Annotated in this window: 112 protein-coding genes and 10 pseudogenes (2 of these 122 only partly in view); 58 read left to right on the forward strand and 64 right to left on the reverse strand. The window is 69.4% G+C overall.

The genetic code is table 11. From position 1 onward, the window contains the following. The 4 genes from IE258_RS33230 to IE258_RS33245 all read left to right on the forward strand — a co-directional run. Positions 1-656: the 3' portion of a helix-turn-helix domain-containing protein gene (locus IE258_RS33230; protein WP_189749477.1), read on the forward strand. 211 nt of this gene lie to the left of the window's left edge; 656 of the gene's 867 nt are visible here — the last part of the coding sequence; its start codon lies off the left edge, out of view; it ends in the stop codon at positions 654-656. Continuing rightward, on the forward strand, positions 653-877 hold the full coding sequence (locus IE258_RS33235) for a DUF397 domain-containing protein (RefSeq protein ID WP_189749478.1): 225 nt from the start codon (positions 653-655) through the stop codon (positions 875-877). Before IE258_RS33230 ends, IE258_RS33235 begins: the two co-directional genes overlap by 4 nt. A 409-nt stretch (positions 878-1,286) precedes the next feature. After that, positions 1,287-1,700, forward strand: a complete 414-nt coding sequence (locus IE258_RS33240) for a DUF4357 domain-containing protein (RefSeq protein ID WP_189749480.1) — start codon at positions 1,287-1,289, stop codon at positions 1,698-1,700. 98 nt (positions 1,701-1,798) lie between these two features. Continuing rightward, on the forward strand, positions 1,799-3,607 hold the full coding sequence (locus tag IE258_RS33245; protein ID WP_189749481.1) for a zeta toxin family protein: 1,809 nt from the start codon (positions 1,799-1,801) through the stop codon (positions 3,605-3,607). Here the strand turns inward: IE258_RS33245 and IE258_RS33250 are convergent. Beyond that, positions 3,571-3,846: a hypothetical protein gene (locus IE258_RS33250; RefSeq protein WP_229892572.1), complete on the reverse strand. Its 276-nt coding sequence runs from the start codon at positions 3,844-3,846 to the stop codon at positions 3,571-3,573. The two genes, IE258_RS33245 and IE258_RS33250, sit on opposite strands and share 37 nt — an antisense overlap. Before the next feature lie 198 nt (positions 3,847-4,044). Here IE258_RS33250 and IE258_RS33255 point away from each other — a divergent pair, with 198 nt between their 5' ends. Continuing rightward, entirely contained in the window at positions 4,045-6,717 is a 2,673-nt protein-coding gene (locus IE258_RS33255) for an ATP/GTP-binding protein (RefSeq protein ID WP_189749483.1), read from the forward strand. 11 nt (positions 6,718-6,728) lie between these two features. Here the strand turns inward: IE258_RS33255 and IE258_RS33260 are convergent, their stop codons facing one another. From IE258_RS33260 to IE258_RS33270, 3 genes are read right to left on the reverse strand one after another with little or no spacing between them, the layout of a single operon-like run. After that, positions 6,729-7,103, reverse strand: coding sequence for a PIN domain-containing protein (locus IE258_RS33260; protein WP_189749484.1), 375 nt, complete (start codon positions 7,101-7,103; stop codon positions 6,729-6,731). Next, positions 7,100-7,354 carry a ribbon-helix-helix domain-containing protein gene (locus tag IE258_RS33265; RefSeq protein WP_011039368.1) on the reverse strand — a complete coding sequence of 85 codons (255 nt, stop codon included), beginning with the start codon at positions 7,352-7,354 and terminating at the stop codon, positions 7,100-7,102. Before IE258_RS33265 ends, IE258_RS33260 begins: the two co-directional genes overlap by 4 nt. 46 nt (positions 7,355-7,400) lie before the next feature. Beyond that, on the reverse strand, positions 7,401-7,589 hold the full coding sequence (locus IE258_RS33270; RefSeq protein WP_189749621.1) for a DUF8636 domain-containing protein: 189 nt from the start codon (positions 7,587-7,589) through the stop codon (positions 7,401-7,403). A gap of 105 nt (positions 7,590-7,694) precedes the next feature. On the opposite strand from IE258_RS33270, the gene ku reads away from it, so the two are divergent. Beyond that, positions 7,695-8,594, forward strand: a complete 900-nt coding sequence (gene ku / locus IE258_RS33275) for a non-homologous end joining protein Ku (protein WP_189749486.1) — start codon at positions 7,695-7,697, stop codon at positions 8,592-8,594. Between the two features lie 72 nt (positions 8,595-8,666). On the opposite strand, the gene IE258_RS33280 is transcribed toward ku, so the two are convergent. Next, positions 8,667-9,026 (reverse strand): hypothetical protein, encoded by a 360-nt coding sequence (locus IE258_RS33280; RefSeq protein WP_229892573.1) that lies wholly within the window; start codon positions 9,024-9,026, stop codon positions 8,667-8,669. Positions 9,027-9,192: 166 nt separating this feature from the next. On the opposite strand from IE258_RS33280, the gene IE258_RS33285 reads away from it, so the two are divergent. Next, positions 9,193-9,540: an SH3 domain-containing protein gene (locus IE258_RS33285; protein ID WP_189749487.1), complete on the forward strand. Its 348-nt coding sequence runs from the start codon at positions 9,193-9,195 to the stop codon at positions 9,538-9,540. A 54-nt stretch (positions 9,541-9,594) separates the two neighbouring features. Here IE258_RS33285 and IE258_RS33290 read toward each other — a convergent pair whose 3' ends face one another. The 3 genes from IE258_RS33290 to IE258_RS33300 are packed head-to-tail and all read right to left on the reverse strand — an operon-like array spanning position 9,595 to position 12,227. Further along, complete coding sequence (locus tag IE258_RS33290; RefSeq protein ID WP_189749488.1) at positions 9,595-9,846, reverse strand: hypothetical protein; 252 nt, start codon at positions 9,844-9,846, stop codon at positions 9,595-9,597. 9 nt (positions 9,847-9,855) lie between these two features. Continuing rightward, positions 9,856-10,542 (reverse strand): hypothetical protein, encoded by a 687-nt coding sequence (locus tag IE258_RS33295; RefSeq protein ID WP_229892574.1) that lies wholly within the window; start codon positions 10,540-10,542, stop codon positions 9,856-9,858. Positions 10,543-10,586: 44 nt separating this feature from the next. Then, on the reverse strand, positions 10,587-12,227 hold the full coding sequence (locus tag IE258_RS33300; protein ID WP_229892575.1) for a hypothetical protein: 1,641 nt from the start codon (positions 12,225-12,227) through the stop codon (positions 10,587-10,589). A gap of 198 nt (positions 12,228-12,425) precedes the next feature. Here IE258_RS33300 and IE258_RS33305 point away from each other — a divergent pair, with 198 nt between their 5' ends. After that, positions 12,426-13,511, forward strand: coding sequence for a hypothetical protein (locus IE258_RS33305; RefSeq protein ID WP_189749489.1), 1,086 nt, complete (start codon positions 12,426-12,428; stop codon positions 13,509-13,511). A gap of 103 nt (positions 13,512-13,614) precedes the next feature. Here IE258_RS33305 and IE258_RS42115 read toward each other — a convergent pair. The 6 genes and pseudogenes from IE258_RS42115 to IE258_RS33335 all read right to left on the reverse strand — a co-directional run. Further along, a pseudogene (locus IE258_RS42115) lies at positions 13,615-13,740 on the reverse strand (hypothetical protein); the annotation flags it as partial. Then, positions 13,692-14,063 carry a fic family toxin-antitoxin system, toxin component gene (locus IE258_RS33315; RefSeq protein WP_189749490.1) on the reverse strand — a complete coding sequence of 124 codons (372 nt, stop codon included), beginning with the start codon at positions 14,061-14,063 and terminating at the stop codon, positions 13,692-13,694. The pseudogene IE258_RS42115 and the gene IE258_RS33315, both read right to left, overlap by 49 nt. After that, the gene (locus tag IE258_RS33320) at positions 14,060-14,317 is read right to left on the reverse strand and encodes a hypothetical protein (RefSeq protein WP_229892576.1); all 258 of its coding nucleotides are present in this window, start codon (positions 14,315-14,317) and stop codon (positions 14,060-14,062) included. The genes IE258_RS33315 and IE258_RS33320 overlap by 4 nt, the downstream gene beginning before the upstream one ends. Positions 14,318-14,353: 36 nt before the next feature. Beyond that, positions 14,354-15,178 carry a hypothetical protein gene (locus IE258_RS33325; RefSeq protein WP_189749492.1) on the reverse strand — a complete coding sequence of 275 codons (825 nt, stop codon included), beginning with the start codon at positions 15,176-15,178 and terminating at the stop codon, positions 14,354-14,356. 11 nt (positions 15,179-15,189) lie between these two features. Next, positions 15,190-16,077 (reverse strand): sigma-70 family RNA polymerase sigma factor, encoded by an 888-nt coding sequence (locus IE258_RS33330; protein ID WP_189749608.1) that lies wholly within the window; start codon positions 16,075-16,077, stop codon positions 15,190-15,192. After that, the gene (locus tag IE258_RS33335) at positions 16,077-16,274 is read right to left on the reverse strand and encodes a hypothetical protein (protein WP_229892578.1); all 198 of its coding nucleotides are present in this window, start codon (positions 16,272-16,274) and stop codon (positions 16,077-16,079) included. The genes IE258_RS33330 and IE258_RS33335 overlap by 1 nt, the downstream gene beginning before the upstream one ends. 748 nt (positions 16,275-17,022) lie before the next feature. On the opposite strand from IE258_RS33335, the pseudogene IE258_RS33340 reads away from it, so the two are divergent. Further along, positions 17,023-18,418: pseudogene (locus IE258_RS33340) on the forward strand (Tn3 family transposase); the annotation flags it as partial. 26 nt (positions 18,419-18,444) lie between these two features. On the opposite strand, the pseudogene IE258_RS33345 reads toward IE258_RS33340, so the two are convergent. From IE258_RS33345 to IE258_RS33355, 3 genes and pseudogenes are all read right to left on the reverse strand, one after another. Then, positions 18,445-19,088: pseudogene (locus IE258_RS33345) on the reverse strand (NAD(P)-dependent oxidoreductase); the annotation flags it as partial. A gap of 69 nt (positions 19,089-19,157) precedes the next feature. Beyond that, positions 19,158-20,111 (reverse strand): NmrA/HSCARG family protein, encoded by a 954-nt coding sequence (locus tag IE258_RS33350; protein ID WP_030871566.1) that lies wholly within the window; start codon positions 20,109-20,111, stop codon positions 19,158-19,160. A gap of 28 nt (positions 20,112-20,139) precedes the next feature. After that, positions 20,140-20,655 (reverse strand): SRPBCC family protein, encoded by a 516-nt coding sequence (locus IE258_RS33355; protein ID WP_030871568.1) that lies wholly within the window; start codon positions 20,653-20,655, stop codon positions 20,140-20,142. A 164-nt stretch (positions 20,656-20,819) separates the two neighbouring features. Between IE258_RS33355 and IE258_RS33360 the strand changes: the two genes are divergently transcribed. After that, a complete protein-coding gene (locus IE258_RS33360; protein ID WP_189749494.1) occupies positions 20,820-21,776 on the forward strand; it encodes a LysR family transcriptional regulator in 957 nt (318 codons plus the stop codon). Positions 21,777-21,944: 168 nt separating this feature from the next. Here the strand turns inward: IE258_RS33360 and IE258_RS42205 are convergent, their stop codons facing one another. Further along, positions 21,945-22,193: a hypothetical protein gene (locus IE258_RS42205; RefSeq protein WP_444545806.1), complete on the reverse strand. Its 249-nt coding sequence runs from the start codon at positions 22,191-22,193 to the stop codon at positions 21,945-21,947. 121 nt (positions 22,194-22,314) lie between these two features. On the opposite strand from IE258_RS42205, the gene IE258_RS41455 reads away from it, so the two are divergent. Beyond that, a complete protein-coding gene (locus IE258_RS41455; RefSeq protein ID WP_229892580.1) occupies positions 22,315-22,875 on the forward strand; it encodes a hypothetical protein in 561 nt (186 codons plus the stop codon). 465 nt (positions 22,876-23,340) lie between these two features. On the opposite strand, the pseudogene IE258_RS33375 reads toward IE258_RS41455, so the two are convergent. Together IE258_RS33375 and IE258_RS33380 are read right to left on the reverse strand one after the other, a co-directional pair. Next, positions 23,341-24,321 (reverse strand): annotated as a pseudogene (locus IE258_RS33375) (IS481 family transposase); the annotation flags it as partial. Positions 24,322-24,406: 85 nt separating this feature from the next. Beyond that, the gene (locus IE258_RS33380; protein WP_189749495.1) at positions 24,407-25,450 is read right to left on the reverse strand and encodes an NAD(P)-dependent alcohol dehydrogenase; all 1,044 of its coding nucleotides are present in this window, start codon (positions 25,448-25,450) and stop codon (positions 24,407-24,409) included. 85 nt (positions 25,451-25,535) lie between these two features. Here IE258_RS33380 and IE258_RS33385 point away from each other — a divergent pair, with 85 nt between their 5' ends. Together IE258_RS33385 and IE258_RS33390 are read left to right on the forward strand one after the other, a co-directional pair. After that, the gene (locus IE258_RS33385) at positions 25,536-26,114 is read left to right on the forward strand and encodes a TetR/AcrR family transcriptional regulator (RefSeq protein ID WP_189749496.1); all 579 of its coding nucleotides are present in this window, start codon (positions 25,536-25,538) and stop codon (positions 26,112-26,114) included. Between the two features lie 229 nt (positions 26,115-26,343). Beyond that, positions 26,344-27,429, forward strand: a complete 1,086-nt coding sequence (locus tag IE258_RS33390; RefSeq protein ID WP_189749497.1) for an IS110 family RNA-guided transposase — start codon at positions 26,344-26,346, stop codon at positions 27,427-27,429. Positions 27,430-27,612: 183 nt separating this feature from the next. Here the strand turns inward: IE258_RS33390 and IE258_RS33395 are convergent, their stop codons facing one another. The 4 genes and pseudogenes from IE258_RS33395 to IE258_RS33410 form a co-directional block, all read right to left on the reverse strand. Further along, positions 27,613-28,242, reverse strand: a complete 630-nt coding sequence (locus tag IE258_RS33395) for a class I SAM-dependent methyltransferase (RefSeq protein ID WP_176161692.1) — start codon at positions 28,240-28,242, stop codon at positions 27,613-27,615. Positions 28,243-28,387: 145 nt separating this feature from the next. Continuing rightward, a pseudogene (locus IE258_RS41460) lies at positions 28,388-28,684 on the reverse strand (IS701 family transposase); the annotation flags it as partial. Between the two features lie 294 nt (positions 28,685-28,978). Further along, complete coding sequence (locus tag IE258_RS33405) at positions 28,979-30,379, reverse strand: hypothetical protein (RefSeq protein ID WP_189749498.1); 1,401 nt, start codon at positions 30,377-30,379, stop codon at positions 28,979-28,981. Between the two features lie 110 nt (positions 30,380-30,489). Continuing rightward, positions 30,490-32,283, reverse strand: a complete 1,794-nt coding sequence (locus tag IE258_RS33410; protein ID WP_189749499.1) for a hypothetical protein — start codon at positions 32,281-32,283, stop codon at positions 30,490-30,492. Positions 32,284-33,060: 777 nt separating this feature from the next. On the opposite strand from IE258_RS33410, the gene IE258_RS33415 reads away from it, so the two are divergent. Then, complete coding sequence (locus IE258_RS33415; RefSeq protein ID WP_189749500.1) at positions 33,061-33,396, forward strand: hypothetical protein; 336 nt, start codon at positions 33,061-33,063, stop codon at positions 33,394-33,396. Between the two features lie 21 nt (positions 33,397-33,417). On the opposite strand, the gene IE258_RS33420 is transcribed toward IE258_RS33415, so the two are convergent. The 3 genes from IE258_RS33420 to IE258_RS33430 all read right to left on the reverse strand — a co-directional run bounded on the left by IE258_RS33420 (position 33,418) and on the right by IE258_RS33430 (position 38,065). Further along, positions 33,418-33,813, reverse strand: coding sequence for a transposase (locus IE258_RS33420; protein WP_373309967.1), 396 nt, complete (start codon positions 33,811-33,813; stop codon positions 33,418-33,420). After that, positions 33,767-35,011: an ISL3 family transposase gene (locus IE258_RS33425; protein WP_189749502.1), complete on the reverse strand. Its 1,245-nt coding sequence runs from the start codon at positions 35,009-35,011 to the stop codon at positions 33,767-33,769. The genes IE258_RS33420 and IE258_RS33425 overlap by 47 nt, the downstream gene beginning before the upstream one ends. 324 nt (positions 35,012-35,335) lie before the next feature. Then, entirely contained in the window at positions 35,336-38,065 is a 2,730-nt protein-coding gene (locus IE258_RS33430) for a GDSL-type esterase/lipase family protein (protein ID WP_189749504.1), read from the reverse strand. Between the two features lie 141 nt (positions 38,066-38,206). Here IE258_RS33430 and IE258_RS33435 point away from each other — a divergent pair. Further along, positions 38,207-39,018: pseudogene (locus IE258_RS33435) on the forward strand (IS5 family transposase). A gap of 74 nt (positions 39,019-39,092) precedes the next feature. Further along, positions 39,093-39,854, forward strand: a complete 762-nt coding sequence (locus tag IE258_RS33440; RefSeq protein ID WP_189749505.1) for a maleylpyruvate isomerase family mycothiol-dependent enzyme — start codon at positions 39,093-39,095, stop codon at positions 39,852-39,854. Positions 39,855-40,160: 306 nt separating this feature from the next. Here the strand turns inward: IE258_RS33440 and IE258_RS33445 are convergent. From IE258_RS33445 to IE258_RS33475, 7 genes and pseudogenes are all read right to left on the reverse strand, one after another. Further along, positions 40,161-41,352, reverse strand: a pseudogene (locus IE258_RS33445) (IS3 family transposase). Positions 41,353-41,493: 141 nt separating this feature from the next. Continuing rightward, positions 41,494-42,810, reverse strand: coding sequence for a hypothetical protein (locus IE258_RS33450; protein ID WP_229892583.1), 1,317 nt, complete (start codon positions 42,808-42,810; stop codon positions 41,494-41,496). A gap of 1,030 nt (positions 42,811-43,840) precedes the next feature. After that, a complete protein-coding gene (locus tag IE258_RS33455) occupies positions 43,841-44,752 on the reverse strand; it encodes an FAD-dependent oxidoreductase (RefSeq protein WP_189749507.1) in 912 nt (303 codons plus the stop codon). After that, positions 44,749-45,330 carry a cysteine hydrolase family protein gene (locus tag IE258_RS33460; protein ID WP_189749610.1) on the reverse strand — a complete coding sequence of 194 codons (582 nt, stop codon included), beginning with the start codon at positions 45,328-45,330 and terminating at the stop codon, positions 44,749-44,751. Before IE258_RS33460 ends, IE258_RS33455 begins: the two co-directional genes overlap by 4 nt. A 5-nt stretch (positions 45,331-45,335) precedes the next feature. Further along, a complete protein-coding gene (locus IE258_RS33465; RefSeq protein WP_189749508.1) occupies positions 45,336-46,505 on the reverse strand; it encodes a helix-turn-helix domain-containing protein in 1,170 nt (389 codons plus the stop codon). A 207-nt stretch (positions 46,506-46,712) separates the two neighbouring features. Continuing rightward, the gene (locus IE258_RS33470) at positions 46,713-47,399 is read right to left on the reverse strand and encodes an ATP-binding protein (RefSeq protein WP_189749509.1); all 687 of its coding nucleotides are present in this window, start codon (positions 47,397-47,399) and stop codon (positions 46,713-46,715) included. Beyond that, on the reverse strand, positions 47,396-48,154 hold the full coding sequence (locus IE258_RS33475) for a GntR family transcriptional regulator (protein WP_189749510.1): 759 nt from the start codon (positions 48,152-48,154) through the stop codon (positions 47,396-47,398). The genes IE258_RS33470 and IE258_RS33475 overlap by 4 nt, the downstream gene beginning before the upstream one ends. Positions 48,155-48,539: 385 nt before the next feature. Between IE258_RS33475 and IE258_RS33480 the strand changes: the two genes are divergently transcribed. From IE258_RS33480 to IE258_RS41475, 33 genes and pseudogenes are all read left to right on the forward strand, one after another. Further along, positions 48,540-49,148, forward strand: coding sequence for a hypothetical protein (locus tag IE258_RS33480; protein ID WP_189749511.1), 609 nt, complete (start codon positions 48,540-48,542; stop codon positions 49,146-49,148). 104 nt (positions 49,149-49,252) lie between these two features. Beyond that, entirely contained in the window at positions 49,253-49,414 is a 162-nt protein-coding gene (locus tag IE258_RS33485) for a hypothetical protein (protein WP_189749512.1), read from the forward strand. A gap of 418 nt (positions 49,415-49,832) precedes the next feature. Continuing rightward, positions 49,833-50,078, forward strand: a complete 246-nt coding sequence (locus IE258_RS41465; protein WP_229892585.1) for a hypothetical protein — start codon at positions 49,833-49,835, stop codon at positions 50,076-50,078. 193 nt (positions 50,079-50,271) lie between these two features. Next, entirely contained in the window at positions 50,272-50,463 is a 192-nt protein-coding gene (locus tag IE258_RS33495) for a hypothetical protein (protein WP_189749514.1), read from the forward strand. A 146-nt stretch (positions 50,464-50,609) separates the two neighbouring features. Then, a complete protein-coding gene (locus tag IE258_RS33500) occupies positions 50,610-50,909 on the forward strand; it encodes a WhiB family transcriptional regulator (protein WP_189749515.1) in 300 nt (99 codons plus the stop codon). 201 nt (positions 50,910-51,110) lie between these two features. Next, positions 51,111-51,302, forward strand: coding sequence for a DUF5999 family protein (locus tag IE258_RS33505; protein WP_189749613.1), 192 nt, complete (start codon positions 51,111-51,113; stop codon positions 51,300-51,302). 109 nt (positions 51,303-51,411) lie between these two features. Further along, a complete protein-coding gene (locus IE258_RS33510; RefSeq protein WP_189749516.1) occupies positions 51,412-51,993 on the forward strand; it encodes a DUF6197 family protein in 582 nt (193 codons plus the stop codon). 117 nt (positions 51,994-52,110) lie between these two features. Beyond that, positions 52,111-54,285 (forward strand): coiled-coil domain-containing protein, encoded by a 2,175-nt coding sequence (locus IE258_RS33515; protein WP_189749518.1) that lies wholly within the window; start codon positions 52,111-52,113, stop codon positions 54,283-54,285. Between the two features lie 122 nt (positions 54,286-54,407). Continuing rightward, positions 54,408-54,899, forward strand: a complete 492-nt coding sequence (locus tag IE258_RS33520; protein ID WP_189749519.1) for a hypothetical protein — start codon at positions 54,408-54,410, stop codon at positions 54,897-54,899. Then, complete coding sequence (locus IE258_RS33525; RefSeq protein WP_189749520.1) at positions 54,896-55,132, forward strand: hypothetical protein; 237 nt, start codon at positions 54,896-54,898, stop codon at positions 55,130-55,132. The genes IE258_RS33520 and IE258_RS33525 overlap by 4 nt, the downstream gene beginning before the upstream one ends. Before the next feature lie 580 nt (positions 55,133-55,712). Next, entirely contained in the window at positions 55,713-57,518 is a 1,806-nt protein-coding gene (locus IE258_RS33530) for an ATP/GTP-binding protein (RefSeq protein ID WP_229892587.1), read from the forward strand. A gap of 15 nt (positions 57,519-57,533) precedes the next feature. Beyond that, positions 57,534-57,950, forward strand: coding sequence for a conjugal transfer protein TraB (locus IE258_RS33535; protein ID WP_189749523.1), 417 nt, complete (start codon positions 57,534-57,536; stop codon positions 57,948-57,950). A gap of 82 nt (positions 57,951-58,032) precedes the next feature. After that, positions 58,033-60,144, forward strand: coding sequence for a chromosome segregation protein ParM (locus tag IE258_RS33540; protein ID WP_189749524.1), 2,112 nt, complete (start codon positions 58,033-58,035; stop codon positions 60,142-60,144). A gap of 82 nt (positions 60,145-60,226) precedes the next feature. Next, the gene (locus tag IE258_RS33545; protein ID WP_189749526.1) at positions 60,227-60,415 is read left to right on the forward strand and encodes a hypothetical protein; all 189 of its coding nucleotides are present in this window, start codon (positions 60,227-60,229) and stop codon (positions 60,413-60,415) included. 62 nt (positions 60,416-60,477) lie between these two features. Beyond that, entirely contained in the window at positions 60,478-61,011 is a 534-nt protein-coding gene (locus IE258_RS33550) for a DUF6197 family protein (protein ID WP_189749527.1), read from the forward strand. A 262-nt stretch (positions 61,012-61,273) separates the two neighbouring features. Continuing rightward, positions 61,274-61,738, forward strand: a complete 465-nt coding sequence (locus IE258_RS33555) for an RRQRL motif-containing zinc-binding protein (protein ID WP_189749528.1) — start codon at positions 61,274-61,276, stop codon at positions 61,736-61,738. Between the two features lie 20 nt (positions 61,739-61,758). Then, positions 61,759-62,223 carry a Pycsar system effector family protein gene (locus IE258_RS33560; RefSeq protein WP_189749530.1) on the forward strand — a complete coding sequence of 155 codons (465 nt, stop codon included), beginning with the start codon at positions 61,759-61,761 and terminating at the stop codon, positions 62,221-62,223. 130 nt (positions 62,224-62,353) lie between these two features. After that, a complete protein-coding gene (locus tag IE258_RS33565; protein WP_229892589.1) occupies positions 62,354-62,857 on the forward strand; it encodes a hypothetical protein in 504 nt (167 codons plus the stop codon). A 112-nt stretch (positions 62,858-62,969) separates the two neighbouring features. Next, positions 62,970-63,353 (forward strand): hypothetical protein, encoded by a 384-nt coding sequence (locus IE258_RS33570; RefSeq protein WP_189749532.1) that lies wholly within the window; start codon positions 62,970-62,972, stop codon positions 63,351-63,353. Positions 63,354-63,686: 333 nt separating this feature from the next. Next, positions 63,687-64,688: an ATP-binding protein gene (locus IE258_RS33575; protein WP_229892591.1), complete on the forward strand. Its 1,002-nt coding sequence runs from the start codon at positions 63,687-63,689 to the stop codon at positions 64,686-64,688. A gap of 89 nt (positions 64,689-64,777) precedes the next feature. Next, positions 64,778-65,623: a hypothetical protein gene (locus tag IE258_RS33580; RefSeq protein WP_189749533.1), complete on the forward strand. Its 846-nt coding sequence runs from the start codon at positions 64,778-64,780 to the stop codon at positions 65,621-65,623. Positions 65,624-65,700: 77 nt separating this feature from the next. After that, positions 65,701-66,471: a hypothetical protein gene (locus IE258_RS33585; protein WP_189749534.1), complete on the forward strand. Its 771-nt coding sequence runs from the start codon at positions 65,701-65,703 to the stop codon at positions 66,469-66,471. A gap of 191 nt (positions 66,472-66,662) precedes the next feature. Next, positions 66,663-67,322, forward strand: a complete 660-nt coding sequence (locus IE258_RS33590) for a GGDEF domain-containing protein (RefSeq protein ID WP_229892592.1) — start codon at positions 66,663-66,665, stop codon at positions 67,320-67,322. Continuing rightward, positions 67,319-67,777 (forward strand): ASCH domain-containing protein, encoded by a 459-nt coding sequence (locus IE258_RS33595; RefSeq protein WP_189749536.1) that lies wholly within the window; start codon positions 67,319-67,321, stop codon positions 67,775-67,777. Before IE258_RS33590 ends, IE258_RS33595 begins: the two co-directional genes overlap by 4 nt. After that, positions 67,774-68,301 (forward strand): WhiB family transcriptional regulator, encoded by a 528-nt coding sequence (locus IE258_RS33600; protein WP_189749538.1) that lies wholly within the window; start codon positions 67,774-67,776, stop codon positions 68,299-68,301. The genes IE258_RS33595 and IE258_RS33600 overlap by 4 nt, the downstream gene beginning before the upstream one ends. 186 nt (positions 68,302-68,487) lie before the next feature. Next, on the forward strand, positions 68,488-69,648 hold the full coding sequence (locus IE258_RS33605) for an RNA polymerase sigma factor (protein WP_189749539.1): 1,161 nt from the start codon (positions 68,488-68,490) through the stop codon (positions 69,646-69,648). Then, the gene (locus IE258_RS33610) at positions 69,645-70,394 is read left to right on the forward strand and encodes a hypothetical protein (RefSeq protein WP_189749541.1); all 750 of its coding nucleotides are present in this window, start codon (positions 69,645-69,647) and stop codon (positions 70,392-70,394) included. Before IE258_RS33605 ends, IE258_RS33610 begins: the two co-directional genes overlap by 4 nt. A 137-nt stretch (positions 70,395-70,531) precedes the next feature. Continuing rightward, the gene (locus IE258_RS33615; protein ID WP_189749542.1) at positions 70,532-70,711 is read left to right on the forward strand and encodes a hypothetical protein; all 180 of its coding nucleotides are present in this window, start codon (positions 70,532-70,534) and stop codon (positions 70,709-70,711) included. A gap of 91 nt (positions 70,712-70,802) precedes the next feature. After that, complete coding sequence (gene dnaN / locus IE258_RS33620) at positions 70,803-71,921, forward strand: DNA polymerase III subunit beta (RefSeq protein ID WP_189749543.1); 1,119 nt, start codon at positions 70,803-70,805, stop codon at positions 71,919-71,921. Between the two features lie 19 nt (positions 71,922-71,940). Further along, positions 71,941-72,120, forward strand: a complete 180-nt coding sequence (locus tag IE258_RS33625; protein WP_189749545.1) for a DUF8839 family protein — start codon at positions 71,941-71,943, stop codon at positions 72,118-72,120. Between the two features lie 211 nt (positions 72,121-72,331). After that, positions 72,332-73,231, forward strand: a complete 900-nt coding sequence (locus IE258_RS33630) for a hypothetical protein (protein ID WP_189749546.1) — start codon at positions 72,332-72,334, stop codon at positions 73,229-73,231. Between the two features lie 68 nt (positions 73,232-73,299). Then, positions 73,300-73,653 (forward strand): annotated as a pseudogene (locus tag IE258_RS41470) (RapZ C-terminal domain-containing protein); the annotation flags it as partial. Positions 73,654-73,656: 3 nt separating this feature from the next. Continuing rightward, a complete protein-coding gene (locus IE258_RS41475; RefSeq protein WP_229892603.1) occupies positions 73,657-74,040 on the forward strand; it encodes a hypothetical protein in 384 nt (127 codons plus the stop codon). Positions 74,041-74,292: 252 nt separating this feature from the next. Here the strand turns inward: IE258_RS41475 and IE258_RS33640 are convergent, their stop codons facing one another. After that, positions 74,293-74,535 (reverse strand): hypothetical protein, encoded by a 243-nt coding sequence (locus IE258_RS33640; RefSeq protein WP_189749548.1) that lies wholly within the window; start codon positions 74,533-74,535, stop codon positions 74,293-74,295. A gap of 420 nt (positions 74,536-74,955) precedes the next feature. Here IE258_RS33640 and IE258_RS33645 point away from each other — a divergent pair, with 420 nt between their 5' ends. From IE258_RS33645 to IE258_RS33665, 5 genes are all read left to right on the forward strand, one after another. Then, positions 74,956-77,130: a Mucin-19 gene (locus IE258_RS33645; protein WP_189749550.1), complete on the forward strand. Its 2,175-nt coding sequence runs from the start codon at positions 74,956-74,958 to the stop codon at positions 77,128-77,130. Then, positions 77,127-77,375 (forward strand): hypothetical protein, encoded by a 249-nt coding sequence (locus tag IE258_RS33650; RefSeq protein WP_229892593.1) that lies wholly within the window; start codon positions 77,127-77,129, stop codon positions 77,373-77,375. The genes IE258_RS33645 and IE258_RS33650 overlap by 4 nt, the downstream gene beginning before the upstream one ends. Beyond that, positions 77,372-78,151: a hypothetical protein gene (locus tag IE258_RS33655; protein WP_189749551.1), complete on the forward strand. Its 780-nt coding sequence runs from the start codon at positions 77,372-77,374 to the stop codon at positions 78,149-78,151. Before IE258_RS33650 ends, IE258_RS33655 begins: the two co-directional genes overlap by 4 nt. A gap of 284 nt (positions 78,152-78,435) precedes the next feature. Beyond that, a complete protein-coding gene (locus IE258_RS33660) occupies positions 78,436-78,576 on the forward strand; it encodes a hypothetical protein (RefSeq protein WP_189749552.1) in 141 nt (46 codons plus the stop codon). After that, entirely contained in the window at positions 78,569-78,715 is a 147-nt protein-coding gene (locus IE258_RS33665) for a hypothetical protein (RefSeq protein WP_189749553.1), read from the forward strand. Before IE258_RS33660 ends, IE258_RS33665 begins: the two co-directional genes overlap by 8 nt. A 369-nt stretch (positions 78,716-79,084) precedes the next feature. Here IE258_RS33665 and IE258_RS33670 read toward each other — a convergent pair whose 3' ends face one another. From IE258_RS33670 to IE258_RS33725, 12 genes are read right to left on the reverse strand one after another with little or no spacing between them, the layout of a single operon-like run. Continuing rightward, positions 79,085-82,696: a LysM peptidoglycan-binding domain-containing protein gene (locus tag IE258_RS33670; protein ID WP_189749554.1), complete on the reverse strand. Its 3,612-nt coding sequence runs from the start codon at positions 82,694-82,696 to the stop codon at positions 79,085-79,087. 6 nt (positions 82,697-82,702) lie between these two features. Then, on the reverse strand, positions 82,703-83,146 hold the full coding sequence (locus IE258_RS33675) for a pilus assembly protein TadG-related protein (RefSeq protein ID WP_189749555.1): 444 nt from the start codon (positions 83,144-83,146) through the stop codon (positions 82,703-82,705). Next, positions 83,143-83,586 (reverse strand): TadE/TadG family type IV pilus assembly protein, encoded by a 444-nt coding sequence (locus IE258_RS33680; protein ID WP_189749557.1) that lies wholly within the window; start codon positions 83,584-83,586, stop codon positions 83,143-83,145. Before IE258_RS33680 ends, IE258_RS33675 begins: the two co-directional genes overlap by 4 nt. Then, entirely contained in the window at positions 83,583-84,002 is a 420-nt protein-coding gene (locus IE258_RS33685) for a TadE/TadG family type IV pilus assembly protein (RefSeq protein WP_189749558.1), read from the reverse strand. Before IE258_RS33685 ends, IE258_RS33680 begins: the two co-directional genes overlap by 4 nt. Before the next feature lie 32 nt (positions 84,003-84,034). Then, a complete protein-coding gene (locus IE258_RS33690) occupies positions 84,035-84,226 on the reverse strand; it encodes an integral membrane protein (RefSeq protein WP_011039471.1) in 192 nt (63 codons plus the stop codon). A 16-nt stretch (positions 84,227-84,242) separates the two neighbouring features. After that, positions 84,243-85,136 (reverse strand): type II secretion system F family protein, encoded by an 894-nt coding sequence (locus IE258_RS33695; protein WP_189749559.1) that lies wholly within the window; start codon positions 85,134-85,136, stop codon positions 84,243-84,245. After that, on the reverse strand, positions 85,133-86,125 hold the full coding sequence (locus IE258_RS33700; RefSeq protein ID WP_189749560.1) for a type II secretion system F family protein: 993 nt from the start codon (positions 86,123-86,125) through the stop codon (positions 85,133-85,135). Before IE258_RS33700 ends, IE258_RS33695 begins: the two co-directional genes overlap by 4 nt. 43 nt (positions 86,126-86,168) lie before the next feature. Beyond that, positions 86,169-87,782 carry a TadA family conjugal transfer-associated ATPase gene (locus IE258_RS33705; protein WP_189749562.1) on the reverse strand — a complete coding sequence of 538 codons (1,614 nt, stop codon included), beginning with the start codon at positions 87,780-87,782 and terminating at the stop codon, positions 86,169-86,171. After that, positions 87,775-88,653 (reverse strand): hypothetical protein, encoded by an 879-nt coding sequence (locus tag IE258_RS33710; RefSeq protein ID WP_189749563.1) that lies wholly within the window; start codon positions 88,651-88,653, stop codon positions 87,775-87,777. The genes IE258_RS33705 and IE258_RS33710 overlap by 8 nt, the downstream gene beginning before the upstream one ends. 3 nt (positions 88,654-88,656) lie before the next feature. After that, entirely contained in the window at positions 88,657-89,340 is a 684-nt protein-coding gene (locus IE258_RS33715; protein WP_189749565.1) for an SAF domain-containing protein, read from the reverse strand. Between the two features lie 46 nt (positions 89,341-89,386). Next, a complete protein-coding gene (locus IE258_RS33720) occupies positions 89,387-90,289 on the reverse strand; it encodes an ATP/GTP-binding protein (protein ID WP_189749566.1) in 903 nt (300 codons plus the stop codon). After that, positions 90,283-90,885, reverse strand: coding sequence for a hypothetical protein (locus IE258_RS33725; RefSeq protein ID WP_189749568.1), 603 nt, complete (start codon positions 90,883-90,885; stop codon positions 90,283-90,285). Before IE258_RS33725 ends, IE258_RS33720 begins: the two co-directional genes overlap by 7 nt. A 435-nt stretch (positions 90,886-91,320) precedes the next feature. On the opposite strand from IE258_RS33725, the gene IE258_RS33730 reads away from it, so the two are divergent. Next, positions 91,321-92,123, forward strand: a protein-coding gene (locus tag IE258_RS33730; RefSeq protein ID WP_373309968.1) for an IS5 family transposase whose coding sequence is annotated in 2 segments (ribosomal slippage) — positions 91,321-91,632 and positions 91,635-92,123 — 801 coding nt in all. Because the reading frame shifts where the segments join, the coding sequence is not laid out codon by codon here. Between the two features lie 167 nt (positions 92,124-92,290). Next, a complete protein-coding gene (locus tag IE258_RS33735) occupies positions 92,291-92,770 on the forward strand; it encodes a hypothetical protein (RefSeq protein WP_229892594.1) in 480 nt (159 codons plus the stop codon). A 175-nt stretch (positions 92,771-92,945) separates the two neighbouring features. Here the strand turns inward: IE258_RS33735 and IE258_RS33740 are convergent, their stop codons facing one another. Continuing rightward, entirely contained in the window at positions 92,946-94,247 is a 1,302-nt protein-coding gene (locus tag IE258_RS33740) for a PIN domain-containing protein (RefSeq protein WP_189749569.1), read from the reverse strand. Between the two features lie 204 nt (positions 94,248-94,451). On the opposite strand from IE258_RS33740, the gene IE258_RS41805 reads away from it, so the two are divergent. Continuing rightward, positions 94,452-94,580, forward strand: coding sequence for a hypothetical protein (locus IE258_RS41805; protein ID WP_268256358.1), 129 nt, complete (start codon positions 94,452-94,454; stop codon positions 94,578-94,580). Between the two features lie 200 nt (positions 94,581-94,780). Here IE258_RS41805 and IE258_RS33745 read toward each other — a convergent pair whose 3' ends face one another. Then, a complete protein-coding gene (locus tag IE258_RS33745; protein WP_189749570.1) occupies positions 94,781-95,080 on the reverse strand; it encodes a hypothetical protein in 300 nt (99 codons plus the stop codon). A gap of 144 nt (positions 95,081-95,224) precedes the next feature. Further along, positions 95,225-95,931, reverse strand: a pseudogene (locus IE258_RS33750) (IS701 family transposase); the annotation flags it as partial. Between the two features lie 348 nt (positions 95,932-96,279). On the opposite strand from IE258_RS33750, the pseudogene IE258_RS33760 reads away from it, so the two are divergent. Continuing rightward, positions 96,280-97,050 (forward strand): annotated as a pseudogene (locus tag IE258_RS33760) (transposase). Positions 97,051-97,162: 112 nt separating this feature from the next. On the opposite strand, the gene IE258_RS33765 reads toward IE258_RS33760, so the two are convergent. From IE258_RS33765 to IE258_RS33830, 14 genes are all read right to left on the reverse strand, one after another. Next, positions 97,163-97,933, reverse strand: coding sequence for a transposase (locus tag IE258_RS33765; RefSeq protein WP_189749572.1), 771 nt, complete (start codon positions 97,931-97,933; stop codon positions 97,163-97,165). 203 nt (positions 97,934-98,136) lie between these two features. Next, positions 98,137-99,588 (reverse strand): helix-turn-helix domain-containing protein, encoded by a 1,452-nt coding sequence (locus tag IE258_RS33770; RefSeq protein WP_189749573.1) that lies wholly within the window; start codon positions 99,586-99,588, stop codon positions 98,137-98,139. 718 nt (positions 99,589-100,306) lie between these two features. Further along, complete coding sequence (locus IE258_RS33775; protein WP_229892596.1) at positions 100,307-100,597, reverse strand: hypothetical protein; 291 nt, start codon at positions 100,595-100,597, stop codon at positions 100,307-100,309. Between the two features lie 121 nt (positions 100,598-100,718). Next, positions 100,719-100,922, reverse strand: a complete 204-nt coding sequence (locus IE258_RS33780; protein ID WP_229892598.1) for a hypothetical protein — start codon at positions 100,920-100,922, stop codon at positions 100,719-100,721. 86 nt (positions 100,923-101,008) lie between these two features. Next, positions 101,009-101,965 carry a replication-relaxation family protein gene (locus IE258_RS33785; protein WP_189749576.1) on the reverse strand — a complete coding sequence of 319 codons (957 nt, stop codon included), beginning with the start codon at positions 101,963-101,965 and terminating at the stop codon, positions 101,009-101,011. A gap of 14 nt (positions 101,966-101,979) precedes the next feature. Further along, entirely contained in the window at positions 101,980-104,160 is a 2,181-nt protein-coding gene (locus IE258_RS33790; protein ID WP_229892600.1) for a type IV secretory system conjugative DNA transfer family protein, read from the reverse strand. Then, on the reverse strand, positions 104,157-104,630 hold the full coding sequence (locus IE258_RS33795) for a hypothetical protein (protein ID WP_189749578.1): 474 nt from the start codon (positions 104,628-104,630) through the stop codon (positions 104,157-104,159). The genes IE258_RS33790 and IE258_RS33795 overlap by 4 nt, the downstream gene beginning before the upstream one ends. Positions 104,631-104,793: 163 nt before the next feature. Continuing rightward, positions 104,794-106,077, reverse strand: coding sequence for an endonuclease domain-containing protein (locus tag IE258_RS33800; protein WP_189749579.1), 1,284 nt, complete (start codon positions 106,075-106,077; stop codon positions 104,794-104,796). A gap of 87 nt (positions 106,078-106,164) precedes the next feature. Further along, positions 106,165-106,569 carry a hypothetical protein gene (locus IE258_RS33805; protein ID WP_189749580.1) on the reverse strand — a complete coding sequence of 135 codons (405 nt, stop codon included), beginning with the start codon at positions 106,567-106,569 and terminating at the stop codon, positions 106,165-106,167. Further along, complete coding sequence (locus IE258_RS33810) at positions 106,566-108,566, reverse strand: hypothetical protein (RefSeq protein ID WP_189749582.1); 2,001 nt, start codon at positions 108,564-108,566, stop codon at positions 106,566-106,568. The genes IE258_RS33805 and IE258_RS33810 overlap by 4 nt, the downstream gene beginning before the upstream one ends. 363 nt (positions 108,567-108,929) lie before the next feature. After that, positions 108,930-109,913, reverse strand: coding sequence for a hypothetical protein (locus tag IE258_RS33815; RefSeq protein ID WP_189749583.1), 984 nt, complete (start codon positions 109,911-109,913; stop codon positions 108,930-108,932). A 118-nt stretch (positions 109,914-110,031) separates the two neighbouring features. Further along, a complete protein-coding gene (locus IE258_RS33820) occupies positions 110,032-111,117 on the reverse strand; it encodes a C40 family peptidase (protein WP_444545807.1) in 1,086 nt (361 codons plus the stop codon). Positions 111,118-111,178: 61 nt separating this feature from the next. Beyond that, complete coding sequence (locus IE258_RS33825; protein ID WP_189749586.1) at positions 111,179-113,524, reverse strand: hypothetical protein; 2,346 nt, start codon at positions 113,522-113,524, stop codon at positions 111,179-111,181. Then, positions 113,521-114,518: the end of an ATP-binding protein gene (locus IE258_RS33830; protein ID WP_189749587.1), read on the reverse strand. It continues 1,549 nt past the right edge of the window; 998 of the gene's 2,547 nt are visible here — the last part of the coding sequence; its start codon lies off the right edge, out of view — the gene reads right to left on this strand; its stop codon occupies positions 113,521-113,523. Before IE258_RS33830 ends, IE258_RS33825 begins: the two co-directional genes overlap by 4 nt.

The following is a 114,518-nucleotide window of genomic DNA, read 5'->3' on the forward strand; positions in this document are numbered from 1 at the left end:
GGCAGATCCAGGCCCTGCGCGACCTCGCTTCGGACGCCGCCACCGCTTCAGCATGGTGGGACGGCTACCGCGAGGTCCTGCCCAGCGGTCTCGAACCGCTGCTCGGCTTTGAGACGGATGCCCGGTCGGAGTGGGCCTGGGAGCCGCTGCTCATCCACGGCCTGCTGCAGACGCCCGCCTACGCCCGCGCGATCCTCTCCGCCTGGCCCAGCAACCGGCCTGTGGACGTGGACGACCTGGTCGCCGTGCGCATGCGCCGCGCGGAACTGCTCACCACCGAAGAACGCACACCGCTGGAGTTGTGGGCCGTCCTCGACGAATCCCTCCTCAAACGCCCCATCGGCAACGCCGAGGTCATGCGCGAGCAGATCCACCACCTGATCGACATGTCCGAACGGACCAACGGCACCCTGCAGATCCTGCCGCACACCAAGGGCGCACACCCCGGCCTCGGCGGCCCGTTCTCAATCCTGAACTTCGAGGATGCGGCGCCGGTCGTCTACGTCGACAGCCCGGCCGGAAACCTCTACCTCGACAAACGCCACGACGTACGCAAGTTCACGACGTCCTTCGACCTGCTCCGGGCGCAGGCACTCGACCCCGACACGTCAACAGCGCTCCTCCGGGACGTCGCTATGGAGAAGGAACGACCATGACGAACCACGCACCCGACTACCTGCAGGACCTTGACTGGTTCAAGGCCGAGGCATCTTCCGGCAGCGGTGGCTGCCTCGAAGTGGCCTTCACCCCTGACGGCCGAGTCGCCCTCCGCGACAACGAGGACCTCAGCAACCCTCCCTTCGTTGTCAGCGAGCACGTCTGGACCTGCTTCCTGAACGGCGCGACCAACGGCGAGTTCGACATCAGAAAGCAGTGATCTGCACAGAATCCTGAGCAGCGCACCGAGGGCGGCCCTCAGAACAGGAGGGCCGCCCTCGGTGCAGTCTCGACGGCCCCCAAAGCGACGCCGGCGCGCTCGGGCGGGCGAAGCGCGGCAACTGCCTCTGCCTTGTCGCGACACCATGCGAGGAAACGAAGGCCGGCCCCGGGCCGCCGTCCGCGGTCCCCCGCCAATCCGTCGGCGTCGACGTCTGCAGTCGGTCCGGGCAACCGCTGGCTCCGTCGTATGACCTGTCCTGCAGCACCTGGGGAGAGGAAGCCGTACACCCAGCCGACTTGTTCTCCTGAACAACTGAGATGCGAAGTAGACAGAAGCCTTCGGTGCCCCGTAGATTGACACGCCTGCGAGTTGTCCGAGGTCATCGGGCTGCAAAGGGGGAGGTCACGTGCCTACGCTCAGCATCAACTTCGATCCCGCTGTCATCGCCCATCTGCTCAAGGCAACCGGAGATGACACCGTGCACGTCACCCTCAGCCTCAGCACAGGGGCGCAGGCGTCATCATCGAGTCCGGTGACACCTCACGGTCCGCTGGCCGAGCTCATGCAAGCGGATCTGATCGAGGCAGGCACGGTCCTGACCTTTCACCAGCGGCGAGCCAAGCGGTCCGGGCGCGCAGTGGTGACGGCCGACGGACAGCTGATCGTGGACGGGCACGCCTCCCCCTTCCCATCGCCGTCCAAGGCGGCAGAAGCCGTGACCGGCAACGTGATCAACGGATGGACTCTGTGGCACGTCGAAGGAGTCGGGCGCACTCTCGACGACCTACGCCGAGAGCTGGAGTCACGTACCTCGCAGTAGCTCCGCCCCCTTGCCGCGGCCGCCGTCCCTGAGGTGGGGTCCTACGCCGGTGGTCCTGCGGCAGACCGCTGACCCGCAGAGAGGAATACAGCCTCGTCATGCTGCCTCAGCAGGAGAGCCTCGACGTCCTGCACCGGACGATCCTGCCGGCCGCGCTGCAGAACGCCGTCCCGCAGACCCGGCCGGTTGTGGTCGTCGTCGCTGGACAGCCCGGCGCCGGCAAGACCGCGGCCGCCGATCTGGTCCAGGCCGCGCTGGACCGCCGCGGCGGCTGCGTACGGATCGGCCGGGACCTGTACAAGCCTGCCCACCGCCACTACGCCGGCGCCTTGGCAGCCGACGTCCGTACCGCCGGGGCCCTGGTGCGTTCTGACACCGCGGGGTGGCAGGCGGCCGTCGAGGACCACGTCCGCGCCATGCGGTGCGACGCCGTGGTGGAGTCGGCGCTCGCCGACCCTGACAACTTCCGCCTCTCCTCCGCCGCCTACCGCGCGGCCGGCCACCGCATCGAGGTCTTCGCGCTGGCGACCCCGCAGGCCCTGAGCCAGCTCGGCATCGTGGACCGCTTCCTCACCGAGGCCGCGGCCGGCGGCGGCCGGTATGTGCCGTGGGAGAACCACGACGCCTGTGCAACCAAGATGCTGGACACACTGGCCGTCATCGAAGCCGAGCAGCTGGCCGACCGTGTCACCGTGGTACGGCGCGACGGCACGGTGCTGTACAGCAACGAGCGCACCGCTGGGGGCGGCTGGCGGGGCCGGTGTGCGGCATCGCAGGCGGTCCTCGGCGAGCGGTCACGGCCGTGGACCGCCCCGGAGACGGCCGTCTTCCGCCGTGAGCTGGCCCGCGCCGACCGCAGGGTGCATACGGAGCTGGGCAGTGACCGGCGCCTGGCCGTCGAACGGGACAGCGAACGTGTCGCTGCCTGGTCCGAGCCGGTCCGGCGCATCGCCCAGCCCCGTCTGCGCGCTCCCGGGGTCGACTACCACCGGCTCTCCGCCAGCGAGCACCGCTGGATTTTCGACGAGCTGATCGTCCCGTCCTACCTGGGCGGTCTCATCGGCCGGAACGATCCGCGGGCGGTGTACGTGCTGGGCCAGCCCGGAGCAGGGAAGTTGCTGGCAGCCAGGATGGTCAGGCGTGCGATGCGGCCGGGCACAACCCGGCTGGTCGGCGACGACTTCACGGCCTCGCATCCTGACTACTTCCAGCTGCTGCGTGACGATCCCCGCAGCGCCGGGCAAGCGATCCGCGCCGATTACCGGGCCTGGTTCGCTCAGGCCGAGGAGTACGTGCGCCGGCGGCAAGGAGATGTCCTGATCGAGGCGGCCCCGGGCAGCGTGGATGAGCTTCTCGCCAGTGCGCTGCCTTTCGCGACCAGTGGCTATCCGGTCGAGCTGGTCGTCCTGGCCGTCCGTGAAGCCGACAGCCGTCTCGCCACCGCGCTGCGCTATGCCCGTGCGCTGCAGCGCGGCGGCGCCGGGCGGTTCACCACCCGCGCCGGGCACGACGCGTGCTTCCGCGCGCTCACCGACGTAGTAGCTGTCGCCGAGCGGCACCCGCAGATCACGGCGATCACCGTGATCCGTCGGGACGGTCAGGCCCTGATGCGCAGTGAGGCCGGCGGCGACGGTGGCCGAGCCTCGTGGGCGCTGGCCGCCGAGCGGCTCCGTCCGTACACCGAGCAGGAGGCGCTCGCGTTTCTGCGCCTGCACCAGGCGGTGCGGCGGGCCCTGCCTCAGCACCGGACGGAACTGGACGAAATCGCCGCGCTGGCGCGGCCCTTGATGCCTCCCCGGGTGCAGCCTGCTCGGATGGACCGGCCGCATCCGCCGGTCTGGTCCCTGCCCGTCGTGCACGGAGACCGGGGCTACGAACCCTTGAGGTCCTTCAGCCGGGCCGCGTAGACCGCGGTGATCCGTTCCGCCTCCTGTGAGTCTGCGGTCGCCAGCTGCGCCTGGTCGGCGAGGGCGGCCTGACGGCCGGCCTTGAGTTCCTCGAGCCGCTCCTCGTCCGGAACGGGTGCGCGGCGTTCCCTGATGATCTGGGCGTTGTACCAGTTCACCACCTCCTGGACGGCGTCCTGGGCGGCCTGTTCCTCGCCGCCTTCGAGGCCGGAGAAGTCAGGGTTGGGGAGATCGGACACGGCTACCACCTTCATTTTGATCTTGCTGAGCAGCGGTCATTGTCTCCCTGGCCGCTTCCCGCAGAGACGAGGCAGCGGCGCACGTCGCCGCAGCGCCTGGTCTGTCGCACCCTGCGCGATGCAGGAGATGCTTCCCCAAGGGGCGGGCCCGCGGCATAGGTTGGCTCCAGGTGATCATCAGAATTGGGGGGGTCGACGGTGGCCGGTCGGGATCTCAGGGCGCTGTTCAGCACGAACGACCGCAGCCTGGAGGCCAGCGAGGCGTTCACCAACCGGCAGCTGCAGTGGGAGCTTGTCGCAGCCGCGCTGACCCGTCACCTGCAGCGCACCGCCGCCTCGGCCTTCGACGTCGAGGACCTGGAGGCGCCGCGCGACAACATCCTCGTGTTCCACGGCGTCGGCGGCATCGGCAAGACGACGCTGTCTCGGAAACTCGAGGCCACGCTGGCCGGCGCCGAGCAGCGGCCGGTCCAGTGGGGCGAGCCCACCTGGGCCGAGGAACGGATCCTGCCCGTGCGCATCGACCTCGCACGGTCGGCGGGTACCGACTTCGAGCAGCTCGTGCTGACCCTCCGCGCCGCGCTCGCCGCCATCGGCCGGCCGCTGCCCGCCTTCGACCTGGCGCTACGCCGCTACTGGGAGCAGCAGCACCCTGGCGAGTCCCTGGAGGAGTACCTGCGCCGTGGTGGTCTGGCGGGCCGGTTCGGCAAGGCGATGCCGCAGCAGATGCAGTCCGCTCTCGCGGACGTCGCTCAGGCCCTGCTGCTGCCGGGCACCCTCGGTTCGGCGGTCGGGCAGATCACTGGGTCCCTGGTGGGGGCATTACGGGAACGGCGCCAGACCGTCCGCGCGCTCGCCGGGTGCCGGCGCCTGGCCGACCTGCTGGAGGCCGAACCCGACCTGGACGCCCTGTCCTTCTACCCTCATCTGCTCGCCTGGGAGCTGGCGCGGCTGCCGGCGGACCGGCGCGTCACGCCGGTCATCCTGCTCGACACCTTCGAGGACGTCGGGGACCGCACCCACCGTGATCTGGAACGCCTGATCCAGCGCGTGGTGTGGCTCATGCCGAACGCGTTCTTCGTCGTCACCGGCCGCTCCCGCCTTCAGTGGGCCGAACCTGCCCTCCAGGGCCAGCTCGACTACACCGGCCCCGCGGCCTGGCCCGGCCTTGCAGCCGGCTCCCTCCCCCACGCCCGCTCCGGCACCGGCGAGCGGGCAGGCGGGCGGCAGGTGCTGATCGGAGACTTCTCCCCCGAGGACTGCGACGACTACCTCGCGCGCCGGCTCGCCCGCAACGGCCGGCCCCTCATCCGCGACGAGATCCGGCAGGTCATCAGCGGCCGGTCCCACGGACTGCCCCTCTACCTGGACCTGTCGGTCATGCGGTTCCTGGAGATCCGCCGCGCCGGACGGGAGCCGGCATCGGCCGACTTCGACCACGACTTCCCCGCCTTGATCGCCCGCACGCTGTCCGACCTCACCCGCGAGGAGCGGCACGTCCTGCGGTCCGTCAGCCTGCTGGACGCCTTCGACCTCTCCCTCGCCACCGCGGCCGCGGGCCTGCCCCACCAGGCTCCGGCGCTGCGGCTGATCGAGCGGCCCTTCGTCCGCGAGAATCCGTTCGGGCTGTGGCCCTTCCACCTGCACGGGCTGATCCGCTCCACCGTCCGCGGTGCCGACGACCAGACCGACGACCGGTGGAGCCCCCGGGACTGGCAGCAGGCCGCCGAGCGAAGCCACGCGGCCCTCGGCGAGCAATGGCGTGCCGGCACCGGCCGGGACCGGGCCCTGCTGGTCGGCTGTCTGCGTCAGGGGCTGGGCCTGGCCCGCGACTTCCGCCTGAATCTGGGCTGGCTCACGGATGCCGCCTGGGACTACGTCGGCGACTCCGTGTGGGAACCCGTCGCACCGCCGGCCCGCCAGGACCAGGCCGCTGTGGAGACCCCCGCGGACGCCCTCGCCGAGCTTCTCAGTGCCCTGTCCCGACGCCAGCATGAGCACCGCGCCCGCACCGCCGACCGGCTCACCGGCGTCATCGGCACTCGGCTGCTGCCCGCGGAGCTGCACGAAATGGCCGTCTACTACCTCGCCAAGGCCGACCGCGACCTCGGGCGGTCCGACGCTTCCCTGCGCGGCATGCAGCACGTCGCCGACCACGGCGGCCGCCTCGCGGCCGCTGCCCGGCGGGGCCTGGCCCACCTTGCTCGCCTCGCCGGTGACTTCCCGGCCGCCCGCGACGCAGCCCGCACCCTTGGCTGGGAGGGCCGTCACCACCGGGTCCAAGGGGACATCTGGTGGCCTCACGGCGAGATGGACCGCGCTGCCGCCGCCTACGAGGCCGCCCGCCGCGAAGCCGAACAGCATGGTGTCGCCGGCGAACGCGCCACCTCCCAGGCCCAGCGCGCGTTCGTCCTGGCCTTCACCCAGCCTGAGCACGCCGACGACGAGGTCGAACTCGCCCGCCACCTCGTCACCGGTCTCAGCCTGCGCCAGACCAGCCACACCATCGAGATGGCCGCCCTCGCCCGCGACGCGGGCACCGACCGGGACGTCGAGGACCGTGCCCGCATCCTGCGCGAACAGATCAGCATCTCGGGCGTCGCCATCGCCGGCGCCGTCCTCGAACTCGCCCTGTGCTTCCACCACGCGGTCCGGGACGACCACGCCGGCGCCGACGCCGGCATCGCGCGGCTGCGTGACCTGACCCGCGGCGGCGACTACGCGTACTACGCCGACATCGCCCAGTTCATGCTGGGCCGGCCTGCTGGCCAGGCGTCGGCGGTCCGGTGGCTCGACGACGAGCAGCACACCCGCGACCGGTGGCGCGCTCTGGTCACCGCGCGGCAGGCACACCTCCGCGCCGGGCAGTGAATCAGCACAGGTCAGGCGGGGTTCAGCGGCGTGATGCCGGTGCCCGCGTACAGTTCGGGCCGGAAGGAGAGGACGGTGAGCGGCTCGCCTTCCTTGATCGCGTGCCAGGCGATCGCTGCCGCATGAGCGACCGGCCACGCCGTGTCCGGCCAGCCCATCGTGTCGACCGCGTGCGCCGCGGTGAACGGGACACTCTCCGCGAACCTCAGGGACGCCGCGTGCCGGCCGGCACCGGGGGTCCCTCGTTCGGCGGCCACGACGGCCAGGGACGGGATGATGACGCGGCCCGTGCCGCGTGAGGCCTCGATGTAGAGGCCGGTGAAGAAGGGATCCGCCTGGTACAGAGCGGCCAGAGCGGTGTGGTCCAGGACGGCCGTCAGGTTCACGCGGCGGCGCCGCCCTGATGCGCGCGGATCTGCGCCCAGGCGTCCTGGCCGGCCTGCCGGACCTGCTCGCTGTACTCGACGCCGAGCTCGCGGGCAGCCTCCGCCGCGCGTTCTTCCCGCTCCGCCTGCGTGAGCTCGCGCGACGCGAGTTCCTCCAGCAGCTCAGTGATCGTCGTGCCCCGTTCCTCGGCCAGGACACGCAACCGGTCGCGCACGTCCTCACTGGTCTTGATGCTCGTCGGCTTACTCATACCGCCGATTCTACCGCCGGTAGAATCCCACGGGGACGGCCATACGTCAGGCCGCGGGCACTGTGGGCAGCTCTCCCGCCTGCACCGGTATCCGTTCGATGCTGGTTGCTCCGTCTTGTTCGAGCTCAGCCTGTCGACGGTCTGCGGACACCTTGTCGTAGGCGACGGCAGAGGCCCGAGGGGTACCGTTGGCGTCGGTCCACGTGAAGCCGTAGCTCTCCATCTTGATGGTCATGCCCCCATCCTCCCCGACCGCACTGACAACGCCTGGTCACGGGGCTGCGGACGTCCCGGACAGCTCGTAGGCTGGCCTTGCTCGGGGCCGCCACGGAGGATTGCCATGCCCCGCACGATCTGGTCCGGCGCAATTTCATTTGGCCTGGTCACGGTACCTATTCACGTCGTCAGCGCGACCGAGGACCACTCGATCCACTTCCACCGGGTACACCTGGAGGACATGGCCCGGGTACGGACCCGGAAGGTGTGCGAGCTGGAGGACCGAGAGGTCGCCAGCTCAGAGATCGGCAAGGGCTACGAGCTGTCGAAGACGCAGGTCATCCCGATCAGCGATGAGGAACTGCGGGACCTGCCGCTGCCGACGGCCCGCGCCATCGAGATCGTCGCGTTCATGCCGTGGGAATCCATCGACTCGCTTCGGATCGGCGACGGCTACTACTTGGCGCCCGACGGGCAGGTCGCGGCGAAACCGTACAAACTCTTGCGCCAGGCCCTGGATCGGTCGTCGCGGGTGGCGGTCGCCCGGTACGCCTGGTCTGGCCGCGAACGCCTCGGCCTGCTCCGCGTCCGCGGCGAGGCGATCGTCCTTCACGCGATGCGCTGGCCCGACGAGATCCGCGACCCATCCGAGCTGACCCCGCCACCCGTCGAGCTCACTGACGAGGAGATCGACGGCGCCCTCGCCCTCATGGACACCATGACCCGCGACGACCTCGACGCCCCAGAATTCCGCGACACCTACACGGAAGCCGTCGCAGAACTGATCGAAGCGAAACGGGAACACCGGCAGCCTCCCGCCGCACCCGAGCCGGCCGCCGAGTCGGGGCAACTCGTCGACCTCATGGCCGCACTGCAGCAGTCCGTATCGAAGGCCAAGGAGTCCCGCGGCGAGGACCCTGGCCATGCAGACGTCCACAACATGCCGAAGCGGACCGCGAAGAAGCAGCCGGCCAAGAAGGCCACGGCGAAGAAGGCGTCACGGAAGCCGAGGCGCACAGCCTGAGCCCTCACCTACGCGTTGCAGCAACTGGGCAAGGTGATCTTCACACCCTGCATCATGTTGCAGTTGATGCAATTACGCTCGTTTCAGGCAGGTGGCCGGCACCTGGCCGCCTCGGACGATGCGCCACACGTGCCCGCCCTTTCCGCACTTCCGGTAGGCGGGGCCGCTCTGGGTGCGGGCGAGCGCCTCGACGCACGACGTCACCACGTCCCCCCGGTGCAGGTAGCGCACAACTGGCGAGTCCGGTGATGCGACGGGCTTGTTGCCTTCCGGCATTCGGACCGCGACCTTCCTGCCGATGACCTCCCACTTCTTGGCACACGCCTTCGCGTTCGGCACAGAAGCCGCGGACGGCGCCGCTACCGACGGAGCGGCCGCAGCAGGGGTCACGGCGAGGACCGCCACCACGGCGGCCAGCATCATCTTGGTCATACTCGGCTCAACTGATGCGCTGGCCGGCCCGAGACGCCGCGCCCGACATGATCACCCGCCCGAGCGAATCGGCCTCGCTCTGTCACCGCCCCGAATCGCCTCGCACGAGAGGTGAGTCGACGGTGCAGCACCCCGCCGAGTGACACTCGGCCAAGGAGCGTGCCTGTTGGATACGCCCGCAGTTGAGCGGGGCGTGAGAAGCCCGATGATTGCTGCCGCCGCGGCAGCCACTCTTGCCACCGCCGCCCTTTTCGCCAGTCCCGTGCCCGCCACGGCGGCCGGATGCGGATACGAGGCCACCACCACGGTGCACTTCCGCTCCGGTCCTGGCAGCGATTACGTATCGCTCGGTCTTCTGCGGGACGGGGACCGGGTGGGTACTCCGAAGGAGAAGCAGGGCGGGTGGTGGAAGACATTCACCATGGACCGCACCGCGTCAGGCATCAAGGCCGGGAAGACGGGATGGGTCAAGAAGTCGTACCTGCGCAAGTCGGTCTGCATGCAGCTGGACTGAACCAGGCAGAGGGGCCGTCCTGTGTCCGGCCGACGCTGCCGCCGTCGGGCGCCGTCAGCGGCCGACTTGCTGCCGCAGGAAGCGCCGTTCCTTGTACCGACGCCCCAAGTCGCTGGAGTAGCTCCAGCGGAATCCGCTGGTTTCCGGTTCCGTGAGTTCACGGAGCACAGTCACGGCCTGCCGTGACGGTGGGCCGAACTCGGGCTTCTCGACGAGGATCCGGGCCGGCTGCGACTCCTCCGTGTCGCTGCTGTCGCTCGCCGGGCCGTCCTGGGTGCCGTGGTACGTGCAATCCTCGTACGCCATGTCGGTCTCCTACCGGCCCGTCGTGTGCTCGAGGTGGACGCTGATCTCGTGCGGAAGGCCTTCGGCGTAGCTGAGCAGCTGCTCGAGCCTGCCTTCGTACAGGGGGTCCATGTCGGGTGGGCTGACCTGTGTCAGCCGGAAGCCGGCTACGACGTCGTCCGGTAGCGGTTTGTGCCGGTCGTCGAGGTGGGCGGCGTCGGAGAAGACGCCTTCGACCGCTTGCAGAAGCTGTCTGCGTGACTTCTCCTGGTGCTCCTTGATCAGCTGGTCGCGATGTGGCACGAGAGTGTCTGCGGGAGTGGACAGGGTGGTCCGCAGTTCGCCGAGGGTCGGCTCGTCGCACAGTGCGGCCACTTCACCGACGCCGAGCGGCGCCTGGCCGTGGACGAGGCGTTCCAGAACGCGGGTGCCCAGTCGCACGGCGGCACTGGCATGCCGCCAGGCGAGCATCCCCACGTCGCGCTCGTACCGGTCCGCGGCGCTGGCCATCTGCCGGAGCACGTCGTGATGGTGGGTGAACGCTTTGCCACGGGCGTTGTCCTCGGCGATGTCACCGAGCCGGTAGTGGGTGAGGGTCCTGTTGACCGCCGCGGCGTACTCCTGCCGCAGGTGCAGGCTCGCGGTGTACAGGGACCTCAGCGCCTCCACCTCGAGCTGCGTGATCGGCCCCCGCACGGTGAACTGTGGAAACGTCAACTGTCTGTCCTCCCCTGGGATCGCTGTCGTCTGAGTTCAGCTGGTCAGTGCGTGACCGGTTGTCTGGCGCTGTGCCGGTCCAGGAACTGGCCGAAGGTTTCGTCCGAGTCCGGCCTGGCGGTGAGATCTCGCAGGACTGCCTGCCACCGGTCCGCGTCGTCCCCGCAGATCCGCAGCAGCGCCTCCACAGCCACGGGCTCCTGGTGACAGGAGAGGACGGTGTCGGCCGGGAGCTGACGCAGCAAGGCTTCGGTGCGGTGACGCGAATGCAGGACGGCGTACTCGACCTGGTGGAAGAACGCGCCCTGGTGTTGGGCGACGGCGTCGAGCCAGCCCTGCATCACGGCCTCCGGGTCGGTCACCGCATCCAGTTCGTCGTCCGACACCACGTACGGCAGGTCGTCGTCCGGGTGAGCGTTGGCGTATGCGCCGGCGGCCTGTCGTAGCCAGGCCGGCACCTCGTCGTAGGTGCTCAGCCACTGCACTTCGACCGGGTGCAGCTGGTCCAGTACGCCGGTGATCAGGTCCTGGTTCAGATGGGGGTTGCAAGCCAGAGCGGCGAGTGCCTGTACACGGGTGTCGCTGCTCAGCATCTCCTTCGGGGTGGGCGCCGAACCGTCGAAGGAGGACAGCCGGTGTACCGCGGTGGGGCGCGGCAGAGCGACGACCAGGTCCACCAGCTGGGCCAGTTTGCCGGCGTCGCTGCTGGTGATGGCCATGTCTCCGGCGAGCGCGGGCACCTTGTAGGGGTTGCGGTCGTCTCGTTGTGCGGCGTGCAGCAGCCGTCCTCGTTTGACGATGGTGGCCACGGTCTCCTGCAGGCCGGGAGCGGCGAGCTCCTGAAGCCGCGGGTGCCGTGCGACACGGTCGGCGATCCGTGCCAGGCGCCGTCTCTGGCTGCGCTGCGGCAGGGGCAGCTCTGCCCACTCGGGCAGGCACAGGGCCGGCAGACATGCACGCAGCAGGTCGTCGCCGAGCTTGTCGGTGTCCATGCAGTCCAGGAGGAGGTGCCGGGCGGCCTGGCCATGTGCCGGGTCTTCGACGAGGTCGGGCCATTGCTGCGGCACGCGTTCCACGCGCATGGCGAGGGTTTCGTACGCAGGCCATCCCTCCGGCTCCCAGTACCGGCCGGCCTGACGCGGGGCGGTCCGGTTGGCCGCGCCGAATGCTGCCAGCTCGGCTGTCACCAAAGAGAGGCCCCGACGGATCAGCGCATCCAGCAACCAGCGGTCCTCTTGCGGGAGTTGCAGGTGGGTGCCGTCCAGGCGGGGCCGCTCGGACGCCAGGCCGGCGGAGAGCAACTCACCGTACGACATCTGGTCGAGGAGAGCTGTTACCACCCGGCGATGGGTGTCGTCCCGGGCCAGGTCGGCCACCAGCTCAGGAGTAGTGCCGCCACGGGCCAGGGTTGCGGCCACATCCTGGCTGTTCAGCATTCCCTGCCGGGCCAGCAATCCGATGGTGCCGGCGTCGGCCATCGCGAGAAGTTGGTCCCGCCGCGGCTGGTTCTCCAGTCGTGCCAGGAGCTTTGGCAGCGCCTGTTTGAAGACGTCGCTCTGCCACGGCTCCAGCTTCGGCCCGTCGGGCAGCAGTCCCTCGACGATCGCGGGCAATGCGGCCGCGGGCAGGTTGTCCCGTCCGGCCAGATCCGCCCACATCCGGTATTCCGTGCCATGAACTGCCACCGCGTGTCCTCCGTCGACCGCCAGTCGAAACGACCTGGCACAACGCTAGGACGATGAGGACGGTCCCCGGGGCGAGATACCCAAGCGCATACCAATTGGCTGAATATCAGCCCAGGTCGGGGCACGAGAGGGCGTCGCCGGGCTGGGCTCGCGCAGAAAGTGGGTGCTCGCTGGTGGCCGGATCGGGATCATGGGCGCATGAACGACGAAGACACCACGGACGCAGCTGCTGCGGACGAAGGCCCTGACGTGGAACCGACTCGCCATTGGGGCGGCAGCGCGGGCATAGACCTGTCCGGCGTCATCGAAACGGTCCGGCAGACCCATGCCTGGTACGACTCGGTCGAGCAGATACTGGCACCCGTCCGACGACACATCCCGCTGCTGGAGTCCACCCGCTGGTCTGTCGACAGCGTCATGGGCCCAGCGAACGCCATGCGGCGAGCGGTGCTGGACGCCCAGCGGCAGACCCGGGGGATCACCGCGCCGGTGCTGGCGCTCCAACGCGACCTTCGCGACGTCTACGACTGGCACAGCCAAATCGACGACGTCCTACGCAGCATTTCGCTCCCCCGCACCCTGCTGGATCAGCTAGCAACGACAGCCGCAGCCTTCCTCCCCTCCAACCTCACCGACCTTGACTCCAAGGATCTCTACGCGATCCTGGAACTGGGTGAGGACGATGGGTTCTCCCTCGGCTGGGCGCCGCGGACCGAGATCGTCCAGGCACTCCTTCTTCTCAGTACGCGAAAGGAGCGCAACGCGCTCCTCGCCGAGCGCCGCGACGACGTTCTCGACGACATCGACACCAGCCTTCAGGCAGTGGACCATCCCGCGCTCACCGACATGGTCACCATCCTGAGCCGGGCCACGCGCACCGCGCGGGCCGGCTTCGGCGACGGCGCCCAGGCACTGGCCGGCAACGTGCTGGAGACCGCGATGAAGTGGCACGGCAACGCCTGGATCAGACGATCCTTCCCTCAAGCGACGTACACAAAGGCCGGGCACCACGGCACCATCGCCAGCGCTCTGGACCAGGCGGACGGTTGGGGCGGACTCACGTTCCGCCAGTTCAAGCACTATCTGGTGCTGACGGGAATGCGGAACGCCTTCGCCGGCGGCGCGACGCAGGACACCTTCAACCGCCACCTCGGAGCACACTGTGCCTCGCCCGACTCCTACCGCCCGGAGTTCGTCCTGCCTTCCCTGCTGCTCGCCCATGCGTTGCTGCGCGCTCTCGACCAGGACCTCGAACGCCAAGGCGACGAAGAGGGCAACATCTAGCACTGGCGTCCCAGGACGTCGGCTCTGCAGCTCGGCGGCGCCTGGCCGTCGGGCCGTCGAACGTGGCCGGGCCGAACACGCGATCGCCGATCTGGACGCCGTCGACGCCCTCGCCGAGCGCGTCGACGGTGCCCGCGACCTCAAGGCCGCGCGGCAGCGGCGGCAGACGGTCGGGAGGGGTCAGGGTTTCCAGGTGCGCAGGAAGGAAGCGATGCGTGCGGCGGTGCAGCGGGGGTTGTTGAGTTCGTGGGCGAGCGCAGTGAGTTGCTCGCGGGTGGGGTTGACCGGGATATTGCTGGCCTCGAGGTACATGACGGCGGCGGCGCAGGCGACGGTGAGGTTGGAGCGTTCCAGCCAGCGGCAGCGGCCCAGGGTGTGGACCAGGGCGGCGGCACGGGCGTAAGCACCGTCGTAGACGGGGGTGTCGAGCAGTTCGCCGCGGTGGCGGGCGACGGCTGCGATGGGAAGGCCGTAGTCGTCGGCAGACGGGTCCCGGTGGCCGGCCCGTTCTGCTACTTCGAGGATCCAGGATTCGTCAACGTGCAGGATCACGCGGCAACGCCCGGCTTGGAGTCGGCGTACGGGGCGTCGAGCTGATGCTCCAGGTCGTCGAGGAATGAGCCGTGCTCGTCGATGAGCCGCTGGGCTGCGGCCATGCCGGCGGCGCGGGCACCGGTGGTGTCCTCGATGATCAGCCGTTCCACGTACTTGTTGAAGTCCAGTCCGCGGGCGCGTGCAGCGGCCCTGCCGGCCTCCAGGGTGCCCTCTGCCAAGCGGACCTGTGTCTGCTTCTTCGTGGGTGCCATTTCCTCATGGTAGCAGGGTGGTAGCAAGCGTGTCGATCAGCGCGCTGCGGAAGTCATCCCCTCTTCTGAGGCAGAGCCCCCGGACGGGTTGGTCGCGGGGCGGGGCGAGCGACGGGACGGGAGGGTGGGCTCAATGCCTCGGGGGGGCCTGGCGCGGCGGGGCCAGGGCAGGGTGGCCGTCAGGAGCCAGGCGGCCCGGTCGGCAAATTGGGGCTCTGGGATGGGGAACTCGACGCTGGGGTGGCGGGTGTAGTGGCGGGTGACGGTGTCGGCGACGTAGTTGGTCAGGGCGTCGATGCGGTGCAGGCGGCGTCGGCCTGGGCCGGTGGCGGCGAGGTGGCTGAGGATGCGCAGGACGGTAGGGACGCTGGAATCGAAGCTGATGTTGCGGGGCGGGCAGGTGCCGGCGACGGTGAGGCTGTCGTTTTCCGGCGTCCCGTCCTGGTAGGTCTGCTGCTGGTAGAAGGCGGCAGCGTGCGTTTCACCGCGCGCGAGGTGATGCAAGGAGAGGCAGTAGCAGGCCGCGGAGTGGCCGTCGCCGGCGGCGTACTGCCACCAGAAGCGGGCGCCATGCTCGATGCCAGCAACGTGGAGGGTGCAGCCGAGGAGCCAGGCGGTGTGCAAGTCGGGGACCTGGTCGGTGAGGAAGTCCAGCGCGTCACTGGTGAGGGTACTGACGGCTGTCTCGCACAGGGTGCGCAGCTGCCGCACGGCGGCACGGTCCTGGCCCTCCGGTCCTGCGGCCGGGGCGGGGGCTGGATTGGCGCGGTAGGGGGCGTTTTCGTAGGGGACGGTGTCCTCGGGGACGTCGGGCTGGTCGTGGAGCCGGGCTCGGGCGAGGAGGTGGTCGATGGCTGTCATGACGAGCGGGATCACTCCGGGATGGGGGCGTTGAGGAGGGTCTCGAGGGTGGCGCGAGCGTGGTGGTCGACAGCGTGGGTGAGTGCGGGGGCCATGCCGAGGATGTGGGCGATGCGGGCGGCAGGGGTGCCGCAGAGGTAATGCAGGACAGTGAGATCCATCTGGGCGTCCGGGAGGCGGGTAAGGGCATCGAACAGTTCGATCAGTTCGGTGAGGGCCATAAAGTGCCCGGGCGCGTTGTCGCTGCCACGGACCTCGTGGGTGGAGAACACCGCGGCGCGCAGGTCGGGGCGGCCGTCGGCGTGGCGGGCGGCGCGGAGCATGACGCGGGCGCGGAAGAGCTGCCAGGCGTAGTGGTTCAGGTTGGCGCTGGCGGCGACTTCACTCCAGCGGAGCCAGAGGATGTCGAAGGCCTCGCAGACGACCCAGTGGGCCCGCTGGTCGGTCAGGAGGAAGGCGCGGGCGTAGTCGCTGTAGTCGGGGCGCATGGCTTCGGTGAAGGCCCGGTACGGCAGGGGCGGGCTGTCGCCGTCGTGGGCGACCTGATCTATGCAGTTCCGGATCCAGTCGTTGTCCTTGCGGGCTTCCCTTGCGGCCGCAGTCCACAGTCGGCGCAGCGGCGAGGTGGGGACATCCAGGGCGTGGCTGACGCTGAAGGTGATCTCCCAGGGCGGGTAGTAGCCGTTGCCGCGCAGGAGTTCGCTGATACGGGTCTTGGAGTAGCCGGAGCGGTCGACGAGGTCGTCGAGGGTCAGGCCGCTGGCGAACAGGACGGAGCGGACGGGTTCGAGCCAGGCTCGGTGGGAGGGACCGGCCTGGGGGGAGATCGGCGCGGGGCGCCGGCCGCGTCTGGCCGCGCCCTGAAGCGGCGGGGGCTGGGCCGGGCCGGAGGGCGGCATCACCGTGCGGCCTCCGGCCCGTCGGGCCCGGTCGTACCGGAGGGCTCGGTCTGGTCGGGGCCGTCAGCGATGGTGAGGGCCTGGACGATCTGCTGGACGATCAGGCCCAGCGAGGGCAGAAGGACCGCGGCCGCGGCCGCGTGTCCGAGCACGATCATGACCGTGCTCCACGTGAGGACCGCGGCCAGTACTGCCACGGTCACCACCTTCGTACGGGGCATTTCCAACTCTGTTTCTGCTCGGCGGAACGCACTCAACAGCCCCTCCTGACAGCGGTGCTGAAGCGCCGTCAGGAAGGAACGTCAGCATGCCTGCCGCACAACCGCACACGCCACGTGATCATGGAGTTACGGAACAATGAGCCCGTACGCCACGACGCGCTACCCACCGCCACCCCGCCCACGGACCCGGAAACCCGAGAGTTCAGCACTTTGGGGCGGATACGTCACTTCTGCTCTTCGACGCTGTGGCATCCGTCATCATGGAGGCACGGGCGCCACTTTCGACGCCGCACTCACGTGCGGCCCCCTGTGCTGAAGATCAACCCAAGAGGGGGCCGCACGTTTCATACCGTGCTGGCGGCGCTCGGCCTCGTGCACCTGGCCGCGACGACTGCCCTTTGACTGACTACCGAGCGGTTCACCCAGGCCCCGGCCACCGCCTACCGCGACCACGCCCTCGGCCCCTCGCTGCTCGCAGACCCGACCAATCGGACTCCCGCTGCGTGCCGGCGAGTTCGACGCGCTCGAGCACCTGCTGGAGTACGGCCAGACTGTCTCTCGCCGTTCGGCCCTGGAGCGCTCGCCGCGTGGCGGACGACAGCTCGCCCCAAGTCCTCTCCGCCGTCAGAGGGCCAGCAGGCGCGCACTGGCGACGGTGGCGCTGCCCGTCCGGGCCTAGTGATCTGGTCACGCGAAGGTGGAAGTCGTCGTCCCCGAGGGCGGCGGACGCGCCCGCCTGTCCGTGGACAAGCTCGGCGCCGTGGGCGAACCGGAGTCCCTGACCTGGCTGAAGGCCACCACCGAGGCGATGCTCCCCAGGATCGACCTGCCGGACCTGCTGTTCGAGGTCCACTCCTGGACCGGGTTCCTCGACGCCTTCGGCCACGTCTCCGACCGGCGCACGCGCATGGAGGACCTGCTCGTCTCGCTGGTCGCGCTGCTGGTGGCGCAGGGCTGCAACATCGGCCTGACCCCGGTCATCGACCCGAACAACAAGGCCCTGACCCGCTCGCGGCTGTCCCACGTCGACCAGAACTACGCACGCGCCGACACCATCGCCGCGGCGAACGCCGCGCTCATCACCGCCCAGTCCTCCATCGAGCTGGCCCAGATGTGGGGCGGCGGGCTCCTCGCCTCCGTCGACGGCCTGCGCTTCGTCGTCCCAGTCAAGAGCATCAACACCGGCCCCTCGCCCAAGTACTACGGCTACAAGAGGGGTGTGACCTGGCTCAATGCCGTCAACGACCAGGTCGCCGGGATCGGCGCGATGGTCGTGCGCGCGCGGCACCCCGCGTGACAGCCTGTACACGTTGGACACGCTGCTGAACCTCGATGGCGGGGTGAAGCCGGAGATAGTGGCGACCGACAATGCCTCGTACTCCGACATGGCGTTCGGCCTGTACAAGATGCTCGGCTTCCGCTTCGCCCCGCGCGTCCGCGACCTGGCCGACCAGCGGTTCTGGCGGGCCGACCTGCCCGACGGCGAAGCGCCAGCCGCCGGGTACGGGCCTCTTCAGGCCGTGGCCTGCAACAAGGTGAACCTGAAGCGGATCGAGGCGCACTGGCCGGACATGCTCCGGGTGGCCGGATCGCTCATCACCAACCAGTTCCGCGCCTACGACCTGCTGCGGATGTTCGGCCGCGAGGGCCACCCCACCCCGCTCGGGGCCGCGTTCGCCGAGTACGGGCGCATCGACAAGACCATGCACCTGCTCGCCGTCGTCGACCCGGTCGACGACACCTACCGCCGCCTGATGAATCGGCAGCTCACCGTGCAGGAATCCCGCCACCGTCTGGCCCGTGCGATCTGCCACGGCGGACGCGGGCAGATCCGGCAGGCGTACCGCGAAGGCCAGGAGGACCAGCTCGCCGCCCTCGGCCTGGTCCTCAACGCCGTCGTCCTGTGGAACACTCGCTACCTCGATGCCGCCGTCGCCCAGCTCCGCGCCGAGGGCCACGACATCAAGGACGAGGACGTCGCCCGCCTCTCCCCGCTCAAGGACCGGCACATCAACTTCCTGGGCCGCTACCTGTTCAACATCACCGCCAGCGGTCCCGGTCGGGGCCTGCGCCCCTTCCGGGACCCGGATGCCGTCGAGGACGACGAGGGCGAGGGCTGAACCTGCGGCGCACCGTCCTGGACCGGTCAGGCGGGCGGCTGCTCGTCGAAGCCGGCGTAGTACGCGGCGGCCAGGACCTCGGCGGCGTGGCCCCGCGCGGCGGCGCGCTCCAGGCGTTCGGCGCTTGCGGCGACCAGGTCGAGGCGTATGCCGTGGCGTGTGCTCCCGCCTCGACGATGAGGCGGGCGTCCTTGGCCGCGGTGCCGGCCGCGAACTGAGCCGGGGCCAGGCCGTTGTTGAGGATGAGCCCGGCCTTGGCCTGTAGGAAGGGCATGTCGAGGCCGCCGCCCGCGATGAGGTCGAAGAAGCTGCGCGGATCGACGCCGAGCCTCTGCGCGAGAGACACGATCTCGCCGGCCGCGACCGAGGCGGCGATGACCCAGCTGTTGACGACGAGCTTGAGCCGGGTGCTGGTCCCGGCGGCGGCGTCCTCGCCGGTCCACACGGTGCGGGCACCGACAGCATCCAGGACAGGCGTCACCGACGGGCGGTGTTTTTCGGGACCCGCGGCCAGGATCAGCAGTTGTCCGGCCTCGGCGGGGGCCCGGGTGCCCGAGACGGGCGCGTCGAACAGGACCAGGCCCAGCTCATCGGCCAGGGCGCCGAGCGCGGTGATGTCGTCGATGCCCACGGTGGTGGACTGCACCCGGGCGGTGCCTGGGCGCAGTGCCGTCCTGCTCGGTGTAGGTTCCGGTAGGGCAGTACGGCTCGCAGCTTCCAATCTCGTCGATGATTGGGTCTAGCTGCCGAAGGCGACCCGCTCCCCGCGCCAGCCGGTGTTGCGGACGAACTGTTCCCAGGTCAGCGTGTTGGGATCGATGCGTCGGCTCCACTGGAGGTCGCGGTCGCCGCGGAAATATCCGAACTCCACCGCGTACTCGACCATGCCGATAGTCTCGTCGGCTGCCAAAGGGTTCACGCCCAGCTCAGGGAAGTACTTCAGAAGGCCTTCGCGCGTGTAGGCGTTGCGGTACTCGGCCTTGAGTCCGGTAACACGGGAGAACGTCTCGACCATCTCGGCCGGGGAGATCAGATCACCGACGACCGGAAGCCAGGCGCCGCGGTAGGTGTCGGGGTTGGAGAACACCTCCAGAACGGCGGGGCCGGCCGCGGTGAGCGGGTCCACGAACGGGACGCGGAAGTCCTCGGGGAAGTAGAAGGGCATGACCACCGTGTCACCGTCGACGTGCGGGACGTAATACTCCAGCGCATTGGTGTAGTAGAACGCGAGCGAGACGAAGGTGTGCGCGATCGGCAGAGTCCGAATGTGCTCGGCGACGAGCGCCTTGTCGGTGAAGTGCGGCGCCCATTTTGTGCCCGACGTCCTCTCCTCGACGTTCTCCAGGGTGCTGAAGACGACGTGACCTACCCCGGCTTCGGCTGCGGCATCAGCAAGTTGGCTCCCGATGAGGTACTCCTCGGAGTCGGGCGGCAGGAGGGGCGGCGTCATCAGGAAAGCTCCCTCGGCCGATCCGAACGCGTCCACGAGCTCGCGCTGGTGGCCCGGCGCGAGGGGAACCTCGGCAATCTCCGCCCCCATCCCCACCAAGCCTCGGGCCTGGGCAGAATCGGCGTTCCGGGTCAGGGCTCGCACGCGGAAACTGCCGCTCTCGAGCAAGGACGTGGCGACGCTCCTGCCCTGCTTGCTGGTGGCACCCGCGACGACGATCAACGGCTTACTGGTCTCAGGCATCGTGCACTCCTCTTGTGTATGCCGTGGGTCAGGCGCGGGCGGCGCTGATCAGTCCGTCCAGCCATGCCTGGTGGCCGTTGAGCATCGGGTTCGGGCGCTCGTCGGCCAGCGCAGCAGCGGGCTGTCCGATCTGCGTCTCCTGGGTGAGGACGCGGACCCGGCCGCCGGGCAGGTCCTCGACCAGCCAGGCGTGCAGCACGTCGAGCCGCTCCTCGGGGGTGCCGTCCTGCTTCGCGGTCCACGACAGGCGGCCGGGAACGCCGTCGGCCGGGGTCAGGAACTCGGTGACGAGCGCGGCCAGGGGCGGGAAGCCGAAGGTTCCGAAGCTGAAGGCGAGGCCGTCCTTGAGCTGCGGGCCGCCGCCCTCGGGGAAGGAGATGTCGGCGACGTTGTCGTAGTAGCCCTCCCACTCGGAGGTGTCGGTCAAGAAGCGCCAGACCTGGACGGCGGTGAGGCCGGTCACGATGACCTCGTTCGAGACGAAGTTGTCGCCGGTGCCGGGGAGGTAGCGCTCGGGCCAGGTGATCGCGTTCTGCGTGGTCATGCGGGGCCTTTCACGGGCGGGAAGAGCTCCAGCGTCTCGGCCGGAGGAGTGTGCCGCCACTCGGCGACGTCTTCGAAGGTAGACCCGCAATCCATCGGCATACCAATAGGTGCGCCGATGATGGATATCGAATTTCCGATTGATGGAACGGCTACTCTTTCCTCATGAAGAACCAGACGCGCGCCGCGGGCCAGGAGACCCCCGCGCCCGCCACCGCCGGCACGCAGCTTCCGCCGCACGCGGACCTCAACCTCCTGCGCACCTTCCTCGCCGTCCACCGCACCGGCTCCTTCACTGCTGCCGCCCCCCGGCTCGGCCTGTCCCAGCCCACGGTGACCGCGCAGATCCGCACCCTGGAGCAGCAGACCGGGCGCGAGTTGTTCACCCGCCTCCCGCGCGGGGTCGACCCCACCCCCCACGCCCACGAACTGGCCGCACGGATCGCCGCCCCACTCGACGCGCTCGCCGCCCTGGAGGACACCGCGGCCACGGCCGGACCGGTGCACCTGGCAGGCCCCTCGGAGTTGCTGTGCGTACGGGTCCTGCCGGCCCTGGCCCCGCTCGTCACCGAAGGCGTCCAGCTGCGGGTGACCCAGGGACTGCCCGAACCGCTCATCGCGGAGATGCGTGCCGGCCGCCACGACCTCGTCATCGCCACCCGGCACCCCCGCGGCCGCACCTGGGAGTCCGTCCCCCTCACCGACGAGGAGTATGTCCTGGTCGCCGCCCCCGCCTGGGCTGAGCACGTCGGCGGACACACGCAGAGTGGTGACCTGTGTGCCGCCCTGCGCGAGGTCCCGATGGTCACCTACGCCGAAGACCTGCCCATCATCCGCCGCTACTGGCGCACCGTCTTCGCAAAGCAGCACACCGCCCGCGCCGCCATCACTGTTCCCAACCTCTACGCCGTCCTCTCCGCGGTCAACGCCGGCGCCGGCTACAGCGTCCTGCCCCGCTCCCTGTGCCAGGAGCACCTCGACGCCGGCCGCCTGGCCACCCTGCATGACCCGGAAGAGGCTCCCCTGAACACGCTCTTCCTGCTCCAGCACCCCGGCGCCGAGGCCAACCCCGACGTGTCGCGCGTCCGCGAACGACTGCAGGAAGCCGCCCGCACCTGGTAGCCGCAACGCGCCCCGCCGCACACGGCGACGCAGCACGCGCCATGAGGACACCGCAGCAGCTCTTCTGCCCGCCGGTCGACACCCGGGCGTACCCGATTTTGATCTCGGTGCGGACGAGCGGCTCGGCGGCAAGCACCTTCGCGCCGTCCGCGGGGCGAGGGCGGATCTTCAGAAAACGAGGTTTTCTGAAAGCGCGGTATCGGTTTCACGTCGCTGCACGAGAACCTGGACACCACCACCCCCGGCGGTCGGCTCGTCTTCCACGTCTTCGCCGCGCTCGCGGAGTTCATCCGCGAACTCATCGGCGCAGCTCGGCGACCATGCTGATGAGGTCCTGGAGGCTGCGGCCGTCATCGGCACCACCTGCGCCGGCTTCTCCCGAACCTTCGACTGCTCACGCTGCGGCTTCGAGGGCAAGCTCCTGGGCGGACGGCTGTGTGAGCGCTGCACGCTCAGCGACCGCCTCACCGCGCTCCTGGACGACGGCACCGGTCGCATCCGTCCCGCGCTGGTCCCACTGTTCAACCTGCTGGTGGCGATGGACAAGCCCAGCAGCGGACTGGCCTGGCTGGCCATGCGCCGCAGCCAACCGACGAACGCCTCCCGATTGCTGCAACAGCTCGGCCTCGGCCAGATCTCGCTGACCCACGACGCCTTCCACGAGCTCCAGCCCTGGCGAACCGCCGCTCACCTGGAAGAACTCCTGATGACCAGCGGAGTCCTGCCTACGGTCGACAAGTACCTCTGCTCCTTCCAACGCTGGCTTCCCGGGCATCTGGCCGGCATCACCGACCCCGAACACGTCAAAACGATCAGGCTCTTCGCGACCTGGCGCGTCCTCCCGCGGCTGCGGGCCCGCGCCGAACGAAGCCACATCACACCCAGCGTCCGGAGGTTCGCCGCCGAACAGATCAAGTACGCGACCGCCTTCCTGCAATGGCTCGGCCAACGCAACAACAGCCTCGCGTCCTGCGGCCAGATCGACATCGACGCCTGGTGGGCCGAGAGCAGCGAACACGGCCACACCTGCCTGAGGGCTCTCTCAGCTGGGCCATGCAGACCCGTAACTGCCCACGCTCCCTGTCCATCCCCGCGATGAAGGTCTCCCGGCGGGCCGCACTGAGCGAAGACGAACGCCTCGACGCCCTCGGCCGACTGCTGACCGACACGGAGATTCCGGTACGTCTGCGTGTCGCGGGGGTCATCGTGCTCCTCTATGCGCAGCCCGTGAGCCGCATCGTCCGGCTCAGCGTCGAAGACGTGATCCACGACGGCGGCACCGTGCTGCTACGGCTCGGCGAACCCGCCTCACCCGTTCCCGCACCGGTCGCCACTCTGCTGCTGGAGCACATTGCGAACCGCGACAACATGAACACAGCCACCAACCCCGCCTCCCGATGGCTCTTCCCGGGCCGCCGGGCAGGACAGCCAGCCCGCCCCGACCACCTGTCCGCGCTCCTGAACGAGGCCGGGATCCCGGCCGCCGCAGCACGTGGCGCCGCCATCCGCCAGCAGCTCCTCGAACTGCCCGCTCCCGTCGTTGCCGACGCTCTCGGCTACCACAGCTGTATTGACCCGCAGGGTTGTTGACGCGACTGATGGGTGGCCGGCCATCCAGCGCGGTGTGGCACCGGTGGTAGTTGTAGGTATGGAGGAAGTCGGCCAGAGCCTCGGTGCGTTCGACGTTGCTGGAGTACGGGCGCACGTACGCCCATTCGTCGAGCAGGGTGCGGTTCAGGCGCTCGACCTTGCCATTTGTCTGCGGGCGATAAGGCCGCGTGCGTTTATGGATGATCCCCGCGGCATCGAGCGTCTGGGCGAACAGTTGGGATCTGTAGCAGGAGCCGTTGTCGGTGAGGACGCGCTCGACGGTGATGCCGTGCGCGGAGAAGAAGGCGTTCGCTCGCTCCCAGAAGGAGGCCGCCGTCTCCTTTCGTTCGTTGGTCAGGACCTCGCTGTAGGCGAGCCGGGAGTGATCGTCGATGGCGGTGTGGACGAAGCTGTAGCCGATCACGGGGCTGCCGCCCCTGCGTGCGTCGGTCGTGGCCTGCCGGTTGGGGGCGGCCTGCTGGCGGGGCATGATCCGGTGGCCGCCGCCGTCGGGGATGTTGCCGAGTTTTTTGATGTCGACGTGGACCAGTTCACCGGGATGCTCGCGTTCGTAGCGGCGGATGACCTGGCCGGTTGGCCGGTCCATCCATCGCAGTCGGTTCAGGCCATGGCGGGTCAGGACGCGGTGGACCGTCGAGGCGGGCATGGCCAGGATCGGTCCGATGCGCGCAGGGCCGAGCTTGCGCTCGCGCCGCAGCTCGCAGATCCGTGTCTCAACGTCGGCGGGGGTGCGGTGCGGTGTCGACAGGGGGTGACTGGAACGGTCATACAAGCCTGCGTCGCCCTCGGCTTGCCAGCGCCGGACCCACTTGTGAGCGGTGGTGCGGGAGATGCCCATCTCGTCGGCGACGTGGGCGACGGGCCTGCCCGCGCGGACTCGCTCGATCAAGAGGCGTCTGCCATGGACGGTCAACCGTGCATTGGGATGGGACACATGCACCTCTGCAGCATCTCTTGGGACGCAAAAGGCGAGGCCAGAGCCCGTACTGTGCCGTGGGCTCTGGCCTCGCGGAGGTCGCCTACTTGTCGAGGTCGGACATGTCCAGCACGAACCGGTAGTGGACATCGCCAGCAGCAAGACGGTCCAGAGCGGTTTCGATCTCGCTCGAAGGCAGGGTTTCTACGTCGGCCGTGATGCCGTGCTCGGCGCAGAACTCGAGCATCTCCACGGTCTGCCGCAGCCCTGCCGTGCCGGAGGAGGTGAGCTTCTTGCGGCCCGCTCCCAGTTCCCAGAGCTTCGGCCCGGCCATCAGGGGGTTTCCGAGGACGCACAGGGTCCCGTCCAGGCCCAGCATGCCGATGAGAGGTGAGAGCTCATGGTCGGCCGAGATGGTGTCGAGGATGAAGTCGAAGCGGCCCCGGGCGGCGGCGACCTGTGCCTCGTCGGTGGTCACGAGCAGTGCGCTGGCCCCCAGGCTCCGAGCGTCCTGCTCCTTGGCCGTGCTGCGGCTGAGGACGGTGACCTCGGCTCCCAGCGCGGCGGCGAGCTTGACCGCGATGTGGCCGAGCCCGCCGAGCCCGGCGACGGCTACCCGGCTGCCGGGGCCGACGCCGGCGGCCCGCAGCGGCTCCCAGACGCTGACGCCGGCGCACAGGAGCGGCGCCGCGGAGGCCGGGTCGAGCGCGTCGGGCAGGTGGAAGGCGAACTTCTCGCGCAGGACGTACTCGCGGCTGTAGGCGCCCTTGGTCTGGGTGCCGTCGATGCGGTCGGTGCCACCGTAGGTGGTGGTCGGGCGGTTGTAGCAGTAGTTCTCCTGCCCGGCCTCGCACATGGCGCATTCGCCGCACGAGTCGATGATCGTGCCGATGGCGACCCGATCGCCCACGGCGAAGCCGGTGACGGCCTGGCCGACGGCGACGACGACGCCGGTGGCTTCGTGGCCGGGGATGAGGTCCTTCTCGCCGAGCATCCCGTGAATGCGGTGCAGGTCGCTGTGGCAGACGCCGCAGTAGTCGATCCGCACGGCGATGTCATCCGAGCGCAGATCACGCCGCTCAAAGGTGACGCGGGTCAGTGCGTTGCTGGTCGGGTCAAGGCTCTGCCAGCCGGTCGTGGTCCTCATGAGCAGGTCCTCCTCGTCGAAACGGAATCTACATTCACTTTAACATGAGGCGGAATGGTGATTCCGTTTTAAGTACACTGGGCCGATGAGCCCACGACCCAGCCCTTCGGTCACCCCGCGCACCCCACGCCGGGACGCACTGCGCAACGATGCGATCGTCGTCAACGCCGCCCGTGCGGTCTTCGCCGAGCAGGGACCGCAGGCGAGTATGGAGGCCATTGCCGCCCGTGCCGGTCTGGGCGTTGGCACGATCTACCGGCGGTTCGCGGGCAAGGATGCTCTCCTTGATGCCATCGCGCGGCTCTTCGTCGAGGAAATGGACCGGGCCGCAGCGACCGCACTTGAAGATCCCGACCCCGCCGCCGGTCTTGAGTGGTTTCTGGACTTCGTGGGGACCTTCAACGCGGAGAAGCGCCGTTACGCGGCCTCCCTGACGGACCGCGTTCCCAGTGACGACGACGTGAGCGCACGGACCGCGGACCGCGTCCGGCAGCTGACACAGAATGCAGTCGAGTCGGGGTATTTGACGCAGGATGCGACAGGAGACGACATCAAGGCCCTCATCGTGGCCATACGCGGGGTCGTCGCCACTTCACCCGAGGGAGACGACGGCCCCTGGCGTCGTTTCGTCCGCATCTATCTTGCGGGCCTCCGCGCCGACTGACAGTGAGGATGTGACGTGGTGACGCTGCGGGCGGGTCTGACCCTCCGACTGACTGACGTCTCGACTGTCCTGTTTGGGATTTGTCGGCTCGCCGGGGCGTCACCACGCACGCGGCCGGACGGGCGTTTGTGACTTTATAGGAGCTTGGTCCAGAAGCCCCGTCACTGTCTTGTCCACCCGCCCGACCGGCGCGTGCCGCCCTCGGAACGGACACGCCACAAGGACGGACATGACCAGCATGACGCACGACGGCCCGCAGATCACCGGCGGTGTCGACACCCACGGCCTGACCCACCACGCGGCCGTGATCGACCAGATCGGCCGGCACCTGGCCGACCAGGAGTTCCCCGCCACCATCCGCGGATACCGGGACCTGCTGGACTGGATGCGCACGCACGGCACGCTGGTCGCGGTCGGGGCGGAGGGCACCGGCGCCTACGGAGCCGAGCTCGCCCGGGTGCTCACCGCCGCGGGGGTCACCGTCATCGATGTCGACCGCCCCCACCGCAAGACGCGGCGGATGAAGGGCAAGTCCGACCCGATCGACGCCTACGCCGCCGCGATGGCCGTGCTGTCCGGCCGGGCCACCGGCATCCCCAAGAGCCGGGACGGCGTGGTCGAGGCGGTGCGGGTGCTGCGGACCGCCCGACGCAGTGCCGTCAAGGCCCGCACCCAGGCGATGAACCAGATCCGCGGCCTGCTCGTGGCGGCCCCCGCGATGCTGCGCGAGCAGGTCACGGGCCTGGAACGCGCCGTGCTGATACGGACCCTGGCACGGCTGCGGCCCGGCGACGACCTGTCCCGTCCGCCGGCGGCGACCCGGGCCGCGCTTCGGCGGCTCGCCCGCCGCCACCAGGCCCTGGACGAGGAGATCACCGAGCTGGACGCCGAGATCGGCCCGCTGGTCAAGCAGGCCGCCCCAGCGCTGCTGGAGCTGTTCGGCGTCGGTTCTGAGACCGCCGGACAACTGCTGGCCACGGCCGGGGACAACCCGGAACGGATGCGGTCCGAGGGCGCGTTCGCGCACCTGGCCGGCGTCACGCCGATCCCAGCCTCCTCCGGCCGCACCCACCGCCACCGCCTCAACCGCGGCGGCGACCGGGCCGCGAACAACGCCCTGCACACCATCGTGCTCACCCGCATGCGCTTCGACGAACGCACCCGCGCCTACGTCGAACGCCGCACCAAGGAAGGGCTGAACAAGAAGGACATCATGCGCTGCCTCAAGCGACTCGTCGCGCGCGAGGTCTATCGCGCCCTGACCAGCACACCAACCGAACGAACCACTCAAACCGACCTGACTCCAGCAGCTTGACAGCCATAGGAGCATCCCTGCCGCACGGCCCTATGGGCACTACCTCAATATCTCGACCGAAGCTCTCGTTCTCAACGTCGCGCGCCATGACGCCGGTAGATCGGGAGCGGTTCCATGGCAATCCCACTTCTGAGCTGCGTCAGCGGCGCCCTTCCCTGTCAACAACGCTCGTGGTCAAAACATCTAGCGGAGACGGGCCAGCAAGTGGGCGTCCAGGAAGCCCCGCTCGGAGGCCGGGTCGTGGAGCAGCCGCGCGAATGTGACGAACCCGGCCCCGGCCAGCAACTCGGCGAAGCGGTCCGCCGACCAGCTATAGGCGGGTGTCACCTTGTGGTCGAAGCGGACCGGCTCGGGCGCGTCGGTCCCGAAGAACGAGACCAGGAGAAGGCCCCCCGGCGCCAGGACACGCGCCTGCTCGGCGAGCAGCGCAGGTAGTTCCCCAGGAGGGGTATGGATCATCGAGTAGTGGGCCAGCACGCCACCGAGCGCGCCGTCCTCAACTGGGAGTGCCTCCATCCGGGCCTCATCGAACTTCAGCGCCGGATGGGCCCGCCGGGCGTGGTCGACCATGGCCGGGGAGAGGTCGAGCCCGAAGGCATCGAGCCCCAGGTCGTGCAGCATGGCCGTCAGATGTCCGGGCCCGCAGCCGACATCGGCCACCCGCGAATTCCCCGTTCCACGCACCAGCTCGGCGAAGGTGCCGATCATGTTCCGCGCGAACGGCTGCGTCTCCAGTCGATTAGCGAACATCGACGCATATAACTCGACGACCCCGTCATAGGCCGCCCTGGTCTCGTCCTGGTGCTTCGCCACGGGAAGGAAGTTAACACCCCCCATTCTCAACTGTTCTCCGGCCCCGTGCCGAATCCCGCGCCGTCGTATCGGACTCGCTCGGCTACCAGGACAAGGCCATCACCCGGTGGCGCGACAAGCCGCTGGCGACCACAGTCAGTCACCAGCTGGCTGGACTCCCGTCGGGCCGCTCCTCGGCGGTCTCATGGACGGCGGTGGCCGTCAGGGCGAGGACGGCTGCGGCGATCAGGGAGAACAGTGACCAGCGCATCCAGGAGTTCCAGCAGGTCACTTGGCCCTGGTCGAGTCCGGTGAAGCCCTTCGCGCAGTCGTACTCGCGGGTGCCCTTGGTGCCGTGCCCGGTCGCCCGGCGCATCCACTGCTCGGGACGCACCTTGTTGATCATTTTGCGGGCCTCCCACTGTCGGCCCGCCCCATCGGTGACCTGGTACGTCGCGGCGATGAAAAGGAGCATCGCGTGACGAACAACGACAGCACCGCCGACGCGGTCGGCGTAGTCGAGCGGGCGGCAGGTGAGGACGGCATGGCCAGCAGTATGCACACCGTCCGCGCCCCCACCGCAGGTGGCCGTATCCGAGCGCCTTGCATCGTCGCAGGACTCCGGTCCGGCCCTGGCTGGCTGCGGGTCCGGGCGAAGGTTCTGGATCTGTCACCGGAGGGATGTCGAAGTAGTGCCTGCCCTGGCCTCCCGACGAACTGCTTGTGCAGGTCCAGTTGCTCGTCCGCCCTCCTCGGTTCAGCGGCGCCCGGTACGGCGGCCGAGCCAGCCGGGCCATCGCGGCCGGCGCCGTACGGGAGGGGGCGGTGAGGAGGGTTGTGGAGGCTGGGCCGGCTTCGGCGGAACAACGGGCATTGGCGGCACGGTAGGGGGTTCCGTGGCCTCGGCGGCCGTCGCGTCCTGAGCTGCACGTTCAGTGGGGGTGCCGGGTCCGTCCCTGTGGGTGTGCGGCTTCGACGGGTGCTTTTCGCAGGAGGCGGCTGGACCAGGCTGGGCACTCGGTGCCGCGGTTGCTTCGAGGGCTGACTGTGGCACCGGCGGCGTTGGCGGTTCGGGCTGCACCGGCCGTGGGGGCAGTGCGGGGCCGGCAGGCGGGGCGTCGGCTACTCCTGCTCCTGGCCCTGCTTGCGGAGTCGCTGGTTGCTCCTGCGTGTCCGCCGGCGAGCGTGCCGGGACGTGGCGGGTCGGCGGGGCGGGAAAGGACTGTGTGGTGCCGTCCGTGTCCCAGCGGGCCACCTGCCACGGCTCTTTGATCCACAGCTGGAGTTCGATCCGGCCTTCGACCTCTTCGGGCCGGGGGAAGAGGGTCCAGTAGCCGTAGCCGAGGAACTGGCCCGATCGGGTGGTGGCACCGATCCAGTCTGCGTTGGGGCTGCGCAGGGTCACCTGCAGCGGCAGGTGGCGGCCGCCGACGAGGACGGGGTGGCGGGCGACGTATTTGACCACGTAGCTGCGGCCGGCCTTGCCGTCGACGGCGGCCGCGGTCGACACGGGTCCCCACACAGCGTGCGGGATCGGTGCTGTGGTGCCGTCGATGAGGTCCTGAGCGAGCTGGTGGGCGTCGGCGCGGCCGCGGCAGAACTCGGGCCAGTCGATGTTCCGGCGGCCGCCGGGTGCGGTGGCGGCGAACTCGGCGACCGCGTCGGGGTCCTGGCCGAAGGCCTCCAGGAGTCGGACGATGCGCCGCGCTGAGGCGATTGCCTGCCCCGCCTCCTTGCTGGTCTTCGCTTGTCCTCCTCGCGACGGGCTCTGTCCGGACCGTGGGCCCGGGACGTTCTTGCCGGCGCCGCGCGTACCGGGTCGCTCGAGCGGCGGACAGAGCAGCCGCCACTGCCCGGCCTTGCGGACCACTGTGCTGGCGGAGGACTCCACGAGTTCCTTGCCGCGACGCTCCAGGTCGTAGGCGCAGCGCGGGCCGTGCTGCTTGCCGGGGTTCTTGACGTAGTGCGAGGAGGTGGAGTCCGGGTCGTCGGCGTTGCCGTGTCGGACGTGGACGTCGATGCCGCATTCCCAGCACGTGAGCGGCTTCGCGTAGGGAGGGTGCGGTTGGACATCGATCGCGGACCGGTCGTACCGGTCGCCCCGCGCGTCCCTCACGTAGGGGATGCGCACCCCGCGCTTCTTTTCCGGCTTCGTCACTACGCCCCCTGCCCTGGACCTGCCGTCGATCTTGCCGTGACATCTGCTGCTGTGGCCAGGCCGGTCAGGGGCTCGGCCGGCCCCTGGTGACGCCGTGAGCTGGACGGGCGCTACTGACGTGGTCCCTCTGGGGCGGTGCCGTCGTCGGCTGACTCCAGGACGGCAAGGGCGAGGAGCATGTGAAGGACCTTGCCGATGTGGACCAGGGTTCCCGCTCCAGGACCCGGCGGGGTGACGGGGTGAGTGAGCACCCGGGCGCTGGCCAGAACCGCGATAGCGGCCTGACGTGGGCCGATGGCTGGCGTGAGCCGGTCGTGGAGATCTCTGAGCTGGGATGCGTTCCGTCGGGCGACGCGCTCGTCGACGTCGTACTCCAGGCCGGCGCCGTCTTCGATCACCGCGGTGAGACATGTCTGGACGGCTTCGGTCTTCCAGGTGGCGTCGGTCGCCATCCAGATGGCCATCTCGGCCCACGCGTCATCGGTTCCGGCGACCGGTACAGCAGAGGGGGCCGCAGCGGGCGGCACCGATTCGGGGGCGGGCTCGGGCAGGGCCTGGATGATGTCGTTGAGGCTGCTGCTCACGGGGTTGAGGTTGAGGACGGTGTAGAAGAGGGTGCGGATCATGGCGCTCAGGCCGTATCCGGTGACCTCGTCGAACGGTTTGAGCTGCCAGTCCGGATCGGATGCCGCTCGCTGGGTGTCGGTTTCGAGCCGGTTCACCGCGTGGGTGCTCATGTGGGTGCGGGGGGCCCGCGGGGTTTTCTGGGCGGCTTCTGCTGCCGCGCGGGTGGCACGCCAGGCCAGGTTGTACACCTCGCCGAGGGGCCGGTGGGCAGCGGCCCGGTAGACGGCTTCCCGCAGGCGCTGGACGTGCTGGTCGGTGACGGCCGGCAGGTTCAGGTCCTCGAGGCGGCCGTTGAAGTAGCGCAGTGCCTCTTCCGCGATCAGTTCCTCGGCCACGGCGACCAGATCGTCGTGCTGCCCGGCGGTGAGGTTGTGCGGGTTCAGGCGCTGAGTGAGGACGCTGTCCAGATGCTCGGCCCCGGTGCCCATGCTCGTTGCGAACGGCGCGTAGAAGTGGGTGTCCAGCGGGAAGAAGTCCCCGGCTGTTTCAGGCTCGGGAATCTCACCGTTCTCGGCCTGGGCCTGGGCCTGCTCGAAGGTTTCCGGCTCCCACACCAGGGCGGTCACTGGAGTGCTGGGGTGGATCCTGATCAGGCGGGACCTCACCAGCTCACCCAGCAGGGACACTGCCTGCGGGTAGGAGGGGTGCAGTGGGTCGACCCAGCCACCCACCCGGCTGACGGGTGTCGTGGAGGGCGCGTAGCGCAACAGTGCCAGTGCTGCCGTCATCTGCCGTACGGACGTTGAGGGGACCTGTTCGCTGAACTTCAGCGCGTAGCGGGTGTCCATCGTGTCGCGCTGCGCTTGCTGCCATCGGGTCCGTGCCGCATCGCGTACCTGTTGTGCCTCGGCTTCCTGGCGTGCGCGTTCTCGTTTGGCTTTGCGCCGGGGGTCGAGGACGATCTCGATGGCGTTGAGGAGGGAGGGTGTGCACTCGACGCATGTCGGGGAGCCTCCGCCGATCAACTGAGCGAGGGCGGTGCGGGAGGTGAGGCTGAGCGGTCCCTCGCACTGGTGGCACTGCTGTCCCGTGATGGTGGCGCGCACGCCTGCTGCAGCTACGGCGTAGTGGGATCGCCCCCACCCGAGGGTGTCGATGGCGCTGGTCTTTTCGCACCACACCGGTGTAGGCACAGGGGTCTCGGTGTCGAACCCGGCCAGGGCCCAGTACCGTTCACCGATCGCGACGAGTTCCGCGTCAGCACCGTCCACGGCATCCACCACCGGGATGAAGCCGTCCAAGTCAAGGCCGGCGCCCGGATCCACCACATCTGTCACCTGATCACCCTACTCACATTCCCGCCCCGCGATGACCCACCCGGCGGCACCCGGGCCGCACCGTCACAGCGGCACAGGCCTCGCGCCTTCCGGCCGACGATGGGCCTTCGTGATGTTCTCGAGGCGGATGCGTCCTACGTTCACCGCCGTCGGCGCTCTCCATGCCCGTGCGACCTTCCGGGGTGCACCGTGACGGCCAGCCTCACCAAGTGGTGCCGCGGCGGATGCCAGCGTGAGGACGACACATGTCCGACATCCGGAGCCGTCCCATGCCAAATCGCCCGCCGTTCCGCCTCGTTTGCTGCTTGTGCGGAAAGAACATTCCGCTGGCCCGGGACGTCTACGCCCTGGACCCCGAGTGGGAACGGCGCTACCCAGCCATGCGGGGGACTCTCGCATGCTCCAAGTGCGCCCTCAGCACGTCCTGGAGCTGCACGACACGCGACGGGCAGTTCGTTGACGGGCACATCCCGGCCACCCAGGGCAGCGACTTCGATGCGTGGAGCCACATCCTGGGACACGGCACCCACCGTGCGATGGTGCTGTCCTACCCTCACTCGGGACTTCTCCAGGGTGCTGAGGGGGTACCTGCGCACCTTCGCCGAGCGCTGGAACTCCAGGTTGGCGGCCCGGGTCCTGGCTGCTCTCGGCACGCCGGTCTCGTCGCTGGCCCGCAGTGACGGTGCCGTTGATGACGCTTCTTGAATCTGGCTCTGTCCGCAGTTCCGTGAAACATATGGCAGGGACCGAACGTGCCGCATGTGGCACTCCGGCCGGATGGCAGGCAGCAACCGGGAACGTGCAGCAGAGGGCTGGATCTGGAATGAGAACGTCCAGCCCTTCTTGGCTCTCCTGGCGCGCTATGCAGGCTACGACTTCGATGACACCGACTGGCAGACGGTCGAACTCGGCCTTGAGGCCACCGATGATGAACACCCGGATCGCTGGTACAGCTATCCACTCGTCGGATCGGACCATCACGTCGAAGTGCACCTTGCGCACGCCGTGGGTGGTGATGAGGTTTCTGTCCGCGTGGCGGGAACGTGCAACCCTGAGCTGCTGCTGAGGGCGGACACCCTGATAGCGGCCTTTGCCACCAGGCTCGTTGCATGAGGCGGGCATGAGTCACAGCCCTCATGGCTGGGTGAGAATCCGGGTCCGGAGGAGTTCGAACGAGGCTCGGCCGTACATGGCTCGCTTGAGCGTTTTCACCCGGTTCACGTGTCCTTCGACGACCCCGGAGCTCCAGGGCAGGGTGAGGCCGGCGGTGACGGCGTCGAGGTCCTGGCGGAGGAAGCCAGCGAAGCCCTTCATGGGCTTCGGAGCATCCTGCTCGGCTTGCCGGATCCACTCCAGCAGCAGGTATCCGCGCTGGTGACGGACGAGATCGGCAAACGCCCGAGCGAGGTCGCAGGCTCGGGTGATGTCCGGGCAGGCGAGCCGGACTTGAAGCAGCCGTTGGTCCTGGCTCTCGGTGAGAGTGTTACGGGGCCGCATGATCCACGAGGTGATCTTGCGAGGGCTGGGGATGTCGGCCCGGACTGGTTCGGCGGTGCCCGCGCGGAGGGCGGCGAGGTGTTTGCGGACGACCTGGCGGCTGCCACGGTAGCCGCGAGCCTGGATCTCCAGGAACAGGCGTGTGCCGCTGACCTGGCCTTGGGCTTCGGTGAACCGGGCGTTGAGGTACGCCTTGAATGGCCAGGACGCCGTTGGGGCGGCGCTCGCGGGCGGAGGCCAGCAGCTCGTCGAGGTCGGTGTCGCGGAAGCGGCGCACGGTCTTGCGGTCGAGGTTCAGCCGGCGGGCGATGGCGCTGACGGTCCAGTGCTTCTCCAGCAGGCGGTGGATGTCCTCGTAGCGGTGGCGGGTGCGTTCGATGATCTGGGTGCGGGGCAGTCCCGCGGGCGGTAACAGCATCGGAGGCGGTTCCGGCCCCTCGGTCACTGTCTCCTCCTCGGCGCGTTTGCGCAGGCAGTCGCGGTGCTGGTGGCAGGTCTTCTCCACTGCCGCGGACAGGTTCTGTAACAGGTGCCAGCGATCAGCGACTTCCAGGGCACGAGGGGCGGCTTCCCTGACCTCCTTGGTGTAGGCGCTGGCCCGGTCCCGGCAGATGATCTCGGCACCGGGATGCTCGGTGAGCCAGGCTGCGAACGTCTCCGAGGTGCGGTCGGGCAGTACGTCCACGACCCGGCCGGCCTCGACGTCGACCAGCACGGTCCCGTAGGTGCAGCCCTTGCGGAAGGCGAACTCGTCCACCCCCAGCACCCGTGGGGCACGGTCCGGCACAGCCGGGGCCGTCAGTAGCCTGAGCAGCCGCGTCCGGCCCGCGGTCAGCCGCAAGCGGCGGCACAACCGGGCTGCGGGACGGCCGCCGAGCTCGATCGCGATCGAGCGCAGCCAGCCCGCCAGCCCAGTGCTGGAACGGCGGTAGCGCGCGGACAGGCCCGGAACCTGCTCGACGAAGGTCGTACGGCAACACTTCCACCGGTCGCAAAAGTACCGGCGCACCCGGAGACGGACGATGACCCGGAGCGAGCCCAACGGCCGTTCATCCAGGGTGCGTTGATACGTGCTGTGCACGCGGCGGGCCTGCTTGCGGCAGTTCGGGCACCGGCCTGGGCGGGCCGTCGACACCGCCTCCACCACCAGGACGCCGGAGGAGTCGTTCACCTCCTCCACCCGCACATCGATCCCGGGAAACAGCACATCCTCAACCGTCTTGCTCGCCACGACAAGAAGTACGTTGCTGAAACGATCCCGCGTTCCTGCTGCTGACCTGGGGATTCACGGAACTGCGGACAGAGCCGTTTTCAAAGATCCCCATCATCCTGCCGCGGCCGCGCCTCGACATGTCCCGGCGACCATCGGCCAGCCACCGCCACACCCCGTGCCAACGGCACAGCCCCGTCGGCAAAACCCCAGCCGACCCCGCCCGAAGCCCACCCACCGAAACCCCCTGTGTGGCAGGTCGCGGTGTATCCGATCGGCTGATCTCCACCGGTGTCCCGTGGTGCTGCCGCGCACGCGGCAGCACCACGGGACACCAAAGCCGGGCTACCGGTCACCCCCGTTGACCCCGACACCGACCGGTACGGGACTTCCCGTCCCGTCCGGGTTCCTCAGGGTGGTGAGCGAACCGATGTCCACCGCGTCCGACGCCGCGGTGCGAGCGCTCGGTGAGCGGTTCAGCGCGCTGCCGCCGGGGTTGGTCGGCACGCTGCCGTCGGGATGGGAGGGGATGACGCAGTTGGACTTGTCGGACTCGAGGGAGCCATTGACGGCCGTCACGCAGAACTCGTAGTTCCACACGCCCGGGAACAGGAAGCCGACGCCGTAGTGGGTGTCCTCGATGATGTTCTCGTCGGCCTTCGGCGGGGTGGTGCCGCCGTCCTTGATGTTGGAGACCCACAGCCGGTAGCCGGCCGCCGACTTCGCGCCGTTCCAGTCCAGTTCCACTGTGGTGGGATCGACGGTGGTCACCCGCAGGCCGGTCGGGGCGGCCGGGGTGCCGCCGCCAACCGTCACCGGACGGGCCAGTGCGGGCAGCCCACCGCCGGCGGCGTTCCAGGTGGCCGCCGCGACGAGGTAGCGGTGGCCCGGGTTCAGCCCGTAGATCTTGACGCTGTTGCCGCGGAAGCCGGTGCCGGTGAGCCAGGCGCCGGGCGTGTCCTTGTCGAAGAGGATCACTTCGTACCGGTCGATGGCGGTGGGGTAGTCAGGTGGTGCGATTTCGAGCTCGATGCCGTCCTGGCCGATCGGCCGGCTGGCCAGGATCCGCGGCGGCGGCGCAGTCTTCGGGTGGGCGACCGCGCTGACCGTGCCGGACCAGGGGCCCTTGACGTTGTCACCGCCGACGGTGCGCACCTGGTACTCCCACTGGATGCCGTCGACAGTCCAGGTGGTGTCGGTCCGGTTGCTGTTGACGCGGCCCTCGCCCCAGGTCGTCTGGCCGGCGATCCGCGACCGCACGTCGTAGCCGAAGGCCCCGTACACCGGGTTCCAGGTGACGGTCACGCCCTGGGGGCTGGACTCGGCCTTCAGACCGGTCGGCACGGGTGTCGGCCGGACCGGCAGGTTCTCGGGCGGGAAGGGGACCGGGCCACGGCCCAGGCCGTATCGGTCGTGCAGAGTCTGCTCGAAGGCGATGGCGAGCTGGTACTCGCCGAATGCGTTGGGGTGCAGGCCGTCATAGGAGGCCGGGCAGGCGACGGGGGCGCAGGAGTATTTTTTCTGCCAGTCGACGACCTCCACCTGGGAGATGAATTTACTCCACCGGGGGGCCGCGTTCGCGAGCATCCGGTTGAAGTTGTCGGTCTTGGTGATCAGATCGTCCCGGCCGCCGATCTTCGACCGGTGCGGCACGGTGGCCACCGCGAAGTCGACCCCCGGCCGGGCCGCGCGGGCCTGGTCGATGATGGTCTCGACGCTGTCCAGGGTGCCGTTCTCGTCGCTGACGAACCAGCCCATGTCGTTGAAGCCGGCCGCGAGCAGGACAAGGTCCGGCTTGTAGGTCTCGACCTGCCGGCGGATGTCGTCCTTGATCTGTGCGGCCTGTCTGCCCCAGTGCGCGTAGTGGTCGCTGTCGAAAGCGACCCCGGCCGCGTATCCGCCGTCCACGCGGATGCCCTGGTCCGCCGGCTGCTCACCGACGAAGAGAGGCGGTTTCGGCGGGGAGGGCTGGTCCGGGGTGAACGTGCCATGGTAGGGGCCCACGAAGTCGACCGAGATGTTGTTCTCCTGGAACCACTGCCACAACCGGTAGCGCCAGGTGTAGTCGCCCTCGTGGCCCTGGCTGATCGAGTCGCCGACCACCATCACCCGGATCGTCGACGGCCAGGCGTTGGGCCGCGGCAGACCCTGGGCATACCGTTCGATGTACGATCTCAAGTACCCCGCGAAGTCTGGCAACGAGGCTCTGATGCGCTCCAACGGCGCAGACCACGAGCCGAGCTTGAGGGCGAAGTTGCTCATGGTCTCCCCCACCACGTCAACCAGCGAGACCGCCCCCTTGGATGCCCACGCCACCAGCCCCCCGGTGCCCACCCCGGCCAAAGCACCCCACAATGCCTGGGTGACTGCCTCACCCCAGACCGCCCCCTCGCCGAGCGACCGTCCGTCGAAGTAGGCGTTCATCAGGTCAGTGACGAGCCCGGTCATTGCGCCGAGGATGGCCCCGCAGGTAGGTACGGCGAGGGGCGCGGCGGGGGCGAAGACTGCGAAGGAGGCCAAGCACGCCACGCCGGACACGACACCCACCGCGGTCCCGACCATGCTGGCAACCAACTTCTGCCACCAGTTCGCCGAAGCGTTCACCTCGCCCGCGGGTATGACGAAGACGAGGCTGTTGCCGACGACCTGGATACTGCCGTCGAACCGCACGTCGCTTTGCCGGTCGTAGAAGTCCACGTTGCTCTTCTGCGCCTGCAGGCTAAACGACTCGCTGAGCGTGAGCCCCTTGCCCTTGTCGGCACGCACCGTGTCGACCATCTGCGACATCTGCCGACGCCACTCGTCAGGCCGATGGGCGGTGTTGAAATCGATGGCGACCACCACGTCGGTGTCACTGCCCGCCAGCGACCGCAGCCCTCCCGCGTCGCGGGCACACCCCAACCGCAACCCCGCCGTACTCTCCGCGATCGACTGGCTGGCAAAATTCGATCCAGCCGTGGCACAAACCTCCGCCGCGGCGGCAGGCTCCCCCGCCGCCGCGGCCGGTTCCGCCGCCCCCGCCACCATCAGCGTCACTGCTAAGACGAGCGAGATCAGCCACCCGGGTCTTCTCATACACAGCCTCCTCAATCAGCGCAGTCAATATCCGAGAACCTGAAAACCCTACGGATTCGACACCCCTAACAGCAGCTAACACAATGAGGTGGATCGGCCTGGCTGCCGTGTCCATGTCGAGCGTTGAGCGTTGAGCCGGGCATGGGGGCGTCGCCGTGGATCGTGCCGGATGAGTTGTGGGACCGCCTGGAGCCGCTGCTGCCGCAACGGCCGAGGCGGTTCAGGTATCCGGGGCGGAAGCCGTTGCCGGACCGGGAGGTGCTGTGCGGAATTCTGTACGTCCTGCACACCGGCATCCAGTGGGAACATCTTCCTCAGGAGCTGGGGTTCGGCTCGGGCATGACGTGCTGGCGTCGGCTGAGGCATTGGAACGAGGCCGGCGTGTGGCAGCGACTGCACGAAGTGCTCCTGGCCGAGCTCAACGCAGCCGCGCGTCTGGACTGGTCGAGGTGTGTGGTCGACTCCTCGCACGTCAGGGCGCTAAAAGGGGGCTCCACACGGGCCCGTCGCCGGTCGACCGGGGCCGGGCCGGGTCGAAGCACCACGTGATCACCGACGGTCACGGCACTCCGCTCGCTGTCCTGCTGACCGGCGGCAACCGCAACGACGTCACCCAGCTCCTGCCCTTGCTCGACGCCGTCCCGCCCGTGCGCGGCCGCATCGGACACCCTCGACGCAGACCCGACTCGCTGTTCGCCGACCGCGGCTACGACCACGACGTCTACCGCGACCAGGTCCGCGCCCGCGGCATCGTCCCCGCCATCGCCCGACGCGGAATCATGCATGGCACCGGCCTGGGCACCTATCGGTGGGTGGTCGAGCGCACCATCGCCTGGCTCCACGGCTTCCGCCGGCTCCGCATCCGCTGGGAAAGGCGAGCCGACATCCACGAAGCCTTCCTCAAGCTCGCCTGCTGCCTCATCACCCACCGCCAACTCAGATCATTGTGTTAACTCCTGCAACTTCTGCAGCTGATGACCTGGAAAATACGGTGCGGTCGGCTGAGCTGGGGTGATAGGTAGGCGATGTGACAGAGAGTCTTGAGTATGCCGCCCTGCTGCAACTGATCGGCGAGCGGTCAGCCGCGTTCCGGAGCGCAGTCGCCGCCGCGCCCAGCCTTGACGCGCCGGTGCCGTCTTGCCCCGAGTGGACGTTGTTCGATCTGGTGCAGCACCTGGGGACGGGCCAGCGCTGGTGGGCCGCGATCGTCGCCGCGGGCCCGGCCGAGGCTCCGCCGGCCAAGGATGCCGCGGAGGTGCCGCGCGAGCTCGAGGCGCTGCTGGCCTGGTACGCCGAGTCGAACGAACTGCTGCTGAGTGCGCTGCGCAAGGCCGGCCCGGAGCGCCAGTGCTGGACGTGGTGGGGCGCAGGCGTGTCGCCGGCGAATGCCCGGGGCGTTGCCCGGCGCCGGGTGCACGAGGTGCTGGTGCACACCTACGACGCCCAGCTCGCCGCAGGCGCCGTGCAGCCGATGCCTGCGGACGTCGCACTCGACGGCGTGGCCGAGTTTCTCGATACCTGCAACTCCACCCCGGCGGCCTGGCCGCACGAGGCCGCCACCATCCACTACCACGCCACCGAGGGCCGCTCCTGGCTCCTCGCGCTGGACGGCACCGGCGCCTGGCCCGCACCCCTCACGGACGACGCCGCGCCCGCCTCCGCTTCGGCCACGGGCACGGCCGAGCAGCTGCTCCTCTTCGTCTGGGGCCGCCTCACGCTGAGCGACCTGCACATCGAGGGCGACAAACAGGTCTTCGAGCACCTGATCGCATGGGAGCCCGAGGAGTAGCCAGTCGCTACCGCCAGCGGACGGCCTCGATGGCGTCCGCATCGCGAACAACTTCCGCCTCAGCACGGCAGACGGCCAGTTCGCAGCCCGGGCCTGACCGCCTCCCGCAGCACCGCCGAAGCAGCCAGGAAGGGGACGTGGCGGCTACGACCAGGCTTTCTGTTAGGCGCTGTAAGGGCGTCCCCCCGCAGTGCCATCCGCGTGTAGCTCGCACGGGGGACAGCACGCCATTGGTTCACTACGCGTGAAGCACGCGACGCTGAGGTGTGAGCTGCCCCGAGTTTCGTAGAGTCCGGTGATCTTGTTTCAGGCGGACTGCGGGGTGGCTTCCTGTTCTCGCCACCAGGCGCGTTCGTACTCGGCGGGCGGTACGTAGTCGAGGGCGGAGTGGAGCCGTTCCTCGTTGTACCAGGTGACCCATTGGAAGATCGCCCGCTCGACCTGGTCGACGTCCCGCCAAGGGCCTTGCATCTCGATCAGCTCGGCCTTGAAGGTGCCGTTCAGCGCCTCAGCCATCGCGTTGTCGTAGCTGTCCGCGACCGAGCCGACCGAGGCTGAGGCGCCGATCTCGGACAGCCTATCGGTATACCGAATTGATACATATTGCGACCCCCGGTCGCTGTGATGAACGAGGCCGGAGTCCTTCTTGATCCTCCGTCTCCACAACGCCATCTCCATTGCATCCAAAGGCAGTTCGGTCCGCATGTGGTTCGCGACCTGCCAGCCGACGATCATCCGCGAGTACACGTCCAGGACGAACGCCACGTACGCCCAGCCGGACCAGGTGCGCACATACGTCATGTCCGCCACCCACAGCTGATCCGGCCGCGAGGCCGTGAGTCGCGGTCGACCAGGTCCGGCGGGCGAGGCGCCGACGGCTCCGGCACCGTGGTGCGGCGACGCTGCCCGCGGATGACGCCCTCCAGGCCCAGCTCGCGCATCAGCCGCTCGACGGTGCAGCGGGCCACCACCACACCCTTGCGCCGCAGGGCGCGGGTGATCCGCCGGGCCCCATAGGTGCCGCCGGACTCAGCATGGACCTGCTCGATCAGCGGCTTCAGCTGCTCGTCGCGCAGACGGCGGGCCGACTTCGGCCGCTTCTTGCGCGCGTAGTACGCCGACTCCGACAGCCCCAGCACCCGGCAGGCGAACCCGACCCCGAGGCCCTTGTCCCTGAGGTGCTCGATCACCTGGTCGGCCTCGTCCGGGGACGGTCGAGTTCGGCCGCAAAAAACGCGCTCGCGGCTTTGAGGATGTCGTTCGCCCGCCTCAACTCCGCTACCTCTTTGCGGAGTTGCTTCAGTTCCTCGTGCTCGGCGGTGGTCAGCCGGTCGTCGCGTTCGCCGGCGTCCGCCTCGGCCTGGCGGACCCAGCCGCGCAGGGCTTCCTTGTGGATGCCCAGGTCTTTGGCGACGTGCGCGATCGGCCGGCCCGTCGTGCGGACCTCGCGGACGGCCCGCTCGCGGAGCTCGTCCGGGTATTTGCGTGGTGCTGGCACTGCTCGTGGTTCTCCTTCGGGCCAGGATCATAAGCCTGGCTTCAGGGACTCCACGAATCCGGGGCCAGCTCAGACAGAGCCGTTTTCAAAGATCCCCATCACCGTGTCGGCGAGTTGACATTTCTGCGTATCCAGCTGGGGTCATCCTGCGGGCCAGGTGAGGCCGGCGGTCTGGAACTCGGTGTGCAGGTCGAGGATGCGGGCGCCCTGGCTGCCGTAGGCGGCGATGGCCTGCTCCCGGCCGCCGATCCGCGCGGCCGCCAGAACGAGTTCGGGGAAGTCCGCCAGGGCCTCTTGCTGCTGAACTGCTTCCCACTGGCTCAGGGTGACGCTGTCGTGCTGGCCGTAGGTTCCGTAGGACACGACTGCTGCCGAGTCATGGTTGCGCAGCGCTTCTCGTGCCTGGCGGAAGGCGTCGTTCGGGGCCGCGGCGGCGGGCCCGGGCTCGGTGCTGGGGAGGTGGCCGTGGGTTCGCTGGACCTCTTCGTCGTCCTGGCGGCGCATGGCCGCGGCGATGACACGGTGAGGGAACCTGGGGCGCCACCGTCGGACGCCGAGCTCCTGGCCGAGATCACGGAGCCACAGCAGGATCTGGGTGTGGGACCAGTCCTTGGCGACCATGTCGAGCATGACCCACGACAGCTGGTCGTGGGTGGCACCCTGGATCCAGTTCACCAGCGGCCGCACGGAGATGGCGAGCTTGCGTGCGCGGTCGATCCGGTCAGCGGTGATCTTGTATCCGAGGATCGTCAGCTTGCGCTTCTTGCGGCGGGGGGTGGATTCGGCTGGCCGAGCTTGCTCGGTAGAACTGTCTTTACCACCCACTACCTGAACCTGACACACCTCCTTAACCACTGTCAGGGAAGGGGTCTCAACCTCGCCGGAGCCGCGGTTTTCCACAGGCGGGTTGTCCACAGCCTCCACGAGGTCGGCAGACGTAGATGTGGTGTCCCGGTCGACGATGATGCGTGCCGTGTACCCGGATCCGACGATGGTGTGGCCCAGTGCGCGGTCGTAGACGGCCGGGATCACCGCCGCGTACACCGTCGCGGTAGCTGCGTACCCCTTCAGGCCACGAGCCCGGCGTACGTTCGCCCGACTGCCGCGCTGCGACCACACCAGTGAGCCCATCTCACGCAGGTACGCCACGTGCCGGCTGACCGTCGCCCGCGACAGTCCCAGCCGCTCCACCATGCCCACCAGGCAGTACCTGACCTCACCGGTGTCGAAGTCCATCCGCGCCGCCAGGTCCCGCGCAACGGCCACCGTCGTCGCTGAGGCACGCGGATGAAGCCCGGAAGCCACGAGCCACTCGACCGTCCGCAGCCAGCGCCGCGGACCGGACCGCCGCGACCTGGTACGGGACACCACCTGCTCCCTGTCCGGTACGAGCGATGCCGAGAGCTCGGCCCCCGCGGTGTCCGGTGGCTTCGGCGCGGCCTTGGCCGCGCTGCTCACGAGGGCCCCGCAGAGAAGCACGAGGTCAGATGACGTGCGAAGACCGTTACGGGTTGGTCCAAGTGGGACAGGAGATCCGGGTGCCGCATACCAGACCCAAGTGCGGCCAAAGGCCGGGTTGTGACATCAGAAGCAGAGAAGAGATCACTTGGGCTAGGCCCGCTGAGCACAAGATTGGTTGGCACAGTGCCCTCGAGCGCGCTGAGCGCCCTCGGCAGCATGGACAGGCCAGAGCCAGCGATCGCATCGCGTGTGACTTGCGCCATGGCCGAGCGGCGATATGCCTGCTCTACGCGGTAGTACCGGAATGTAGGGGCATGCCGAAGCTGGCGGCCCGCAGGATGGTCATGCACAATGACTCCTGTCGAGGGGCTCCCGCCTCGCGGCACAACGAAGCCCCCTAGAGGTGCTTCGGGTTTCGGGTGAAACCTGATGTTCGAACCGTCTGACCGGCTCCCAACCGGACGGACAATCCCTTCGGAGGGGCCTGCCAAGCCCTCTCCGGTGGCAGATGGGCGCTGAGCCGAGGTGACTTCCCAATCACCCGATGGCTGAGCGGCCCGGGGCGGCGCGAAGACCCATATGGGCGCCGCCCCCGACGACTACGTCATCCCGGCCCCCTCGTCTGAGGCGCGGACCGGTGTGCCTGCGGACAGCACGAACGCCCCGTCGAAGGACCAGCAACCGGCATGGCTGCTGAACCCACGGCGGGGTGCGGTGTGTCGGGTGACGGGTACGGGTACCCTGATCACGTCGGCACCTTCCTTCTCGCGAAAAGGGTGCTCGGCAGGCTCTCGGACCTCTCCTACAAGGTCCGTCGGCCACGTGGCCCCTCCCGGCTTGCCAAGGCCGGTCGACGGGGCCACTTCTTTTTGATCAACGTTCGAGGCCACCCTACCTTCACCGCGATGTTCCAGGGGCTGCTGGGGGCTACGTGTCGCCACCCGGCTGATGCCGACCGCGGCCCGCGCCAGAGAGGGCGGCGCAAGTCGTGGGCCGTTCCGAAGCGTCGGCATCATCTGACCTCCATTCAGGTGCGCTGGAGCACGGTGGAGTAGTAGCCGGCGAGCACGGCTTCGGCTCCCGAGCCCTGAGCAGTTGCGATGCGTTGGTACTGCGCCGACCTCAAGTCGCCAGCGATGCGGACCCGGGGGTGCTGCTGAGTAGGTGGGCAGTAGCCGTCCTCGCCTACAGCAAGACCTTGGAGAGCAGCCGGCTTGTTGCCGATGTTGCCCAACACAGCGGTGGCGACATAGGACTTCCGTGCTCCGTTACGGTCCTGGACCTCAAGACTCCAGCCGGTTCCCTGGGCCAGAGGGGACACCGAGAGATGGGATACGGGCGCGAGGCAGATGCGCTGGTCCCCAGAGATCTCCGTGATCTTGTAGTCGTCTCCAGGTGGATAGAGCACGTTCAGCGTCGTTGAAGACGTGAGATGGCTCCGCAGCCAGGTCCCGAGAGGCCGGTCACCTCCGAGTACGTACGTTGGTTCAGCCAGGTCTACAGGCTTGGCTCGCCAGAGCGGCGGCACGGAGAAACCTGCCGGAGCGCTGATCCAGGCCGCGTCGAGGGGCGTCAACGCAGCCACGCCCGATGCGACCACGACGGTCTGTGCGGTGAGTACCCGCCCGTCCTCAAGGGCGAGTTCTACCCGGTCGTTATACCCCGTGACTCCTGTGGCACGGCCGTTGACGACAGAGCACCAGCCTGCACGCTCAATTCGGCTCAGGTCCGCAGCCAGGGCTGCAGCCAGCTCAGGGCCGGTCGACCAGTTGCCGGGCAGGTTCTCCAACGCACCAATGTCGTGCAGCTTGCCGCCAACCTGCCCCGCCTCAACCACTACAGTCCGCAGGTTGAGGCTAGCGGCCATCACCGCGGCTGCCACTCCGGCCGGTCCAGCGCCAACGACCAGCAGGTCCGCATCGTACGGCGGCGTGCTCATGCCTGTGCCCCCTGAGTTCCACTGATCTGCGACAGGACGTGGTCGCTGGTCACAAGCTGTTCCGCACCAAGGTTCCGGGTCGCGAGCAACAGAGCTGCGTCGTGATATCTGGAGCCCCCACTTGAGGCACAGGCATCGACAACGATCCACGGCCGGTATCCGCTCTGGTATGCGGCCATGGCAGAGTCGTACACGCAGGCGTCGGTGTCGATGCCGCACAACACCAGGTCAGTCCAGCCCGCATCCCTGATGACCTGAGCACCCTCTGCCGTGAAGATCGACGCTTGGGCCTTCTCAATAATCGCAGCAGCGCTGTCCGCGTATGGAGCGAGCTCTGAAACGAGGGCTTGCTCCTCCGGGCTGCGTAGCCGGGTCCACCCAGTGATGGTCTCGTAGGGCGAGCCCGGCTCGTTGTGGAACCTGGACAGCACTACAGGAGCACCAGCTGCCCGCCAGCCCTCCACCAGTCGCACAACCGCGGGCAGAACACCACGGCTATGCCGATTTACGAAGCCCTGCTGAACGTCAATGACCAGCAGTGCCGTCGATCGAGGGTCCACCCAGTCCGCCTTCCACATAGCCGTCACGGATTGCTGTCCCGAAGGGCATCCTGAGCGGCGCGCAGCCGGTCAGGAAGTTCACTGGTGGCCAGGATGGCCTCGCGCATCACCCGGTGTTGGGCGGTCTCGGTGGGGCGCGCAGTGGTGAGCCGGAAGTAGGCGCTACGAAGGAAGCGCCACCCGTAAGCTGTCGGCATCACTGGGTCTTGGCCGTCTTCGACCACGTGCAGGATGTGCGACGAGAGGGCCCAGAGAGCCTGTACGTCGAGTTCAAGAGCCACGATCTGGCTCATGGTCAAGGCCCGCTCGTCCGACTGCGGGTGATAGGCGACACCAGACCAGCCGACGACTCCGCGTGAGACTCCACCGTCGAACGTCACGGCCTCGGGGTGGGCCCAGCCGTCACGGAACTTGGCTTCCTCTACCCCCGGCCCGAGCGGCACCACATCTGCCGGATTCTGCCGGTTGACCAGCACTGATGGCGTAGCGAGCAGCTGGAGAACTGTGTCCAGGCCGGCGCTTGACCAGGAATGTGTGCGGAGCTCGTAGGCCGACAGCACGTACTGCGGAACGAGCGACTGGGCAGGCTGCGCCTTGTCGTCGCCGTGGCGCGCCAGAGAGTGAGCCATCCACTCCCCTACCCAGCCCGGTTCCTTCAGGTATGTGCGGTAACGCCACAACGCCAGCTCGGTCAACGTCTCGAGGCGGTGGTGCTCCTCGAGATGCACCACCGCGACACCACAGGCGTACATGTGCACCGTCGACGACTGCGCGGAGTGGTGGTCAGCCGACAGGACTCGCCGCTCCAAGCCGCCGGGCCCAGGCTCGCCTGGCGAGCCCGCAACGTAGAGGGGCGCACTGCACTCACCGAGGTACACCGGCAAGAACTTGTGGGAGACGACCGTGCACGGTGCCGGACGTGCTGCCGACTCCGCGGTGAGGGGAGCTGACGTTCCACGCAGCGCTGCCAGGCGGAGGCTGAACGCCTCCTGCTCGGCCGGGGTGCACTGGAGGAGCGCCGTGTCCAGGATCTGCGCCATCTGGGGACGACAGACGCTCGTCTTGTTCCGCTGCCAGTTCGAGACGGTCCGGGGGCTGATGCCGAGGCGACCGGCGAACTCGCGCACAGACGCTCGCATCACCGACCGCAACAGCAGCGCCTCCTCACCTGTCCACCTGTCCACAGCGATCACTACACACCCCCTTTGCGGTCACCTTCCAGGTATCAACGGCCCTATTGCCACGCTGTTGCTACACCACTTCCACAGTCGGACATCTTGCTCAAGGCCCCTGGCGCGGATGCTGTTTCTTGTTGATCCACACCCGCAACTCCGGCCGGAGGAACCATGGCGATCCCGGGCACACCCCCGTGCCGCGTCCGCATCGAGTTCCGCGTGCCGTCAGGCATCGAAATGCCTGCTGAGCTGTATGTCGGCCAGCACGCTGTCCGGTTGCCCGTCGTAAACGATGTGCGGCTCATCGTCGGTCGGCGGGGAGAAACGGCCCGCATGCCTGAGCAGATCCTCCTCGCTGAACTCGATGCTGTTCGCGTCGACCAGCGACTGCTCGTTGCGCTTCCGGATTCGGTCCCAGCGCACCTCATGCGGCACGGGCAAGTAGATGAGGACAGGTTTGCCGCCGGCCTCCATCACGGTCATTGCCCACTGGGCCCGCTCTTCCCGAGTCCAAAAGCCGTGGTCGACCACGACCTCGTGCCCGGCCGTCAGGAGCTCCTGGAGCTCAAGGGCGATGTCCTTGAGGACGGGGGCCTCCCGGACCCTGAACTCGCCGCGAGGGAAGTCCCTGCCGTAGTGGCCGTAGCGGCGGAACATCTCCTCATCAGGGCACAGGCGCCGGAAGCCGGCCGCCTCCAGGGCGCGGGCGAGAGTCGTCTTGCCGGAGCCCTGCAGTCCGGACATGAGGATCGCGCGAGGCGCGGGGCCTGGTCGGCCGGACAAAGCGGCGTCGATGCGCGTGATCTCGAATCGTCCTTCCAGCGTGAGGGTGTCGATGTGCTCGGCTCCAAGGAGCTGGCTGAGGCAGGAGACGAGCGTGTCGTCCAGTACGGCGGTGTCGTAGGTGCTCACCGCTGCACCTCTGTCGTCGTGCGACGGGTGCGGCCAGGGGCGCCCAAGTCCACGCCGTACTCCAACAGCTCGCCGTCGGCGTCCAGGAAACGTGCGGTCAGCACAAGGATCGCCGCGACGGTGTCGGCTTCCAGCTCCAGGAGCTCGAGGTCGCGTGACGTTGCGATGCGAGCCGATTCCTCATCCACGCGTTTCACGACGCGCCGCCCGGTGGCCCGAGCGATCAAGTCGAGTGACAACCCGCCCTTGAGTCGCTCGCTCCGGGCCAACTCGGTTACGGCCTGGGCGAACTCCGCTGGGATCCAGGACGTGGAGTGGGAGACGATGCCATGACCGTCCCGGTAGACACGGCTGCGGCGAATCACGTCGTCACCAGGCGAAATGCCCAGCACGTCAGCGACGTCTTCGGGAGCCTCGACTATGCCGGCGGTGTGGCCGGACGACTTCTCGCCGACGCCCCACGACGACTGCGTCTTGCCGCTGCGGTCGTGGCGCTCAGCCCCGGAGGACAGCGAGATGGGGCGTTCCATTACCTCGGTGCCGACGCCAGGGATGCCCTGTACGAGCTTCTCTTCGCGCAGCAGCCGCATGGCTCGGTCCGCGGTAGCTGTGCTGACCTCCCACTCGGTCGCCAGCGTCTTGATGCTGGGCAGGAGGTCGCCCGGCGAGAGCTCCCCAGAGCTGATCAGGTCGCGGTAGTGGCTCGCGATGCGCGCGTACGGCGGCCGATTGTCGGCTCGGGGTGGCCCTGACATGTGCCTTCGCCTCCTTCGAATTCACTCTGGGTGCCTCACTATACCGCTTGACACGTGAGGGTACCTGATGCAACCTGATGTATGTAAGGCGTCGGTGATCCTCCGGGAGCACCGAGTGAGCACCACCGCAGGACCGCAGTAGTCGTCCGCCCTCCGGGGCGGCCGGGGTAGCCCTCAGCTTGCTGAGGGCACGTCATCAGGCGAGCTGAGGACGCGAGAGCACCATCGAACTCCCCCGGAGCCTGACGGCCGCGACGACTTGTGTGCACGTCGCAGCGCTGTGCGCTGTCTGTCCTGCGGGACGCCGGCCTCGTGCCGTGCGGCCCGGAGGGCGGAGAGAGCATCGCGACGCTCCCCCTGCCCGCTCTGCCCGTGAGGAGTCCAGATGTCTGCTTCGACCCTTGAGGGCACCGCCCGCCCCCGCCGGAGCCGGACCCGCTCCCGCACCCTCAATTCCCGTCCGTCGCTGGCCCTGTCCGCCCTCAAGCCCCACCAGTACGACCTGCGCCGGGATTGCGCATCGCTGATCTGCCCCGACTGCGAGACGTGGGTGCCGATCACCGGCCTCCGGAGCACGGCGCCCAAGGTCGTGCCGCACGACACCGGCCGCACATGGAAGGACGCGGCCGTCCGCTGCCGCCTGGGCAGCAACCGCCTGGTCACGGTTGACGTGGCGGTGAAGCAGTGGCAGGAGCGCCTGGAGGACGGCCACGCGGAGACCGGCCACCGCCGCCGGACCACCGTGCGGCGCAAGCCCAAGGCCGCGGTCGCCCCGGCCGTCAGCCAGATCGCCGCGCAGAAGCAGGCGCCGACGGATGACGAGCGCGGCAACGACAGGCCCCTGTGGCTGCTGCGCAAGGAACAGTGGGCGGCAACCGAGTCCTCGGTCCGCGACGCCGACGCCCGCCGCGCGCAGCTGCCCGCCGGTGACGCGCCGCTGGGGGCGGCGCCGGTCCCGATCAAGACGTTGCACCCCGAACGTCGCGCGAGCTGACCCGCTCCGGACGAACGACCACGGCCCCGGCCGCCCCTTCGACGTGGGGAGGCCGGGGCCGTGGCTGCTCATACAGCGATCCGCCACCCGTTGAGGAGGACCTCATGCCCGTTCCCACCGACCCCCGATCCCCGCAGCAGCGCATCACCGATCAACTGGCGGCTGCTCGCCGGTCGCTCACGCAGGAGGGCCTGTCCCGGTCCAAGCGTCGCGGGATCGCTGACCGCATCCGCGTACTGGAAGAACAGGCCCGTCACCTTGCTTGATGCAGCCTGCGCTGCCTGTCGCGCACCACCCGACCTCGAAGGTTCGGATGGTGCGCGACGGAGTGCGCAGGACGCACTCCCCGCCGCCCACGACGGCGCGGGGCCTTGTATGCGACGAACCCCCAGGGATTGGCCCCCTGGGGGTTCTTGTCGCAGGTCACCCTCGGGAAAGGAACCGACCTGCATGCCTAGCATGACAGCACCCCCGGTAATGAGCGGACGGCCGCCGCTGCCTGTGCGGCCCCGACCGCACGAGCGTGACGGTCGCCAACCGCAGCCCGGCGACGGCCGGCCGCACCCGCACACCGCGGGTACCAGCGCGGCGAACCGCAGGCTCGGTGACCTCCTGACTCGGATGGTCCACGAGGCTGACGCCCGCATCCCGGCCGGCCGTCGAGCGCGCCGCACCCTCCAGGACATGCAGGAGAGGATGCCCGGCTACGAGCGGCAGCCGGTGCTGGTCCTGTACCGGCCGGTGATGGTCGACGACGCCCGCTCGCCCGGCACCGCACCGGCTCCTGCACCCATCGCTCCGGGCGCCGGGATGCAGTGCGACCGGTGCGGCGGCACCTTCGGTGCCGCACCGATGCCGACGGGCACGCAAGGCTCGCAGGTGGCGCCGACGGCGTGGACGTGCGACGCCTGCACGGCCCTCGGGATCTGATGACGCACCTCGTCACTCGGCCCGGGCAGCGCAGCACCCGCCCGGGCCGGACCGCCGTATGTGTCGGCACCGCACGTCCGGTGACCCGCAGCTGCTCGCGGCCGCCTCTGCGGCAGCTACCGCAGTGCGGGAGCAGGGCGCCACGTCGCCGACCTTCATCCACCCCGCCAGTGCGACGAGAGACGAGCAATACGTGGCTGACGCCCAGTACCAGCGCTACCTGATGGCCCTGGACGCCTACCTGAACCACCGCGCTGCCTGCAGCACCTGCACGATCTTCCGGCGCTGCGGCGAAGGCGGTCGGCTGTGGGGGGACTTCACCCGCAGCCAGGACTCCTACCTCCAACGCCAGCGCAATCAGCGCGGCAAGCACAAGCCCCGCTGACCCGGCTCCCGGCCTTGCTGCCCCCATGCAAGGCGGGACAGCAAGGCCGGGAGCGGACCACCCTCTTCGGCCGTGAGGCCGCAGTCACGCGAGCGGCCCCGCGGATTGCCCGGGAGCTGACTCGTCCGAATCTTCTGGGAGGCCCCATGTCCCGCATCGCCCGCACGACCGACGAGCTGTCCGCCGGCCTGCCCGTCAGCACCGACTGGCGGTCCAAGGCGGCCTGTCGGTACGAGGACCCCGACCTGTTCTTCCCGATCGGCAACACGGGCCCGGCGCTGGGCCAGGTCGAGGAAGCGAAGGCCGTGTGTCGTGGCTGCCCCGTCATGGAGCGCTGCCTGCAGTGGGCGCTGGAAAGCGGCCAGGAGCACGGTGTGTGGGGCGGAACCGACGAGGCCGACCGGCGCCGGATGAGGCGCCGCGCGGCCCGCATCCGCTTCGCCTGATCCCCGCCGCATGTGAGCAGGAGCAACCCCCGGCCGGGTGTCCGCGCAAGCGGTCCGGCCTGCCCACTCGACGGGCATGCCGGCCCGCTTGCGCGTCTCCGCCCGGAGTTCCAGATGCCTCCCCCTGAAGGAGAACTCATGTGTAACAGCAAGCAGCCCGACACCGAGACGATCATCGGCGCCACCCGACAGCCGAACTGGCTGTGCACGCACACCCCGACGTGTCCGCCGGCCGACAGGGCGGACCGCGAGGCCGCCATCGTCGTGGCCGCCTACCCGGAGCAGGGCTGGAGCCTGCTGTGCAACGCCGTCGTGATCTTCGAGGACACCGGCGAACTGCTCCCCGACGGCCGGGTCGTCGACCCGCACCGTCCTGTCGTCGCGCTGGTCTGACGGTTGCCTGATCCGCCCGCACCGACCGTCCACCCTCGTGGCGGCCGGGTCGGGCGGTGACGGGGAGCCGGACAGCCCGGACCCGACGAAACCTGGAATCGAGGCTCACATGCCCGAGACGACGATCAGCCCAGTCCCTGCCGCTGCGGTGTTCTCCGACGTCACGCTGAGCAAAGCGGCTGAACTCACCGACCGCTCCTACCGGCCGCTGTGGATCGGCCCGTCCGGTGAGGAGTCCTCCGGCGAGACCGTGGCCCGTCATCTGGAGGCCACCATCGCCCTGCTCGACAAGGACGGCTGGATCCGCGCCTACAGGTACGGCAACGGCTCGTCGGCCAGCGCGGACCTCGCCGACGACGACTCCATGACGGTCAAGGCGATGCTCCGGGCGTTGATCCGCTTCGTCCGCGACGAGAGCGGCACTGCTGCTCCTCAGCGAACGTTGGCCACCGCCCTGCGCCACGTCGGCGAGGACGGCAATCACGGCGACACGGACACCGCCATCGTGGCGGGCTACGTCCTGGACCGGGTGATCCAGGCCCACACCGGCTCCGACTCCGCCCGCGCCGTCTCCTGGTCGGAGCGGCAGCACCGCACCCACGCGGACATCACCGCGCTGCTGACAGCCGGAGCCCGCCTCGCCCGAACCTACGGACCCGGCGCCGTGGGTTCACCGGAGCAGGCGGCCTGACCCGCCCGGAGCATGCACCGGGGCGGCCGGCCCCACCGTGACGGCCGCCCCGGCATCTCAGCACCTGTGAAACAGAGCCGCCCACCCGGGGCGGCCCTCGACCTGGAAGGAGGCGGCGTGGCCGCCAACCGAGGCCGCACCAAGAGGCCTGCCCGCAAGAAGTCGATGGCCCGTCCGGCTCCGCAGCCCAACGCCTCCACCACCTCCGCCGACCCGTCGGCCCCGGCCGTGGCCGTGGACCCTGGCGTGGGCCGGGAGCTGGAGGCACCGGACCGCCTCGCGGATGCCCGGGACCGGGCCTCCGACATCATCGACACCGCCCGCGAGGCGGCCTCCGCCCTCCAGGCAGAGGCCGAGAGGCAGGCGGCGCGTACCATCGCCGATGCCCACGCGCAGGTCACCGCGCTGCTTACGGAGGCGCAGACCCGCGCTGATGCCCTCAGCGCCGACGCCGACCAAGAGGCCACCGCCTGCCGCAAGGCGGCCAAAGCCGACCTGGAGACGGCACGCGGCAAGGCCGAGCGGCTCCTGGGTGACGCCCGCGCCCAGGCCGAGACCCTGGTGGGCGCGGCCCGCGCGCAGGTCGAGGAGCTGACCGAACTGGCGGCGACCGACCGCGCCGCTACGGCCACGGCGGTTGCCGAGCTGCGGCGTCTGGCCGAGGCCGACCTCGCTGAGATCAGCGTCCTGGTCGACCAGCGCCGCACCGAGGCCGGGCAGATCCTCGCCCGGGCACAGGAGCAGGCCGACGATCTGGTGGCCGCGGCGCAGCGTGAGGTCGAACAGGCCCGTGCCCGGGCCGCCGAGCTCGCTCAGACGGCGGCCGGGCAGTACGACGGCCGGCGCGGTGAGGCGGAGCAGCTGTACGCGGACGCGGTCAAGGCCGCCGATGACCGGCGCCGCGAGGCTGACGCCCACGTGGCCGCCGCGCACGCCGAGGCGGAGCAGACCCGCACGGAGCTGCGCGAGCGACTGCGCATGCTCACTGACCAGTTCGACGAGGAGGCCGCCGCCAGGCGCAAGGTCCTTGCGGAAGAACTCGCCGGTCTCAAGGACGCGTGCGACAAGCAGCGCGACCGGCTGCGCGAGGAGGCCAAGACCGTTGCCGCGCAGTTGCGGGAGGCCGCCCAGAAGCAGGCCACTCGCATCACCGAGGAGGCGCAGCGCAGCGCTAAGGGCATCATGGACCGGGCAGAGGCCGATGAGAGGCGCGCCCGCCGGATGCTCGACGAGGCCCGTGATGCCAAGAAGGCCAACTCCCGCTGGCGCGGCTGGCAGCACAAGTTCAGCCGCAAGGCATGGAAGACGGCGCCGTGGATCGCGCTCGCCGCCGGCGTCGGCCTCGCCGCGTCTGGCGAGTACGAACTGGCCCGCATGGTCGGCATCCACCCCTACGTCGCTCCGCTCCTGCCGGTCAGCATCGACGTCTACTGCGTCACCGCGTTCCGCGCCAAGAAGGACATCGGCGCGGCGCTCGCACTCATGGCGTCGGCGAACGTCGTCTTCCACCTGTCGGAACAGGCGCACCTCGTCCCGCAGGGACAGTCCGCGCCGTGGTGGCTGACGACGTTCGTCGTACTGATCTTCGTGGCCGTCATCTGGCGCGTCCACTCCCTTATGCACGACGACGCCGGTACGGACGGACACGCTGGTACGGACACGGGAACCGGAACGGACGGACGTACCGGTACGGCCGCTCGTACGGACGGCGCGGCTGGTACACAGCCCGCCCGTACAAGCCCGTCTGGTACGGACTCGTACGGCGCGTCAGCTGGTACGGCCCCCGCTCGTACAGCCCACGGCACCGCCGGTACGGAGCCTGTACACGGCGCCTCGCAACACCGCGCCCAGGCGGGAGCGAATGCCGGTCTGACCAGCGCGTACAGCAACCGTACAAGCGGCGTACAGGCCGCCCCGAACGGGGTGGCGCCTACTGGTACGGAGCACACCGGCCGTACCAGTGCCGCCGCATACCACGGCGGAGCACGTACTAGTACGGTCACCGCCCGCACAGCCCCGGCCGACGGCGTTCCGTCCGCGCGTACCAGTACGGCGGCGGTCCACCCGCGTACAAGCGGAACGTCCGCTGGCGGGCGTACCGGTACGGTGACGCCCGCCCGTACGGACGCCGAGCTCCTTCCGCGCGTACAGGCTCTGCCGCGCGAGACGGACGGCTTCGTCAACATCAGCCGCGTCCGGACCCAGCTCAACGTCAACCAGCCCCGCGCGATCCGGCTACTGAAGGAGGCCGGCCTGCTGCGTCCCGAGGACGCGGACAAGTACCTGACCTGATCGCCGTCCGGCACACATCAGTGAGGGCCAGCCCGCGGGAATCGGGCTGGCCCTCGCTGCGACTGCCGGAAGCAGTCGGCAGCCCCCCGAGTACAGCAGATCCGAGCCCCACGGAGGACCCCGTGAGTACCGAAGACAAGCCCTTCTTCGACGACCCGCACGCGGCCCTGCGCGAGATCGCGCAGAACCCGGACGCCTACGCGCACTACCTTGCGGACTTCCACCGGGTCGTGCTGGACATGCAGGCAAAGCTGGAGGTCCTCCAGCACGAGACCCGCGTGCACTGCCGTGGGACCCGGGTGGCGGGCGACAAGTGGAAGCAGGCGCAGCTGCGCTCTTTCCCGGTGGAAAAGTCATTGAACGACGTCATCCGGAACCTCAGGAAGGCCACTTCGGGCCTCGAAAAGAGCGCCCATAAGCGCCACGCCCACGACGAGAAGGTGAAGTGGGTCAAGAAGCAGCGAAAGGAAAAGGCGCTACTCAAGGAGCGCAAGAACAACCCGCCGCTTGAGGCCACCCCGGAAAGCCCGGGTCAGCAGGGTGCGCAGAACTCGAATAGGGACTATGGTAGCCCCACGTCGATTTACGACCTGGACCGCAGGGAGTCGGCGTGAGTGCAGGTCGACCGCTCACGAAAGCAGAGCGGAAGGCATTTAACCGTGCGGAACATGAGCGCAAAATCAAACAGGATCTGATTGCTCAGCACGGAAACGACCTCGGCACCTTCTACTACTGGCTTCGGCTCGTGAATATCCGAGGCACGCAGGCTTACCGCGAAGGGAACACGGACTTCATCCGTGAGGTCGCCCTCGCCCTGCACAACGTCTACGGCCGTCACAACGGCTAGCTCCCCACGCCCAGCACGAGGGCAGTCTCCGACTCCCGGGGACGGTCCTTCGGCGATCCCAACGCGTGCCGCGCGTGCCGCGTGCCGCGCGTGGCGCGCACGCGCGTACGCGAGGCCGGTGCCGACTGTCAAGCCCAGGAGGAGGGGTCGCGTGTCCGACGACACCGACAGTAACGTGATCAGCCTCCCCGCCCGGGGCAGCGATTCCGGCGGAATGCCGGACGCTCCCGACGGCGGGGATCTCTTCTATTCCGAACCACCCGACAGTGGCCCGGGCAGGGTTGTTCCGCCAGAGTCCCCGGCGGAGACGACAATGGAACTCCCGCCCATTCGCGGCCCTATTTCTCCGGAAACCGCATTGCGGGAATCGGGAATGCCCGACGCGCCGGATCCTGACGATGAGGAATACGAGGAAGATGAATACGTCCAGCCTCGTTCTCTCGCCGACAGGCTTGGTGACTGGGTGGAATACCGGTTGGAGGTGGCGCGCGATCGGCACGCCGGGGAAGCGCCGTTCCGGGAGGCGGAGATAGCGCGTAAGGCCGCCCTCATTGAGGCCCGCACCGCGCAGGAAACCGCGATGATGGAGCAGAATTCCAAGCTCCACACCGCCCAGATGAAGGCGAAGGCCGACAAGGCGGCGGCGCGCGGCAAAGCCGACGCGGCGCGGTCCTCGAGCTCCGGCATGAGCACCGACAAGGGCGGCCGCTCGAAGGCCGGCGGCGGGAACGGCTCGCGGGGAGGCGGCGGCAACTCCGGCGGCTCAGGCCGCGGCGGCGCCGGCGGCGGCCGGGGCACGGGAACGAACGGGTCCGGCGGCACCAGTCGAGGCTCCGGCAGCGGCAACTCCCCCAAGGGCGCCGGAAAGGGTTCTGATCGCTCCGCTGGCGGCCGTAAGGGCCCTTCCAAGGGCAATGAGTCGTCCGCGGGCTCCAGGGGCCGTCAGAAGGGCTCTGACGGCTCCGGCAAGTCCGGGTCCGGCAAGGGCAGTTCGAGTGGCTCCGGCGGCAAGAACGGCTCGGGCGGCTCCGGGGGCGGCAAGGGCGGCTCGAAGGGCGATGGCGGCAAGTCGCAGAACTCGCCGGCCGTCAGCCCCCGGGCCGAACGGGCCCGCGGCCGCCAGGAGCGCGCCGCCGCCCGCCAGGCGGCCCGGCACCAGCGGCGCAGCGCCGACCAGGCCGCCAACCTCGCCGACCGCACCAAGGACCGCGACCAGGACCGCGCCAGTCGGCAGGCGGCGCGGGAGGAACACCGCCGGGCGAAAGCCGAGCGGAAGGCCGCGAGGAAGGCGAAGCGGGAGGCCGTCAAGGCCGCCGACGACCGCACCACCCTCGGTGCGGCTGTGGCGGAGGAGGTACAGGGCCGCTGGGACAAGCGCCGCGCAGCCGAGCAGGACAAGGCCGCGAAGGACGACGGCAAGGCCAAGGACTCCGAGGCCACCGCTTCGAAGAGGTCCAAGGACGGTCCTGAAACGGCCGCTGACGGCTCGAAGGACGACTCCGCGAAGGAGGAGGACGGCGGGAAGAAGACCGGCGAGAAGCCCTCTGACGGCGCCGGTGACACGGGCCCGAAAGACGGCACCGGGACGGCAGACGGCTCCAAGCCCGACGACGTCAAGGACTCGCCGGACATGGACGACGGCGCCGGCAGCCGCTCCTTCAAGGAGAAGCTGAAGGACTTCTTCACCAAGGCTGGCAACGACACCGACCCGCCCGAGCCGGAGGAACCCTCTCCGCTCCGGCCCGAGGACCTGGGCGTCACGGTGGACCGCCCCGACGGCCCGACCCGCTCCCCCAAGCCAGAAGCGGCTGAGGAGGATATCCCGGACGCGGTCATCGTCGACGACCCCGCCGACCCGTTCGGGGCCACCACCTCGAGCGCGCCGAGCCTCCCGCGGGCGCCCGAGCCCCACACCCGGCGTCCCGGCACCACCCGACCCACCGAACAGGAGGACCCCTTGGCATCGCAGGTCAGCAAGCCCACCTCGGGCCGGACCGGCATGGCGGCCAAGCACCGCACCGACATCACCTTCGGCGAGTACCTGATGGAGATCGTGAACATCGCGATCGCCGCTGCACTCGACAAGGACCGTGCCCAGGACCTGGCCGTCGCGCTCGACAAGGTCGCCGAAGCCCTGCGGGAGATGGCGGCCGACCTGGTCGGCGACCACAACATCGCCACCGAGGTCGTCGACCAGATTACGGACACGGCCGACGCCGCTGACCGCATGAAGCAGCTCATCGAACGGTGCGCCACCGAGTGCGAGACCGCCTCCGAGGCCGCACGGATCGCCGCTGTTTCGGTCGGCCGCGTCTACGGCGAGGACATCGCGGCCATGGACGACGCGGGCCTGGCCCACGCCTCCTCCGCCGCCCACCACGACTAGGAAGGAGGTCTGCTGATGAGCGACCTCGCGCCCACTACCCCCGGCGGCGCCGCCGCCCGGACGGACGGCGACAACCGGTACAAGGCCGTCCAGCAGAAGCTCAAGACGCTCAGCACCGCGCTGCAGCTGGCGGGCGATGAACTGGAGCAGTTGCTGCGCGGCATGAGGCAGAACGCGCAGCGCGCGGAGGGCCTGGCCGTCGACATCGCCAACGCCGAACTGGACCGCAAGTTCATCGGGATGACCAACCAGGTGGCCGTCGCCCTCGGCGGCGCCGCCGTGGAGGTCCAGAGGGTCCACGAGGCGGCGCAGGAGGTGTCCGGCCTGGCCGCGGACGCGCGGCGTACGCACGCGCGGCTGTACGAGGGCCTGGACACCGTCCGCTCCGGCCGCAGCGAGCGAACCCCCAAGCCGGGCTTCTTCGCCCGCTGATTTTCCCAGCCCGCCGAATCCCTTGATGGGCGGCCCGCCACCGACGGCGGGCCGCCCATCACCATCCCGAAGGGAACACCCCGTGTCCGTGCCGCGCAGCGTCGCACTGGAGCGCACCCTCTACACCCTGGCCGCCCCGGTCCTCGTCGCGGCCCCGAACCTCTCCCCCGACAGCCCCGTCAACACGGTCGTGCAGCTGGCGGGCGCCGTCGGCGTCGGCGGCTGGTTCCTCGCCTACAAGAGTGACGAGTCCGGCGCGGGCCGCAAGATCCTGCGCTGGTCCCCGCTCGTGGCCGCCGCGGCCATCGACGTCGCCGCCCGGCACACGATCGGCTTCGGCCCCTACTGCCTGGACGCCGTTCTGGCGGCCGGGTGGGCGGCGGCCGGCCTGCTCGTGATGCCGTTCTCCCGGCACACCCGCCGCCGTCACCGGCCTGCGCTCGCCGCCCCGGCCCCGGCCCCGCGGCTCCAGCCCGTTGAGCCCGAGCCGTCCCCGGCGCAGCCGGACGACGGCGCCGACTCCTTCACCCGGCAGGTCCGCCGGCTGTGGGAGAACCGCGGCATGCCCGGCCGCACCATCGTCATCAAGGCGACCCCGCACCCCGGCACGCCCCACGACCTGACGCTCCTGCTGCGCGCCTCCGAGGCCGGCCGGGCCATCTCCGGCCTCAAGGAGGACGACATCGCGGCCGCGTTCGGCGTCGACGTCACCGACGTGATCATCAAGGAGATCGTCCGGCAGGCCGGGCGTGAGGGCGGCCCCGCCTGGCGGGAAGTCCACGTCACCCCCGACGCGAACGACCGGCGCCGCAAGACCCCCACCGCCCACGAGTGGTGGGCCGACCGGATCGCGAACGGCTCCGTACCCGGCTCGGAGTTCGTCAAGGAGGTTCGCGACAACGAGCGCAAGGTCACCCACTACATCGCCCAAGTCCCCGACGAGGCGGGCGAGCCGCGCGTCAACCAGCACGCCCTGGCGGCCGCGCTGAAGACCAAGTACGACGAAGGCCGGCTGTTCGTCACCATCGACGGCAACCAGGTCCTGGTCTCCCTGTGGGACTCCAGCCCGCTGGCGAGGATCTTTCCCGCCACCCGCGAGCTGCTCACTCCGGACAAGGACGGCCGGTGGGTGACCGGCTTCCTCGGCAACGGCCAGCCCGCCCGCAACCGCGTCTACACCGACCGGGGCGCATCGCACGGTCTGTTCGTCGCCCCGTCCGGTGGCGGCAAAACCCAGCTGATGGGCCTGCATGTCGCTGCCGACGCCCTGTTCGGCGCGGTGGTGTGGCTGGCGGCGGAGGCCCCCGACGAGAAGGCCGCCAAGCTGGGCCAGTACGTCGACCGGTACGGCGTCGGCGCCCTCTACATGATCCGGCTCCTGCGGGCGCTGGATGCGCTGATGGAGATCCGCGGTGAGATGCCGTGGGAGGACGGACACGTCTACGACTGGGACCCGAAGCTGCCGGGCTGCCCCTACCGGATGCTGTCCGCCTACCTCGACGAGTTCCTCTCCGCCGCCCGCCACGGCGACTACGGCGCGGAGATCATGGACCTCGCGGAGAAGGTGTCGGTCAAGGGCCGCAAGTACGGCATCGGCATCAAGGTCGCCGGCCAGTCCATCTACGTGCAGGACGGCTTCACGCAGCTGCTGTGCGAAAACCTGCGCGAGAACTGCATCCCGGTCGTCCTGAAGGTCGCCCCCAGCAAGGTCGGTGCCATGTTCAAGGCCCTTGGCATCCCGTCCGAGAACATCCCCGACCCCCTCCCCCGATCCTTCTCCCCCGAGGAGGTGGGCCGGATCGAGCGGGTGATGCGCGGCGAGCCCGAGCCGCCAGCCAACTCCAACACCGGCGGCGCCGGCTGGATCGTCGAAGCCAAGCAGCCCGAGGTCCTGCGCACGCTGTTCATGGACTTCAAGAACGGCCTCGACGACTACTTCCCCGACATCATCGCCACCCTGACCGACCACGAGATCCGCGAGCTCGAGGTGCGGGACCTGTGGTTCGACTGGACCGAGCCGCCCCGGCCCGGCGAGTTCGGCCCTGAGCCGGGCGACGAAGAAGACGGCGACGACGCCCCGCCCGAGAAGGACGGCGGCCCGCGCCGTGTCGGCAGCAAGTCCGCCGCGCGCCGCGACACGGTCACCTCAGCCCGTCAGGCGCTGGAGGCCATCAAGAACCTTTCCGGCGTCTGACCCGCCTCACGCTCCCCGCCCTCGCAGGGCTCGGCCGGGTGCGGCCGGGCCCTGCCCACACGTGCAAAGGACACACCGCCCCGTGGCCGTATCGATCTCCGCCGTCGTCCTGCTCGGCATCGTCGTCGCCGTCCTCATCCGGGGTGGCTCCGTACGTCTCGGACCCGCCCTTGCCTGCGCCGGATTCGGCTTCTTCCTCGCCTCCACCGGCGCCGCACCGCTCATCACCAACGCGATCAGCGCCGTCACCGGCTGGATCGCCAGCATCTGACCCCGCCCCGGCCGCCGGCGTCGAAGCCCGCCCCCGCGCCCTCGACGCCACCAGGAGCCCCGATGCACCAGACCCGCCCCGCCATAGACCGGACCACTCCGGCCACCCCCGCGCCAGCGGAACTGACCTTCGATGAACGCCTCGCCTTCATCAACACGGCGATGACTCTCCGGCTGGACGAAGCCAAGGTCGCCTACGAGGTCAACACCGCGCACATCCCCACCGAGCCCGTCGACTTGGCCGCTGTCGTTACCGGCCCCATCGACACCGGGCCCGCCCCGCTGGCGGACCTGTACCCCACCCCGGTAGCGGCCCTTCTGCAGCGCGCCCACCACCGGCTGTTCACCGGCGGCTGGTGCTCCGGCGCCCTGGTCGACGAGGACGGCGCCCGCTGCATGCTCGGAGCCATCCGAGCCGAGGCCCGCGGCGACAGCGGCCTGGAAGCCGACGCGGCCGCCGTGCTCCTGGACGTGATCCGACGCAGGTTCGGCGACGTCGACTCCGTGCCGTCCTTCAACGACGCGCACGGATCGGCCCGCGTTCCGCTTCGCATGGTCGACCAGGCCGCCGGCCTCGCCGACGCCCGCGGCCTCTGACCCCCTGCTCCGGCCGCCTGCCTCCCGAACCCTCGCGGTCGGGTGCGGGCCAGGCCGTCCAGCCTGCTCACCACCGTCCAACTCCCGCGCCCCGCCGACGCACCGACGTCAGCAGGGCGCGGTGACACCCATCCAACCGCTGGAGGAGAACACTCGTGCTCATCCCCCGCCCGCGCCGCCGGATCGGCCGGCCCCGCCCGCAGCGTCCCGGCCCCCGCTACCCGCAGCGCCCTGCCCGGTTGCCCGGTACCTGGAGCTGACGATGGCCGACGAGCTCGAGGACCTGGTCGACATCGACGTCTACGACGACGGCAAACCTGTCGAATTCGGTTGGCTGCAGGGCCCCAACGCTGCAGCGATACTCGCCGCTGTCCGGGGCCAGGGACCAGTGCCAAAGACCGGACTCGCCACTCGCCGCCAGCTACGTGCCCTGGGGTTACGGCCGGGAGGCCAGAACGCGATGCCGGGGCTGAGCTGGCGCAACGGGCGACGCAAGGCCTACTTCTACCGCATCGAGCTGGCGCTTCCGAAACGCACGCCGACGCTGGCCCAGGAGTGGGCCCTGGACCGGGCCATGGCCGCCCGGCAGACCTGCCCCACATGCCGTCGCCGTTACCACTACTGCCTGCCGCTGAAGACCTTGGGTTCGTGCCTGGAGTGCTACGACGGCACGCCCGCCGACCCCACCACCTACACCCTCCCGCCCGGCCACACCCTCGCCGCATAGCCCTGCCTGGAGACGAAGCGATGTCCACACCGACCACGACCACGAGCCTCACAGACAAGAACCTGGATGCGGCCCTGGCGACCGTGCAGACAGAAATCGGCCGCACCGATGGCAAGGCGAGTCTCCTGTTGGCCTTCACCGGCGCGACGCTCGCCGGCCTGGCCACCCTCGCCGGTCAGCCGCTGCCGATGCCCGCTCGCGTGCTGGGCGGCATGGCCGTCGCGGCGCTCGGCGCCGCCACGGTCCTGCTGCTGTTAGTCGTCCGCCCTCGCCTCGGCGGCCAGGACCGCGCCTCATTCCCGTACTGGGCCCGCCTGGCGGAGACGCAGATCCACGCGTGCATGCACGGCGACACCCGCGCCGCCCGCATCCGCATCCTGTCCCGCATCGCGCTCGCCAAGTTCTCCCGGCTGCGCCGCGCCGTCGACTGCGTCCTCACCGCTCTCGCAGTCCTGGCACTGGCCGCCATCAGCACCGCGCTCTGACCCACTACTCCCCCGGCTGCCAGCGACCTGGCGGCCCTCCGTGCTGCCCCGGCCGGCCTGCACCCACCGGCCGGGGCAGCGCCGAGGACCGGACAGCCCGGCCCGCCCATCACACCATCCGGAGACGTGGATGACCGACATCCTGGCCCTGCCGACACGCCCCTACGCGGCCGACTCCCCGCTCGCCTACCTCCTGGACATGGCGGAGGAAGCCGCCGGGCCGACCGAGGAGGAGCAGCGCGACGAAGCCGAAACCGCTGCCGCCCACCACATCTACAGCGCCTACGCGCACAGCCTCGCGCAGGTCATCGAGGCGATGGACTGGCGCGGCTACCCCGCCCTGCGCGGCAACGACGTCGCCTTCGAGCCGTCGGCGGTCGCGTGGCTGGACGGCGGCCTGTGGCTGCATCACACCCTGCACATCAGCGAGACGGACGGCGCCCGCGACGTCCTCACCCTGATCGTGCCGTGCACCTGCGGCCACGGCTACGTCGACATCCAACTCGACACCGAGGACACCCTGCTGGAGATCCTCGCCGAACTGCGGCCCACCCACGGCCGCTCCCAGCACACCGACGCACCCCTCGACTGCCACAGCGTCCCGTTCCTCCGGAGGCTGAACGGCCGGCAGTAGCCGGCGACCGGCGCTCTCCGTACCGCCCCGCAGCTGGACTGCTCCGGCTGCGGGACGGTGCGGTGTCCGCCCGGTCACCCGGACCCGGCGACCCACCTCCCTGGAGGTCCCCGTGCCCCACACCCGCCGATCCCCGATGGACGCCGTCGCCGCCCGCCTGGGCTGGCGCCGCGCTCACACCACCACCGCCGAGATCGACGACGTGCTCGCCGAGCAGACCGCCACCGCCCACCGACAGGCCATCGACACGGCCCGTCTGCCCCTGCGCCCGCACGACAGCGCCCTCGTCATGCAGCCCGGATTCCTGGACATTCGCGGCCGTGTCCTGGCCGACGTCGGCCACCTGGAGACCGCGCTGGACGGCGCCCGCAGGCACGGCATGCCGGACAACCTCATCCGGCGCCTGGAGGCCGCCGTCGACCACGGCCACGAGATGACCGTGCTCCTCGCCGACACCGTCCGCGCTACCGCCGACGCACACACCGCCGGCCACTGAAACGCCCGGGGCGGCCGCAGGCCACCAGACCCGGCCGCCCCGGGGCTCCGAGGCTCGCCGTCCAGCAGATCGAGGACGAACTGGGCGGTCCGATCGACGCCGAGTTCCTCGCGGAGGACGCTGCGCAAGCTGTCCCCCAAGGGCGGCGTCCTCGGCTCGCTCAACCAGCTGACGATGGCCCCGAGGGCCGCCGCCGCGCTCACCAAGCTGGACGGCGAGGACTCCCGAGTCCGCCGCCTGCGCGATTAGCGAAGCCGCGGCCTTCCTCCTCGACTCCGCCGGGATGCGCCTGCACCTGGCCACCCCCACCCTCCACCCACAAGGAGAACGCCTGTGAAGACCACCTTCGAAGGCACCATGCAGTCGCTCGACACGACCATCCCCGACCCGGCACTGATCGTCCTCATCGGCGCGGCGGGCAGCGGCAAGAGCACCTGGGCGAGCACCTGGCCCTCCACGCAGGTCCTGGAGCTCGACCAGTTCAGGGCGATGGTCTCGGACGAGGCCGGGGACCAGGAAGCCACCTTGTCCGCTGTCCACGTGATGCACACCGTGCTGGACGCCCGCCTTGCCCGGAAGCGGACGACGGTGATCGACGCGACGAACACGGAGGAACGGGTGAGGGCCGGCCTGGTGCAGATGGCCCGGAACTACGGCATGCCCACCGTCGCGTTCCTGGTCTCCACGCCGGCCTCGGTCTGCGTGGAGCGCCAGGCCGCCCGGACCCTGGACCGCGCGGTGCCCGAGGGCGTCGTACGCCGCCAACACGCCGAAGCCGTCGCCGCCTTCCCCCAGCTGCGCAGCGAGGGCTTCGACCACGTCGTGTTCGCCGACAACATCCACCGCCTGGAGCCGCTGCTCAAGCGGGCCAGCGACACCCGCCGCCGCGAGCTCGGCTGGGACGGCGGCGACGGCCTGGGCGGCCTGCTCCTGGTCCGCCGCACGTTCGGCGAGCAGGTGCTGCCGCTGTGGCGGTGGCGGGACAACTCGCCGCTCGCCGGCGGCGACCGCGTCGGCGAGATCCGCCTCGGGCCCGACCGCCTGATCCTCGCCCTGCGCACCGACGTCGACGGCGAGGGCGACGTGGGCTTCGACCTGCTGGTCGGCTGCCCGTACGACGACGAGTGCGACGCCCCGGCATGGCAACCGGTCTCCTCGGTCACCGACCTGTGGACGGCGCACACCAGCGACACCGGGCTGCACCCGGACGCCGTCTGCTCCGTCCACGGCGGCCCCGACGACGTCGACCAGGAAGCCGACGACCACAACCAGGACGACGACCCCGAGGGCCGCGCGGACCTGGAAGAGCAGTTCGCGGCCGCGGTCCGCGCGTGAGGCGTACCGCCGCCACGCCGAACAACCCCACCCCACAGGGCGCCGGGCACACCCGGCGCCCGCCGTTACCCCAGGAAGGACACCCCGGCATGGGCATCACGATCACGAACACGTACGGCACCGCGCACCACGTCAGCGAGGACCACCCGGCCCACGTCACGAGCTGCGACTACTACCGGCTGCCCTTGGTCGCCACCATCGTCCCCGGCAACCCCGGCTACGAGGACATGGTCGACATGCTGAAGGAGAACGGCCACGACACCCGCCCCGAGGGGTACGGGCTGATCTTCCTGGAGTCCGAGGAGTTCTCCGCGACGTACTTCGGGTCGATCGAGCAGATCGAGCAGTACAAGCGCGAGAACGCCGACGGCAAGGCGACCTTCGACGCCTCGCAGGGCGTCCTGTACGCCCAGTGGCCCCACGGCAAGGGCTGGGACGGCTTCCTCCCCCGCACCTTCTGGAACGTGCAGGCACGCGGCGGCATCGCGGACGGCGTCGGCCTCGTCACCGCCTTCGCGCACACCGAGACCCCGGGCACCGAAGTCGTCGTCTACGAGTTCGAAGGCACCTGGCGCCCCGGCGGCACCCCGGAGCAGCTGATCACCTACCACTGCACCGCCTGCCACCTGGACACCTTCTACGACTGCGGGCACGTCCACGAGAACACCGGCCCCAGTAGCCGCCGTTGGGCAGCCCGCCAGGCCCGCCAGCACATCATCAGCGCCCACCGGCACGGCGTCGGCGACAAACACAGCGCCTGCCGCCCCAACAACGGCGAGATGTTGCGCACCGTGAACGCGCTCGCCCGCGACATGTGGGGCACCACGGGCAACGCCCTCCCGGACACCGACGACGCGTTCTGCGCCACCAAGGGCCCCTGCTCGATCATCCGCGAACTCCGCGCCGGAGTCCGCCCGCCCGTCTACCGCGCCTGACCACCGACGTGCGCACCCCGCCCCACACCCAGTTACCGAGCGGCCCCGGCCGCTCCCACCCCTTCACGGAGGACCGCATGGCCCGCAGGCCCGTCACCTGGTACATCGCCACCCCCGCCGACGGCATCATCGAGATGTCCCGGCACGCCGGCACCCCGGTGAACCTCGCCGACAACGTCGGCAACGTCATCGACCACCCCAACCCCTGCCGCAACAAGTGGTACGACGAGAGCCGCTTCTCCTACTTCCGCATGGTCAAGCGCGTCGGCGAGGCGCTGGAGGACACCGGTATCTGGCCCATCACCTGGCCCGTCCGGCTGTGGATCGTGGAGCCGCTGGGCGAGACCGGCAACTGGAGCCAGCGCCACTACCCCTACCGGCTGCTGTCCCACCAGATTCGCGTCATCGAGGAGACCGACGCCCACCGCGCGCTCGGCCCCCGCGGGCGCGACGTCCTGGACGTTGTTCAGCAGCAGATCCCCAAGCAGGCTGCGCGCTGGGCTGCGGACTGGGACGCGGACCCCGAGGGCATGCGCCAGCGTGAGTGGAACTGGGAGCAGTGCGGCGGCCGCGCGTGCGCCAGTGGCCGGAGGGCGGAGTCGGTGGCCCTCACCATGTCGCACGCCCGCCGCGAGTCGGCCGCGCAGACCTGGATCGAGCACCTTGCGCGCCGCGCCGTCGACCAGGCCCTCGCCGACACCGACGCCAGCATGTACGCGTACAGCTACGCCTACGGCCGCGCCATCGGCCACGCGGTCGCCGCCCAGCACCAGACTCGCTTCGACGCGTACGTCCTGGACGCGCTCCGCGGGACCGGCCTCGACTCCCCCGCCTCCGCCGCTGCCTGACGGTTCCCGGCAGCAGCATCGGCAGAGGCATTCCCGGACGTCCCGACCGCTGTGCCGTCCCGTGACGGCACAGCGGCATCAGCATGCACCACCAGTCACCACAGCAAGAGGCGCACCCTCACCAGAGCCTGGACAGCCCGAGGGTGCGCCTCTCTCATTCCGCCCGCACGGGCGAGAACGGAGACACCATCATGCCCGCTCCTGCCCTGCTACGGCAGCCGTCCCGAACTTTCGTCATCGCGGCCGCCGTGCCCATCGCGCTGGCGGCCCTCGCCGACGACGTCCGGGTCCGCCGAGCCGCCCGCCGTGACCCGCTGACCGGCCTGCATCTCCGCGACAGCTACACCAGCCGCGCCCGGCAGATCATCGACCGACACAGCACCGACGCCCTCGTGATCCTCGTCGACGTCGACCACTTCAAGCAGATCAACGACACCCACGGCCACTTCGCCGGCGACCGTGTCCTGCAAGCCACCGCACAGCGCCTGGCCACGTGGGCGGGAAGCCGCGGTGTGGCCGGCCGCCTCGGCGGTGACGAGTTCGCCGCGACGGCCCGCTTCGCCCCCGCCCAGCGCCAACGGCGCCTGCGCCAGCTCGCCGCCACGCTGGCGGAACCGGTCGATGTCGACGGACACCTGATCGACGTCGCCGTGTCCATCGGTGCCGCTGCTCCCGACGCTCTCGGCACCAACGACCTGTCGACGCTGCAGCGGGCCGCCGACGCCGCGATGTACGCGGGCAAGCACACCGGCCGGCCGGTGCTCGCCGACCGCACCCACGCCACCACTCCGTCCGTCAACGGCCGGCGCCTGGGCCGACCTGGCACCAGCACCCCCGGGGCCGCCGCATGACACCGCCCATCTACGCCCCGGACTCCGTCCGCGGCATCACCATCAAGCAGCCCTGGGCCGCCTGCATCCTGCACGGCGACAAACGCGTAGAGAACCGGCCCCAGGCATGGACGCCGGGATGGCGCCTCCTGCACGCCGGCGCCGAGACGGACCGCCAGGCGCTGCGCGACCCCCTCGTCGCGCGCACCGTCCGCGGCGTCGAGCTGCCCACCCGCGCCGTCCTCGGCGTCGTCCGCATCACCGGCTCCCACACCGACACCGGCGAGCCGTGCAGTCCCTGGGCACATCCCGACCGCGTCCATCTGGTCCTGTCCGATGTCCACGCCCTGGCGCTGCCCGTTCCGTGGCGTCGCGGCCAGCTCGGCCCCTGGCGTGTCCCGCTCGCCGTGTACGAACGGGTCCTTGCCCAGCTCCCCCCGCAGTTGCACGCAATGCTCCCGGAGATCGCGTCATGACTCGCACCGGTGCCCCCCACCCCAGCCACTTCACCCAGCCCGACCCGCGCTTCCCCTTCCCCCACAGCCCCGTCCCGACCCCCTGCCAGACGCAGCCGGACACGTTCGACTTCGTCAACGGCGACCGCAGCGGCGCAGGCCGGCAGTCGACAGAGCAACGGCTGGCCCGGGCACGCCGGGCCTGCTCCGGCTGCCCCATCGTCAAGGACTGCCTGCGGTGGGCCCTGGTCAACAAGCCGCTGACCAAGGTCGGTATCTTCGCGGCCACCACCCCCGGCCAGCGCACCGAGCTGCGTAAGCGCATCGCCGACCGGCTTGGCCCCGACTGGATCGACGTCCTCGCCGACCAGGACAAGGACCGCCGCGAGCGGGCAGCTGCCGCTCGGCACGACCCGCTGACCGTGAACCAGAGCCGCATCGTCCGCCTGGACCGCGAAGTCAACGGCCCGATGCGAGCGCCGCTCACCCCCTCGCAGCAGCAGCGGAACCTGAGCCGCCTGATGGCCGGCCTCACCGCCGCCTAGGCGCTGGGCCCTGCACGTCACCGGCGGGGTCCGTTGAAGCAGAGGACCCCGCCGGCCCACCAGGCAGCACTCCGCGTCCGCACCTGGGCCCGCCACCTGCCAGAAGGCGGCCCCGCCCCTCGGCGTGATCGGCGTGCCAGGGACGACAGCCCTCACTGACCTTTCGAACCGTCTGAAGGAACCCCCATGCAGCAGTCTGCTCCCCCGCCGGCCGCCCACGGCCTGACGGACAATCGCATGCGCACCACCGTCCCGGTCCGCCGGCAGATATCCGGCTTACCCACGTCGCCGCCCCGTCCCACGACGGCATCAGCGGCACCGCCCGTGACGGTCCTGGTCGACCGCGCGCGCAGCGGCGACCGCGAAGCGTTCGGTGTCCTGTACGGCCACTACCGGCCGCAGATCTACACCTACCTGCTGCGCCGCACCCGCGACCGGCCGCTGAGCGAGGACCTGACCGGCGACGTGTTCGTGCGGGCCCTCACCCGGATCAACGCCTTCACCTGGCGCGGCACCGACTTCGGAGCCTGGCTGTCCACGATCGCCCGCAACCTCCTGGTCGACCATTACAAGAGCGCCCGGACCCGGCGGGAGGTCCCGACCGGCGACATGTACGACCAGGACGTGGCCGTCGGGGACATCGGCGCCCACGTCACCGAGTCCATGGCCAGGGCCGACGTCCTCGCCGAGCTCCGCAAAGCTCTGGCCAGGCTGACCCCCGACCAGTGGGAGTGCTTGCGGCTGCGCTACTGGGACAACCTGCCGTTCTGCGAGGTCGGCCAGCGCATGGACCGCAGCACCGGCGCGGCCAAGATACTCAAGGACCGTGCGCTGCGGAGCCTCAGCGCCCCGGACGTCAAGGCCGCGCTCCTCCAAGCGCCCTCCGACTCCTCCAACGCCCCCTCCTCGCAGGCATGCGTGTCCTCGCAGGCTTCCCCGCACGTGCCGTCACCGCGCCGACCCGCGCCCGGCGACGCCACGACCCCTGGAATGGCCGACGCCATGGCGACTCCTCACGCCGCGCCGTCCGCGCTCACGACCGCTCAAGCCGTGGCGCTGGTCCTGCTGCGCGACGGCTTCACCGAGCGCAGCATCACCCAGCGCACAGGCGTGCCCGGCGATCCCTTGTACCGGCTCGCCGCCGCCCACGGCATCACCGCCCCGCACGGCACCGTGGAGGGCCACCACTGCCACGAAGCCGCCGACACCGAGCCGTGCGACGGGTGCAGCCTCGCCGACGCCCGGGACCAGGCCCGCACACGAGCCCGGCACCGCAGGACCGTCAGCTCCCTGCCGCGGCCCCTGCGCCGCCAGGCCACCGGGCGCAGGAGGAGGACGGCACGATGATGGACCGCATACCGCTCGCCCTCACCGGCTACCTCGAGGACGCCGCCGTGACCGATGACGGCGTCGCCTCCTGGCGGCTGGCCTGCTCAACCGGCACCGACGACCTCGTCGACGAAGCCGTCATCCCCTGCACCACCACACAGCCGGAGATCACCGAGCAACTCCTCACCGAACGCCAGCCCGGCGACCTGCTGCGCGTCACCGGCCACCTCACCATCCCCATGACCGCCTCCGGCGTTCTGCAGCTCCACGGCGAGTCCCTCGACGTGCTGTGGGGGGCCCCGCTGCTGGACACGGACGAGGACGGCACGGACACCCTGCCCACACCGGGCACGGACACGGAGCACAGCACCGCGATCACGGCCCTCGCTGAAGCCCTGAACCGGTTCGCGTACAACGCGCCCGGACGGACCATCGGCATCACCATCAACCCCAACGACCCCCTCAGCTCCGCCTCAGACCAGACGCACATCCTCGACATCAGCCCGGCCCTGGCCCACCGCCTCGCCGACCACGTCAACGCCCTGAACTGCCACCCGCGCAGCCAGCAGCCCGACGACCACACAGCCGTGGACCAGCAGACCGTCGCGGAACTCACCGCTGTGTTCAACGCCATCAACCTGACCGACCTCACCCACCAAGTCCTCAACGCGACCCGGCCCGCGAGCCGGCCTGCCGTCACCCGCGCCCTCGACGACATGTTCGGCGACATCCCCGTCACCGGCACCGACGACAGCGACCCGTGATCACCGGCAGAGCGAAGCACCCCTGAAACGCATCACTGCCGGGACGCCCCGCGGTGCCTGGCACGCCGAGTAGGTCCGCCGCCACGCACAGCAGCGCCCCGGCCACCACCCGCTGATCGGCCCACCCCGGGACCACCATGACCAACCACCTCACCGCCCATCAGGCGGCTGCCGCGCTGCACGCAGCCGAAGACGAACTGGCCAAGCTGCGCCGGCGCGTCCGAGAAGTCGCCGCCTTCCTCCACGACCAGGCCCACGACCTGCCCACCCGGCAGGCCCTCGCCCAGCACCTCGACCTGCCCGTCCCGAACCAGTGACCCCGGACAACGCCCCGACCGAGCCCAACCCCTCGCCCCAGCCACCGGCCATCAACTGCACCTGGACCCTCAGCCAGAAGGACCGCGACCTGTGAAGCTCACCATCGACCACGCCGCATTCGCCGCAGCAGTCAGCTACGCCGCCCGAAGCCTGCCCGCCCGGCCTCCGGTCCCCGTCCTCGCCGGTCTCCTGCTGGACGCCTCCAGCAGCCAGCTGCGCGTCAGCGCCTTCGACTACGAGATCAGCGCCGACACCACCGTGGCCGCCACCGTCACCGAGACCGGGCGCGCCCTGGTCTCCGGCCGACTGCTGTCCGACATCGTCTGCATCGTCCGCGGCGACGTACACCTCGAACTGCGCGGCCCCCGCCTGGTCCTCAAGGCCGGATCAGCCCGCTTCATCCTGCCCACCCTGCCCCTCGACGAGTACCCGGCCCTGCCGGAGCCCGGCACCATTACCGGCACCCTCGACGGCCGCGCCTTCGCTGAAGCTGTCGCTCAGGTCGCCTGCGCCGTCAGCCGAGAAGAATCGCTGCCCACCCTCACCGGCATCGGCCTGCGCCACGACAGCGAAGCGGCCACCCTCACCCTGTGCGCCACCGACCGCTACCGTTTCGCCGTCCGCACCCTGTCCTGGAAGGACGCCAACCTCCCGGACACCAGCGCAGTCATCCCCGGCCGCGCCCTGAGCGACGCCGCCAAGGCCACGGCCGACGACACCACTGTCGACCTCGCCCTGCCAACCGGCGACGCCGGCCTCTTCACCCTGCGCAGCGACCTCACCACAACCACCATCCGCGCCCTGGAGGGCGAACTGCCGAAGTACGACGCGCTGTGCCCCACCGAGTTCGCCCACGCGGCCACCGTGGAGATCGACGCTCTCAAGGCCGCTGCCCAGCGTGTCGCACTGGTCTCGCCCAAGAGGGACGCACCGATCAAGCTGACCTTCACCGCCGACAGCACCCTCGTCCTGGAAGGCGGCACCGGCGACGACGCCCAGGCCGTCGACAACGTCGACACCAGTCTCACCGGCGGCGAGCTGACCATCGCCTTCAACCCCGCCTTCCTCCTGGACGGCCTGAACGCCCTGACGGCCGAGTCCGTCCAGTTCGACTTCACCTCCCCCACCAAGCCCGCCGTCCTGCGTGCCCACGACGGCGACGACCAAGCGCTCCGCTACCTCCTCATGCCGATCCGGCTGACCAACTGACCACACCTGGAGACGACTCATGTCCGACTCGTCCCAGCCCACGATCCTCGAGCGTTTCCCCGCCGGCGGCCCCCGCGGTTCCTGGCCCGCCGACGAGTACGCCGTCGGCCAGCAGGCCCAGGGAACGCCTGCCCGGGTCGTCATGGACCTGCAGTCCGACTCGTTCCTCGTCATCACCGACCAGCCCACCCGCCGCTGAACAGTGCCGCGACGCAGCTGCGCCCCGTCCCACAGGACCCTGCCGAGCCTCGTGCTCCGGCACAAGCTCAGCGCCGTTCTCCCCCCGCTCCCTGACCGTCACGTCTGGCCTGCCTTGGTCAGGCGCTTCCCATACCTGCGGGTCGGCCGTCGGCGCCAGTCCGGCCGGCCCGCAGCACAACCGCCCCCTCACCGTGGAGAAGCGACACCCCATGACCGCTTTCAACGAGGCCCTCCCAGGCCAGCAGTTCACCCTCTCCGGCACCGCGCGGGAGGGCTTCGACACCCTGTACGGCATCCCGGCCATCCCCTTGGGCGAAGAGTGCGACCGATTGATGGCGTTAGGGCACATCACCGATCGTGCTGTCCTGGCCGTCACCAACGCCTACCAGCGCCGTGTGTGGGGTCACCGAGTCCTGCCCGGCGGCAACCTCGCCGACCTGATCCGCTCCGGGACCAGGCGCATCAACATCAAGGTAACTCGGGGAGGCGAAGCCGACACCCACGACGAGGATGAGTACGCCTGGTACTTCGAGGAAGCCGAGCCCGACGACCCCACGGCGCAAAGCGCCACCGTCATCGACATCGAGTGGCTGGACCGCGAGGACGTCGCCGTCCAGTCCGAATGCCCCGCGTGCGGGCGTGCCAGCCGGTCGACATCCCTCACCGACGGGCCTGGCCGTGCCGGCTGGGGCCGATACCACCGGTGCCGCTCGTGCGGTCACGCATGGCCGGCCGTCCCTGTACGGCACCTCAGCCTGACCAAGCACCGCCGCTGGTCGCCGACCAGCCCCGACGGCTGCTTCGCCTGCCACTGCCAGCCGGGATACCCCTGCACAGCCGGCTGTGCCATCTGGTTCAACCCGCTCATCGGCCAGCGGCTTTGCGCTACCTGCCGCGACCAGCACGCCACCGGCGCATGGCAGCAGCTCGCCGCCGTCTCCTACGGCACCATCAGCGTCCTCGACGACCTGGACGCGCAGCGGGACCGGTGGCTCTACAGCGAGACCCTGCGCGGTGTACCGCCAGTCCAGGCCGCCCAGTCCTGGCAGGACCGAGTCGCGCTCACCGCCCGCCGCGCCGCCATGCGCCCGAACCCGAAAAGGGCCTGACCAGGTCACGCCCCCAGGACCGGCGCCCACCACACCCCACCACCCGCGCAGACAGGAGCACTGCATCCGTGCACAGCATCCAACTGATCTCCTTCGGCTACCTCCACCTGCCCACCGGTCCCGACGGCGCGCCTATCCCGCCCGCCGCCGACCGAGTAGAGGACGTGCGCGACCGGCTCCGGGACCCGGCCGCCGCCCGGGACATCCTCGACCTCGACGGCCTCCACCCCCGCGTCCAGGACGTCGTCGCCACCACCCCCGGCGCCCGTGAACTGCTCGCCAACCTCCGCGAGTACGCCACCCTGCCCGCCAGGCCTCGCCGCATCGCCATCGGGTGTGCCGGAGGCCGGCACCGTGCCAGCGCCCTCACTGAACTGCTCGCCCAGGCACTTCGGGAACGCGGCTACCATGTCGACGTCGAGCACCTGCACGTCCGCCTGCCACGCGTACTCAATGCCGCACGCAGCCAGGACGCAGTGCGACCGCCTGTCGTCGTCCTGTGCGGCTCCACCAGGTTCTGGGACGCGCTCGCCGAGGCCAACCTGTACGAGACGGCGGCCGGCCGGATCGTCCTTGCACCTGGTTGTGACATGAAGGTGGCGCACCCTCTGTGGGAAGAGCCGGGGCGAGCAGCTCGTCTCAAGGACATGCTGGATGCGCTGCACCGCCAGAAGATCAACCTCGCCGACCAGGTGCTCGTCGTGAACCCCGGCGGCTATATCGGGGAAAGCACCCGCAACGAGATCGCATACGCCCGCAGCCTCGGCAAGCTCATCCGCTACACCCACCCCGTACCCGATGGTGCGTAGCTGCACGGAACGCCCTGGGCCGCACTGCAGTGACCAGCAGAGGCCCGTGGGGGCCTGACCGGCTCGTAGAGCGCTGAGGCCCGTGTCCCGCCGTCGCGGGGCACGGGCCTCTTTGTGTTTGTGGCCTCCGAGCCGCGGCCGGATCCGCTCGAGCAGCTGGAACCGGTCCTCTTCAGGCCTCTGGGACGCTGTCGGCTCGTGCTGAACCGACGTGGGCCAGAGGCGTGCTCAGGCATCCTGGGGGATGGCCGACTACTCTTCTCGCCCGTCACTGGCGTACTTTTTGACCGATTTGAGGATCGCATCACGGGTGACTCCGAGGACGGACGCGATGTCGGTATGGGCTCCCCTGTAGGACTGCTTGAGTTCGGCGATCTCGGTCCAGAAGGTCGTCTCAGCCTGCCGGACAGCCTTGTCGCGTTGCTGCTTTGCCGCCCTGACGGCCTCTTGCAGCCTCTTCTCGGCGCCCTCAGGTCGGCTGTGTCGAGGGGTCACTGATGAACTCCATCCGCGTTGCAGGGGGTGGACAGGCCCGCCGGCGAAACAGATCGCGTATTGCGTGAACTGATCAGCCAGCGGTGACGAGCTGGTAGCAGCTCCCGGCCCTCACCGTTCCAGAAGATGCAGAGTGAGACTATGCATCTGGAGATTATGCTCTAGATACTCCGTGGCGTCGACCGCCGCACTGTGACCCTCGAGCCGACCGGTCGGCGGGCGGACGGATCGGACGTCTTGTCGTCAGTGGACTCTGAGACCATGCAGACCCGCCCGGCGGGCTCGATGAGATAGAGGATGCGCTCGCGGGCAGGGCGTAAGCAGCAAGAAGAGGCGCATAGCTTGACTATGCATAACCAAATTCTTCACAATGGGGGGCGTGCGGTTGTTCCGGCGATCTCCGAAGGAAGCCACTGACAGATGGACGCCAAGAGCTACAACGACGGCCTCACCGACCTGCGCCAGCTTCGCGACGAGATCAGGCCCCTGGAACGCCAGCTGAAGAAGCTGCAGACCGCTCGTGACAAGAAGATCGCCGAGTTGGGGACGTACGAGAAGGCGAAGGCCGATCGGCTGGCGACATCGGCAGGCCTCTCGGTGATCGACGTCGTCGCCCTGGCCCCGCACCTTGGGCCCCAGGCCCCCGCGAGCGGCCCGACGAACGACGACCTCTCCACACCAGAGACTGTCACACAGGCGATCACGGAGCCCGTCGGCACCACACCCGACCTGGGCACACCGCTTGTCTCGGCCGAGGCCTCGGACGCGGAGGCCCAGCACGAGAGGCCATCGCCCGGCCCCGCCACGGCCGAGCAGGTCCCGACGACTCCGGCCGCCCAGACGGCCAAGGAGATGCCTGCACGGGAACTGCCGTCGATTCCGGCCGGTTCCGAGGGCGACCGATGGTTCAGGCAGGAGCCGAACCTGGTGTCAAAGCCGCCGAACTTCAAGCAGGCCGTGCGACAGATGGCCTTCCTCGACACCGCGACCGGAGTCCTTGTGTGGTCCGGCGGGACAGCCCGGCTGGAGCTGGGGCGCGCCAGCGTGGCGGAGATCCTGACCGCGGTGTACGCGACGGTCCCTCCCACGATCGAGCGAATCTACGTCACCGGCGGTGACCCCTGGCACAGGGACGCAGGCCGGTACGACTTTCTGAAAGACGCGGTCTCCGCATGGCTGAACGCCCCGCTGCCGGAAGGCTGGCAGGTGGAGTCCTCGCGTGGCAAGGACCGCCAGGCCGGGCACCTGGTGCATCCGCGCAACCCGGTGGGCCGGTGGCAGCGCGGCACGGACCAGCACACCGAAATCCGCAGCGTGGGCGAGTGGTTCGACCCCCAGGGCGCACCCCCGGAGATCATCCGCCAGGCCTTCGTAGAACTGTGGAAGGCACTCCACGAAAAGTGGAGGGACGTCGTACTCATGGGGTCGCCCTCGCAGACCGGCCGTGACCTGTGGACACGGACCATCCCGGAACGGGGCCGCTGGGCCGAGGGCTACCCGGTGCTCTCGCAGGAGCTCCGCGGACTGCTCCACGCCACGGCAGGGCAGGGGCGCACCGAGCTGATCACCCCGCCACGGGTACCGGAGCAGGTGCCCGCCTGGTACGAGCTGGACCGGACGTTCGCCTACGCCCGGCACTGCTCGATCTCGCCGACCGGCGTCCCACGACGGATGACGACCACGGCGATCGCCTCGCTGAGCGACAAGGAGAAAGGGGACCTGCTCTACGCGCCGTCGCACTGGCAGGTGCGAGTCACCATCCCGCAGGAGTGGGAACACGTCGGTCTGCTGCCGGCCCCCGCCCCCGGGGAACGGTCCTGGCACTACCCGTACGAGCCGGGGCGCACCTTCACGACCTGGGCGGGGGGCGCGGAAATCAACATGGCTCTGCGGAACCCGATCATGCCGTGGAAGGTGGAGTTCCTCGACGGCCTGGTGTGGGAGAAGAACCAGCGCCCGCTGCAGGAGTGGTCCACGAAGCTCAAGAGTGTGTGGAACCACCTCCTGCGCTGGTCCACTTCGCACGGCGATGAGTCCATGCGGTGGGCGTTCCGGCTGGCCGCGCGGGCGGTGCGGTCGATCCTGCTGTACGGGATCGGCACATTCGCGCAGCGTCCGAAGATGACCACCGGGTCCGTGGAACTCAACGCAGACGGGTCCACCCCGGAGATCCCCGACGGAGCACGGCTGACCGGAATCACGGACACTCACGTCACGTGGCAGCGCGACGGGGGCTTCGCACGGGATCCGTACGCGCACCCGGAGTGGGCGGCCGCGGTGTGGTCGGCCGCTCGCGCGGCGCTGCTGTCGACGCACCAGAGCGTGGTGATCGGGCAGGACGACAAGACCGGCGACGTCAAGGTCGGCAAGGGCGTCCCGGCCGGCGCCCTGCACCTGCCAGCCGGATCGGTCCTCGCTTTCCGCACCGACGCCATCTACACCACCGGACGGCCGGACTGGCCCTACAGCGGGCAGCCGGGCGACTACCTCCTCAAGGGCGCCCTGGACTGGGAGCAGAACACCCCGACCAGCGACGAAGAGTTCTACACACTGCAGAAGCTGGGCCGCCAGAATCTGGAGGCTGAAGCCCTGTGACTGGTGACGTGACGTGGGAGGCCCGCTGGGAGCACTCCGAATGCGGCGCCTACGACGAGGCCCTCTTTTCCGACGCAGACGCTCCCGAATCCGGGCACTACGACTGCCCCGAGCCAGGAACCGTCGGCTGGTACGGGCAGTGGGAATGCATCTGCGGCGCCAGCGGCGACGGCGACTGGGAGGACGGCGACACCGCCGACTCCCGCCACGAGTGCCATGACAAGGATGAGGTGACGGCCGCATGACCCCCCGCCAGCGCCGCGGCGGCAGTCGCCGCGAACAGCGCAACGAGGCCGCCCGCCTCACTGAGCAGCTGCTCGACGAAGGCTTCAACAAGAAGCAGGTCGCTGAGATCCTCGGCCGCAACGCCTCCCTCGTGTCGCAGTTCTTCACGAAGAACAAGGGCGCCTCGATGGTGGAAGCGCTGCGGGCCGTCGTCCAGGAAGTACAGGCCGGCGGACCGCGGGACGTCGAGAGCCTCAAGCGGCTGGCCCGCGGCCACGTCCGGCCACGGCTGACGAAGAGCGGCGAGGTAGCCCGGGTACGCCGACGTAACGCAGTGCGCTCCACCAAAACCGTCACAGACGAGCACGGTCGGCGCCGGAAGAAGTGGACGTCGTCGCTGGCCAGGGCAGGCAAGCAGCACATCGCGGCCGGCGCCTCCCGCCTGTATCCGATCATCGCGGAGGCTGCCGAGAACAACGGGAAGATCGCGTTCACGGTGCGGGCGCTGCGCAGCATGTTCACCCACGACTCCGGCCGCCTCGCCGACTCCCCCGGCGTGCGACGCAACGTCGTCCAGCGCCGTGACGGCACCGAGGAGCGTGCCTACGGAGCGAATGTCGGCGGCCCAGGATCCGGCGAACAGGGCTTCGAGGCTACCGACTTCAAACGCATGGTGGACGCAGCCGGCGGCGACGTCACCGCGGCGGTCAAAGGCTGGCTGGTCGACACCGGCCGCATGCACCCCGAAGCGGAGATCGTTTACCTGGAGATCCGCGCCTGGAAGGAGAACCAGTGAGCGTTCCCTTGTACTCGTACGATGCGGAAACCCACACCGCCACGTGCCGGACCTGCTGGATCTCCGAGGACGAGCTGCTGCCGGAACAGGCCGGGCCCTGGCATGCCGGCCACCGGCGCCAGTGCGCAGGTGCTCCCGCGGACCGGCCGTCGGCAACAGTCCTGTCCTTCCGCCGTCCGGTGACCGAGCACACCACGGGCCAGCCCGGCGCCAGTACGGACGGCGAGTCGACCGTCAAAGCGACGCGACCGCCGGGCCCGTAGCGCGGCACCACCCTGGATCCGATGGAGCCACTGGACGAGGCCGCCGACGGCGGCATCGCCGCGTTCGCCGCCGTCGGACTCGACGCGGACAACGCCACCGCCATCGTCATCAACCGCTCCCCCGACCATCAGCCCCCGCTCCCAGAAGCCCACCGTGCCTGACAGCACCCCCCAGCGCCTGGCGGCGATCACCGTGTACGGCGATCACGCCGCCGCACTCCAGCAGGTGACGTCCCTCCTCGACAGCGCCAGCGTTGCCGCCGAGGAGACTCAGGAGTTGCTCGCCCTCACACGCAGGTAGGGCGCATCAGGACGCCGGGGCCGTTCGGCGAGGCCCACAACGTACTGATGGTCGGCTCCAGCGGGACGGCCGGCTCGGTCTCCTTCTTGTGGCGGCTCCGGCTGCACCTCACACCGCTCATGGTCCAGCGCCAGTAGTCCTCGGCAGAAACGACGGAACGTAGAACGGTTGGGAGCAGGCCCCGCAGGACCTTGACCCCCGCGTCCGGCGGCGTGGCTCCGGACGCGGGCGCTGATCGGCAGTACGCCACTAGCCGGGCAGGCTACCCGGCACGGCAGCATCAGCCGAGGCTACGAGCGGTCGACCCTCGAACGGACGAGGTCTCCCGGAGGCAGGGGCGGCTCGTAGGCAAGGTGAGTCTTCCTGGGTTCAGCGCGTGTGAATGGGGCGGGGCAAGAGGTTGCGCAGGAGTTCGGCAGTGTCGGCTTCCATCTCCACGCCGCCTCCGATCGAGTCGTTGATAGCACGGAGACGTTCGGCGGCGCTGCGGAGCGCGTCGATGTCGCCGACTGCGTGGTGCGCGAGGAACACCGCGCGGTACAGGGTCTCGCTGTCCTCGACGGCGAGCAGGCCTTGCTGGGCGGCCCACAGGGCTCCGCGGGGGTCGCGGGCCTCGCGTCGTCGAGTGGAGAGTTCGACGGCGACGTCCGTGATCGCGGAGATCATCTCTTGGATGATGGGCTCGGCCCAGGCGTAGCGCTGGGGGTCCATGCCGGCGAAGGGGCGGCCGCGGACCAGGGCCAGGGCTCGTCGCAGCGCTCGGTCGCCGTCCTCGCTGTGGTCGGTGAGTCCTTGGCGGGCGTGGCGTTGGAAGGTGAGCCAGTCGCCAGTGACGTGCGGGCCGAGTCGGTAGCGCTTGTCTGGGGTGTTCTGCAACCGGGGCAGGTGTTGGTTGCCGTCGGTGTCGGTGCCGAGCCAGGACCGGGCGCGGCTGATGACGGCGTTACGCATCTCCTTGTTCACGCGGGAGGCGGGCCACAGTGCGGAGTCGACCGCGTGGTGGTCGCTTCCCGGGTGCAGGGCGAGGAAGGCCAGGAGTTCGGTGGCAACACTCTTGCGGTTGGAGTCGACACGTCCTGTGGCGCCCTCGATGGTCAGCGGCCCGAGGAGGAGGACCGCCGGGCCGCTCGGGGTGGGCTCGTCCTCCGCGAGTGGCGTGCTGATCGGCGGGGTGGCCGGGCTGGCGGTGCGCGGCTGCGGAGGGCTGGCTGCGGAGCGGGTGGGGTCGTCGTCGCTCGCTGTGTCGCTCGCCAGGACGTCGGCGAGGGATTCGCCCGTTTCCTCGCCGGCTGTGTCGTAGTCGGCTTCCGGCGCGGCAGGCGGGGGGATGGATGCGTGCACGGCGGAGGTGGTGACGGCGCACGGAGTGGTCAGTCCAAGGGAAACGTTGGCCGGTCCTGCGGGTGCCGCGACCGCCGCGTTGCCCGTGTCCTCCTTGTCTGCGTCCAGGACATCGGCGAGCGATTCCCTGGCGTCCGGCTTCTTGTCCAGAGCGCCGGCCGGTGCGACAGGTGCAGGGGACTTTGGCTCCGGGCCGGCGACCGCTTCGAGGTCCTCTTGCTCCAGGGAGACGTACTCGTCGGGCAGGCCGTCGAGACCTCCGTCGTCGGCCTTGGTCAGGTCGGGGTTGAAAGGGGCTGCCGGGACGTCGGTGTCCGTGTCGGCGGTGGTGAGGAGTTCGATGGCGTCACGGAACCGGTCGTCGTCAAGGGTCTGCAGGCGAACCAGCAGTCCGGAGTTCGGCAGGGTGACGAGCTCGGCGGGGTCGTGGCAGGTCAGCGTCCACGCCTCGTCTGGAGGGTCGACCAAGGTGGCGGTGGAGATGACGGCGCTTGCGGTGCGCGGCTGGGCGGTAAGCGTCGACAGGAGGCTCTCGGCGGTGGGGCTCAGCTGCTCGGCGAGGACGATGTGCGGGGTCCAGTCTCCGGCGTCGTCGCTGAGTCGGGCCGCCCGCGGCGAATCGGCGCCCAGGGCGGTGAGGGCGTTGCGCTGGTCTTCGGTGTGAGCGGTGAGTTCGGCGCTGGCAGCGTCCGTGTCCGCGCGGGCGACGCGTTCGGGTACGGCCTTCTCAAGGTCGGGTGCGGTCTGTCCGAGTGCGGTGACTTCGAGGTGTCCGGCAACGGGAGTGGTTGCGAGTTCGACTGCGATGGCCTGCAGGACGTGACGGGCGAGGTCGGCGTCGCCGTCGAGGTGGAGGAGGCCGATGTGTTCCAGGTCGATGAGGACGTAGTGGCCCTGGGGGTCCCACCCGATCGATACGAGCGCGGGGTAGGGGGCGCTGGCGCCGTTCAGCGTGTCGGTGTCTGCCAGGTCTGGGTGGTTGGCCGTGCAGGTCCACAGGTCCTGGCGGTCCCCGGGTGCGGTGAAGGGGGCGCAGGGCGGGGCAGCTTGGGCGAGGTGGAGTTCGATGCGGCTTTCGTGCAGGACCGCCCCGTTGAGGACGGGCAGGTCGCGTCCGGCTGCTCGGAGGTTGAGTGCGAGGCTGCGCAGAGCGGTGTTGAGCAGGTCGAAACCGGTGGGTGTCTGAACGCTGCGCAGCCCCTGCTCCGTGGCGGCGGCTCGGCCCTGGGGCATGGCGATGCGCCGTCCGGGGCGACGGCGGTGCTGCTGTCGACGGCGGCGTACGGCGAGGGTGCCGATCAACGCTGTGGAGACGACACCGGTTGCTGTCCATGTCATGACGGCGCTGACGCGGCCGGCGCTGTCCTGAGCGGATTGAGCTGCGGGATCAGGGGTTTCGGCCGCTGGGGCGGTGCTGGTGGAGGGTGCCGGTGTGCTCGGGACCGCGGAGGGCGGTTCGGTGGTGGGGGTCGTCGAGGGGGCGGGTGTGGAGGCCGGCGGGGCCTGCTGCTCTTGATCGTGCCCGGTGTCTTGGTCTTCGGTGTTGGGTGGCGTGTGGTCCGGTTCGTGGTCCGCTGGCGTGTCCTGGGGCGGCGAGGCAGGGGTGTCCTGACTGGTGTCGGGTCCGGTCGGTGTCTTCGCGTGCTCGCTGGTGTCTGGCAGATCAAGGTGCTGGCCCGGGATGACCAGGTCCGGGTCGGTGAAGGCGCGGCCGCCGGGCTGGGCTTCGCCCTTGTTGGCGTTGTAGATGTCCTGCCAGGCGGTGGGGTCACCGTACTCGTCGCCGGCGATCGACCAGAGGCTGTCGCCGGGGGCGACGGTGACCTCGTCATGTTTGGGTGCGTGGCGGGAGGCGGAGGTGCCGGTTTCGCGGTCCTTGTCGTCGTCAGCGGCGGCGGGGGTGTGGTGTGGGGCCGGGCTCGCGGCTGCGGGGTTGTCGGACGCGGGGGTTGCCGGGTCTGTGGTCGCGGGGGCAGCCGGTGTTGTGGGGCGGGCGTCGAGGGGAAGCTTGATGACCACGCTGGTGGGCAGGTACTGATCGCCGGAGGTCAGCTCGTGGACGTCCGGGTTGAGGGCAGCGATGTCGCGCCACCGCTGCCCGTTGCCGAGGTATTCCTCGGCCAGGTCCCACGGGGTTTCGGTAGCCGATGTGACCGTGTGGGTGGGGAAGTCGGTGCTGGACGTCGCCGTGCTGGTCGGCGTTGTGCTGGCGGTGACCGTGGAGGTACCCACAGTCTGGGTGACCGCGACAGCCGGCGCGGTGCTCGCGGCCGAGGCGGCGGTCGGGGCCAGCAGGACGATGCCGCCGACCAGGAAGCTGGCCAGGGATTGCATGCTGCCCAGGCCGCGGATGCGGGGTGCCGAGCGACGGCGGGCAACGGCGACGATTTCGAGAACGACGGTGAACGCGAGCGCAGCCCAGGCGGCCCAGCCGATGCAGGTGGCCACGACCAGCCACAGGGTGCCGTCGTCCTGCTCGAGCAGCAGGTTGAGCCCGCCGGACAGTTCGGTGGGCTGATGGCCGAGGGCGACCAAGGCTAGGGGGATGCCACCGACCAGGGCGAGCAGGAGGACAAGGCTGGTGAGGGCGCGTAGCAGCGCGCTGAGGGCGCGCAGCGACTTCGGTTTGCGGTGGGCCATGTCGGCTCAGCCTCCGGCTGCTTGGGTCTGCAGGTGGGCGGTCGCGGTGCCGTCCACGTTGATCGTGCCCACACCGAGCAGGGATGCAAAGTGTGTGGCGTAGCTGTCGCGGACGGTCACCGTCAGGGATTGCCCACCGTCGGTGATCTGCACGTCTCCTTGGACGTTCGCGGCGGCGAGGTAGTCCAGGGCTGCCGCGCGGGCGGCCTCGGGATCGATCGTGATGGCGGTGCCTTCGACCGCCTGGGCCGGGTCCAGTTGCTGACCGGCGGTGCGCGCGGCTTCTTGTGCGAGGGAGGTGGCCCGGTTGGAGGCGTTGAGGGCGCCTCCGCCGTCGACGAGCAGGCCCAGGACCATGAGGATGGCGAGGGCGGACATCGCCATGAACAGCGACATGGAGCCGCGGTCCCCGGGGGCTCGGGTGGTCAGGCCCTGCGCGGCGTGGATCACTGCCGCCCCCGGTAGGTGTCGATCGGGCTGGTGAAGGTCGCCGTGAGGGTCTTGGCTCCGGGCAAGCCGGGCAAGGCGATGTCGGACAGGGGCGCGGTGCAGGAGATCGTGGCGGTGACGGTGGCTGCCTGCCCGACGTCGAGGGAGTAGCCGGAGGTGTCGACGACGACGTCGCTGCTCTGGCAGGTGACGCCGTCGCTGGTGAGGCTGTCTTCGGCGGCCGCGTGGGCCTGGCTCTGGGCGGAGGTTGCGTCGCGCTCGAGGGATGCGGCGCGGGCGGCTGCGTGGGCGGCTGCGTCGACGGACCCCTCGGCGTCGACGACACGGCCGAAGGCGATCATCAGGCCGAGCAGGGCGATGATGGCCGGGGCGATCACCGCGACCTCGATCGCGGCGCTTCCCCGGTCCTCGCCGGCGCTGCGGCGGACAAGGCGGCTCATGGGTTGGTCCAGCGTTCGATGGGTCCGTGGGCGTCCTGGGTGACGGTGAGTTCCAGGCCCGGAACGAGAGTGGCGACGTGCCCGGTGACCGTGATGTGGATTTCTTCGGCGGTGCTGCCGGAGGAGGTGACGGATGCACCGCGTACGCTGCCGCCGAATTTGGTGAGGAAGTCGCGGGCCTGGGCGACGCCGTCTCCAGGGCTGGAGCCGTACTGCCGGCCGGCGTCGACGCCTTGCCGTGCTGCGGACTGGGCGACCTTGCGGGCGTGGTAGAACAGGCCGACCTGGATGATCGTGAAGACGAGCATCAGCACCACAACAGCCAGTACGGCAACCTCGACGCTCCCGGCACCGCGGTCGGTGTGCGGGCGGGCGGCGAGGGCCTTCCAGCGGCCGCTGCGCGTACGCGCAGTCACGGTGTTCCCCTCCCTGTTGTGAGTGCCGGCGGTCACCCGCCGTTGATGATGCCGATCTTCTCCAGCACCTTTGTGCGGATGGCGGCGACGACGAGGCCGGCCACCACGATGAGGACCGCGGCCATCACCGCGAGTTCGCTGGTGGACTGCCCCCTGTCGTCCTTCATCCGCTCGGTCATGTGCGCCCAGCGGATCTGGAACCGGGCGACGGTCTTCAGCAGCATCGTGAATTTCCCTTGTTCAGCTTCCGAGAATGGTGATCGTCAGAGGGATCATGACGAATGTGATCATGAGGATGACTCCGAACGTGACTGGCAGGATCATGGCGGCGGAGGCCTCGTTGGCCTTGGCCTTCTGGTCGGACAGCAGCGCGATCCGCAGCTGCCGGGCCTGTGCCTGCAGGGTCGTGTAGACGGCTGCGCCGTCGCCGGCCAGGGCGAGGGTGTCGGCGGGCCGGGTGAGTTCGGGGATGTCGAGCTCCTCGCCGAGCTGCTTGAGGGCGTCCCACGGGGTGACACCGGCGAGGTCGGCCTGGTGGAACACCTGCCGCATGCGGTTGAAGATGAAATTTTCGCCGACCCGGGCGGTGTCGGTCAGGGCCTGCGCGGCGCCCGAGTTGGCGACCCGCGCCAGCGCGACGCGCTCGAGGTAGGAGGCTGCGGCGTGCCGGACGATCAGGCGGGCTTCGGCGGCCTCCTTGGTGACCTCCCGGCCGGGCCATAGCCAGAACAGCACCGCCAGGCCGAGGGACAGTCCGGCGGGGACGACGTAAGGGAAGGGGGCGCCGGCCAGCGCGAGCATGGCCTGAAGCAGCAGCGGGATGACCAGGCCGTAGAGCGCGAACAGAGCGCGTTTGCCGAGGTGCTCGGCGGGGCTGATGCGCAGCAGGTTCAGGTCGCGCAGCGGCAGGGCGATACGGTCGCCGAAGTCGGCGAGGAGCCGGTTGCCGACTCGTTCGGGCAGCGAGCCGGTGGGGACCAGAGCGTCGGTCGGCAGGGCGGTGGGCACCTTGCTGGCGTCCAGCCGGTCCAGGGCGCTGGTCAGGTCGGGCTTGGCGGGCCAGGCCGCGCGGACACCGAGGCCGACGAGGACACCGGCGGCCGCCGCGGGCGCAATGACGTTGAGGGCGATCACCGTGCGTCTTCCTTCGGGGCGGGGCTGGTGGCCGCTGCGGCCCAGGCCCGCGGGGCGGTATCGCCGGCGCTGAGGGCGTAGCCGAGGGCGATGTCCCGGGTGCGGTGCTTGTCGACCTCGATCAGGCGCGGGTCGGGGCTGGTGCGGGCGATGCGGCGCAGCATCATCAGCGTCCAGGCGAATCCGCCGCCGAGGAGAGCGAGCACGACCTGCCCGGGCGGGGTCTGGTACCAGGCCGACCAGGCTTCGTTGAGCATGCATCCGAGTACGACGATGCAGATGACGATGGACACCAGGCGGGCGGATTTGCGGACCTTGGCCCGGTCGGCCTCGATGTCGCGGGCGTCGGCTGCCTGCTGGTGGATCGTGACGGCCATGGCCTCGAGCGCGTCGGCGAGCCCCGGCCCCTTGTAGACGGCGTGCGACTGGAAGAGCAGCACTACGTGGTCGAAGACGCCGTCGGCCATCTCGTCGGCGAACAGTTCGAAGGCGTCGTGGGCCTCCATGCCGGAGCGCAGCCGCTCCGACAGGGTCCGTACGCTCGCGGCGATCGGGCTGGGGGCGTTCTTGGCCGAGGCGCGGATGGTGGCTGGCAGGCCGATACCGGCGGTGTGTACGCCGGCGAGGTGGTTGAGCCACTGGGCGAGGGCTTCGAGGCGTTCGATGCGGGCCTGGGCGGAGGTGCCGGGGTTGAGGACGAACGGCAGGCCGAGTACGGCGGCTCCGGCCAGCAGGCCGTGGATGGGCCAGCCCGTGTATGCCCACACGCCGAGGGTGACGACGCCGGCGATGGTGGCCAGGTAGCGCCAGCGGGCCTGCCACTTCTCCGGCAGCTCGGCCCGGGCGCGCTGGAGGCGGGCCGCGGTCTGGCGGCGTGGCTTGAGCGGGTCGAGCACTCGGCCGCGGGCTTCGCGGACCAGCGCGATGAGGGCGACGACCGCGATGACGGCGCACAGGGCCGCGACCAGAGCGAGTTCAGATGTGGTCACCGGACCTCCCGGGTGCGTGCCTCAGGAGTGCGGAGGGGCGGCGTCATGCGGCGGGGCCCTTTCGCTGCAGGGGTCCGCCCCACGCGCCCAGCGGATTGTCCGTGAGCCAGGCGCGGTGGAAGGAGGGGGCACCGTCAAGGTCGGGGAAGCGGGACTTGTTCTCCAGCTCGCCGATGAAGGAGGGCATGTTCTTGAACACCGCGCGCGGCTCCTGTGGGCCGGCGGGGGCGAAGATCTCCGTGACGCTGGGCCGGCCGCCTTCACCGACGACGTCGTGGACTTCGTAGACGTGGCTGACGTAGCGGTGCTTGCGGCCTCCGTACTTCACGTCGTCCCAGTCGTAGGCGAGGTAGACGACGACGTCGACGGAGGCGGCGATGAGGTGGTGGGCTGCCTCGGTGGCCATGCCGGCCTCCGTGCACAGCTGCACCAGGCGGCTGATGATGGCGTGCGGGCGCCGTACGTGCATGGTGCACATCGACCCGGAGCCGCCGGCGGACATGGCCTGCAGCATCGGCACGATCTCGATGGAGCGGACTTCGCCGACGACGACGCGGGTGGCGTTGTAGCGCAGGGCCGTTGCGAACATGTCGCTGATGGTGACCTCGCCGGCCTTCTTGTCGCCGAGGATCTCGCCGTTGCTCTGCCGTGCCTCGAACGCGTAGGTGATGGGGCCGGGCTTTCCGGAGGCGGCGGGTTCGTCCAGGTACAGCTCGCGGTCGGACTCCAGGGTGACGAGGCGTTCGTCTGCGGGGATTTCCCGGCCGAGTGCCCGCAGCAGGGACGTCTTGCCGGCACCCATGTCGCCGACCACGAGCAGGTTCATGCGGGCCTGGACGCAGGCCCGGAGGAAGTACTGCAGGATCGGGTTGACGGTCCCCCATGCGCGCAGTTCCTCAAGCCCGGTGTCGCGGAGGCGGTGTTTGCGGATGACGACCGACGGGCGGCTGGTGAGCATGGAGGCGGTCACGCGGGAGCCGTCCGGCATGCGGAAGCCCACCATGGGGGTGGACTGGGTCAGGCCGCGTTCACCGTGGCCGGACAGGCGGGCCATCCGGTTGACCCAGGAGATGAGTTCCTCGTGGGAGTCGGCGACCCGCTCGATGGTGCGGCGCGGCCGGTCCAGGTATTCAACGTGCGCGCGCAGGCCGTCGACCATGACGTCTTCGACGCTGTCCTCGTCGAGCAGGGACTGCAGGCGGCCGCCGCGGTACATGGAGTTGAAGACCGCGGTGCCGATGGCCTGTTCTTGGGTCTCGGTGAGCGGTACGTGGGCCTGGGCGTACTTGGCGGCCCAGTCAGCGACTGCGTTGGTGACCAGGGAGCGGGCGAGCGCTCGCCGGTCGGCTTCCTCCATGAGCCGCTGGGGGTCACGAGCGGCGAGCTGCTTGGAGACCTCGCCCTGGAGTGTCTCGATGACGTCCCAGTCCACGGGGAGCTCGCCGGGCAGCTCGGCCAGGCGGGGCACTGCGGCGGGGTCGGTCCGGGCCGGCGGGACGGCGGCTGCGGGGGCCGCTAGGGCCGGCGGCGCGGTGGGCGCCGGCGGTTCGGGCTGGCGGCGCTGGGTGAGGTGTCCGGTGAGGAGCCCGGCGATGTCCTCGCGGCCGAGGGGCGGCTGGTGGCCGTTGATACGGGGCTTGTGGTGGCTCTCAGCCATGCTTCACTCCCCCTTCACTTCGTTGGTTCAGCCGCTGAAGGATTCCCGCCAGGTGGGGAGCAGCGGGCGGGGGCGCGTACTGCTGCTGGAGCTGGCGGCGGTTGGCTGCGGCCTCGATCTGCTCGGAGGCTGTACGGGCGTGTCGCAGCAGCGGGCTGCGGCCGTAGCCGCGGGGCGGGCGGCCGCCGGCGGTGAGGTAGTGGGCGACGTCTGGCGCGTACGGCAGGGCGGCGATTACGGGTGTGCCGAGGGAGGTGCTGACCTGGTGGGAGCGGAAGTCGCCTTCCTCGATGAGGAGGAGACCGAGCGCGTCCGCGCCGGAGCCGTTTTCGTGCAGGGCGGTGCGCAGTGAGGGGATGACGTGCCGGGCCAGGGCGAGTGACTGCTCGGTGCCGCGTACGACGAGCAGGACCAGGTCGGCCCGGTAGAGCAGCGGGGCCGGGGTGAGGGTCGGGTGGAGGTGTCCGGCTTCCAGGGCGAGTCGGCCGCCGTCGATGTAGATGTCGTGGCCGGCTTGCTGGGACATGACGTGCAGGACGTCGGCGAGCGTGGGCCAGGTGCGAACCAGGGCGGATGCCTGGGCCGGGTCGGTCAGGCCGGGCAGCAGTTTGCGGTGGCCGGCCTGGTCGAGGTGCCACAGGTGGGAGGCGAAGGCGTTGGCGAGGGCCTCGGGGCCGGTGCGTTCGGCGCGGGCCAGGTGATACAGGCCGACACCGGCGTTGACCTGGCCGCTGAGGAGGCCGGCGCGGATGATGCCACCGGCCGGGTCGCACTCGGCCAGGAGCGAGGAGTGCTTGGAGGACAGGGTGAGGGCGAGTGCGGTGGCGGTGACGCCGCAGGACTTCGCGGAGATGAGCGCGGTGACGGGCATGGGTCAGTTGCTCCGCGGTTCCCGGACGAGTGCCACGCGGTTGAGGGCGGCGCGGGTGGCAAGGATGGGGCCCTCGTCCGTGCCGACGGCGAGGTTGACGACGACGGTGCCTGAGGCGTCGGGCCGGGAGACGGAGATGACGGTGGCGTCGATGCTCTCCGGGGCCGTCCCGCCGGTCTTGGGCAGGTCGTCACCCTCAGCGGGTGTGGTCACTGCCTTGACCTTGTCGCCGGGGGCCAGGGTGCCGGCCGGGGCCATGCCGCGCTTGATCTGCACGCCGACCTGCTCCTGGTCGTCTCCCAGGCCGCTGCCGGGGGCGAGGTGTGAGGCGAGCAGCAGCCCGCCCTTTCGCAGGTCGACAGCCGTTCGCTTGCCGACCACCGAGGACTTGTCGGTGGCGGGCAGTGGTGAGAGGGCGGCGTCGGCGGAGACGTCCGCGACGGTGACGTCGGCTGAGGTGAGGGCCTGACCGGCGGGTACGTCGCGGGCGAGGGCGAGGACCCTGGTGCGGTCGCTGGCGGAGTTGACGGCCCACGCCGCGGTCAGGGCGCAGATCACTGCGAGCACGATGCACAGGGCGACCACCGACCATCGGCGTTCTCGCTTGATGGGGGGCGCGGTCGTGATCGGCAGCTCAGGACGGTCCGGGCCGGTCGGGCGGGGCACAGCCTGCGCAGTGGCTTCCATGTCGGACAGGAACCTTTCGGGGTGTCTCTCGGCGCGTGGCACGCGATCAGTTGAGGACCTGCACCTCGGCAACGGTGATGTCCACCGCGCTGTTACGGATTTCGGTGAGCTGGCCGCCCTGTCCGCCCCCGCCGTTGACCGTCCAGTCGACGGCCCAGGTAGACGTTGCGGTGACGTGGTACTTCCCCATCGATGACGTCGACGACGGCGCGGTGTAGCGGTAGCCGCAGTCGGGGGAAGGCTGCTTGCCGTAGGCGGCCTTGTAGGGCGTGCCGGCGGTGGTGCAGGTGACGGTGTTCCCGTCGCCCATCGTCCACACGATCTTCTTGACCTTGGCCGTGGCGGTCACGGTGAGTCCGCCCGCAGAGGCGCTGGCGGTGTTGGGGCCGTACGTCTCGGCGCCCTTCTCCGTCCACATGTACACCGGCATGCCGACGACGCCTTTACCGCCGGGCTTCGGAGTAATGCCGATGTCGGGCCCGAGGAGCGTCATCTTGTCCACGGCCTGCTGCGCAAGGACCGCGGGATCGACGGTTTCCTGCTCGGGCGGCGGCTCGGGCAGCCAGACCATCCGAACGATGGTGTTGCCGTCGAGGCCCTCCCAGCCGCATCTCTGCTTGTACACCGCACCGTCACCGGGTTTGTGGCCTTCCCAGTCCAGGCTGTCGGCGGGTGGCTGCGGGTCCGCAAGTTCGTATTCGCACACCCGCTTGTCGGTGTTGTCGGCGCTGGCAGATGAACCATTCCCGCCTGATTTGCCTGCGCCGTCACCGCCGCCGGCTTGACCGCCGGCATTGCCAGGGACCCCGACCTCGACCTGACAGGTGAACAGCAGGCAGTCGGTGCTGCCGCCGCCCCGGGGATCCTCATCCGCGTGCGCACTGAAAGGGACGGTGAGCGCGACAAGGACAGCCGTTGCCGCACTTGCGATGCCGTGGCACTTCAGCATGCCTTCCCCTGAGGCTCGTCACGGGTGACACGCCACCCCTCCGGATACTTTTCGACCGTGCTGACGAGCAGGTACTTCAACAGCCGGTTATCGGGGAGATCCGCCGGCTTCTTGGTCTTCGCGTCGACCGTCTCCCACTTCGAGATGTCCAGACAGTTCGAGAGGGTGACGTTCGGAATCTTGCCCGTCACGTCGGTCTTCGTCACGGTCGAGTCGGTGACCGTGACGCCACCGACGAGGATGTTGCCGCCCTTGTAGGCCCGCCCGGCATCTGCCTCAGCGTTCTCCAGGGCCGCGGATGCGGCGTACCGGTCGAGATGCGCACTCTTGCCGGCCGGGTCCGCGTAGAGCTTCTCCATCTCCTTCCAGTACGCCCCGTACGCTGCGATCGCTTCCTTCTTCGCTGTCTCTTTCGGATCGGCACTGGCCGTCGGTGTCGGCGAGACGGCTGCCGGAGACGTGTCGGGCTTCTCGTTCGTGTCGTCGGACGAGCTGCACGCGGCAAGGACGAACGCCGCGCTCAGGCCAAGGGAAACGGCGGCGCAATTTCGGAAGCGAACAACAGAGTGAGCAAACTCGTGCGCGCGGCGGTTCACGATGCCTCCCCGAACAGCCATCCATGGACGGACTGCCGGCGCGGGGCGCCCGCCCACAGATGGCCAGATGAAACCTGGTCCAACTGCGCTGATGCGCTGTGTGTAGTCGTCAGGCTACGCATATGACAGCCAATATCCCAACGGCAAAGCGAAGTTCCCGTTCACAACTCGGGACGTACCCGGTCACAAGCGAACTGAAAGTCGATTAATTGCTCTATGCGTAAGTGATGAGTCGACCTGCGGGTCAGCTGATCTCTGAAAGAGTCCCCGCTGAGAGGCTTCAACTATGCCGTGAACCGGAGTTGGTGGCCTCGGCACCCTCAGGATCCGGGGCAAAGTAGGGGCAACTACTTAGAGCTCTGAACACGATCTTGTTGAGCGGTCCTGGTAGGCCGTGACCGGTGTGACAATTTGGCCGTTCGTGATGGTGTGAGTATCCGGCCGTGGATCGTGGACGATGACCTGTGGGCGCTGATCGAGCCGCTTCTGCCGCCTTGGCCCGAGAAGGCTCCCGGCCCGCGGCCGGTGCCGGACCGGCTGTGCCTGCAGGGCATCCTCTACGTGCTGCACAACGACATCGCCTGGCAACTGCTGCCCCTTGAGCTGGGGTTCGGCTCGGGGCAGACCTGCTGGCGGCGCATCGAGCGATGGCAGCAGGCCGGAGTCTTCGACCAACTGCACCGCCTTCTGCTCGCCAGGCTGCACACGGCCGGCGAGCTGGACTGGTCCAGGACCTGCGTGGACGGTTCCCACGTCCGCGCCAAAAAGGGGGAGCCAACACCGGTCCGTCGCCGGTCGACCGGCGGAAGACGGGCAGCAAACACCACCTGATCTGCGACGGACGCGGCACCCCGCTCAAGGTCATCACCACCGCAGCCAACGTCAACGACGTCACCCAGACCCTCGCCCTGGTCGACGGCATCCCGCCCGTCGCCGGCCGCCCGGGCCGACCCCGCCGCCGCCCCGACGCCCTCCTCGGAGACAAGGGCTACGACTCCAACCCCAACCGCCGCGAACTGCGGAAACGTCGGATTCTGCCGGTCATCTCCCGCAAGGGCTCCCCGAACATCAAGGGCCTCGGCCAGCTCCGCTACGTCGTCGAGCAGACCTTCGCCCTCCTCCACCAGTTCAAGCGCCTCGCCGTCCGCTGGGAGCGCCGCACTGAACTCCACGATGCCTTCGTATCCCTCGCCTGCAGCCTCATCTGCTGGAGACGCCTGAAGACGGCCAACTCATGATGTGGGCGGCCACTTCAGAGTCCCCACGTATGGCCAGCTGACGTGTCACATTCCGTGACAATTTCTTGATCAAGCTGTGGTCTCTGTGCCTGGTGGCAGAACGTATCGTTTCGGCCCCGCCACTGCCCGAACCACGACGGCAGTGCATTGTCTCTGGAGTTACCGCTGTGAGTTCTGCCGTGCCCGTCGACGGGCGCTCTGACTTCGACTTCATCTTCGGCAGCTGGAAGGTGCGCAACCGCAAGCTCGCCGACGTCACCGATCCGGCGTGCGAGGAGTGGATCGAGTTCGATGCGACGGCCTCCGCAGAGCCGATCCTCGGTGGCTTGGGGCACGTCGACCGGATCTGGACTGATGCCTTCGAAGGATTCACGCTGCGGCAGTTCGATCCGGTGGCCAAGGTGTGGCGGATCTGGTGGGCCTCCAGTGGCCGGCCCGGCCACCTGGACCCGTACGTCGAGGGCTCCTTCACCGACGGTGTCGGTCAGTTCTTCTGCGATGACGTCCTGGGCGGGCACGAGGTCAAGGTCCGATTTCAGTGGACCACCCACGATGCGGACGGCCCGCGCTGGGAGCAAGCGTTCTCCTACGACGGCGGAGCCACCTGGCGAACCAACTGGATCATGGATCTCACCCGTACCGCATAGACAACCCCCGCACGCTGCGTGATCGTCGGCGGGCAGATAGCTCCCCTATCTGGCCGCCGGTGGGGAATTCCGACTGGCCGCTGTCACTCATGATCGTGTTACGAGCTCTTATGTGTTGATCGGTGGCCAATCTCGCCGTCCGACCGGGGGCTCCAGTCCCGATGCCCTCCCTGGGCTACTCCTCCAGGAGGGCTTCGTCAAAGATGTACTCCTGCCCCGACTTGGCCAACAGGCGGCGCAGCCTTTCCTCCCTGCCCGTGGGGCCGTCGTGAAGCCACGTCTTGATCACGTCGAGGCTGGTGTGGCCGTGCCTCTCAAGGATCTCCTCCACGATCGAACGCCCCCTGGTCAGGTTGGCCAGCGGCCTGCGTTGTGCTCGGGGGATCTTAGGGAACGTGTCGAACTCAGAGGCATCCGCCGGCTTCGGCTGGAACGCGCGGAGGATCGTCGGCCGCGAACTCCGCTCCGTGGTGCTGAGGAGCATCCGTGTCTCCCAGGCAACACCGACAGTCGTCGGGTCGAAGGAACCAACGGGAAGCACGATGCCGGCGAGAAGCCAGTGCACGGTCGCCATGCACCACACATGGTCACCGATGCGGTACGCCTTGACATCGCGGACGGAGTTGAACTGCGCTTTGGGCGCGGCAAGCCAGCCCCGCGAGGCAACCGGCCCGCTCTCTGGGAGGCTCTCACCGTCGGCGCTCTCCGGGTCCTCCAGCGGCGTGCCCTCGTAGAGGAAGGAGCGTCGCGCCAAGGGGCCAGGGCGCACCTGATGCCTGACGTAGGCGTCGGACGAGACGTACTCCAGCGTCTCCTCATCGGGCAGGAACGACTCCACGGCCTCAATGTCAACGTCTGTCGCGGCGGCGAACCGCTCCACAACCTGGTCCAGCGTCGTGAGGTGTACGAAGCGGTCAGCGATGCCGTGTAGGTCCTGATGCATCGGCGCCAGGTAGGACGTGCCGTCGCCGAAGTCCTTGGTGTTGCGGCTGACGAAGTAGACGGTCTCCTCCGGGTGCTGCCGCGCGTACTCGACGGCCGTCAGCCAGATCGCGGCGTCGCGCCCGCCAGTCTTCACTGTGTCCCCGCCCTCGGAGACAACCACCCTCTTGCACGGCGGCAGGACGTTCGACTCGCGCCGGAAGGCTTCCTGCAAGACTTCCGGGCTCGTCTGGATGACCTCGGCGATGGCCAGGTACTGGGTCCTCCAGTAGCTCTCACACGCCTTCATTTCCAGCTGCGGGAGCACGCCCGGTGTGGTCGGCCACGGAGTGGACTTCACGAACCGCTCCAGCGCCTCGACGGCCTTCTGGTGCTTCTCCCGGTAGGGCACGGCCCGGTGGGAGATCAGCTCATCCATGACGACCGACGGCACGGCCACCCTGTCGACCTTCGACGTGCTGATGGTCTTGAGAAGGTCCGAGCTGACGCTGTCCAGTCGGAAGCCGTCCACGATGTTGGTGTCCAGAATGATCAAAGGGTCCCCTCCCCTGGTGCTGGTGGTGCGGGCCCAAGGGTTTCAGCCGGCCCAAGGCGCCGCACCCGGATTCGGGAAGCCCGAGTTGTGTGCCCTTGCTGCGCCCGATAAATCGCTGCCGGGACGGTCGTCGGCTCCCCCTCCAAGGGCCGCCTGTGGCGGCACGATCCGACCGAGCGACCCGAACTGTTCAGCGACGCCCTCGTGTCCTGCGCCGGATCGCTGGAGATCGTGGACCCGCCCGTATTCGGCGTCCAGCTGGAGTTCGACGACGGGGAGCCCGATCAGGAGCATGAGCCGGTCGGGCCGATGGGCACGATGGCCCTGTTCTGACCTCTGCCTGAATGGGGGCGGGGGCCCGTGAGACGGAGGGCCGGGGGCGGTGGCACCGGCGGCCGGGGATGCGCGACCCCTGCCGTCCGGACGCTGTAGCGGCATGACCGCCGATGCCGTTCTCCCGGCCGCGCGCTTGCTCAAGGCGCGCGGTCGCGGACTGTAGCAGAACCAGCGATTCGGGCGTTCGGTGTCAGAACCTATCCAGACGGGCCCACGTGCGATGCCTCGACCCGGGCGAGCTGTGTTGGTCGGGCTGTGACGTCGCGCTCCGCGCAGTCGTCCCAGGAGATCTCGTACTTGATGCCGTGGTTGGCGCTGGCGCCGGAGCAGACGGAGCAGAGGACCAGTACGGTGACGTGGGAGCAGTAGGTCACGTCGGGCAGATCGCTTCCGTCTGGCGCTTCGTACTGCTCGCAGGCCCGATTGATGCAGTCCCACGGGCCGACGGGCACCTCGATGGGAACGTGCCGGCTGTAGTCGAAGTCGTCCTCGTACATCGACGGGTCGTCTAGTAGTGCTTCGTTAGGTTCTGGACGGTCTGCGGCTGCTCCGTCGGCCAGGCAGGGGGCGTCCGCAGGTGGTGCAGGCACCGGTCCAGCACCTCAGCAGGTCCTGTAGAGCGTCGAGGACCTGGTAGAGGGTCAGGCCGGTGTGGGGACTTTTGGGTCGAGTCTCCTGAGGGTGAGGAATGCCTGGGCGGCGGTGACGAGCGTGACGTGGTGGTGCCAGCCGCGCCAGGTGCGGCCCTCGAAGTGGTCCAGTCACAGGCCGTGCTTGAGCTCGCGGTAGTCGTGCTCGATCCGCCAGCGCATCTTGGCCCACCGCACCAGGTCGGCGGCAGGTGTGGTGGCGGGCAGGTTCGATATCCAGTACTGCGTCGGGGCGTCCTGGCCGTGCGGCCACTCGACCAGGAGTGTCCGGTGGGCAGGATGCCGTCCCACCGGTTGCGGCCACCGCCCGCTTCCTGGGCCGCGACCAAGGACTGCTTCCCGGCGGGCCGGACGGTCAGGACCGCGAAGCGTGAGGTCATCGCCCCTTTGCTGCCCTGTCGCCAGGTCACCTCGGCGAACCGGTCCTCACCCGCCTCGACCGCGAGGGCGGACACTGCGCGGGGCGGGGTGCGGTAGCGGGGAAGCGTCGGCGGCCCGAGCCCTGCGTAAACCGGCTGGTGCGGCGCGACGTCCTCGGGGTGGGCGACCTCCTTCCCGGTCAGCGCCAGCACGTAGGACAGTCCCCGTTCCTCAAGACCGAGCCGGAAGGGGGTGCTGACGCCGTAGCCGGCATCGGCAACCACCACCGGCGCCTTCACCTGCCAGTCGGCGAGCGTGTCGAGGAGGCCGAGCGCGAGCCGCCACCAGCGTCGTCGACTAGAAACGAGCCCCCGCAGCTGGACGATGTGTTCGTCCAGCAGGATCCATGCCTCGTGCAGCCAGTCCCGGCAGTAGAGGTCGTTGGTGTACTCGTAGATGTCGTCGCCGTAGCCGCGCTCGATGGCACTGACCAGGGCGGCCCACGCGTTCACCCTTTCAGTGACCGTGAACGCCGTTCGCCAGCCGCGCTGGTGCAACAGCTCCCCCACCTCGGTCTCCGTAGCCACGGGCGGAGGATCTCACGCGGAAGCCGTCCGGGCGATCGAGATAGTGTCCCGCCAGAGGCCGCGGGCCCTGAAGCATGATCAAGGTGAGACGATCTCGCCGTGGCTGGTGTGATTGCGGCGTCGGAACCCTCCTGGATAGCCCCGTTCACCGGGCTGAGCCCACGACAGTTCACGAAACTTGTGACCGCGTTGCGGCGGGAGGGCGCCGACCCGGTGAGCAGAGGCCGGCCCTGGGGCTTGCCGCTGGAAGACAGATTTCTGCTGGTGGCCGCGTACTGGCGGACGAACCTCACCCTGCGGCAGCTGGCCCCGTTGTTCGGGGTCTCCAAGTCCGCCGCGGACCGGATCATCGCCCACCTCGGGCCATTGCTCGCCCTGCGGCCTCGCACGAGGTTCCGGAAAGACACGGTGCTGATCGTCGACGGCACCCTAATCCCCACCCGGGACCACACGATCGCCGAGCAGTCGAAGAACTACAGGTACTCCACCAACCACCAAGTCGTCATCGATGCCGACACCCGTCTGGTCGTCGCCGTCGGCCGGCCGGTCCCGGGGAACCGCAACGACTGCAAGGCATGGGAGCTGTCCGGAGCGAAGGACGCCATCGGCCTGACCACTGTGATCGCTGACGGCGGCTACCGGGGCACTGGCCTGATCATCCCTCACCGCCGTGACCCCGGTCGGGCCGAACTACCAAGTTGGAAAGAGGAACACAACGCCTCTCACCGCAAGGTCAGGGCCCGGGTCGAGCACGCCTTCGCCCGGATGAAGAGCTGGAAGATCCTCCGCGACTGCCGCTTGTAGGGCAACGGAGTTCACCACGCCATGCTCGGTATCGCCCGCCTCCACAACGTCACCATCACCGGCTGAACCGAGCAGGCAGGTCAGCAAGCACGACCGTGATCAATTACGGGACAACGCTTAAAGGGTGTTGCAGAAGGCCGTGATCAGGCAGGTCGGAGCGGTGTTCGGGCGTGTGTGGTCATGCGGTGAGGGCGAGGTTGTGCATGCGGGCGACGGCCTGGACGGCGTGATGGAGGCCGTCGCCGCGTTGCCGGCAGTCGCGGAGGATCTTGTAGTTCTTCATGCGGGAGAAGGTGTGCTCGACGCGGGCGCGGACCTTGCGATGCTGCGCGTTGTCCTCCTCCTCGCCCTTCAGCAGGGGTCGCCCCGGGCGTTTGCGGTGCGGGACGATCAGGCCGGTATTGATGTAGGCGCCGTCGCCGAGGACGGTCACGCCTTCGCAGTGTGCGGCCAGGCCGGAATCCCGCCAGGCTTTCGCGTCAGCCGTGTTACCGGGCACCGGACGTGCCGCGGCCACCACCAGCCGTGTCTCCGCGTCCACGATGACCTGCACGTTCGCCGAGAACCGGTAGTTACGCGAGGACGCTCCGACCTTGCGGTCACGGACCGGGACGAGGGTGCCGTCCACGATCCACAGCCGCTCGACAGCGTCCTGGGAGGTGCGGGCCGGCTCGAGCGCGAGCAGCGGACCGAGCCGCTGGATCACCCGGCACACGGTCGCCGGAGAGACGCCGAACAGAGGGGCCAGCTGCCGCATGGTGAGATTCGTGCGGTAGTACACCGCCACCAGCAGCACCCGTTCGGCCAGCGGCAGCCGCCACGGACGACCCCACCCACAGCCCTCGCCACCACGCTCCCGGACCGCTTTCAGCAACCGGCCGAACTGATCGACCCGCAACCCCGTGAACGTCTCTACCCACACCCGCTCGGCCCTCAACACCCCAGCCATACAACGGATATGCCCTGATCACGGCCTTCTGCAACACCCTTTAGGTGGTTGTGCGGCATGGTCAACGCCTGGACGGCCAGGCTCTCGGGGGCTTCGGTCATCTGGTGGTCTCCCAACCGGCGCGGGGCGGTTCCGTTGAAAGCCTGGCCGGCCAGCAGGTCCACCGTGCAGTTCGGCCTGTGAACGTGTCCGCGCACCATGTCCTAGTGCGGTTCCGGGCCTGCGGGCGGCCAGTACTCCCACGATCCCAGTCGGTCCTCTGTATCGAGCCGGTGTTCCGCTGTCTCCTCGGCCTGCGCCCAAAGTGTCTCGCACGCCACCACCGGATCGTGCGTCTCGACCAGTGACGCGATCTCGGCGCTGGACAAGAGCACGTTCTCGGGGCGCGCGCCTGGTACGCGGCATCCCCGTGCGGTGGTTGCCGGGCGTAGGTCTGCATGACGGGACAGGATCCGGCGGATCTCCGCGAGAGCTGCGGCCGCGCGGGCTGCGGCGGGCCGGAAGGTGCGGGCCTTGCGTGCCTGCATCGCTGCGTACCGCGGGCCGTGCTGGGTGCCGTTGTCGTCCCAGGTCGACGTCGCCAGCTGCCGGTACGGCGCGATCAGCCCGTCGGGGAGGAAGAGCTGTCCCGTGTTCGCCCGCCGCCGGATCTCGGAGGACACGTACGAGGCGACATGCCGGGGCCTCAGAGGAACCGTCCACCGTGCCAGCTCCCGGGCGATCTCTTCCCAGGACCAGCCCGCCTTGAAGAACGGCCGCAGACTGTGCGCCAGTTGACGCACGCACGATCCCTGGGTCCACCAAGTGTGCAGCTGAACGCAGCGGGCCTCTCGCATGGCAGCGGCTGTCCTGGCCGCGGACCATCCGGTCGAGCCCTTCGCGCGGTGCTTGGGGGACTTCTCCCGGCAGGCGCGCTCGCGCGTCCTGTCTTTGATCCCCCCACCTACAGAACTGGAGGATCGTGGTTGAGGTACCACCACAGAAGGGGTGCACTGCCCCGGGTTATCCACAGGCTCCGTCTGGCGCAGACTCCGCCGTTTCCGCTGCTTGTCCACCGCCGCTGCGACCGCCAGCTCACGGCCGGCGTTGGTGACACCGACCTGCCGGGCCGTATACCCCTCCCCTTCGATCCGGCGGCCCATGGCCTCGTCCCATACCCGGGGTGCGACCGCGGCGAACAGCGTGGCCGTACCGCGGTAGCCGTGCTCGCTCGTCCATGCCGAGCCGTACCGCGTGCGCAGAACGTTCCGCTTCGACCCGTGCTCCACGTAAGCGACGAGGCCGAGCTCGCGCAGGTAGCGGGCGTGGTTGTAGACCGCGCGCCGCTTGAGACCGAGTTCGCGGGCCGTCGCCTCTGCACTGAACGGAAAGTGTCCTTCGCCGCTGCGAGCCATTCGCTTGGCGAAGATCTCGGCCAGCTGAACGGTCGTGCGGCCGGCCTTCGGGTGGTACCCGGCTCCGACCATGAACTGCACGGCCGCGAGGAAGTCCGCGCCTCGGCGTAGACGCCGGGACGCGGTCGTACCGATCTCCTGCGCATGACTGTCACAGATGAGACCGAAGGAGTGACGCGACGTGTCCGCGACCAGTGCGGTCTTGGACACATCCAGGCGTACCACCGGGTTGATATGGCGGCACGCCGAAACGTGCTGCATTATGGCTCCTGTCTTCGGAGCTCCTGCGCCGAAGCGCACGAAACCCCGGTGACGGTGTTTCACGGTTGAGGAACCGAAAATCTGTCCGACCTGGGGAGGTCGGGCACTTCGCCGGACCAGGGATTAGGCCCCCTGGAGACGGCGGTGACAGTTCGGCCGAACGGCCCGGCGGCAACCGGGCCTCGCGGCCAGGGACGGCGGCGGGCCTGGGGAAGGCTCCGCGGGTATCCGCCACTTCGGTCGGTTACGTCATCCAGCTCCCCTCAGCGGGGACCGCGACGAAGCCGCATGCCGGGCGGCATGCGGAAAATCGCCAGTGGGCTGGTGCTGACACAGCCTCCATCTGGCGGTGCTTGTTGTGTCCCGAGGGACAGTTGCGGGTACGCTGCATTGCAGCGAGACCTCGCTTTCCAACAGGGCCTCGGTCTCGCGATGTGCGAGACGCCTTTCCGAAGAGCTTCCTCGCACCGACTCGGCCCCCGTGGCGCGAACCAGGTTGTGCCGACCTGGTGCCATGTGGGGCTTTTGTCGTGTCCGAGATCCGCTCCTGCGTCCAGATGGGGCGCAGAAAGCGGCGCGGGACCACCCTAGTCCCATCGCCACGACATCTGTCACACGTTCCACGTGCTCCTCCCCCGTGTCGTTCGCGTGTTCCTGACGCCCAGTGGTGTCGCTGGCCTGGATACAACGAGGCCGTAGTACGGGCGATGACGTCTGGTCAGGACACAAGGCGGTGCTCCCGTGCGGCGGCTGAGTCCGCGGCGTGGGGCGAGGGGATCTTCGCCCCACGGGACGGGCGCATCTCGATCAGGAGGTCGTCTATCGTGCCGCGGCCGTCGGTCTGGTTCTGCCAGCCCTCGAGGACGTGGTGGACGATCGACCGAGCCACCAGCTGGTACTCGGCCGCGCACCGCTCGTCCTGGGCAAGGCCGGCCAGGTGCTTGGTGTGACAGTAGGTGGCCATCATCTCGGCGATCAGCGGCGAGAACAGCTCCGGCAGCGGCTTCATGTCGGCGCAGGCCCCCGTCTGGACGCCCTCGGGCGCGTGAACCGTAGCGTGAGTGAGAGGGCGGGGCGGGCGGCGGCGGAAGCGGAAGAGTCGCATCGAAGGGTCCTTCGTGTCGGGCGGGTCAGTCGGTGTATGCAGCGGTGATCTGGGCGAGAAGGCTGTGCGCTCGAGCGGTGTGCTGCTCCACCCACAGGCACAGTTGGGCTTCGGTGACGGTGGCGCCGTTGGGCAGCAGGAACCGGGCCGGCGTCTGACCGACCTCAAGCACCTGTTCCAGGTGGCTCACCGCGGCCGTCAGTTCGGTGATGAACGACTCCGCACGCACGCACGCCGCGGCACAGCCGGCGTCGGGGAACGGAACGAGCGGGACAACTACGGCTGGGGCCCCGGCGGATTCGTGGCAGGGAGCGGTCATGCGGCTGGTGCCTTGACGATCGTCTGAGGTCGCATCAGCGCGTCGACGGGCTCGGCGTCGCCGAGGACAGGGGTGAAGATCCTGTCGAACGGGCCGTGCTCGCGCAGCTGGTCCAGGGTGGTGACGCCGGCGCGCAGGGCCGCAGTGGCGAGGACCGGGTCGGCGGCCGAGAGGCTGCGCAGGTCGGCGATCCGGCGCTCGAGCCGCTCCGGGGATGCGCCGGTGAGGACGAGCAGGATGCGCGGGAAGGCCTGGGAGGGGTAGCGGGAGCGCCAGGCCGGCGCGGTGGCCGTACGGCGTGCGGGCCGGGGGCCGCGGCCGGCTGGAGGCTGGGGCACGTAGCGCTGGTACGCGGCGTAGGCGTGGAGCTTCTGGGCGAGGCGCGCGATGGTCATCTGCGTTCGGTCGACCTCGACCATGAAGGTGAGCAGGGTGCGCTGACGGCCGGAGATGTGCACATAGTTGACGACGGCATCCGGGATCAGGCGCAGGTCCTCGCCGGGGCGCTGTTCGTCGCGGTAGGCGTGAGCGATCTCCGGTGACCAGTCCAGCGGTCCGCACTCGTGATTCAGGGCGCGGGCGTGCGTGACGAACGCCAGGCCGGTCTCCACGGTGGCGAGGGTGTGCTCCTGCAGGGGGCCTGCGGCCGCCTCCGGGCTCATCCGGTACGGACGCTGGGGCAGCAGACCGGTCGCTTCGACCGCCGTGGCGCCGGATTCGGTGAGCCACCACAGCAGGTCGGTCTGTCCGTGAGCGCGCCGGCCGACGCGGTCGACCAGGCCCCGCTCGCGCAGCAGGTGCAGCTGGCGGCGGATGTATTCGGCGCGCGTGTGGTGCGGGGTGAGCAGCCGGTGCAGCTGCTGAGTGGAGATGAGGCGGTGTTGGTACAGCGCATTCATGGCCTGCTGGCCGACGTCGCTGGCGCCCAACGGCGTTGGTGTGGGATAGGGCATGCGGGGGCTCGTTTCTAGTCGACGACGCTGGTGGGGTCGCTGGCGGAGCCCTGGGCGGGGCGTCGCCGGGTGTGGTGGGCGAGGACGACGTCGTTGAGTCGTTCGAGGGCATCGAGGATGTCGCCGAGCCGGCGGCGTTGGAGGTTGGTGTCGATCGCCGCGTCGAGGGCTTTGACGCCGGCGGCGTTGTTGTAGTGCGCGAAGACTTCCTCGACGGGCAGCCCGCGTACCCGGAACGGGCTGGTGGGTTCGCCGTCGAGGGTCAGCGACATGATGTAGTGGTACTTCGGCAGCGCCGTGACGGTCTCCGCAGAGACCTGGCCGTTCCACCGCCTGACGATGAAGTCGGCCTCGTCGTGGTCGGCGGCGCAGGTCGCCAGCAGCGACCGGTTCTGCAGCAGCGCCTGTCGGGTGATGGCGCTCAGCCGGAGCACCATCTGGGTCATCCCGGTCAGCCGGACCTCGTACTTGCGCAGTTGCTCGCAGATCGCGGCGACGAAGCCCTTGCTCGATGCATCCAGGGCGGTCAGCTCGTCGATCCACGCCCAGAACGTGGCCCGCTGCTCGCGGGGGGTGTCCTGCCGGGACAGGCCGGCCCGGTGCAGATCGTGGACCAGGAGGCAGGCGACCAGCCCGTCGGCCTCGGATCCGGAGGGGCAGACGAACACCACTTGGCTGGTGTCCATGGCCTCCCGGACGTCGTAGCCGGAGGTCGGGCTACCGAAGAAGCTCTGAAGGGCGGGCGAGGTGTCGAGCCGGTCGATCGCGTAGGTGACGGTCGGCACGGCCTCGTTGGCGATGCGGGGGAACGTCTTCTCCCAGTAGTCGCGTGCGCTGGGAGGCAGGTACGGCAGGAGCGCCTCGCGCCATTCCTCGTCGACGAGCCAGGTCCGGATCTGGAAGAGCGTGGCCTGAGCCTGGGGGCGGCCCTCACGAACGGCTTTGAGGTTGAGCAGAGCCAGGGCCTGAGCGGCGCGGGCCAGGATGGTCCGGGCACGCGGGGCGTGGTCGCCCCAGTCCTGGGCGGCGGCGATGCCTTCCGTGACCGCGCGGACGACCTTCTGGACGTCCGACACCTTGCGGCGCTCCATCGACAAAGGGTTCCAGGAGACGACCAGCTGGTCCTCATCGGCCTCGGCGAGGTTGATCTCCCACAACCGGGTGGTGATGTGCGGGTGGGTGAGGTAGGGCTTGGCCCGGGCCCAGGCCTCGCCGTGCGGGTCGAGGAACCAGACGCCATAGCCGTTGTGGGCAAGCGCGATGGCCTGTACCAGGGCTTCCTCGGTCTTGCCGTGGCCCGACTTGCCCAGCACCAGCGCGAACAGCAGGTCCCGGACGCGGGCGGCGCCGATGCGTTCGCGGCCGTCGGGGTAGGTGACCGCGCCGAGCGGCACCAGGTCGCGCTGGCCGGTGTAGACGGGCAGGTTGGCCGGCGCAGGCGGGACGACGCCGCCGGAGCGGACCACGCTGGAGGCCGTGCAGCTGCGCGTGGGCGGCTTGAGGAATCCGCACAGCTCCGGGACGGTCATCCACTGCCGTCGGCGCGGCCGGAACTCGCCCGTGGTGAAGCGGCGGTCGAAGGAGGAGATCGCGCGCTGCGACCGGGGCCGGCGAGGCTTGAGGTAGTTCTCGCCGGACGTGGCGGCGAACACCGCCAGGAGCTGGTTCATGCGGGCCCGGGCGGCCTGGGGGTGCGCGGCCTGAGTGCGCAGCAGCAGCTGCACGGCGAAGACCGGGCCCGCGGAGGGCTCGAACTTGCCGACGCCGTCGCGTACATCGGTCATGCGCGGCAGCCGTTCCCCCCGCGAACCGCCGGAGGTCCTGCCGCCGTTCCAGGCCGCGGTCAGTGACCCCATGACGCCTCCGGTGCTGAGTGTGCCGGTCAGCCGCTCGCCGTACGCAGACGGTCCGCGGCGCCGGGCGGCCGCCAGCAGCCGTCGACGCCGGCGGGCCAGGTGGCGTTCGGGGACGGGGAGCAGGTCCAGGACGACGTCGGCCCGCTCGCCGTCCTCGGTGCGTACGCCGGACAGGGCGGTCGCGAGCTGCTGCAGCGGGTCGGGGTGAAGTCCGAGCGAGGCCAGCGGTCGCTGGTCGGGCAGCGCGAGAGTCAGCTCGGCACGCTCGACGTACAGAGATGACGGGCTCTTGCCGGGCCTCGTGCCGCGTGGCTTGGACAGGTCGACGAGGGTGGTCACGAGCGGCTCCGGCGGGGCGCGGGCACGGAGAAGCGGACCGGCTGAATGTCGCAGCGGGACCCGCTGGCGCGGATCTCGACCTCGGCGAAGCCCGGCATGGTCAGGACGGCCTGCGCGTGGGGGTGGCCCTCGAGATAGCAGTGCATTCGGCCGTTGCGGGCGCTGTAGTGCAGCCGGGCGGCCCGTCCGCGCCGGGGGGTGTCGCCGGCGGCGTAGCTGACGCGGCCCAAGTGCTGGGACCAGCGGCGCACTTCGCCCTCACCAGGGTCGAAGGTGGAAGTGGGAACCGTTTCAACGCGGACGCGTCCGGCCAGGGCGTCACGGACGAGCAGCGCGCGCCGCCAGGAGATCCCGCACGCGGCGATGAACCCAGCAGCGATGACGATGGCCATGTAGGGCGCGGCGGCGGCGATCCAGTGGACGATGTCGAGCAGCGTCTGCGCGCCGTCGGGCAGGGTGCCGCCGTTCATGCGGTTACCTGGACAGCGGAGCGGCGGGTGGCCTTCACGGTGACCTCCGAGTGGTCGGGAGAACGTCCTTCACCCCGACCAAGTCCGCCCGGCGGGCCCGTTGTGACACCACCCAGAACGCTTTGCCGATGCTTTACTTTAGGAGTGGTCCTGCGTTCGGCCGTCAGCTGACTGATGCGCTGGACAGAGCGCTTTCCACGAAGGCGCGGACGATGCCAGCGGCCTCGGCCACGGTCACATCCTTCGTCCAGTGCGACGTCGAGGCGTGCGCGTGGCAGTTCAGGGAGATGTGGTGCAGCCCGTGGACGTACTCGCCGCGGTAAGCGTGTGGTCGGCGCCGGCAACGACCGTGCCGTTCGACCTCTTCCAGATGATCGAGGACGACGTCGAGGTGGAAGCGGCGCGGCAGCGTGCGTGCCTCCCTGCATCCCCGGCACTCCAGCAGGTGCCGGACGCTCCCCTCCCGGTGGAGGAAGGCCACGCCCTTGCCCTCGAAGGTGTTGCAGCTCGCGCAGACCGGACCCCTGACGAAGCCGTGCTCGTGGCAGTGGTCCCAGACGGACGCCCGGCTCTCGCGGCACAGGCAGCACAGGTAGTCATCAGCGCGGTGGGCACGGCGCAACGAGCTGTAGGCGGCACCGTGCAGGTGTCCCATGTAAGCCTGGAAGGCCTCGCCGGAACAGGTCGGGCACAAGGTGACGTAGCCGCTCGCGGTGGGTGTGCGCCACGCATGTCGGTTTCCCTGGCGCTGGCATCTGGTACAGATCCGGGCCTGCTCGGCGAGGGCTCGGTCCCGTTCCTGCCAGCGATCCAGCATGTCCGCGTACGCGCGCGGGAGCACCCAGTGCGTCCCGGACCACGTCAGCAGCTTGAGAGGGCGGGTGCCGGCGATGGTGCGTTCGCCGTAGAACGAGACGAGGTCCTCGAACGTGAGCTGGCCGGGTAGGCCTTGGGGGCCAATCTCGTACCGGCTGCTCCAGACGTCGGTGTCGAAGTCGTCGGCGGTCTGAGGATCGAAGACGTCGAAGTCGTCGGTGTTGTTCATGCCGATGGTGGCGACGGCACCGGATTCGCGCCGGCGAGAACGCCGCGCGGCGGCGTAGATCCAGTAGTTCAGCGTCCTGCGCCAGTCGGCCCGATCCCAGTCGTCGAAGGATTCTCGGTCCTCGAAGTAGCGACGACTGGGGACCCGGGCCTCCACGTTGGTGGTGTCGATCGCCACGGCGGCGAGGGCCTGCCCGGCCTGGCGGATGTCTCGGTCGTCGTACTTCCAGCGGCCCTTGTCCTTGTAGCCGCGCACGGCGACGTCGCCGATGAACACATGGCCGTGGTCGAGGAACTCGCCTTTGCCCGGGATCAGTTCACCGGCGACGAGCGCCAGGCCGCGGCCGCAGTCCTTGGTCAGATCCGCCAGGGTGTCCCGGGCCAGCTGTGGGCTGATGAGCATGCCCGGATGATCGCAGCAGGGTCTGACATTGCCGTAATGCCGGTTCTCGGCTCCGGGCGGAGGCCGAGAACCGGCGTGGGGTCAGCGTTACGACCTACGCCAGCGGCGGTTCTGCCGGGGCAGGCCGAGTCGGGCCTGGACGGTTCGCTCCAGCCAGTCGACGAACTCGTCCGGGGTCTCCGGGCGGAGGGGCAGCACCCAGTACCTCGCCCACTCTTCGCGCTTCGAGCGGGCGCCGGTCCTATGCCGGCGAAGTCGGGCGACCGCTGCTCCTCGATGCTGGGGTCGGTTCGGGCGGGTTCGGCCGGCGTAGCAGGCCGTGCCGTCGGCGTTGACGACGATGTACACGGCCCGCTCCTCCCGGCCACTGTCCTCCTCGATGCCAAGGGGGCAGCACCTGAACTCCTCAAGCCAGGGCCGGGCCAGGCGTGCGAACGCGGTGTACCGGTCCGGCGTCATGGTGACGACGCCGGACCACACGAGAGCGGTCACCGGTTACGCGGCTTGGGCTCGGAGATGAGACGCAGATCTTCGGCGAGGTCCTCGATATGGGCGAACGACGCCTCGACCTCGACCCATGCGAGCTTGTCCGTCGTGCCGTTCTTCTCGCGCAGTTCGAACAGATCACGCAGGCGATCGACAGCGGTGCCGAGCTGCTCCTGGAACACCGTCAGCTTGTCGGCCTCCTGCTCCGCCTCGGTCTTCTTCTCCTTGCCCGGGGCCTTGGCCTTCCAGCCATGCCGGACGGCGCTGCGCAGCATCGCGTTGTAGGTGGAGCCCCGCCAGTCGGTCTTCTGCTCGACGAGCTCCTGCTTCTCCGTGTCCCACCAGCGCGGTGGCAGGCCCGCGCGTACGCGTTTGATCGCGTCCGCGAGGATCTGGCGCCCTTCCGCCTGGGCGAGCAGTCCCTTGATGATCAGACCGACGCTCGTGCGGGCGATGGTGGTCCCAGCGTCCGTCTCCGCCGAGCCGGCGGCCGCGAGGAGGTGGCCGCTCATCACCAGGGAGATCATCCCGAGTGCGCCGAGCAGTAGCGTGGCCTGGGTCTCCCCCGTGTTCGCGCGGCCGAGGAGTTCGTCGACCTTCGTGTCCGTGTCGATGTTCTCGACGACCCAGGCATTGTCGACGAGGTCCTGCCACAGGCAGATCGTCTCCAGGGCGGTCCGCGGCGAGTTCGTGGGCATGCTCGCGGAGTAGGAGCGCAGCCCGAGCTCGACAATCGGCCCGTTGCGGCGGCTGAGCACGAGGTTGCCCTCGGTCTGCAGCTTGCTGCGCACCAGCGCGTTGAATTTCGGGCTGTAGTGGGTCAGCCGCTGCATGACGAGGGCGAACCGCAGGTCCGGAAACTCGGGGTTGAAGCCGAGGTCCTCCATCGAGGCGGGGACGTTCCCGCGGCCGATCAGAGCGTCCCGGGTGGGTCGGGCCTGTGCCTCAGGGCCCAGGAACCCCTCGTCGTACAGCCCGTTGATGATCTCCTCGGCCCTCACGGCGTTTTTCGCGCCGTCGGCGAACACCTTGCCGCCGGTGTTCATCCGCAGCAGCAGGGAGCGGACGCCGGCAGGGAAGCGCTGCATTCCACGCTGGGCGTTGTCGTCGCGGTAGCCGACGATGACCGTGACGGGGATGGTCAGGGCGTTGAGGGCCATCGCCCACTTGTTGCGGTCCCTGATGTCGGCCGGGGAGCCGGTGCGCGGCTTCCTGAGACGGCTGTAGGCGGCCTTGATGACCTTGCGGACCAGCTCACGGCGGGTCTCGAGGGACATCCGCATAAGGTGCGAGGGTCGCAGGGCCACCCGCTTCTTGCTCGCCTCACCGATCAGGGAGTCGTCCACCCATCCGCGCGGTACCAGCGGTATGCGGTGGTAACAGAAGGCGAGGCGGCAGTTGCCGTCGACGGCGGTGAGGTCGTCGGCGGGCTCGCCGGTCTCGGACTTGAAGGCCACCGGCACCAGCACCAGCGGACGCTCAACGAGCCGCTCCCCCACTTCCTGGGGGTTGTCCGTCAGTACGCGCTTCGCGGACCGGTCGACGGACTCCTCGATGTCCTTGTAGGCGTCGGGATGGACCAGGACGGCGTCCTCAGGATGAGGCTCCGGCATGGCCAGGGCCTTGCGTACGCGTGCAGCGTGCGGGTCGGCTGCGTAGGAGACTTCGGCCAGCAGACGGTCGTTCTCGATCGCGAGCGAGACCATGGGCGAGTAGGCCCGGTAGGAGATGACCATCAGCCAGCCGGTCTCCACCCGGTGCCGCTCGACGCGGATGCCCTCGAGGTCCTGCGGCTCGACGGCGCCCTGGACGAGGCGGCTGATTGCCTCATTGGAGAGGTGTACGTCAGGGTGCTTCTGGAGGTACTCCTCCGCGTTCGTCATCGCGCTCGGCGGAGGAAGCCGGTGTTCGAAGTCGCCGTTGTCGTTGCGGAAGTCGGTGACGGGGATGACGTGGATCTCGTTGTCAGCCGACTCGGGATCCGGCGTGGTGGTGTCGCTCACGCGACCGCCCTTCTGGTACGGCCGCACACAAGAAGATGGCGCGGCCTGCGGAAGTACGCGAGGCAGCACCATTCGGTGGAGCTACGCACCCTCGTCACCACCGGAGGACCGCAGTCCCACGGGGCGTACTCGGCGTCAGTGTGTAAGCCGTCGGCAATCCGGTTGCCCACCCCAGGAATGGTGGTGGGGAGACGCGGGTCGTGCGCACGCGGACCGCAGTCCCGTACGCAGGCGTCCGGCCGCTGCATCAACGGCGTCAACGAACCAGGGTAGTACTCCCGCCTTCGTGGTGGGGATGATTTTCAAAGGACCCTGATGAGGGGCCTGTTGAGGAGGGGGCGGTGTCGGCGTCCGTCCGCTGCACTACATGGGCGGGCTCGCCGAGAAGAAGCCACCGATACTCCGCGTCAGCCGGGTTGCCTCCGATAGCCCGTACCGGAAGGCGAGCAGTGTGTAGACCAACACGAGGAACCCCACGAGGGCCAGGGGTACGAGCAGTTCCACGGGCGCTCCCAAGGGGGACAGGGCGAGGAAGGACGCGGTGATGACGGCCGCCGCCCACAGGCAGGCGGTGGCAAGGCGGCGCCCGTCGAGCTGGTCGGGCTCGAGCGGCGTTTCCTCGGGTAGGGCCTGCGTCGGCAGCACGGTGGTGAAGCGGCCGGCGGCGATGTTGTTGGCTGCTTCTGCTGCGAGCTCGGCCAGCCTCTTGGCGGAGGCCTCTCGATCGCCGGCAAGCTGGTCCGCGGTCTCGATGAATGCGGCATCGACTCGGTTGAGGTGCGTGGACAGTGTGCTTCGGAGCGCACGGCGGCTACCGAAGTCCGCCGCAGCGTTGCTGGCGAGGGTCCGCAACGGCAGTCCTAACCGGGAGATCTGTTGACTGAGCTTGATGGCCTCGGTGTATCTGGTGGCCGGGCGGGCGACGGATGCGCTGACTGTCAGCAGGTTCAGGAGTGGGTATATCGGCTTCGAGCAGCGCGGGATGGGTTCGCCGTGCGCTGCTCCGTGGACCCACACCGCGCCAAGGGTCAGCAGCCACATGATGTTGAGTGCCCACAGCGGGGTGAACCAGCCGGCGTGTGCCAATGTGCAGTCCGTCGTGGGGGTCGGCTCGAACGTCCCACCGGGCCTACACGCTCCTCGGTTCCCGGCGACCGACACCACGATGAGGATGTTCATGGAGATGGCGAGCTTGAGCGCCACTCTCCGGAAGGAGCCCCGCTCGTATTCCAGAGCGGAGCGGATCGTGTTCGCCTCCAGGGCGATCCCCAGTTCGGCCGCCGCGGCTTGCGCGTCAGTTACGCGCCTGTCGACGTACCGGTGATGCAGTCGCAAGATCGGGTGCATCCACGACGGTTGACCCGCAGAACTCACATGTCCCCCAAGACTTCAATTGATGGGCCAGCCTATGGGCACCCACCGTCAGCGCACCCAGAGCAAGCGGCGACTGTAGTCTCACCTGCTGCTAGACGATCCGCCGTACGACGAGGATGTCGCCGTGTGTGGCGACCTTGGCGACCTCGACCACGCGGCCTGGCCTGGGCGCGTGTACGAGGAGTCCGTCGCCGATCGCCATTGCTACGTGTTCCGGCCGGGACGCGGAGCCTTCGGTGAAGACAAGGTCGCCGGGCTGGAGGGACTTGGCGTTGGCGGGTGCGGCCCGCCCGTCGTGGATCTGGGTGTAGGTGGTGCGGGTGATCTGGATGCCGGCGACTCCGTAGGCGCGCTGCATTAGTGAGGAGCAGTCGCACCGCCCGCTGGGATCGTCGCCGTGCGGGTCCGTGCAGCTGCCGCCCCACTGGTAAGGAGTGCCGAGCTGCTGGAGAGCCCACTGGATCGCGGCCTGGGCGGCGGGCTTGGCGGTGGCGGGGATCTGGTAGCCGTCCGGCAGTTTGCCCGCCTCGATCGTTCCGTACTGGGAGCCGTCAGGCTGTGTTCCGCAGCTGAGTCCGTACGGGTTGGTGACGGTACCGGAAGGGCTGGTGACGGTGGCGCCGAGTGTGGGGGCGATGGCGTTCTGCAGTGCGGTGGCCAGCTGTTCGTGCTTGGCGTACGCGTCGGGCAGACCGCTCTTCTGCACCTTCTGTGCCGCTGCGGTCACAGGCATGGACTCCCACCCGTTCACCGACTGCAGGGCGTTGTAGAACTTCTTGCTCGCATAGACGGGGTCCATGAGCTGCTCGCGTGTCCCCCACCCCATGGAGGGACGCTGCTGGAACAGGCCGACGGAGTCGCGGTCGCCGTGGTCGAGGTTGCGCAGCGCTGACTCCTGCAACGCGGTGGCCAGTGCCACGACCTGTCCGCGAGCGGAGATGCCCAGCTGGATCCCGGTCGCCACGATGATCTTGGCGTTGGGTAGCTGTTCTTTGGGCGTGGGGAGCCCGGGCACCTGGACGTCGCCGCTGCCGGACACCAGAGCGCTGACCTGCTGAGCGAGCTGTGCAGTGTCCGTGTCCAAGGCACCACCAGGTCCCTGGCACTGGAGTCTGGCAGCAGCCGCCTGGGCCTGTGCCTCGGCGACGCCGGCGACGTGGGCAGCGACGGCGCCCATGGCGACGACGCCGAATAGGCACAGGCCGGCGACCCCGCTGACGAGCCACTTGCTGCGTCCGCTATTCACCGCCGCTGTCCCCTGTCGCCCGGCGCTGCAGCTCTGCCTCCTCGGTGTCGGCCAAGAAGGCTTCGTACTCTTCGCGCGAAGCGCGGTTGGGCAGGCGACTGCGCCGCGGTGTGGTGGGCGCCCGGCGAATGCCGCGGTCCAGCCGGCTGCGCAACTGCTGCTGGCGTGGGGAGTTCGCCGGCTGCGGCTGCGGCTGCGGCTGCGGTCGGACGGTCCGGCCGTTGCGGTTCCCGGCCCGGCGTGCCGGTTGGCTGCCAGGGCGGTGCGAGGGGCGCGGCGGGGGGCGCGGCGGGGGTGCTGGCCGCGGTGTCCGGACGGGGCGGGGCGGCGAGGATGGCGGCGGCGGCACGGCAGTGGGGTGCTGTGGTGTCCCCGGGGTGGGGACGGTTGGCGATGCGGGCGGAACTCGCTGGGGTGGGTGCGGCGGCCGCGGGGGCCCGCTTCGGCCGGCGGGGCGTGCTGCGCCTGGGCGTGGAGCGGTGCCGTGCCGGCGGCTCGTGCCTCCCAGGCGGGTGATCAGGGCGGTGGCGCCGACGGATCGCGGCATGGTGTAGGCGAGTGCGGTCGCCGGGTTGCCGGTGGCGAGGGCTGCTGCGGCCAGGGTGCCGCGGATCAGCCCGCGCGCTGTCTTCTGTCCTGCGTGTGAGGACTTGGGCAGCGGCGTGGCGGCTGGGGTGAGGATGCTGCCGTGGGTTCCGCCGACTCGGTTGCTGGACAGCTTGGCCTTGAGGTTGTTCGCGATCTGATGGGTGCGGGCCTTGAGTGCCTTGCGCTTCTTGACGGCGGCGATGGAGACGATGTCGACAACCAGGAACCGCAGAGTCAGCTCTCGGCCCCAGTCCGTCTGCACGGGGTCGAGCACCGTCTTGAGGATGATGATGAACACGGCCAGCGAGACGACGGCGACGAGCATCTGTGCCAGGGAGCGCCATACGGAGGCGACCCAGTCCCAGAGGAAGGCGCGGCCGGCACCGGGGATGGTTCCGGCGATGAGTGCTGGTTCACCGCGGATGGCATCCCAGGCGATGCGGCACTGGGCGGTGAGGAAGCTGCCGGCTAGGCCGGCGATGAGGACGGTGACGATGATCGCTGCGATGAGCAGGAAGAAGGCGCCGCCGAGCTTGTCGAGGCTGGCCTTCTTCGCGGCGGTGGCGTCCCCTTCGACGCAGTCCTTCTCAAACTCGTCCATCGGGACACCGCCGAACTGGTGCGCGGCCCACTGGTTGACCAGCTGCGTCGGCCTTTCGAGGCCGGTGGCCACGAAGTCGCCAGGGGTGAAGTCGTGCTCGTGCATGAGGTCGGAGGCGATCGCGCTGACCTTGTCGATTGCGCGGTCGTAGGCGAGCTGCTCCAGCCGCTTCTCGGAGTACTTGGTGGCGCATGCGCCTTCGAAGACTTGCCCGTACTGCAGCAGCATGGCCGGTTTGACGATGAAGGCGTCGGTGAGTGCGTCGGTCAGGGGACGGGTCAGGGTGAACGATGTGGCGGGCGTGGTGACGCTGTTGCTGGCCCAGGGGGTGGTGGGGTCGGCGTCGAGGATGACGTCGGCGACCTCGAGGGAGAAGCCGCGTGTGACGGCGATCGCTCCGTTCTCCCCCATCAGCGTCTGCGGGGTGGAGGCCAGCAGCGTGGTGGTCAGCGCGGCGAGCACGATGGATACGGCGGCGTCGCCCCAGCCTTTGGCGCGGTCGCCGAAGAAGATCCTGAAGGTGCAGATCAGGGCGCACAGGGCGAGGAAGACGCTGGGCAGCCCCATCTCCATGATCACTCGGCTGTGCAGGGAGTTGGCGAGTGCCATGGCGGGTGTGAGCAGGAGTTTGGCCAGGCCGAAGGACAGTGACCAGCCGATGAGCCAGCAGCAGAACGCGATCAGCCATTTGGTGACCATGAAGCAGGCTTCGGTGAGGAAGTTCATCATGCCGAGGTCCCAGCGCAGGACTGAGCCGGTGTCGGACTTCACCGTGTAGACGCTGATCGGCAGGTTGTTGGCGTCGGTCACATTGAAGACGCCGAGGATGCCTCCCTCGTCAGGCAGCTGCTTGCGTACGTCTTCGGCCCTCGCGTCCATCAACGCTGCCTGCGCCGACTTCGTCAGGGTCTCCCGCGACTGTTCAAGGAACTGCTGTGCCTCGGCGAGTTCCTCCTGCGTCGGTGGGTCGGCCGGGGGCGCGGAGAGGCTCGGTGAGGGCGTAGGAGTGGGGTCGGGTGCGGCCTGGGCGGGCAGCGAGGTGAGCACGGTCAGCAGGGTCGCTGCCGCAGCGGCGAACAGAACGGCCAGGCGCAGCCGGCTGCTGCCGAGTGTCCGCAGCCGGGACCTCCACTGCCTGATTGCCGTCATGCTGCGGCCCGGTAGTCGCTGGGCGTGGTGTGGATAGCGCGAGCCACGGGAGCGTCGAAGGGGATGAGGATCTTCATCAGTCCGACGCGGCCGGCGAGGTCGCGGTAGAGGCACTCGCCGGCGCGGGCGAACCTTTCCTCCTCGGGCAGGTCGATCGGGGACAGGCCGGAAGTGACCAAGTCGAGGAGATCGGGGTCGTTGGAGTCGATGCCGAGGAAGTCGAGCCCGCGCACCGCCAGGGCACGGGTGGTTTGCCGGAACATCAGGCGGTGCGGGATCAGCCCGCGGAGGATCGCGCCCTTCTCGGAGCCTTCCGGGCCGATGTCGTCGGGGTCGTGGGATCCCATGTAGGCGGCGGCGTTGTGCTTGCGGCCGTCACGCATCAGCTCCAGGAGCAGCTCGAGTCCTTCGTCGCTTGAGGTGAGGTACCAGCATTCGTCGAAGACAGCCACGGCGAATTCGTCCTTGGAGGCCATGGCTGTCTCACGTGCGACGGCGGCGATCAGGTACATGACGGCGCGGCCAAGGACCTTCTCGAACTCCAGGCGTTCGATGCGGTGGTCGCTGGTGAGCTCGGCCTTCTTGGGCAGTTGCAGGGAGTTGACGGCGAAGACGACCGCGTCGGCGCGGCGGGTGTCGACGACGGGCAGGGTGTCGTCGAAGACGACCGCAGCGAGGTCCTTGCGGGCCACGGCCTTGAGTTTCCGGGCCAGGTTGCGGGCTGCGACGTCGTCGGTCTTGCCGCGTTCGACGAGCTCGTCGACGAGGGCTGTCATGGAGGGGTCGGGCCGCTCCAGGACTGCTTCGACGGCTTCCGACAGAGCCACGCCCTCCAGTTCCATCGGCTTCACCCCGAGCAGCAGGGTCAGGAAGCTCTCACAGAACCGGGCTGCGATCTTCGGGCTGTCGGCGTTGAAGAGGCGCAGCGGGTCCAGGCTGACCTCGGCCTCCTGGTCGATGCGGATGACCTGGGTGGTGCCGGGGCAGGCCTTCG

The organism is Streptomyces tendae (assembly GCF_014650435.1).
Lineage (GTDB): Bacteria > Actinomycetota > Actinomycetes > Streptomycetales > Streptomycetaceae > Streptomyces > Streptomyces tendae.

Coding starts and splice junctions, on each gene's coding strand:
- IE258_RS33235 (WP_189749478.1), top strand. CDS start 653: ATGACGAACCACGCACCCGACTACCTGCAGGACCTTGACTGGTTCAAG.
- IE258_RS33245 (WP_189749481.1), top strand. CDS start 1,799: ATGCTGCCTCAGCAGGAGAGCCTCGACGTCCTGCACCGGACGATCCTG.
- IE258_RS33265 (WP_011039368.1), bottom strand. CDS start 7,354: ATGAGTAAGCCGACGAGCATCAAGACCAGTGAGGACGTGCGCGACCGG.
- IE258_RS33270 (WP_189749621.1), bottom strand. CDS start 7,589: ATGACCATCAAGATGGAGAGCTACGGCTTCACGTGGACCGACGCCAAC.
- ku (WP_189749486.1), top strand. CDS start 7,695: ATGCCCCGCACGATCTGGTCCGGCGCAATTTCATTTGGCCTGGTCACG.
- IE258_RS33280 (WP_229892573.1), bottom strand. CDS start 9,026: ATGACCAAGATGATGCTGGCCGCCGTGGTGGCGGTCCTCGCCGTGACC.
- IE258_RS33290 (WP_189749488.1), bottom strand. CDS start 9,846: ATGGCGTACGAGGATTGCACGTACCACGGCACCCAGGACGGCCCGGCG.
- IE258_RS33305 (WP_189749489.1), top strand. CDS start 12,426: ATGAACGACGAAGACACCACGGACGCAGCTGCTGCGGACGAAGGCCCT.
- IE258_RS33320 (WP_229892576.1), bottom strand. CDS start 14,317: ATGGCACCCACGAAGAAGCAGACACAGGTCCGCTTGGCAGAGGGCACC.
- IE258_RS33325 (WP_189749492.1), bottom strand. CDS start 15,178: ATGACAGCCATCGACCACCTCCTCGCCCGAGCCCGGCTCCACGACCAG.
- IE258_RS33330 (WP_189749608.1), bottom strand. CDS start 16,077: ATGCCGCCCTCCGGCCCGGCCCAGCCCCCGCCGCTTCAGGGCGCGGCC.
- IE258_RS33350 (WP_030871566.1), bottom strand. CDS start 20,111: ATGCCTGAGACCAGTAAGCCGTTGATCGTCGTCGCGGGTGCCACCAGC.
- IE258_RS33355 (WP_030871568.1), bottom strand. CDS start 20,655: ATGACCACGCAGAACGCGATCACCTGGCCCGAGCGCTACCTCCCCGGC.
- IE258_RS33360 (WP_189749494.1), top strand. CDS start 20,820: ATGAAGAACCAGACGCGCGCCGCGGGCCAGGAGACCCCCGCGCCCGCC.
- IE258_RS41455 (WP_229892580.1), top strand. CDS start 22,315: ATGGACAAGCCCAGCAGCGGACTGGCCTGGCTGGCCATGCGCCGCAGC.
- IE258_RS33380 (WP_189749495.1), bottom strand. CDS start 25,450: ATGAGGACCACGACCGGCTGGCAGAGCCTTGACCCGACCAGCAACGCA.
- IE258_RS33385 (WP_189749496.1), top strand. CDS start 25,536: ATGAGCCCACGACCCAGCCCTTCGGTCACCCCGCGCACCCCACGCCGG.
- IE258_RS33390 (WP_189749497.1), top strand. CDS start 26,344: ATGACCAGCATGACGCACGACGGCCCGCAGATCACCGGCGGTGTCGAC.
- IE258_RS33415 (WP_189749500.1), top strand. CDS start 33,061: ATGGCAGGCAGCAACCGGGAACGTGCAGCAGAGGGCTGGATCTGGAAT.
- IE258_RS33430 (WP_189749504.1), bottom strand. CDS start 38,065: ATGAGAAGACCCGGGTGGCTGATCTCGCTCGTCTTAGCAGTGACGCTG.
- IE258_RS33455 (WP_189749507.1), bottom strand. CDS start 44,752: ATGAGCACGCCGCCGTACGATGCGGACCTGCTGGTCGTTGGCGCTGGA.
- IE258_RS33460 (WP_189749610.1), bottom strand. CDS start 45,330: ATGTGGAAGGCGGACTGGGTGGACCCTCGATCGACGGCACTGCTGGTC.
- IE258_RS33475 (WP_189749510.1), bottom strand. CDS start 48,154: ATGTCAGGGCCACCCCGAGCCGACAATCGGCCGCCGTACGCGCGCATC.
- IE258_RS33480 (WP_189749511.1), top strand. CDS start 48,540: ATGTCTGCTTCGACCCTTGAGGGCACCGCCCGCCCCCGCCGGAGCCGG.
- IE258_RS33485 (WP_189749512.1), top strand. CDS start 49,253: ATGCCCGTTCCCACCGACCCCCGATCCCCGCAGCAGCGCATCACCGAT.
- IE258_RS41465 (WP_229892585.1), top strand. CDS start 49,833: ATGCAGGAGAGGATGCCCGGCTACGAGCGGCAGCCGGTGCTGGTCCTG.
- IE258_RS33500 (WP_189749515.1), top strand. CDS start 50,610: ATGTCCCGCATCGCCCGCACGACCGACGAGCTGTCCGCCGGCCTGCCC.
- IE258_RS33510 (WP_189749516.1), top strand. CDS start 51,412: ATGCCCGAGACGACGATCAGCCCAGTCCCTGCCGCTGCGGTGTTCTCC.
- IE258_RS33530 (WP_229892587.1), top strand. CDS start 55,713: ATGATGGAGCAGAATTCCAAGCTCCACACCGCCCAGATGAAGGCGAAG.
- IE258_RS33535 (WP_189749523.1), top strand. CDS start 57,534: ATGAGCGACCTCGCGCCCACTACCCCCGGCGGCGCCGCCGCCCGGACG.
- IE258_RS33550 (WP_189749527.1), top strand. CDS start 60,478: ATGCACCAGACCCGCCCCGCCATAGACCGGACCACTCCGGCCACCCCC.
- IE258_RS33555 (WP_189749528.1), top strand. CDS start 61,274: ATGGCCGACGAGCTCGAGGACCTGGTCGACATCGACGTCTACGACGAC.
- IE258_RS33560 (WP_189749530.1), top strand. CDS start 61,759: ATGTCCACACCGACCACGACCACGAGCCTCACAGACAAGAACCTGGAT.
- IE258_RS33565 (WP_229892589.1), top strand. CDS start 62,354: ATGACCGACATCCTGGCCCTGCCGACACGCCCCTACGCGGCCGACTCC.
- IE258_RS33580 (WP_189749533.1), top strand. CDS start 64,778: ATGGGCATCACGATCACGAACACGTACGGCACCGCGCACCACGTCAGC.
- IE258_RS33585 (WP_189749534.1), top strand. CDS start 65,701: ATGGCCCGCAGGCCCGTCACCTGGTACATCGCCACCCCCGCCGACGGC.
- IE258_RS33590 (WP_229892592.1), top strand. CDS start 66,663: ATGCCCGCTCCTGCCCTGCTACGGCAGCCGTCCCGAACTTTCGTCATC.
- IE258_RS33595 (WP_189749536.1), top strand. CDS start 67,319: ATGACACCGCCCATCTACGCCCCGGACTCCGTCCGCGGCATCACCATC.
- IE258_RS33600 (WP_189749538.1), top strand. CDS start 67,774: ATGACTCGCACCGGTGCCCCCCACCCCAGCCACTTCACCCAGCCCGAC.
- IE258_RS33605 (WP_189749539.1), top strand. CDS start 68,488: ATGCAGCAGTCTGCTCCCCCGCCGGCCGCCCACGGCCTGACGGACAAT.
- IE258_RS33610 (WP_189749541.1), top strand. CDS start 69,645: ATGATGGACCGCATACCGCTCGCCCTCACCGGCTACCTCGAGGACGCC.
- IE258_RS33615 (WP_189749542.1), top strand. CDS start 70,532: ATGACCAACCACCTCACCGCCCATCAGGCGGCTGCCGCGCTGCACGCA.
- IE258_RS33625 (WP_189749545.1), top strand. CDS start 71,941: ATGTCCGACTCGTCCCAGCCCACGATCCTCGAGCGTTTCCCCGCCGGC.
- IE258_RS33630 (WP_189749546.1), top strand. CDS start 72,332: ATGACCGCTTTCAACGAGGCCCTCCCAGGCCAGCAGTTCACCCTCTCC.
- IE258_RS33645 (WP_189749550.1), top strand. CDS start 74,956: ATGGACGCCAAGAGCTACAACGACGGCCTCACCGACCTGCGCCAGCTT.
- IE258_RS33655 (WP_189749551.1), top strand. CDS start 77,372: ATGACCCCCCGCCAGCGCCGCGGCGGCAGTCGCCGCGAACAGCGCAAC.
- IE258_RS33660 (WP_189749552.1), top strand. CDS start 78,436: ATGGAGCCACTGGACGAGGCCGCCGACGGCGGCATCGCCGCGTTCGCC.
- IE258_RS33670 (WP_189749554.1), bottom strand. CDS start 82,696: ATGGCCCACCGCAAACCGAAGTCGCTGCGCGCCCTCAGCGCGCTGCTA.
- IE258_RS33680 (WP_189749557.1), bottom strand. CDS start 83,586: ATGAGCCGCCTTGTCCGCCGCAGCGCCGGCGAGGACCGGGGAAGCGCC.
- IE258_RS33690 (WP_011039471.1), bottom strand. CDS start 84,226: ATGCTGCTGAAGACCGTCGCCCGGTTCCAGATCCGCTGGGCGCACATG.
- IE258_RS33705 (WP_189749562.1), bottom strand. CDS start 87,782: ATGGCTGAGAGCCACCACAAGCCCCGTATCAACGGCCACCAGCCGCCC.
- IE258_RS33710 (WP_189749563.1), bottom strand. CDS start 88,653: ATGCCCGTCACCGCGCTCATCTCCGCGAAGTCCTGCGGCGTCACCGCC.
- IE258_RS33715 (WP_189749565.1), bottom strand. CDS start 89,340: ATGGAAGCCACTGCGCAGGCTGTGCCCCGCCCGACCGGCCCGGACCGT.
- IE258_RS33720 (WP_189749566.1), bottom strand. CDS start 90,289: ATGCTGAAGTGCCACGGCATCGCAAGTGCGGCAACGGCTGTCCTTGTC.
- IE258_RS33745 (WP_189749570.1), bottom strand. CDS start 95,080: ATGTACGAGGACGACTTCGACTACAGCCGGCACGTTCCCATCGAGGTG.
- IE258_RS33765 (WP_189749572.1), bottom strand. CDS start 97,933: ATGGCTGGGGTGTTGAGGGCCGAGCGGGTGTGGGTAGAGACGTTCACG.
- IE258_RS33770 (WP_189749573.1), bottom strand. CDS start 99,588: ATGCAGCACGTTTCGGCGTGCCGCCATATCAACCCGGTGGTACGCCTG.
- IE258_RS33775 (WP_229892596.1), bottom strand. CDS start 100,597: ATGAAGCCGCTGCCGGAGCTGTTCTCGCCGCTGATCGCCGAGATGATG.
- IE258_RS33785 (WP_189749576.1), bottom strand. CDS start 101,965: ATGCCCTATCCCACACCAACGCCGTTGGGCGCCAGCGACGTCGGCCAG.
- IE258_RS33795 (WP_189749578.1), bottom strand. CDS start 104,630: ATGAACGGCGGCACCCTGCCCGACGGCGCGCAGACGCTGCTCGACATC.
- IE258_RS33800 (WP_189749579.1), bottom strand. CDS start 106,077: ATGCTCATCAGCCCACAGCTGGCCCGGGACACCCTGGCGGATCTGACC.
- IE258_RS33815 (WP_189749583.1), bottom strand. CDS start 109,913: ATGCACCCGATCTTGCGACTGCATCACCGGTACGTCGACAGGCGCGTA.
- IE258_RS33820 (WP_444545807.1), bottom strand. CDS start 111,117: ATGGGCGCCGTCGCTGCCCACGTCGCCGGCGTCGCCGAGGCACAGGCC.
- IE258_RS33825 (WP_189749586.1), bottom strand. CDS start 113,524: ATGACGGCAATCAGGCAGTGGAGGTCCCGGCTGCGGACACTCGGCAGC.